Raw genomic sequence first — 83,806 nt, forward strand, 5'->3', positions numbered from 1 at the left:
TTCGATTTTATTTTTAGTGGGCCCATTTGATACAGGTATGGCAAATTACAAAGAAGCCACTGCCTCAATCTCAAAGTTTGATAGCAATATGAGGATACTGACTCGAGAACAAGCGGCAGCATGGAGGAGATAATTAATAAGTACCAATAGGCATATAGTGTAACAACGTATCACTGATCTATAATAGGAAAGCTTCACAGATAAACTCCGAGTCTAAAACACCGTTTTAGATTCTTTTCTTTTTTAGTCAAAATAAAAATGATTTCCTTTTTTTTACTAGACAATCCCCGTTTTCAAAATTACTTTTATGGACAAGATACTATCGAGGAGGGTCTGTATGCTGTTTTACACCTTGATAGTATGTTTTATCACTTCACTTCTTATAACTCCACTAATAAAAAAATTGGCCGTTTCTATAGGGGCAACTGACAAGCCGAACCAGCGCAAGGTTCATCAGTTTACCATGCCAAGGCTCGGAGGCTTGGCCATTTTTATTAGCTTTATTATTGGAATGCTAATTTTGAAACCTTTAAACCCAGCCTTCATCCCGATTATTATAGGCAGTTCCATTATTGTCATTACAGGAATCTGTGATGATTTATTTGAACTATCAGCTAAGTATAAGCTTATAGGTCAATTAGCTGCTGCCTTTATTGTTGTATTTTTAGGTGACCTTCAAGTGCTTTTTATTAATCTCCCCTTCGGAGGACATCTAGAATTTGGGTATTTAAGTATTCCATTTACCATTCTTTGGATTGTTGGTATTACAAATGCGATCAACTTGATTGACGGATTAGATGGGTTAGCAGCAGGGGTATCCTCCATTGCCTTAATAACTATTTCAGGAATGGCACTGATTCAGGGGAACCTGTTTGTTGTTGCAGTAGGAACGATTGTCTTAATGGGAACATTGGGCTTTTTATATTATAACTTCCATCCTGCAAGTATTTTCATGGGTGACACCGGGGCATTATTTTTGGGCTTTGTAATTTCAGTCCTTTCCTTACTCGGATATAAAAACGTAACGTTTATTTCCTTTATCATTCCGGTAATTATCCTCGGAGTTCCAATCTCAGATACTTTTTTTGCTATCATGCGAAGGATTATTAATAAACAACCGTTATCAGCTCCCGATAAATCACATTTGCATCATTGTCTGCTCAGGCTGGGTTACTCTCACAGGCAAACTGTACTCTTGATTTATGCAATGGCATCCTTTTTTGGACTTGTGGCTGTTATTTATTCACAGGCGAGAATCGGTGTTTCTATTTTCTTAATTTGTCTGATTATTTTATTAATGGAATTCATTGCTGAGAAAATTGGTTTGATGGGAAACAACTTTCATCCCTTACTAAAGATTTTGCGCATGTTTGGAATTACTGCCGCAAAAGACCGATCCTAAAAAAGTGACTGACTCAAAATGGCACAAGGTGTGGCATTTGAGTCAGTCACTTTTTGCTAGAGTAAAACTTCCAAGTATGTCGTTTCCCCTTTTTTAAGTCCAGCCTGTCCGTTTGTAAGTTCAGTTAACCATTCGATAAACACACTCACTTGGTTCTCATTTACATATACTTCAACTTCAACAATATCAAGGTAATGAATTTCCTTTATGATATATTCTGACTCCCTGAGCTCTTTTTCAACTTTCCCAAGCCAAGTATAATCAATCTTCACATGTATGGTCTGGACCAGTCTTCTTTCAACAATTCCAGCTGTTTCTATACCTTCTGAAGTCGCCTTCCCGTAGGCGCGAATTAAACCTCCTGCTCCTAACTTAATCCCGCCAAAGTAGCGGGTAATTACGACGACGGTATCTTTAAGTTTCTTTTTTTTCAAAACTTCGAGAATGGGTACTCCTGCAGTCCCGCTGGGTTCTCCGTCATCACTGGCTTTTTGGATATGATCATGTTCACCAATTATATAAGCAGAACAATTATGAGCAGCATCCCAATACTTTTTCTTTAGGTATTGGATAAATTCCTGCGCTTCGAGTTCCGTCTCTGCTCTTTTAATATGGGCAATAAATCTCGACTTTTGGATAATTATCTCATGCTCTCCTACCTCTGGCCTAACCGTAAAATACTGAGACAGCATATATTTTCCCTCCATAGCATTATTCCAATAATATAAAAAAAACATTGGTGTAATATAACTTTAATATACAAGTAAATTTCCCGTGTTATAATAAATAATGGTTAAATGGTGTTAACCCTATTTTCTTAAAATAGTAGTTTTGTTAACAAACATTATACTACTTATGAACTAGAAAGTTGGGAAAATTTTTGTTTAATGCTTAGATATAGTAAAATGTTCCAATACGCGTTAAACTAGTAAAAAGGAATCTCTGGAGGAGAGCATGGCGAAAATTCAGAAGATTAATGTGAAATCAATTGATGAAATTCGAGAAGAGATGATTGAAACCGTCACTAGCAGTAAAAGTGACATCTTTCAGATAAGTGAGCAATGCCGAAAAGACTACGATAATATGACAAGTGAGTTAAGAACCATTAGAGATATGATGGTGAAACTGAATGCAGAAGAAGAGCGCCTTGAAGAACAGGTGCTTAAGGCTAGATTAACACTATCCGAGCTAAGTATGAATTTTAAAGCATATTCCGAAGCTGAGGTTAGAGAAGCATACGAAAAGGCCCATCAATTGCAGATGGACTTGTCCATTAATTGGCAATATAAAAAACAGCTGTTGGATAAACGGGCAGACCTTGAACGCAGGCTGCTGGGGCTGGATGAAACGATTGACCGTGCAGACCAGCTGATTTCACAGATTTCTGTTGTCATGAATTACCTTATGAGTGATTTAAAGCTTATGGGTGAGGAATTACAGAATGCTAAAGCAAAACAGGATTTTGGGCTGAAAATTATTGAGGCCCAAGAGGAAGAAAGAAAAAGGCTTTCTAGAGATATTCATGACGGTCCAGCACAAATGCTTGCCAATGTCATTATGAGATCTGATTTAGTGGATCGTGTCTATCGTGAACAAGGACCTGAAGAGGCTTTCAAAGAAATTGGCAGTTTCAAAAAGATGGTCCGCGCCGCTCTTTATGAGGTTCGAAGAATTATCTATGACCTTCGCCCGATGGCGCTTGATGATTTAGGCCTAGTCCCTACCCTCAGAAAATATTTACAAACAATCGAAGAATATCATAACAAGTCGAGAATTGAGTTAATAAACATTGGTTTAGAACGCAGGCTTCCTGCTAAATATGAAGTGGCACTATTCCGATTGATCCAAGAATCTGTGCAAAATGCGTTGAAGCATGCCGATGCCTGTGAAATAAAAGTTAGGCTCGAAATGACAAAGAATGAGCTAACCGTCTTAATCAAGGATAATGGGTCAGGTTTTGATACGACTCAGAAAAAACCCGAGTCATTCGGGATTATCGGAATGAGGGAACGGGTAGAGCTGTTAGAAGGAAATATTACGTTTGAATCTAAAATTGGAAAAGGAACCGCAGTTTTTATTGTTGTTCCATTACCGGCTTAAACTAAATTAAATGATTTTATTGCGGAGCAGGAGGGGAAATAAATGATGACTAAGATTGCAATTATCGACGACCATCAGCTATTTAGAGAAGGGGTAAAACGAATTCTAGAATTCGAAAAGGCATTTCAAGTGGTTGCTGAAGGAGATGACGGCAGTGACGCTGTAACGATTGTTAATGCCTATAAACCAGATGTAGTGATTATGGATATTAATATGCCTCAGGTGAACGGAATAGAGGCCACACGTGAATTGTCTGAGAAGTTCCCAGATACTAAAATTATTATCTTATCTATTCATGATGATGAAAATTATGTAACGCATGCACTTCAAACAGGTGCAAGAGGTTATTTATTAAAGGAAATGGACGCAGATGCACTTATTGAGGCTGTCCGCGTCGTAGCAGAAGGCGGATGCTACTTGCATCCGAAAGTGACTCATAACCTAGTAAACGAATACCGAAAGCTGACAGCAGGGCGTACAGGCGGAGGTGCCTTCGTTCAAACACTTGAGCTTCGTCGTCCGTTACATCTGTTAACGCGCCGCGAATGTGAAGTTCTGCAAATGCTGGCAGATGGTAAGAGTAACCGCGGTATTGGGGAAGCTTTATTTATCAGTGAAAAAACGGTGAAAAACCATGTAAGTAACATCTTACAAAAAATGAACGTTAACGACCGTACGCAAGCTGTTGTAGTTGCTATTAAAAACGGATGGGTAGAAGTTCGATAAATAATAATGATTAACATGAGGGCACGCTCTAGAAATGGGCGTGCCCTCGTTTTTTGTAAAAAAATGCATTTTGCATGTTTTTCATATAAAATAGAAAAAAACATATATTTAAGGATGGTTCCAATTATGAAAACGGCCGTTGTTACGGATAGTACAGCATACATACCTAAAGAATTACGCGATAAATGGAATATACATATGATCCCTTTAAATGTCATCTTTGGCAGTGAGGCATATCAGGAAGAAGTAGATATTACTGCAGGACAATTTTATCAACAAGTAAAGGAAAAAGAACTGCCCACCACCTCACAGCCTCCAATAGGCCAGTTTGTAGAGTTGTTTGAACAATTTTCTAAAGATTATGAGGCGGTCATTAGTATTCATCTCTCCAGTGGGATAAGCGGGACCTTTGCTGGTGCTGTTACTGCTAGCACCATGGCAGAAAGTATTAAAGTCTACCCTTTTGATTCCGAAATCAGCTGTATGCCTCAAGGATTCTATGCCATTGAAGCTGCGAAAATGGCTCAAGATGGTGTGGAAGCAAGGGAGATCATGTCACGCCTTGAGGAATTGAAAAAAACAGCACGTGCCTATTTTATGGTGGACGACCTGTCACATTTGCAGCGAGGCGGCCGTCTTTCCAGTGCGCAAGCGATTATCGGCAGCCTGCTTCAGGTGAAACCACTTCTTCACTTTGAAAACAAAGTCATTGTCCCATTTGAAAAAATCCGTACAAGAAAAAAAGCAATGAAACGGATTGTCGACCTGTTAGGTGAAGATGCTTCAGGCGGAGCTCCCTATCAGGCTGCTATCATTCATGCTAACCGTGAGGAAGAAGCAGTGGAATGGAAGTCTGAGCTCGAAAGCATGTATCCCAATGTAGAATTCTCAATCAGCTACTTCGGCCCCGTTATCGGCACTCATCTAGGAGAAGGTGCCATGGGACTAGGATGGATGAAAAAATAATGAATGTAGAAGCCAGGCGAACGGTTGCCCTGGCTTTTTGATAATACAATAAACTTCTGCTGCTTTATGAAAATATTATTCGACATTTTGCAGGAATATTGACAGTTCATGTTGAAAACTCTTAGAAAGGAGTGGTATTCAATGACAAAGAATGGAGGCTATTTTTGTGCGTTTCCATGTAAAGGATGATTGTTTATTTCCGGTTCGAGATAAAGAAAAAGAGACAACCATACCAATTTCACAAATTCCAATTATTCCACAACCAACACTCAATCTAAATTTCGTCTTCAACCCAGACCTACAATTACTTCTGACAGGCAAACAGCTCATTCTGGATGATCTCCCTTTTACTCTTGAAGAAATTCAAAAACATTATGAAAATGGTTATGTTACCTACCGAAAAGGAATTGAATATATCAGAGGTCTACCTGTTTGTTCTCGATGTGGGAACAAGGAAGAAAACTGGTTTGCTCAGTTTCCCTGCTCGCGGTGCGGAGAAATCTGCCTTTACTGCCGCAAATGCTTGATGATGGGAAGAATCAGTGCCTGTACTCCTTTAATTGGCTGGAATGGACCCAATCCTGTTCACACATTACCTGAAAGTATCCTTGGATGGAAAGGCAGGTTATCGGATGGGCAGCAAGCAGCTTCCAACGATGTAGTCGAAGCGGTGAATAACAATAAGGAACTGCTTGTTTGGGCAGTGTGTGGTGCAGGGAAAACGGAGGTTCTCTTCGCAGCCATTGAATCGGCACTTGCTTTGAAAAAAAGAGTCTGTATTGCCACGCCGCGAACCGATGTTGTCCTTGAACTTACTCCAAGATTAAAAGCAGCGTTTCCAGGAATTACGGCTGCCTCTTTATATGGCGGCAGTGAGGAGCGCCATCTTTATGCCCCGCTTACAATTGCTACTACCCATCAGCTCCTCCGCTTTTATCATGCCTTCGATACGGTAATTTTGGATGAGGTTGATGCTTTTCCTTATACAGTCGAGGAATCACTTCAATATGCCGCTGTGCAGGCGAGAAGACCTGAATCAGCCATGATTTACCTAACGGCGACTCCGAATGAAAAATGGCAAAGGGAGTGCAGGACAGGAAAAAGGGCTTTTACCACGATCCCGGCCAGATTCCATCGTCATCCGCTTCCGGTACCTCGCTTTACCTGGTGTGGCAACTGGCAAAAGCATTTAAAAAAAGACAAACTCCCTGCTAATGTTCTTCATTGGATTAAAGAGAGAATCCAGAACCATAAGCAAGCATTAGTGTTTTTCCCTCACATTCCCTTAATGGAAAAAGCTCTACCCATCCTGAGGCAATTGTCCCCCGACATTGAGGCTGTTCATGCCGAAGACCCAGACCGTAAGGAAAAAGTCCAAAAAATGAGGAACAAAGAAATTCCCTTATTACTAACCACTACGATTTTAGAACGAGGAGTTACATTTCCCAATATTGATGTTGCTGTTATTGGTGCAGAGGATGATATTTTCACCGATAGTGCCCTTGTCCAAATTTCAGGAAGAGCTGGACGGAGCAAGGATTATCCCGACGGTATTGTGACGTTTTTTCATTATGGAAAGACAGAGGCGATGCTAAAGGCAAGAAAACAAATCACTGTCATGAATCATGAAGGAATCCGAAGGGGGCTTATTGAAACATGAAACTTTTCCCCAACGCACATTGTCTGATTTGCCATGAAATCATTTTGAATCCAATCGGATGGGGCGCTATTTTCTCGGAAGAAAAAGAACAGTTTCTTTGTAAAACCTGTGAGATAAGGTTTGAAAAAATTGAGGGAGAAACCTGCCAAATTTGCGGCCGTATGCTTAGTTATCTTGATGAAAACTTCCGTAAAGGGGAACTATGTAACGACTGTATAAGGTGGGAGGAGGACGACCAATGGAGTGGTTATCTTGAACGTAACCATTCTATATTTATTTACAATGATTTTTTCAAGGAGGTACTGGCAACATATAAATTTCGGGGAGATTATGTTCTTGCAAAAATATTCGCAGATTATTTAAAAGTCTTTTTGAAAAAAATAAAGCCTGATATGATTGTTCCGATTCCATTGAGTGACGAGCGGCTTTATGAGAGGGGATTTAATCAAGCAGAAGCACTGATAATTGAATCAGGTTTTGCACCAACACAGCTTCTGACCAGAGTACACTCGGAAAAACAATCAAAAAAGTCCAGAATGGAGAGAATTCATATTCCACAGGTTTTTCAAGTTAACCCAGTTGAAATAAAAGGAAAGGCCATCCTGCTAATTGATGATATTTATACAACGGGATCCACTCTTAGGCACGCTGCCAAGCTATTAAAGGAATCGGGAGCGGAAAGGATTCAATCCTTAACGCTCGCACGATAACTATGTTAATATTTCATTTTCAAGGCCTTTTGGGCATTTTCGATATCTAACCCCAGCAGTCTGCCTAAATCATAGGAAGGATAAAGCCCATTTTTGTACATATAATTAAATATTCTTTCATGTCCCTTTATGCCAGCATTGATTTGCTTGGTAAGTACAGTTCTTAAAGCTGGTGTTGCGGTTTCGGTAATCGCTACAGCTAAGTTGCGGACTAATGCTTTGGAAAGGCTTAATAGGTCACCAGCATAGAAGCCGACATCTTCACGATAATCTTCGTCTTCCTCTCTATCTTGGTAAACAGGAGCAGATGGATAAAATTTCAGTAACTCAGTGAGGTTATGTTCAAGTTCATGAATACACTTATTGTAGATTTGTTTAAGTTCAGGGTCGGGTACCTTTTTATAGGCCAATTTTACTTTCATCAACCCTACCGATTGAAATGCAACGAGTTCATGAAGTTCTAATGTTTCATGCCATGCAAGTGTTTTTCTTTCCTGATGTTCCATTGGTCAGCCTCCATTCGCTTTTTACCTATGTAGGCTATTCATAAGAGATAAAAGTGGTAATTTGTCCCTGAACATTATAGACTAAAGATGTAAGGACGATTTAAAAGTCAGTAAAGGTCTAGAAAGTGGTTCTCACTATTTCCCCTGTGTTTTTGTCAAAATTTCGACAAAATTTTTGTTCTGATTTAGCAGGAGAATCATAGGGTAAAATAGAAATGTATCTACATAGGAATATAAAGGAGGAGTCCACAAATGAATTATAACGTTCGTGGTGAAAACATTGAGGTAACTCCAGCAATCAGAGATTACGTTGAGAAGAAAATTTCAAAATTGGAACGATATTTCACAGAAGCACCTGAAGCAAAGGTAAATGTGAATTTAAGATTCAATCAAGATAAAACTTCTAAAGTAGAGGTAACCATTCCCCTGCCAAATCTAGTTCTTCGAGCAGAAGAAACCAATGTAGATATGTATGCTGGCATTGACTTGATTTCAGACAAGCTTGAGCGTCAAATCCGCAAGCATAAAACAAAGGTTAATCGTAAATTCCGTGAAAAGGGTGATTTCCCAATTACGTTTGCAACTTCTGAAAATACAGAAGCGGCTGATCAGGATGAGGATGATTTAGAACTTGTCCGCACAAAGCGCTTTGACCTTAAGCCTATGGACAGCGAAGAAGCAATTCTGCAAATGAACCTGTTAGGACACAGCTTCTACGTGTTCAATAACGCTGACACTAACCGCACAAATGTAGTTTACAAGCGTAAAGATGGCCGATACGGCTTAATCGAAACTCACTAATCATACACAAACGCAGTCCTGAGCATTCGGGGCTGCGTTTTTCTGAAAAAAACTTTAAGAGGGTGGTAGTAGATATGACATTTTCAATCGTAGGATTTGATCCCATTGAAAAAGAATGGGGAATTGCCGTTCAGTCTAAATTCTTAGGGGTAGGTGCGGTGGTTCCTTGGGCAAAGGCAGGAGCAGGAGCGGTGGCAACACAATCCTATGCCAATACAGCATACGGTCCAAAAGCATTGGAATTAATGGAACAGGGCAAATCTGCACAGGAAACACTTGAACTGCTGCTAGCGGAAGACCCAGACAGAGAGATGCGCCAAGTAGGGCTGATTGATGCCACAGGAACTCCAGCTACTTTCACAGGCAAAGCGTGCTATGATTGGGCAGGAGGGGTGACAGGCACCCATTTTGCTGCACAGGGTAATATTTTGGTAGACGAGGAAACTGTACAAGCAATGGCACGAATATTTACAGAAAGTGACGGAACTCTCGCTGACAAGCTCCTGGCTGCTTTAGATGCGGGTCAAGAAGCCGGAGGCGATAGCAGGGGGAAGCAGTCGGCAGCGCTATATATCGTGAAAGGAAAAGGTGGTTACGGTGGTTTTAATGACCGCTATATAGATTTAAGAGTTGATGACCATCACGATCCAATAAAAGAATTGATTAGGATTTACCAGCTGCAGCAATTATATTTTGCTCCTTCCAAGCCTGAACGAATCGTTCCGATAGAAGGAGGAGTTAAAAATGATTTAATTCATCAACTAACAAGATTGTCCTATCTTAGCAGCGAGCCACAAAACAATGATGAGATAGTCAAAGCACTAACAGCTTATATTCACACAGAAAATTTTGAAATGAGGGAACAGCGTTCCGGGTTCATTGACCTAGAGGTTCTCGAATTTATGAAAAAATCATAATTATTCTTACTTCCTTCTAATCCCTTAGAAGGATTTTTTTATGTTTTAAATAGTAATATTGACCAGTAATTGAAATATAGTATAGTAGTTCCAAAATTTTTTTCTTAGGGGGAGAAAAAAAGTGGGGAAAGCATATTTAAAAATAGCAACGGTGTATTTCTCTATTGGGGTTTTGGCAGGTCTGACAATGGGAATTATCCATGATTTCCGTTTTACCTCGGTACATGCCCATGTTAACTTGCTCGGCTGGGTCACAATGGCATTGTTTGGAATCATTTATCACTTATATCCAAATGCAGCAAATACAAAACTAGCAAAGACGCAATTTTGGCTGCACAATATTGGTGTGCCAGTAATGTTAGGCGGGATTGCACTTCAAGTATTGGGAGTTTCCGCAGCGCTGCCACCAACCATAATCGGTTCAATAGCGGTCGTACTTGGTGTTATCTTATTTATGGTCAATGTATTTAAACATGTAGGAAAAGCATAGCAGCTTAGTAATCTATAAACTAAAAATACACACATGATTTCTCCTCTGAAATCATGTGTGTATTTTTATTACCAATCATATTCGCCTTCTTTCATTACATCTGTTTTTGAAAAGTAAAGGGACATGTACTGTTTGATGAAGGTCTGTGACACTTCATTCAAAAAGCCTGCCGCATAGGTTGTATCCTGTGTCTGCCATTTTCCGTTTATCTTAATTTCATTCCAGGCATGACCCTCACCAAAAACTACTTTTGCTTCAATTCCAGCGGCACGATGGAGGGCAGCATTCAGTCTTGAGTAACCCATGCACATTGCCAGCTTAGAATTCAGCACCTCAATTGCATCAGGATGTTCCAGATAAAAATTTTTATTACTATAAAATGTCTCAACATCGTAGGTAATATTTTGGGCAACCCAAGTAAAGATTGCCTTCGACTTTTCTAGGTTACTATAAAGACCAGCGGTTAATTCATTTGCTAGTTTTATTATTTGCTGGTCTTCGCTCGGAATAGGCTGACTAGGCAGGAGATATGGGCTGCCTTCAACCATTTCAATCAAGGTATTCGCAAAAGCATTTCGGTAGGGGCTGATATCTGATCTGACTACACTTATTTTAGAGGTAAAGGGTCCAACAAAATTGATGGTAGTAGGCAATACCCCTAATAGAATAACGATTATTATAAGAAGAAATGAAACTTTCTTCAACCCTCTTAACCTCCCAATCCTTAAATAGAATATATACCTAATAGTAATTATAATTTTCTAATAATTCAAATAAAAAACTTTAAAGTGAAATATTTACGTATATTAGTAACTTATTTGTCAAAAATGGTACTATTTAATTGATGATATAAAGATACATAGAGGAAGAGAGGGCGAGTGCTGATGACAGAGAATATAGGTCGGAATGAACCTTGTCCATGTGGGAGTGGAAAAAAGTATAAAAAATGCTGCGGCGCCAAGGAAGCGGTATCGATTACCCATGTAATTGAAAACGAAATCAATGATTTACAGACAAAGCTGCTTCATTTTGCGCTGAATCATTATGAGGATGAAATATTTACTGGTTTTGAAGAATACCAGGATTACTTTGATATTGAAGAGGATGAGCGGGAGTTTTACGAATTTGTTTACACAATATGGTACTCCCTATTTACCAAATTGGATGATGGGAGAACCATTTTAGAACACTTTATTTCTTCAGAGGTTGGGAAAATTAAACGCCCGAAAATGAAACATATCCTTCAATCTTGGGTAGATGCAAGAACGATAGCAGGTGAAATTATTCAAGTTGAGAATAATTCACTCATTGTGGTTGATGGACTTTCAACTGAAAAAATTGAGGCAATCGCACCAAATACACAAAGGTCGTTTGATGTTGGATCATTTTTTATTGGATTCCTTCTTCCATATGGCCAAAAATATGTCTTTTTTCCGGGACCGTTTGATTTGTCGGAACTGCCGCTCACACAGGGTATTGATTACATAAAACAAAAGAGCCTTATCGCCGATATTCAGTCCCCTCAGGAGTTTTTAACTGAGTTTTTTATGGAAGTAATGAAAGATCTCACTACGGTTGGCGGTATGGTTGACATTGATAGCATGGAGTGGGAAAAGCCAATATATAAGGAAGTGGCGGAGCTATTAAAGAGTAACTTGGAGTCACTGGGTGAAATGCCCTCAACGGCAGATATAGGAATTATTCTATGGTATAAGTTTTGTGAAAAAAAACAAAAAAATATTCGAAAGCCAAATCTATATGCAGCTTCTATGCATTATTTACTCTCGTTGTTTACTCATATGGTTTCCCCGCTTACTCAAAAGGAAACGGCTAAATTGTATGGTATATCTACAGGCTCCCTTTCCTCCACATACGCTGAACTGGATGACGAATTAGAGGAGGATATAAAAGCCATTATTGAAATGCATTATGAAGTAGAAAGTGAAAACCAATTAAAGGCGATGCCATATCCTTCCATGCAGGGACCACTGCCGACAGAACAAGCGCTGCAAGAAGTATTGGCGGAGATTCAAAGTGGGGATTTTGGATCTGTTGATGAAATAAATGATTTTTTGAATAAAAAGCTTTTATCCCCAACTCCTAAAATGGAACCGAAAACGAACAAAGGGCGTGCGCAGCAATTGGTATACGATGCGATGAAAGAAACTGGACCCTTTTATCGGAGGAAACTTGCGCACGAAGCACTTTCGGTAGATCCAAATTGTGTAGACGCTTATGTGATTCTAGCAGATGTTGCTAATACTGATGAGGAAGCAATGATGTTTTCCAAAAAAGGTATGGAGATTGGGGAAAAGGAGCTTGGAAAATCCTTTTTTAAAGATAACAAAGGTCATTTCTGGGGCATGCTCGAAACAAGACCATATATGCGTGCAAAAGCAGCCTATGCGGATGCAGTCCATCAATTAGGAAATACCATGGCAGCGATACGTGAATACGAACAGCTTCTGGAATTAAATCCAAATGATAACCAAGGTATTCGGTATGTCTTGTTTGGAGCGTACTTAGAAGAAGGTAAATGGGATGCAGCAGCCCGCTTGTTGAAAAGGTATGAAGAGGAGACAGCAACCGGGCTGTATAACAAGCTGTTACTTGAATTATTTGAAAATGGTTTTACGGCAAATGCAGCGAAGTTATTAAAGGAAGCGAAAAGAGCTAACCCTTATGTCATCCCATACCTTTCAGGTAAAAAGAAGATTCCCATGTACCGGCCAGAAGGGTTTCGAGTGGGAGATGAGAGTGAAGCCATTATCTATGCAGATGACAATTTTCAATTATGGAATAAGATAGAGGGACTGCAGAAATGGTTGAAGAAACAATAGTCGAGAGGGAAGCCTCTCGACTTTTTTTGTGGATGGAGTGACCGAAACCTAATTACCTAAAGCCTTTGGGTAACTGATTGGGTTTGATGACCACTTAGTGAGATTTTCGGCATTAAGGGGAATCAAAGAAATGCTTTGATTACCGCTATGCAGCATTTTTACCTTTGAAGGGAATCAAAAACATGTTTTGGTTACCGCTATCCATCATATACACTCTTGAAGGGAATCAAAGTCATCCTTTGGTTACCGCTGCCCAGTATTTTCGCCTTTTAAGGGAATCAAAGCCCATACTGCCACCCAGTATAGAAGGAGACAAGTATATTCAATTAAACTAATAAAAAAGGACCGGCAATTAGCCGGCCCCCTCTAACTTCTTTTATTTCCCTGCTCCATGGCAGTTCTTGTATTTCTTTCCGCTTCCACAGTAACATGGATCATTGCGGCCGATCTCGATTTGGTTTACTTTTGGTTTTTTCTTAACAGGTTCTCCATCGTCTTTCGGATTAACAGCCTGTCCTTTTGCGACTTCCTGACGCTCAAGATTATTTCTGATCTCAGCCTTCATGATATACATGGACGCTTCTTCTTCAATCGAGAGAACCATCGCTTCAAACATCGCGAATCCTTCATGCTGATATTCACGGAGAGGGTCAATCTGTCCATATGCACGTAAATGAATACCCTGACGAAGCTGATCCATCGCATCAATATGATCAATCCATTTGCTATCAACCGCACGAAGCGTTACTACTTTTTCAAATTCGCGCATTTGCTCTGGAGAAAGGATTTGTTCTTTTTCGCTGTAACGTTCCTTCACCTTTGCAAAAATGGCTTCAGTCATTTCTTCTGGGTCCTTACCGCGTAATTGCTCAACTGTAATGTCGCCTTCATGAAGTAGATTTGCATTTACATAATCGATAATACCCTGTAAGTTCCATTCTTCTTCATCCTCATGCTTATTCGCATGTGCCTCAACATTTCGCTGGATAGTAGAATGAATCATTCTTTCAACGATTTCACGAAGGTTTTCTGATCCTAACACTTCATCACGCTGAGTATAAATAATTTCACGCTGCTGGCGAAGTACATCGTCATATTGTAAGAGCTGCTTACGGGCGTCAAAGTTGTTGCCCTCTACACGTTTTTGTGCAGATTCAACCGCTCTTGAAACCATTTTACTTTGAATTGGCTGCGTATCATCCATACCAAGTCGTTCCATCATCGCTTTCATGTTGTCTGAACCGAATCGGCGCATAAGTTCATCTTCCATAGACAGATAGAACTGAGTTACCCCTGGGTCCCCTTGACGTCCAGAACGCCCGCGCAGCTGATTATCAATCCGTCGGCTTTCGTGACGCTCTGTACCAATAACAGCAAGACCACCTAAGTCAATAACACCTTCACCAAGCTTAATGTCGGTACCACGGCCTGCCATATTCGTCGCAATCGTAACGGATCCCCGATGCCCTGCAGTAGCAATAATTTCTGCTTCACGTTCATGGTTTTTTGCGTTCAAGACATTATGTTTGATTCCCTTTTTCAATAAATATTTAGAGATAAGCTCTGATGTTTCAATCGCGACCGTACCAACAAGTACAGGCTGACCTTTTTGATTACGCTGGGCAATATCCTCGACCACTGCACGGAATTTACCATCCATAGAGGCATAAATTAAATCAGGGCGGTCATCACGGGCAATGGGTCTGTTAGTTGGAATCACGATTACATTCATATTATAAATATTGCGGAATTCCTCTTCTTCCGTTTTCGCGGTACCAGTCATACCAGCAAGCTTTTCGTACATACGGAAGTAGTTTTGGAAGGTAATCGTCGCCATGGTCATGCTTTCATTTTGAACTTCCAAACCTTCTTTAGCTTCAATTGCCTGGTGCAAACCTTCACTATATCGACGGCCCTTCATCAAACGGCCAGTAAACTGGTCAACGATCACGATCTCACCATCTTGAACCACATAATCAACATCTAAGTGCATGCTGACATTTGCCTTTAAGGCTTGGTTGATATGATGGTTTAATGTCACATGCGAAATATCAAACAGATTCTCGATTCCAAAAGCACGTTCTGCTTTACTGATTCCTTCCTCTGTCAGCATAACGCCTTTTGTTTTTTCATCATAGGTGTAGTCTTGATCTCTTGTCAGTGTACCTACGAAAGCATTCGCTTGAATATAAAGAACGGCAGACTTTTGAGCAGAACCTGAGATAATCAACGGTGTACGCGCTTCATCGATTAAAATCGAGTCTACTTCGTCAATAACAGCATAATAGAGTGGACGCTGTACTTTTTGTTCCTTATAAAGGACCATGTTATCACGCAAATAATCAAACCCAAACTCATTGTTTGTACCGTATGTAATATCACATGCATACGCTTCTTGTTTTTCTTCCTTAGACATGCTGTTTAAATTCAGTCCAACACTTAATCCAAGGAATTGGTAAAGTTGTCCCATTTCGTTAGCGTCACGGCTTGCCAAGTATTCGTTTACCGTAATTACGTGTACACCTTTTCCTGAGAGAGCATTCAAATAAACCGGCATGGTAGCGGTTAACGTTTTACCTTCCCCCGTTTTCATTTCAGAAATGTTTCCTTCATGGAGAGAAATACCCCCCATTAACTGAACTTTATATGGATACAAGCCTAGCACACGTCGAGCCCCTTCACGAACAACCGCAAAGGCTTCAACAAGCAAATCATCAAGTGTTTCACCTTTTTGATAGCGAAGCTTAAACTCTTCTGTTTTTTCACGGAGCTGGTCATCGCTTAATTTTTCCGTTTCAGCAGCCAGAGCCTCAATTTGATTTGCCATTTTGTCCAGCCGTTTCAGCTCGCGTTTATTAAGATCGAACACTTTATTTAAAATCCCCATCATATGATGAAACGCTCCTTTATAACTAATTTATCCTACTAAATAAATTCGCTTTAAATTACAGAAATTCCTATCAATAATATTCGATAAATATCCTTTATATCTTACCACTTCCATTTTAGAGTGACAACATTGTTACCGTTTTAGCCATATTTACAAAAAATGAATCCCTGATGACTATTCGTCTAGCAAAATCATCTATTTTGAAATTGTCAAACTTTTGTATACAACTAGTAGTTACGCATTCATGATAGATATGCATATTTACTGTATATTAATATATTTATTTGTATAAAAATTAATTTAAGTGAAGGTTTCTACCGTGCGTATATTGTTAATTAAATGCTTAATTATCAATGTTTTTATGTTGTTATTAGGGAGAAAGTCTCGCAGCTTTACTATGAAAAAATATTCACAAATTGTACATTGGAAAATACTTTTGCAATGTTAGATACTACCATTAGAGAGGTTAACTTAAAAAATATAGAGAGATAAAAATTTTAAATGGGAAGGGTGAGTCATGTGGCTTTTTGGGGGAAGAAAAAGAATAAAGAAATAGATTCCGAAACTAGAGAGAATAAAAAGAAGCCTGGATTATTTCGCAGACTCTGGCAGAAATTGAAAAACATAGACTGGAAGGATCCAGTTACAAGATGGAAAGCCTTATTTGTCGCCCTAATAGGGTCTATTGTCATTTTTGGGGGAGGTTATGGTGTTATCTCCTTCACTAACAATCCGACATTCTGTGCAAGTTGTCATGAGATGGCCCCAGAGGTAACAACCTTTACAGCAAGTGCACACAGTGAAATAACCTGCGTACAGTGCCACATCAAACCGGGTTTTGTCAACATGATGACACATAAAGTGATTTCTTTAAAAGAGGTATACCACCACGTAATGGGTATACCGGAACAAATTGTTCAAACTGAACATGAAGCGGTTTCCGATGAAAACTGTTTACAGTGTCATTCTAAGAACCGTCTTGTAACCGCATCAAAAGACTTAATAGTTAACCACAAAGGACATATCGAAGAAGGAGTTCCATGTATCAGCTGTCACTCTGGGGTAGCGCATGCGAAAATCGCAGCTCGTGGTATCAATACAGAGGAAGTTCGCGGCCATTGGACAGATGATGTTGCACAGCAAATGATGGAACAAAAATATCTAGCACCAAACATGGGTACTTGTATTGACTGTCACGATAAAGTAAATAACGGCGAAAAGCCATGGAAAGACGTAGCTTATCTTGTGCCGCCAAATCCAGAGCATCTGGAAGAAGCAGCGAAAGAAGAAGCAAAGAGTACTACTAGCGAAGTAAAGCATGACGCAACAACTGAAGGAGAGGCTGCAGAGGCAGTTGCAGCACATGATGAAAAAACACAAGCGATTATCTTAGACGCAGTTGGAAAGCAAACAAAAGATGTTAAGCTTTCTATGGCATGTGAAACTTGTCATCAACGAGTGAAAGTTCCAGAAAATCACCGAGTGGAAAACTGGAATGGAAATCACGGCGGTACAGCCCTTCAAGAGCTAGACACATGTGTAGACTGTCACCAAGATTCAAAATGGATAAGAGATATTCCAAAGGAAGACCTAGTGTCCATGCTTAAAATGGCTGAAGTTAAAGAGGAAGATAAAGAACACAAATATACAGCAAATATGACTGTTGTAAGAGAGCAAGCGCGTATTAATAAATTCTGCAGCGCTTGTCATAGTGAACGCCCAGAAAGCCATGCAAAGAGTAACCAATGGTTAGTAGGCCACGCGAATAACGCGTTATCACCAGAAGAAAAAGAAGAATGCTTTGTATGTCACGATCGACAGGAACCAAAAGCTGGTTCGACCGAACTAAAAGCACCGACTGATGTTTATTGTGAATATTGCCATAGAACTGGTTTTAAGGATGATGAGAAAAAATAAAGTCTTGTTGTTTATTAGGAGGGAAAGTGAATGGAAGAAGAACATATAGAACAGACCTCCCCTCCCCGGAAAAGCTATAAATTATTTAAATATTTAACAGTAGCAGTAATGTTTATCGTTGTATTCTTCTCATTGGGCTTAATAGGAGTTGAAACTACCTCTAGTCAGGAGTTCTGCTCCTCCTGCCATGAGATGAAACCACAGTACTATACATTGAAGGCATCGAGTCATAGTGAGGTTGATTGTGTCAGTTGTCATATTGACCCAGGAGCTAAAAATTATGCAAAAGCGCAGGTAAACGGTGTAGTTGAATTGTATAAAAAGCAAACAGACACTTATCTAGCGCCGATCAAAATGCCAACCTTAATACCAGATGAAGCCTGTGAAAGATGTCATAACATGAAGAGCCGTGACGTAACTCCTTCCGGGGATATAATCATCCCGCATGACAAGCATAAGACAGAAGAAATCGAGTGTGTTCAATGTCATAGTGGTACTGCACACGGGGAAATTTCGGACCGAAAGATGACCTACAAGAGTGACTATGGAAAATGGAACCACAAATTAGGTGCCTCAGTCATGAGTGACAGCAAGTACATTCGTCCGCAAATGGACACATGTATGGAATGTCATAAAGCTAGGAAGGTAACAACCGAATGTACAGCATGTCATGAATCTACCATGGTGCCGGATGATCACAAAACTGAGCAATTTAAAGCAGGCGATCACGGGAAAATCAAGCCTTCAGAGCTAGAAACTTGTGAGAAGTGTCATTCTTATATGTCCTCTGAGGAATATGATTTATTCAAACAAGACCCGTCCTATACGAAGTATTTGAATAATGAAGAAACCGATACAACAAACGTAACGGTGAATGCATACGCAAAAACGAATACATTCTGTAAAGAATGTCATGGCGAGCGGCCAAAAAGCCATCAAATAACTTCTTTCATGTCAAAACATGGTGAGTTATCAAAAGACACGAGTAAGTGTTTTACCTGTCATGAGAATCGGATTACCAGTGATGCTCCGGTAACCAAGGTCCAATGTTCTTCCTGTCATACAAGGTCTCACAAAGAAAATTGGAAGAGCAAACACCCAGTAAAACTTGCAGATAATCAAAAGTTTGAAAAAACATGCCTAAAATGCCATGTTGAAACAACATGTACAAAATGTCATAGACCAGATAGTAATGGAAAAGCCAAGAAGTAATTTCCGAGAGGGGATTTAATATGGAAGCAGCAAAAGCACCTCAGGAAGTTGAGGGAAGAACAACCAAAAAGAAACCCAAGACATTTAAAAAGTTAACCAGTTTTCTATTATTATTCTTCACATTAGTCTTTTCAGTAGGCACTGGATATGCTCTCGGTCACTTTTATTTTTGGAATGATGTTGATATGAAAAGAGTGAATGAGCAGCTGACGTATTACAAGGAAGAGGTTAGAAAAGATCCTTCCAATCTACAAAATCGTATTGTACTAGGATACACCTATTTCTTAAAGGGTGATAATGAAAAGGCGATTAAAGAGTTTGATTATGTTTTAGAGCAAGATAAAAACTATTATGATGCTCATTACAACTTAGGTTTAGTATTTTTATCAGAAGAACGCTATAACGAAGCCTTGATTGAATTCGAAAAGACGGTAAACATCGCGCCTAAGGATTATAAGGGCCATGTTCAGATGGGAATCGCCTATCGAGGTTTAGAAGAATATGAAAAGGCGACAAAGGCACTTGAACAAGCAAACAAATTAGCTCCAACCAATTCTGACATTATCTATCAAATTGGAATGGTGGCTGAAGCAAAAGGTGAATATAGTGACGCGATTGCTATTTACAAGGATGCTCTAGCCTATGATCCATTATATCAAGATGCAGTCGATGCACTAGATAGACTAAAAGATAAAGACACAAAGGCTGAAGGTGAATAACAATGAAAAGACGTAATGTATATATCGGAATGGCACTCATTGCTATAGCCACGGCAACTGTCTTCACCTTACTTTTTATGAATAATACAAAAGCAGTTGATACTGGCTTATTAAAGGTTCTTGATCCAAATGGAGCACCGAGCCATAGCCAATCGCTTACTGGGGATTTCAATAAACCAATGGAAAAACCAATGGATGTAGCAGTAAATAATTCTTTTACCTATGTTACCGATACAAATAATAAACGTGTTCTTGCCTACGATTCAGGCGGTAACCTTCTATTTGCGTTTGGGGAGGATGGGACCGGCGATGGACAATTCAAATTCCCATATGGGATTTCGGTTGATGAAAAGGGAAGAGTTTTTGTAGCAGATTTATATAATGGTAAAGTTTCAATTTTTGATGAAAAAGGCAAATTTATTGAATACTTTGCAACTGAAGCCAGCAAGGATGGAAAAATTTCAGCCCCGGCAGCTTTGCGAATTATTGATAAGAAGGTTTATGTAACGGATATTAAAACCAACAAAGCGTATGTCTTTGACATTACTGGGAAGCTGCTTCTAGAAGTTGGTAAGCCAGGAACGAACGATGGTGAATTTAACGCACCAAATGGTATCACTGTTGACGAGGAAGGAAACATTTATGTTGTTGATACCGGTAACCAGCGCGTTCAGATATTTGATAAGCAAGGTAAGTTTGTAAAAATTATTAATGGTTCTGAAAATGGCAAGGGAGAATCTGTTTTTGTTAATCCAAGAGGAATAGGCATCGACAGTACCGGCAAGATGTATGTTGTCAGCAACCTAACTCATATGGTATATGGATTTGATAAAGAAGGCAAAAAAATCTTCCAAATGGGCGGCATGGGTGAGCAGAATGGACAATTCTATCTACCTAATGGATTATTTATCGACAGCAAGGACAATGTTTATATTACTGATACTTTAAACCTCAGGGTACAGGTATTTAATTAATCTAGTCAAAAAAGGTAATCACTTTTATTCCTTACATTTAAGGGGGTGGTTTAGAAAAAGATACTGCTAAAGATGTATTCATAGATTAATTTATTAAAAAAACAGAGAGAAAAAAAGAGAGATTTATTTGGGAGGTTTAAAGAATGAGAAAGTTTAGTTTAAGCTTTTTATTTGCAATAATGCTGTTCGGTATGTTTGCGATAGCAGCATCTGCAGAAGGACCAGATCCAGCTAATAATAATGGGGATCCTGATCACAATGCAGAAATAATTACCACGGATGTTGGCGGCGTGTTGGAGAACGCCAATAATACTGCTGATGGTGTTGACACAAATGATGGTACTGCCAAAGGTAATGTAATTAAAAATTTACAAGGTCATAAGACTCACACTTCTTACCAAAATAACACAAACTCTTGTGCAAGCTGTCACCAAACACATACATCACAAGGTGATCAGTTACTATTTGCTGATAGTGTTTACCAAACATGTACTGCTTGTCATGATGGTACTTTAGGATTTTTAAACGTATTTGCTGATGGTTCAAAAGCTTCAATGGAAGGTGCAGGTACATTTGGTGGTTCTCACGGAGAATCTATGCACATGGCAAACGATACTATTAAAATCTCTGCAGCACCAGGTGGAAATCCAGTTGATACTTCAAAAAATAGAGGAACACAATGGGGTGAAAACTTTAACTGTGCTAGCTGTCACGCTCCACACGGATCTTACTCTGACCGTTTACTTCAATACAATCCAAACGGAATTGGGTCATTGCCAGCTTCTCAAGGTGGTAACCAGTTAGAAAACGTTCCTGTAGTTGATAGTTTAACAGGACAAACTGCGCCTGTATTATTATTACGTACAGAAGCTGCAGTTGCTGATGAAAATGGTCATAAACAAGTAACTGTTGCTCAATATAACAAAGGTACTAATGGATATACAAAGTCTACCGCTCCTTGGTTATATGGTTATGACAACCGTACGAATGGTCTAACTTACTGGTCACGTTTAGTTAAAGCAGATGGTACCATCGCTGCTTATGGTTCAACTGCTGGTGTTTATTTCTCTTACGACCATGCTGAAGCATATTCTACTACTACTGCGGGTGCTGACGCACTAAAAACAGCTGGTAAAGGTTTCATCGCTCGTCCAGTTGTTGTTCAAATGGCTCAAACAGGAGATCATGGTACAACTGTACAAAGCGCTTTCTTCTCAGGTGCTCCTCTTGCTCAATTTGGTGGTAAAACTGAACAAGAAATGAAAGACCTTGGCTATACAGTAGGAACTGACGCAGATAAAACAGTTAAAAACGTTGGGGTCCAAATGTCTAAGTTTTGTGCTGCTTGTCATACTGACTACCTGCAAGCTAACTCTGATGGTGCAAAATCTCACTTCGGTGAAGAAACTACTGCATACCGTCACAGCACAAACAGCGATAGCTACACTTGCGTACGCTGTCACTACAGTCACGGTACTACTGCAGAAATCATGGTTGATTCTTTAGGCCGTACAATTGCCGATTTACAAAACCCTACTATTATGGCTAAAACAAATGAACAAGTTAAAACTCCAAGTGAAGCTCTTACTTACATGACTGATAATAATGCGTCTTCTGCACTTAAGAAGTTTACTAACATGTCTGTATGTTGGGCTTGTCACAACAGCTCACACGCTGAAACAATCAAGAATGCTGAGCGTCGTGCCGATCATCCGATCGGAATGCCAGCTGGCCGATAATAAAAAAAAGCTAACAATTAGCTGCAACTAATTATTAGCTCAAAATTAAATGTTCGGAAAATAGGGTGTTATGCTATTGCATAGCACCTTATTATTTGCAATTATTTTACCAATGATGTCATAAAATTGTCAAATATATTAACTTGCAATCTGTGAAGTTAATTATATATATTCTTACAATCTATATATGAATATTTGTTGAATTATCACCTCATTCTCTAGAAGCTTCCTATTAATAGGAATAAAATATATAGAGAGAGCAACAATTTGCGAAAAGCAAATATAGTAGAAATGAGAGGTGCTAAATGAGGTATAGGGGCCTTCTGCATAAGACCAAATTTCAAGTACTTGTCGTACTTGTTTTATGTATTCAATTAATAGGGCAGCCACAAATATCGCCGTTATTAAGCGTTAAAAGTGAGGAACTAGAACCAACGATAACCATTACTACACCTGAATCTGGCATTTCTTTAAGTGAAGAAGACATCGTCATATCGGGGACAGCTGAGAACTTTCCTCCAGAAGCCCTTATCAATCTTTATATAGATGAAATGGTAATGGAGACACCTATTCAGGTGATAGACAACATGTGGTCGGTGCAACTCTCCTTAACTAAGGGAAGTCACTCCATCTTAGCTAAAACGGAAATAGCAGGAAATCAAATTAGTTCAGAACCTATTGAATTCACGATTGTTCCGGTCCTGCCAAACATGATCATTACAAAACCAATTAGTGGGGAGTATGTAAATGAAAAAGCCTTAGAGGGAAGCACAAAACCTTCGGCTACAGTAAAAATTTGTATGGATTGTACAAAGGATTCTGATGACGTAATCAGTGGGTCTTGGTCATCCGTTCAGGCTGACAGTACAGGGAAATGGGTATACCAAAATCTAGAGTTAGCTGAAGGTAATCATACTGCCTACGCCCAAGCTATTGATGGAAAGGGTTACACATCGGAGGTAGCTAAGGTAACTTTTATAGTAGACTCTTTACGTCCGAATGTATTGCCAGATGTTTTTCCAAAACAGGATATGACGCAAGTCTCATTAAACCCAGTCATTAAGGTGAAAATCTCTGATGCTAACGCTTTAAATGAAGCAGAAATAAAGAACAGCATCAATGTATCTCAAAATGGTGCGAATGTTAAAGGAGCCACCAGCTTTAATAAAGATACAAAAGAGATTACCTTCACCCCCTTAGAAGCATTGACGCCTAGTAAAAAATACAATGTTTTTATTAGTCCCTTGGGGATAATCGACGCTGCTAAAAATAGTGCTTTTCCGAGGTTTTGGTCATTTACTACGGTCGGTATTAAGTCAGATATACACCAAAATCCACATGGCAGTTATACAAATAATGTAGATACATGTGGAAATTGCCATAGTACGCACAATGCACAGAATGCTAATTTGCTAACCCCAAAGACTGAGTCTGAAACAAACCTGGCCGGGGGAGGTTCTAGCCCCGAGGCTGAAACATACCAGTCCAAGGACTTAGCGGCAGATTCATTCTGTATGGCTTGTCATGACGGTACTGTGGTGGCGCCATTGCCTGAAAATAGCAAAGCCAATCATACCCATGATGCAGCTATAAAAATAGACGGCACACCTAGTGGCAGCTCTTGCGGAAGCTGTCATAATCCGCACTTGGATCGTTCAGAAAATAATCCGAACATGGCACAAGATCATATTACCTATACACATCAGCCATCCAGTCCGGTAGATCCAAATAAGCCAACTGAAGAAATAAGCAGCAAAGAACAACTATGTGAGTCATGTCATGAAAACGACAGTGCAGAGAAAATAGCACATGAAGATGTAGAGTACACTGTTTTCAAATATAGTAAATCTAGTACAGCAACTGGTATATATGAAGATTATGAACTCTGTCTTCGTTGTCATAATGAAGAATTCAAGAGTAAATATAACAAATCTGCGGATATCGCCAGTCATTATAACAATTTAACAGAAGAAATAATGAAGCAATATGAAAAAATGAACGGTCCATCATCCTTCGCTAACCGAGAGATTTCAGCAGCGGAGAAGAATTTTTCAGGACACATCATTAAAGCAATGGATGGCAGTCCTCTTGCAGGCCATTTGCCATGTGCAGAGTGTCACGATACCCATGGATCTAACAATCTAAAGCAACTAAAAAATTCGTTTGGACACGAAAATGCACAGTCTTTTACAGCAGGAGATACAGATAGTAAAAACGTAAAAGTAGTAACAGATAACAACAAGGTAGAAGAGTTTAGTATTTTAACTGACTCAAAGGAAAGAGAATTCTGTATGGCCTGTCACAATGGTACAACAGCTATTTATGGGGTAACAGGAGAAAAATATGATATAGAACGGAGTGAACATAAAGCTTATCCAACTGAATCCTGTTCTTATTGCCATGGAAGAGGAGAGTCAGAGGGTGAAAAAGCTTTAAGTGCAGCACATGCTCCCAAAAAAGGGCTAATACCCAGATAAGAAATAATCACTAAAATCAAGAGGATCTGCACCCTCTTGATTTTTTTATTTTAAGATAATAAAACTTAACAGAACTGTTGAAAAGGTTAGGGAAATATACCTATTTATAGTGATACAATGTTCTCTGGATAAGGAATAAAATGGAAATTTGTAATATTAGGATAGTGTTAATGTTCGTTAAATGCTAGCTAAAATTAAGACCATGCTACATGAGCTCACAACTATCTATCTGGTCTTTTTTTATAATATTGCAAAAAAGGGAGGGGGTTGGAAATTCAATATCATTGTTGGTTTTCTGAAATATAGAAGGAGGCATGAAAAATGTCCGTAAAAATGGGGAGTTATAAGTTAAAAGGCAGGCAAATTATTATTTGGATGTTATTTATTATTACAGCATTTTTACTAGGAAACTTTATCGTTTCTGCAAGTGACACTTATTATTCAAATTACACCCCTGCTAAAAATGCTGCGATTACAGTATCGAACACAAAAATATCAGTTTATATTAAAAGTGTTAATGAATTAAATAGTTCAAGTGCCATGCTGAAGCTAAATGGACAGCAAGTCTCAGCAACATTTACTGCCAAAAGCTACACTGGGGGCAAGGAAGGTACAATTAGCTTTAATGCAGCAAACCTTAAAGACGGTGTGAACACTGTCGAGGTCAGTATGAATGATAAAGCAGATCCATCTATTGTTTATAACGATACCTGGAGCTTTAATGTGGCTGAAGCACCAAAGATTACGAACATGAGTCCAGCTAACAATAGTGAACAAGCCAGTCTAAATAAAGTATCTGCTGTTGTTACTGATAATGGTGCAATCAATTGGGATACTGTTCAGTTGAAAATCAATAATATAGTTAAAACTCCGCTAGAGATAAATAAAGATACAGGAACTGTTTCGTTTGCTAACAACTTTTCAACCGGCAGCTATACTGCTTACCTAGAAGCCACAGATAGTGTCGGAAAAAGGTCTACTAAAACATGGAAATTCATAGTCGACTCTACACCACCGGAAATTAGTAGTTTAAATTACTTTAAGGATGGAATGACACTTACTGATGGTCCGTTAAAGTTGAGTATTGGGTTAAAGGATTTAGTAGATATCAAGGATAATGTATCCCTAAAATTAGATGGGGAACCACTCGCAATTGATTTTAAATATCCAGGCGAAATTGATTATTATGGAGATTATGTAATTACTTCTAGAAAGACTGCTACCTTAACTTATGGAGGAATGGTTCCTAACGGCAGCCATACATTAGAGTTATATACAGAAGATATTTTTGGTAATCAATTAACGCGTACTTGGAATTTTACGGCAGCGGTTAAACCTAAAATTTCAGATGTATCTCCATTAAAACACGGTTTAAGTGATTTAAAACCAACGATTTCAGCAGTGGTAACATCGCCTAATGGTATGATAAATGCTGATTCAATTGTTGTAAAAGTAGATAATGAAGCAGTGGATTTTGATTTTGACCAGAGTAAAGGATTGGTAAGCTATAAACCAACAAAGGACTTGAAAAATGAAAGTTATCACACAGTTACGATAACAGTAGCTGACCAATCAGGGATTTCCTTAGATAGAGAATGGAAGTTTTATTCGAATACCTATAAGGAAATGGATGATTCAAGTGCAGAAGCATGTACATCATGTCATGACGATTCTAGCTTTGAAGGTTCAAATGGGGTGTTGGAAGATGTCCATAAAGAAAAACTAAGCTTTAATGGAACGCATTCCAAAAATCGTTGTGAGAACTGTCATAATTATATTACTGTGGAAGCCGGTTGCAGTCAGTGCCATGATGATCCAGAAGGTGAACAATATGCACATGCTCCACACGGTTCTACGCCAACGATCCATTATCAGGCTAAAAACGTTAATCCTAATTTCCCGGTTCGGGTAGTGGAAAACCGCTCCATGAACGATTGTATTATCTGCCACCAGCCAGGTTCTGGTGTAAAAGGATATCAGGGCTATTTAACCATACCAACAAGAACCTTAAACAACCATGATATTCCTGAACTTCACAAAACGGAGGATACATGTACTCAATGTCATGCAAAATCCTTAACGAGCGAACATGCAAGAGAAGATAGAACAGATAAAAATAATGAAGAAATGTCCTGTAAGACCTGTCATGAAAGTACAGATTCTGTAGTGACAAAAGCAATTAGTGATGGGAATACTTCATGTTCATCTTGTCATAAGCAACTTCATAACGGTGTACACAGTGATTGCAAAAAGTGTCATACGAATAGTTATTAATTTACATTATAAATCTAAGGTGATATCAGGCTCTCCATATTAATGGAGGGTTTTTTATAGTTGTTTTGCAAAGGATTCTAAAAGTACATAATGTGGATAAGTAAGCTTCTACCAAAAATCCGTCTTAAAGATTGTAGATAACTCCTGTGGACTTGTAGATATGTGGATTAATTTTTAGACTTTTTAAAAAATTCTGTTGATAATTCCACTTATCCACACGTATCTTTTGAAAATTTATTAATTAACCTGTTGATAAGCAGAGTTATCCACAACGGGTATGACTAATTGAATTCATTTTTGAAATTTCCTCTTCTTTCAGGCTATAATGATAAAGGAACAAACGAACGCCCATGACATATGCTAGAAATAGACCGTAATTTTTATAGAGGTGAAGGAAATGGAATTAGCAGAAATTCGAAATGAACTTGAAAAAACAGCTAAACGTTTAGCGGACTTTAGGGGGTCTCTTTGACCTTGAAAATAAGGAAGCGCGCATAGCTGAGCTTGATGATCAAATGCTTCACCCTGATTTCTGGAATGACCAGCAGGCTGCCCAAACAGTCATTAGTGAAGCAAATGCCCTTAAGGATCAAGTAAATGAGTTTGGTGACTTATTTGAAACATTTGAGAACCTTGAGGTCAGCTATGAGCTTGTGAAAGAAGAAAGTGATGCAGAACTTCAAGCAGAACTTGAGGATGAGTTAGTCAAATTGACCTCAAGATTAAATGATTTTGAACTTCAGCTGCTTTTGAGCGAAGAATACGATAAACACAATGCGATTTTAGAACTGCACCCAGGTGCTGGCGGAACTGAGTCACAGGACTGGGGCTCGATGCTGCTCCGCATGTACACACGCTGGGCAGAGAAAAAAGGATTTAAGGTAGAAACGCTTGATTACCTTCCTGGTGATGAAGCTGGGATAAAAAGTGTAACCCTGGCAATAAGAGGCCATAACGCTTACGGTTATTTAAAGGCTGAAAAGGGTGTCCATCGTTTAGTGAGGATTTCACCGTTCGATGCCTCTGGCCGTCGCCATACATCCTTTGTATCGTGTGAGGTTATGCCTGAGTTTACTGATGAAATTGAAATCGAAATTCGTACCGAGGATCTAAAAATAGATACGTATCGTGCGAGCGGTGCAGGCGGGCAGCACATCAATACCACTGATTCAGCAGTAAGGATTACCCATATGCCAACAGGAGTTGTTGTCACCTGCCAGAATGAGCGGTCACAAATTAAAAACCGTGAAGCAGCAATGAAAATGCTGAAAGCCAAGCTATATCAACGCGAAATTGAACAGCAGGAGAAAGAATTGCTGGAAATTCGCGGTGAACAAAAAGAAATCGGATGGGGAAGTCAAATCCGTTCATACGTCTTCCATCCATATTCAATGGTTAAGGACCACCGGACAAGTGCAGAGAGCGGAAACGTTCAAGGTGTTATGGATGGTGACTTGGATCAATTTATTGATGCATACCTTCGTTCAAGAATATCTTAATAAAAATAATGCCTTTGCCAACTAGCGGCGAAGGCATTATTTTTTGTGAAAAATAATTATTCCTTCATTAAACGCTTATACTAACAAATACTATTTAAAATTTAACCCTTTAATGCTTTATCTCAATGCCATTTACAGCAAATTATTGCCATGCTATACTCACTTCGGTTGATTTAGAAAAGTTATAGCAAAATGGTAATATAGAGGGGAATCAGGCTATGAATAAGAGAAGAAATAACCAGGCGGCGCCTAAATTTGAAAGTGCCTTAGAATACATAAATGTACTTATTGGATCGGCGATTATCGCGCTGGCTTTTAATGTTTTTCTGCTGCCCAATCAAATTGCATCAGGCGGCGTCAGTGGTATTAGTACGATATTATTAAGCGTGTTTGGGTGGGAGCCGGCTTATGTACAATGGGCTTTTAATATTCCATTGTTTATCGCAGGAGTTGTTTTACTAGGAAAGCAATTTGGGGTAAAAACTCTTATTGGTACATTGTTTCTTCCCTTTGTTGTTTTTTTAACAAAGAATATTGACCCATGGACAAATGATGCCTTACTTGGGGCATTGTTCGGCGGAATAGCAGTCGGGCTTGGACTAGGAATTGTATTTAGAGGAAATGGGTCCACAGGCGGAACGGACTTGGCTGCACAAATTATTACAAAGTATACAGGGCTCACACTTGGAACGAGTGTTGTTCTGATTGACGGACTCATCGTCATTTCAGCTGCTCTTGTATTTGATATTGAACGAGGATTATACGCACTGATTGCCTTGTATGTAACAAGTAAAACGATTGATTTAGTTCAGGTTGGATTTGGCAGGTCGAAAACAGCCATGATTATAACGAATAAGCAAGAAGAAGTACGCGCGGGAATATTGAATAAAATTGATCGAGGTGTCACAAAACTTTCAGCATATGGCGGTTTTACGGATGATGAGCGTCCTGTACTTATGTGTGTGGTCGATCAGCGTGAGTTCACAAAATTGAAACAATTGGTTAAAAGCCTTGACCCGACTGCATTTGTCGTTGTTATGGATGCTTCAGAAGTATTGGGAGAAGGTTTCAAAAGGGCATAACATTGGTATACTATTTTCGTATGGTAATTTTTTCATTAAGGGGGAGATAGTATGAAGAAAAAGCTGCTTAAAATGTTACTGGGAACAGCTCTTGTAATGAGTCTTGCTGCATGCGGCGGAGGAGACGACGAGAGCGGCGACACAGCACAAGCAGGGGATGCTGAGAAAATCTACTCACAAAAGTGTTCAAGCTGTCACGGCGGTGACTTAAAGGGTGGAATGGGACCTGACCTGACTGCAGTGGGTGCAAGTAAATCAAAAGATGAGATTGCAGCTATTATTAAGGATGGTACAGATGGCGGAATGCCAGCAGGTCTTATCGAAGGCGATGACCTAGATAAAGTAGCAGATTGGCTTTCAACTAAAAAATAATCATAGTAACGTTCTGTGAGGTTCACAGAACGTTTTTTATTTTTGTGAATCTATGTTATTTTATTAAGATACTGTTAAATTTTGTCGAAAAATATAGGGTATATATAACAATTTATGTAGGTATTGAAAAGAAACTGTAATAATTTTACCGCTTTTTTTACTTGTATTGAGTGTTATAATGAATTTATGCGAAATCCTGCAGTATTTTGTCTAGGATTTTGTTTTTGTGCAAGAAAATAACAGGTTATTGTCGAATAATATTGTTTCGAAACTAACTTATAAAGGTGATCTAAATGATAGAGATGCAGGATGTTTTTAAAAAATACCCAAATGGGGTTACAGCTATAAATGGGATAGATGTGAGGATTAACCAAGGGGAGTTTGTTTACGTGGTTGGTCCAAGTGGTGCGGGAAAATCTACATTCATTAAAATGATGTATCGTGAGGAAGTACCAACCTCAGGCACCATAACGATGAATGGTGTTAACGTAGCAAAAATAAAAAATAAGAAAGTACCTATTTTCAGGCGGAACCTTGGTGTTGTCTTTCAAGACTTTAAACTATTGCCAATGAAAACCGTTTATGAGAATGTAGCCTTTGCGCTTGAAGTTATTGAAGCTCAACCCAAGTTTATTAAAAAACGCGTGATGGAAGTGCTTGATCTTGTTAACCTTAAGCATAAAGCAAGAATGCTTCCAACAGAGTTATCAGGCGGGGAGCAGCAGCGTGTTTCGATTGCTCGTTCAATTGTTAATTCTCCAAAGGTTGTAATAGCGGATGAGCCTACAGGTAACCTGGATCCAGAGACTTCATGGGAAATCATGAATATCTTTGAAGAGATTAATAACAGAGGTACCACGATTGTTATGGCTACTCATAATAGGGAAATTGTTAACACAATTAAACATCGAGTCATTGCCATTGAGGCAGGTAAAATAGCACGTGATGAACAAAGAGGTGATTACGGTTATGAAAATTAGAACTCTTGGACGTCATGCACGTGAAAGCTTTAAGAGTATTTGGAGAAATGGCTGGATGACGTTTGCCTCCGTAAGTGCGGTGACGGTAACGCTCATTTTAGTCGGCGTCTTTTTCGTTATTATGATGAATCTCAATAAAGTGGCACAAACCATTGAAGAGGACGTGCAAATTCGCGTTCACATCGATGTTGCTGCGAATGACGAGGACCAGCAAAAATTAAAAGCTGAGATTGAAAAGTTACCAGAAGTTCAGAGTGTCAAATTTTCATCCAAGGAACAAGAGCTTGAAGAACTAATTAAAAGCATGGGTGAGGATGGACAAGCATTTAAACTTTTTGAACAAGACAATCCGCTTAACGATGTATTTATCGTAAAAACGAAAAATCCGCAGGATACAATGGAAGCAGCCAAGGATATTGGCAAGCTGGAATATGTCACCAAGGCTGTTTACGGTAAGGGAACAGTTGAAAAATTATTTAACTTTATTAAAGCAAGCCGAAATGTGGGAATTGTATTAATCGCAGGTTTATTTTTCACAGCGATCTTCTTAATTTCAAATACTATTAAAATCACAATTATCGCAAGACGCAGAGAAATTAAGATTATGAGGCTGGTAGGAGCAACGAATAACTTTATTAGATGGCCATTCTTCTTAGAGGGATTATGGCTTGGCATACTGGGCTCCATATTGCCGATTATCTTACTAGCGATTGCTTACTATCACGCTTATGATTATCTAGCACCAAAGTTAATGGGGAACTTCATTCAAATTCTTCCATATAATCCTTTTATGTATCAGGTTTCAGGTATCCTTCTTTTAATGGGAGGTTTAATTGGAGTTTGGGGCAGTGTGATGTCAGTTAGGAAGTTCTTAAAGGTTTAATTTTGTCAGGAAGGGCAGGGTATAATGTCCTTCCTGATTTAAATAGTAGATAAATACCGTTGACGCGTACATAAATATACGTGGGAAGGAGACTAGGACTTGAAAAAATCAATCGTAGCTTTAGCTGTGACAGGTACAGTTGTAGTAGGCAGTATTTTTGGGGGAATTGCGGAAGCTGCTTCTATTTCGAGCCTTAAGGATCAGCAAAATCAAATTAAACAGAAAGAATCAGAATTATCTTCTACTATTAATGATGCCGATCAAAAGATTAATAGTTTAAATGAGCAGCAGACAAACGTAAAAGAAGAATTGACTCGTCTAGATCTTTCAATTGACGATACTCATAATAAAATTAGAGAAAAAAATGCGGAGCTAGAGAAGACAAAGGCAGAGATTACTAGACTCCAAGAAGAAATTAAAGTGACAAAAGAGCGGATTGAAAAACGAAACGAGCTCCTCAGAGATCGTGCAAGAAATTATCAAGAAACCGGCGGAATGGTAAGCTATATTGATGTGTTGATGGGTTCAAAAAACTTTAGTGATTTTATCGATCGTGCCAGCGCCGTTGCTACAATCCTGCAAGCAGACCAGGATATTTTAAAGCAACATGAAGCAGATAAAAAGACTCTAGAGGAAGATCAAGCTCAGTTAGAAGTGGAACTAGCAAATGTTCAAACGATGCTGGCTGACCTGGAAGAAATGAACAAAAAATTGAATGCGCAAAGAGCTGAGAAGGATAAGTTATTAGCTTCCTTAGAAGAACAAGAAGAAGAAATCCATGAGCATAAAATGGAACTTCAGGAAGAGGCGCAAATTCTTGCCTCACAATCAGCAGCTATTCAAAAAGCCATTGCACTTGAACAAGATCGTCAAGCAGCTGCGGCTGCCGCGGCAAAAGCAGCCTCTGAGGCAGCAGCAGCAGCTGCTGCTGCAAACAACAATAACTCTGCGGCTGGCGGAGGCGGCGGAGGTGGAAGTACTCCAACTCCACCACCAAGTGTACCTGTATCAAGTGGTGCCTTTACAATGCCTGCGAATGGAACCTTTACATCAGGCTTTGCACCAAGATGGGGCTCCTTCCACTACGGGATAGATATAGCTAATCGGGCTGCAAATGTTCCGGTTATGGCTGCTGCTGATGGTGTGGTAATTAGATCCTACTATTCTGGCAGTTATGGGAATGTTGTTTTTATCGCTCATTCAGTAAATGGACAAAGTTATACAACCGTTTCTGCTCATATGGAAACACGATTCGTAAGCTCCGGGGCAGTTGTGAAAAAAGGCCAGCAAATTGGAATTATGGGTAATACAGGTGATTCTACTGGCAAACATTTGCACTTTGAGCTTCATAGAGGGCAATGGAACGGAAGTAAGAGTAATGCAATCAATCCAGTTGGTATTGTACCAATGCCATAAGAGGGAACAGGGAGAAGCTAAGCTTCTTCCTTTTTTTATGGAGAAAAAGAGGTCATTATACTTTTCTGGCATAACTCGTCCATGCGTTACATATTAGTTAATTAACGGGCAGGGAAGAGTCTTAAATCGTAGTAATAAATAGGACAGTTAATTGATGCTGCACATGAGGGGGAACAGGATGAAAAATAAATGGATTGCCCTGATGATGGCGGGTTCGCTTCTTACTGGAGCGGGGGGCACATATGTGGGAATGCAATGGTTTGGACAAACAGAGGGGAATTCAGCCCTTGAACAAGCGTTAATGGAAAAGGATATAGTTGTTACAACTCAAAGTGATACAGCACAGCTTGAAAAGGTTAATCAGGCATATGAATTAATCCTGAGCCGGTATGTTGAACAGGTAGATAATGACATGTTAGTAGAGGGAGCTATTCAAGGAATGCTCAGCGCCTTAGATGATCCTTACTCAGTTTATATGAATAAGGAAACTGCGCAACAATTTAGTCAGGCACTAGAATCCTCTTTTGAAGGAATCGGCGCAGAAGTGGGAATGGTGGATGGGAAAATCGTGATCATTTCACCATTTAAAAATTCTCCTGCTGAAAAGGCTGGAATAAAGCCCAATGATGAAATATTAAAAGTAGGTGGACAAAGTGTTGAGGGGCTGGATTTAAATAAAGCAACCTTAAAAATACGTGGTAAAAAAGGTACAAAGGTGAAATTGGAAATCGCAAGAAAAGGACTGAAGGAACCACTCACAATTAGTGTTACGCGAGATGAAATTCCACTTGAGACTATTCACGCTTCAATGAAAAAAATAGATGGAAAAGAAGTAGGGTATATTGAAATTACCTCTTTCTCGCAGGAAACCGCTGCTGATTTTAAAGAAGAGCTAAGAGAGTTAGAGAAGAAAGATATTGAAGGCTTAATTATAGATGTACGTGGTAATCCAGGCGGGCTGCTAGTAAGTGTTGAGGATATTCTGAAGGAGTTTGTAACAAAAGAGAAACCTTTTATTCAAATTGAGAGCAGAAGCGGGGAAAAAGAAAGACACTTTTCTAATCTAGCAGAGAAAAAGGAATACCCGGTTGCTGTGTTAATAAATAAAGGCAGTGCCTCAGCATCAGAAATTCTAGCAGGTGCATTAAAAGAAGCTGCAGGTTATCAGTTGGTTGGGGAGACGACTTTTGGAAAAGGAACGGTACAGCAGGCAGTTCCGATGGGGGATGGCAGTAATATTAAGTTAACATTATTTAAATGGCTGACACCGGATGGAAATTGGATTCACAAAAAAGGGATCAAACCTGATGTAGAGATCAAACAGCCTGCCATTTTTGATACACATCCTCTTCAAGTTGAAGAGCCTCTGAAAGAGGATATGAACAATGAGCAGGTTAAGAATGCACAAGAAATATTGGCCGGATTAGGCTTTGCACCTGGCCGGACAGACGGTTATTTCAGTGCAGAAACAACAACAGCTGTTAAAGCTTTTCAACAGAACAACAAACTGCAGCCAACTGGAAAAATTGATGCAAAAACAGCTGCGAAGCTTGAAGAAGAGGCAGTAAAAGAAATGAAAATAGAGAAAAATGATATCCAGCTTCAAACAGCTTTAAGACTAATTGCAAAGTAAAAGGTAAACAGAGGCAGCTGCCTCTGTTTTTTATGTGCGACAAATCAGGATAAGTAATATTATTCAGAGACAGGATTTCCGCGGAAATAATTGTTGAAGGATAATGAAATATCACGAATTTAGCAGAAGGGTGTATATGAAAACTTGATAATTACATATAAATTCGACATTTTTTTGTTTTTTCAAGAATCTAGTAATAGGTTTTATCCCTCCATTTTGGTAAAATAATCTGTAGAGCTAGAATAGTAGAATTTATGATAGAGGCAGGTGGCAGGAATTGGTGCAATTATGGCTTTTTGAGCTGTTGAAAGGGACAGGGAAACTTTTTCTACATCCGGTTTTTTACTATCTCATTTTCCTTTCGGGAATGCTGGGAGTATCAAGGGTTAAACGTGAACGGAAAAATTTCCATACAAGGACATTTGATGCCTATTTTGAACTACGGCAGTTGTTTCCTATAGGATTACTACTGGGTCTAGTACTTACCTTTGTCACAATCATTGCTGGGTTAACTCTTCCATTTGCAGCCATCCTTCTAATTGCTGTCTTTACACTTTTATGGAGTTTAACAACCAATATTAGGTTTATGTCGCCAGTTTACACGGTAGGGGCAGCTTTTTTCGCGATTACCTTAATAGCTGAGTATGAATGGACCATACCACTTTTTAATGATACGTTTCAGTCTTTAGAAGACAAGGTCTATCCAGCCATGGTCATTCTGTTGGGACTCTTATTAATCTCTGAAGGAATTCTTATTAGTAAAAATGCAATCAAAGGTACCTCTCCAAAGCTGGTAAAAAGTAAGCGAGGACAGCTTGTTGGTGCACATGAGGTAAAAAGATTCTGGATCGTTCCTATATTTTTACTTATTCCTGGTGAGGCTCTGACTCTCCCATTTGAGTGGTGGCCAGTCTTCACCATAGGAGCAGAATCCTATTCACTTATCCTAGTTCCGTTTGCAATTGGATTAAACCAGCAAATTCAAGGAATGCTGCCAAGGCAATCCATCCAGTTACAGGGCCGCCGGGTTACAACACTCGGTGTAATGATATTGATCTTGGCTGTTATTGGATATTGGTTTCCGTTACTGTCTATAGTAGTAGCAGCATTGGCGATAATCGGCCGTGAATTAATCTTCTTAATGCAGCGATTGAAGGATGATAATCTACCGTTTTTTTTCTCGAAGAAAAACAATGGCTTAATGATTATTGGAATTATACCCCAATCACCTGCTGATAAAATGGGACTGCAAGTTGGAGAGTTAATCTCAAAAATCAATGGTGTTACGATAAAGGATGAACAGGTCTTTTATGAAGCACTGCAGAAGAATCGAGCCCATTGTAAGCTTGAGGTTCTGGACATAAATGGCGAGGTTCGATTTGTTCAACGTGCATTGTATGAAGGCGACCATTATGAGCTGGGAATACTTTTCGTACACAATCAGAAAAAATTTATGAATGAATCCGTGGAAGAACAAGTCAAAGGGTAATACTCCTTTGGCTTTTTTGTTTTTAATAAGGCTATGTTAAAACTGAATGTTGTTTCCACTGTGTTTTGAAAAATAAGCGGAGAATTTCCGTTTAACTTGGGAAATACCCATATTTCCTTATATATAGGCGGAGTTTTTCCGCTTATTGTATCCAAACCCTTGGAATTTGTCTTTTTCATAGCAGTTAACCGGAATATCTCCGCTTATAGCTGCTTCATAAGGTTCCTCTATAAACAATAGCCGGAGATTCTCCGCCTAAGAACTCTCACCCTTACACGAAAATCAACAATGAATAATAACAGAGCTTTAATAAAGGAATTTCTCGGTATATTTGGAAGCAGGTGTGCTAAACCTAAAATGGGAATTTTAAAATCAAGAAAGGTGGTTTGGCCATATGCTTAGTTTTTTAGATTTCAACACACCCATGAATATGAGTTTTGAAGGTGTTTCTGCTGTTGTTTTTTATTTTACTATTTATGCTTTGATTGGCTGGCTTTTAGAAAATACCTATAGTTACTTTACAAGACGAAAGTTTTTTAAACCGAATTTTTTTCATGGACCCTTTAAGCCTATGTATGGCTTTGCCCCTGTACTTTTGGTTTATTTAATTGGTCCGGAAACAAATTGGGGAGTAATCTTATTATTATGTTTTTTCATCCCTACCTTTATCGAGTATATAAGCGGTGCATTACTTCAGAAGTTTTTTCAACGTCAATGGTGGGATTACTCTGATATGCCCTTGCAGATACATGGCCATATTTGTCTGCCATTTTCGCTCTGCTGGATCCTCCTTTCATTTGCCTGCTTAAAATGGGTTCATCCTGCCATTGTTTCGGTGTATAGTGCTGCGGAGTTTTTATGGTTATGGATTTGGCCGGCGGTTATCTTATATTTTATTGCGGAGCTTGCCTTATCGATTAGAAGACATTCCTATCAATTGAATGAAGCAAACTCACCAGATCCTATTCAATAACAAAGAAAAACTCCTTCTTAAAAAACTCCTTCTTAAAAAACGAAGGAGTTTTTTGCTATTCGAATAGCTTTTCTTTAAGTGTATCTAGAAATCTTTGCGGTTCATCTGGACTTAAGTGAGCAAATAAGACCTTTTGCTTTAATCCATACAACTTCTTAACTTCCTGAGGTGAATGAAACTGTATTTCAATCGCAGGTTTTTCTTTCACAAAATCAGCAAGGACAGCGTCTAAAAGTTGTTTTGTAATCTCTTTCGATATTTTTTCTGGTCCTTGATAATAGTGTATACTTTTAATTTCCTCAAAAGGAACGGTCAGTCTTTTAAACATTCCAACCTGCAGATATAAATATCGATCGGTAATGATGAAAGGTACTAAACGAATAGCTTGAATCTCTGCTAAAAAGAACAACAGCGAATAACCATTAAGAATTAGTGCAATGATGGCGAGGGCAGGGCTATAGTTGTGCAGTAAAAAGTGAAAACCAACAGATTCCAAAACTAATGCGTGAATCAACATGATATATAAAGCTACTGCACTCGTTTTTTTATGAAAGGTAAAAACCTGTCCATCGATAACTGGTTTTTTCCTCCATGAAAAAAGGCTGTAATAAAACATGGTGATTTCAGAGGAAACAATCTCTATAAAACGATTCTGTTTCACATAATGTGTCAAAGCTTGTTCCATTCGATATGGAAAGGCGGGAATATCACTTTCCTTGGTTTTATAGTACCTGAGAATAGCTGGCAGTTTTGTAACTAATTTAAACACAATATAAAGTTCTAAAAGGAAAAAGGCACCCTCACCAGCAATTAGAATGTATTTAACAAAGGAATAAGAACCAAGATATCCATTAGGTACAATCAGCCAAGCAGCACCATAGCCGGCAAGCCCGACAAGTCCAAGATATTTTAAAGAGCAGCGTTTCCTGATGATGAAGAAGTATGTAAGAAGCGGAATGATAATTATAAAATCAAACAATGTTCCAAGAGCAACTCCATTTGGAAGAGGCTTCATCATCTCCAAGCGATAGAGAAGGACATTTGAACCTATTATTACAGTAAGCAGACTAATAAACCAAATCCTGTTCCTATTTCGTACAAAAGACATCGCGTATTCCTCCTTTATGAAGGGTATATTTCCATGTTTGTTACTGTATCAATCTAGTAATATTGTATCATAAATTACAAATATTTCCCAAACTGAAACCTTCAATATTTATCTTTTTAAAAGGCTGTGTTATAAAACTAAGTTGATTTGTGCGGAAGGCGCGAGACTCCTGCAGGAGGACGGGACAGGGGAGACCCCGCAGGTGCTTTAGCATCGAGGAGGCTTCCCGAACCGCCTGCGGAAAGCGAAGCGCCTGGAGCACAAATCAACAGCCTAATTTAACATAGCCTTTTTAAAAAAAATAAATAAGATTAACATTCAAATTTCCGTTTGAATATCATATAATCAAATAAAGATTTGAATGTATGAGGTGATGGAATGAAGGAACGTGATATTTGCGAAGTTACATGTGTTGACAGTCATACAACCAGCAGGCTTCAGCCACTAGTTGAAAATAGAAATATCTCTGATGTTACAAAGCTATTTAAAGCATTATCAGATGAAACGCGAATGAAAATTGCTTATGCCCTCACACTCGAAGAAGAGCTATGCGTTTGTGATGTAGCAAATATTGTTGGTGCAACAACAGCAACAGCCTCTCATCATTTACGACATTTAAAAAGTCTAGGGCTTGCAAAATATCGTAAGGATGGAAAGCTAGTCTATTATTCTCTCGATGACGATCATGTAAAACAACTCATTCATATCGCCTTTGAGCACCAGGAAGAAGTTGCCGAACGAAAGTAGACGGTTTAAAGTGGTATTGCCAAAAACAGAATAGAAAAAACTAAGAGCCAACTCTTGTTGGGGGAGGAATAGGAATGGGACATCATCATCACCATGGACACTCACATGGTCACTCGCACGGCCATGGACACGGTCATTCACATACTAGTAATAAAAAAGCACTATTGAGCTCTTTTATATTAATTGCCGCTTTTATGGTGGTTGAGGTAATTGGTGGAGTTTTGACAAACAGCTTAGCGCTATTGTCTGATGCAGGACATATGCTTAGTGATGCGGCTGCGCTTGGACTAAGTTACTTCGCAATCAAGCTAGGGGAAAAGCAAGTTTCACAGGAAAAGACGTATGGGTACAAACGGTTTGAAATTATTGCTGCAGCCCTGAATGGGATCACATTAATCCTCATTTCTCTATATATCTTTTATGAAGCGTTTCAGCGTTTCTTCGCACCCCCTGAGGTTCAAAGTACCGGGATGCTAATGATTTCTGTAACTGGTTTAGTGGTTAATATTATCGCAGCATGGATTTTAATGAGTGGCGATAAAGACGATAACCTTAACGTCCGAAGTGCATTTTTACATGTGTTAGGTGATATGCTTGGATCTGTCGGTGCAATCGTAGCAGCACTGTTGATTATGTTCTTCGGCTGGACTATTGCGGATCCAATTGCCAGTGTTATTGTCGCTGTGTTAATTATTATTAGTGGTTATCGAGTCACTAAAGATTCCTTTCATATCCTAATGGAGGGTGCGCCAACGCAAATTGACATCCAGCAAGTTAAAGCAGCACTTAGTAAAATTCCTTTGGTGAAGGAAGTCCATGATTTACACATTTGGACAATTACTTCTGGATATCCTGTTTTGAGCTGTCATATTACGATTTTAGAGGAAGCTGTCCATGATGAGATTCTAGCTCACTCGCAAAAAATTCTACATGATGAATTTCATATTGAACATAGTACGATACAAGTCGAAAAGGCGGAGATTGGCTGTCCCAGTCCGCATGGAACCTGTAACTAACTAAAAAGTAAAGATATTTTTGTTGCAATTTTGTGAATTAATTTCTAATATATAAACAGAAATGAATGAATGAGGTGGACCCATTTTGGAGATGGTTATTAGATATTTGTCTGCGCTTATTTTGCCAGGATTGCTCGTACTGCTATTTACCCGGGTCACATATAATCGTCTAATCGGTCTTGCATTGACCGTAGGACTCATCGCTGCCTCTGCTTTTAAAGGGTATACAAACACTTTACCGCTCATCGTGGTCGATGCTTTTTCGCTCACAGCCGGCTTTTGGCTGGCAGCAAAAATGAAGCAAAGAGTATTCAAAAAAACGTAATCGTCTACCGTATATGAAAGTCTGTCTACTAAATGGCAGGCTTTTTTGCTTTTCACAAGTTGAAATTGGGAGGGCATATTGAAATTCTATAAGAAAAACGAATGTTCGTTCGCATATTAGTGGTTTGTTTTTGAGGAATTGTGTTAGAATGATACTATTAGAAATTCAGGTAACCATTTTCTAGCACCATCCCGGCCACTTGCACGTTTCTTGCTAGAAGGTGACTATATATATATCGGGAGGGAAGTTTGTGAAGGATCAATTTGAATTAGTTTCGAAATATTCACCGCAGGGCGATCAGCCGGAAGCAATCCGACAGTTAGTTCAGGGGATTAATGAGAACAAGCGCTATCAGACGCTGCTAGGTGCTACGGGGACAGGTAAGACATTTACAGTTTCCAATGTAATCAAAGAAGTAAATAAACCAACCCTCGTCATCGCTCACAATAAAACCTTAGCAGGGCAGCTCTACAGTGAGTTTAAGGAGTTTTTTCCAAACAATGCTGTTGAGTATTTTGTTAGTTACTATGATTATTTTCAGCCTGAAGCCTATGTTCCTTCGACAGATACATTTATAGAAAAAGATTCTAGCGTCAACGATGAGATTGATAAGCTCCGCCACTCAGCGACATCGGCATTATTTGAACGCAAAGATGTCATTGTCATTGCCAGTGTTTCGTGTATTTATGGTCTCGGTTCGCCGGAGGAATACCGAAACATGGTGCTTTCCCTTAGAAAAGAGATGGAAATTGAGCGTAATCAGTTGCTGCATCGGTTAGTTGACATTCAATACGAACGAAACGATATTGATTTTAAGCGTGGTACTTTCCGTGTCCGCGGTGATGTTGTTGAGATATTCCCGGTGTCCCGTGATGAACATTGCATCCGGGTGGAGCTTTTTGGTGATGAAATTGACCGAATCCGTGAAGTAGATGCCTTAACGGGTGAAATTCTTGGAGAGCGGGATCATGTTGCCATTTTCCCTGCATCTCACTTTGTTACCGGTGAAGAAAAGCTTAATAAAGCTATCGAAAATATCGAAAAAGAACTTGAAGAACGTCTTGCAGAACTGCGGGAAGATAATAAATTATTAGAAGCACAACGACTTGAGCAGAGAACACGTTATGATCTTGAGATGATGCGGGAGATGGGCTTTTGTTCTGGCATTGAAAACTACTCTAGACACTTAACGCTAAGACCTGCTGGTTCAACACCCTATACGCTGATTGATTACTTTCCAGAAGATTTTTTAATGGTTATCGATGAGTCGCATGTTACCCTGCCGCAGGTACGAGGAATGTTCAATGGTGATCGAGCGCGGAAGCAAGTGCTTGTTGACCACGGTTTCCGTCTGCCGTCAGCGCTTGATAACCGCCCCTTGACATTTGATGAATTTGAAAAGCATATTCACAATGCTGTCTTTGTTTCAGCGACGCCTGGTCCATATGAGTTAGAGCATACGCCAGAAATGGTTCAACAAATTATTCGTCCGACGGGATTACTTGATCCAACGATAGAAGTGCGTCCGATTGAGGGGCAAATTGACGATATTATTGGTGAAATACAGGAGCGGATTAAGAAGAATGAACGGGTGCTTATAACGACATTGACAAAGAAAATGTCTGAGGATTTAACAGACTATCTAAAAGAAATAGGTATTAAAGTCCAATATTTGCATTCAGAAGTGAAGACGCTGGAACGAATTGAAATTATTCGCGAGCTGCGGCTTGGCAAGTATGACGTGCTTGTCGGAATTAACCTACTCAGGGAAGGGCTGGATATTCCAGAGGTTTCACTGATTACGATTCTCGACGCCGATAAAGAAGGCTTCCTTCGTTCCGAACGTTCCTTAATCCAAACCATCGGCCGTGCAGCCCGAAATGCAAATGGCCATGTTATTCTATATGCAGACAAAATAACCAATTCAATGGAAATTGCGATCAATGTAACGAGAGAGCGGCGCAAAGTCCAAGAAGAATATAATAAAAAGCATGGTGTTACACCAATGACGATTCAAAAAGGAATTCGTGAGTCGATTCGTGCCACCCATGCTGCAGAAGAACAAGAAGACTACAAACCATCAGCCTCTTTCGGTAAGATGTCGAAGAAGGAAAGAGATAAGCTGATTGCCACGATGGAAAAAGAAATGAAGGCAGAAGCAAAAGCGCTTAATTTTGAACGTGCTGCTGAGCTTCGTGATTTATTATTAGAGTTAAAAGCGGAAGGATGACGAAACCATGGCGATGGATAAATTGGTTGTAAAAGGCGCCAGAGCCCATAATTTAAAAAATATAGATGTCACCATTCCGAGAGATAAGCTTGTTGTGATAACGGGACTTTCTGGTTCAGGAAAGTCCTCCCTTGCGTTCGATACGATTTATGCAGAAGGCCAGCGCCGCTACGTGGAGTCACTTTCAGCCTACGCACGACAATTCTTAGGGCAGATGGATAAGCCCGATGTTGATTCCATTGAAGGGTTATCTCCTGCGATTTCTATTGATCAAAAAACAACAAGCCGCAACCCCCGTTCAACGGTAGGAACGGTGACAGAGATTTATGATTATTTGCGTTTACTTTTTGCACGTGTTGGCAGACCTACCTGTCCCATTCACAATATAGAGATTACTTCGCAAACAATTGAGCAAATGGTAGACCGTATCATGGAATATCCAGAGCGTACAAAAATGCAAATTCTTGCTCCGATCATTTCTGGACGAAAAGGAATGCATGTAAAAGTGCTCGAGGATATAAAGAAACAAGGGTTTGTTCGTATCCGTGTCAACGGTGAAATGCTTGATCTGGGTGAAGAAATTGTTCTAGATAAGAACAAAAAACATTCCATTGAGGTCGTTATCGACCGGATTGTTGTAAAGGAAGGGGTTTCAGCGAGAATTGCAGATTCTCTTGAAACGGCCTTACGTCTTGGTGAAGGAAAGGTAATCGTGGATGTAATCGGAGAAGAGGAACTTCTTTTCAGTGAAAACCATGCCTGTCCACATTGCGGGTTTTCAATTGGAGAATTAGAACCGCGAATGTTTTCATTCAATAGCCCTTTTGGTGCATGTCCTGAGTGTGATGGACTTGGTTCAAAACTCGAAGTTGATGTTGATCTTGTGATTCCGAATAAGGAATTATCATTAAAACAGCATGCCATTGCTCCTTGGGAGCCTACTAGTTCGCAATATTACCCGCAGCTGCTTGAAGCGGTCTGCAACCATTATGGGATAGATATGGACATGCCCTATAAGGACATTCCCCCCCATCTAATTGAAAAGGTTCTTTATGGATCCAAAGGGGACAAAATATATTTTCGTTATGAAAATGATTTTGGACAAATCCGTGAAGGGCATATTGAGTTCGAAGGTGTCATTCGTAACGTCGAACGCCGGTATAAAGAGACTAGCTCTGATTGGATTCGAGAGCAAATGGAGAAATATATGGGCGAGCAGCCCTGCCAGGTCTGTAAAGGTCATCGCTTAAAGAAAGAAACATTAGCAGTACTTATTTCAGGACGCCATATCTCTCACCTAACAGAGTTATCGATTGAAGAATCCTACCAATTCTTCAACGAATTACACTTAACGGAAAAAGAAATGCAAATCGGAAAATTAATTTTCCAAGAAATCCGAGAGCGGCTTGGATTTTTAATGAATGTTGGACTTGACTACTTAAGCTTAGGAAGAGCTGCAGGCACCCTTTCTGGAGGAGAAGCACAACGGATTCGGCTGGCAACCCAAATTGGCTCTAAGTTAACAGGAGTTCTCTACATCTTAGATGAACCATCAATTGGACTGCATCAACGTGATAACGATCGATTAATAGGAACGCTTCAAAACATGCGTGATATCGGAAACACGTTGATTGTAGTAGAGCATGATGAGGATACGATGATAGCAGCAGATTATCTAATCGATATTGGACCGGGTGCAGGAATTCATGGCGGACAAGTCATATCTGCAGGAACACCTGCACAAGTAATGGCTGATCCTGATTCTTTGACAGGCCAGTATTTATCAGGTAAAAGGTTTATACCACTGCCTTTAGAACGCCGTAAGCCAGATGGAAGGTATATCGAAATTAAAGGTGCTGCCGAGAACAATTTGCGAAATGTAAATGTGAAAATTCCACTTGGGATGTTTATCGCTGTGACAGGTGTATCTGGATCTGGTAAAAGTACATTAATCAATGAAATCCTCCTTAAGACACTTTCCCAGAAGCTTAATCGCGCTAAAACCAAACCTGGTGAACATAAGGATATCATGGGGATTGAGAATTTAGATAAGGTAATCGATATCGATCAATCTCCAATTGGCAGAACACCACGTTCTAACCCGGCAACTTATACGGGAGTATTTGATGATATCCGTGATTTGTTTTCGACAACGAATGAAGCGAAGGTCCGCGGCTATAAAAAAGGACGTTTTAGCTTCAATGTCAAAGGCGGACGCTGTGAAGCCTGCCGCGGTGATGGAATTATCAAGATTGAAATGCATTTCCTTCCTGACGTCTATGTTCCATGTGAAGTATGTCATGGAAAACGTTATAACCGTGAAACACTTGAAGTTAAATACAAGGGAAAGAGCATATCTGAAATTCTTGATATGACAGTGGAGACAGCGGTACAGTTTTTTGAAAATGTACCTAAAATCAGCCGTAAGCTGCAAACAATTTTTGATGTAGGTTTAGGGTATATTACACTTGGCCAGCCGGCAACGACCCTTTCCGGAGGAGAAGCACAGCGTGTCAAACTTGCCTCTGAGCTTCATAAACGTTCAAACGGTAAATCCTTCTATATTTTAGATGAACCGACAACTGGTCTTCATGTTGACGATATATCAAGATTATTAGTCGTTCTTCAAAGACTCGTTGAAAATGGGGACACAGTTCTAGTAATTGAGCATAATTTAGATGTCATTAAAGCAACTGATTACATTATTGACCTCGGTCCTGAGGGCGGAGACAAGGGCGGTACGATTGTGGCCACCGGAACACCCGAGAAGGTAGCTGAAGTGCCCGGATCTTATACAGGTAAATACCTAAAGCCTATTCTTGAGCGCGACCGGTTACGTATGAAAGAACAGATCCACGAAAAAGAATCCCTTGCAAAAAGCTAAAACCTTGCGTTTTAGCTTTTTTTATAGATAAGTTGAAACTTTCAATTTCCCCATACGTAAATATTCAGTAAGGGGAGTGATGACTAATGGAAACTCGAAAGGTTCTTTCAGGATTATGTTACTTTAGTATTTTCTTTGCAGGAATTCTTTTTCCACTTGTTGTGATGTTTGCCTCTGGAGATGATGTAACGAAAAGTCATGCAAAAAAAGCATTCTTATCGCATTTAATCCCGCTTATACCTGTACCGTTTTTAATTTTTGCGATATTTAATGATATGAACAATGAAGCGATTCCTGTTTTTACACTTGTTACAGCGGGTATTATAGTCTTAGTTGGTCTAATAGTCACAATCTGGAATGTGATTAAAGGCGTAAAAGCCTTAATGATGGAATAGGATTTAATGAATACTTTTATTGGAGTGGATAATGATGAAGGAAGAACGTAAAAGAATTCTCAAAATGGTCGAAGAAGGAAAACTTAACGTTGAAGAAGCTTTAACCTTGCTTGAGGAACTTGAAAAGGCAGGGCAAACGATGGAGCAAAAGCAGGAACAAATTGCTCAAGAGATTTCAACAGCTTTTAAGTTTGAAGAAGCCAAAAAGGAAGATTCAGCACATAATAAAGTACATTCCACAAAGGATAAACTTTTTGACTTTGTTGATACCGCTTTGAAAAAAGTAAAGAACCTAGACTTTGATTTGAATTTCGGTCAATCCGTGGAAATCTCGCACATCTTTCACCAGGGCGATGTTTATTTACGTGACATGGATATTGATCTTGCTAACGGTTCGCTTAAGCTTGTTCCATGGGACCAAAATGATGTGCGAATTGAGTGTCAGGCAAAGGTATACCGTGTAGAAAATGCAGACCAAGCCCGGGAAAACTTTTTGAAGGATGTCTTGTTTGCGATTGAAGGTCAAAAGTTACGATTCATGACTCAGCAAAAATGGATGAAAGTTGATGCGGTGATTTATGTCCCTCAGGCTGAATACGAACGTGTCAGGGTAAGATTGTTCAATGGTCCGATATCGAGTGAAGAGTTAACGATAAGCGACCTGCGGATGAAAACAGCCAATGGCAAAATAGAACTTAACCGTTTAAATGGGAAAAAGGCGGAAGTCGAAACAGCAAATGGACATATTACTTTACAAACCAGCATCATAGATGAACTTGAAGTAGAGACCATTAACGGTGCAATTAAACTAGATGGGGACTTTAGAAAAGTTGAAACACAAACGTTAAATGGAAATACAACCTACAACCTTACTGGTAATCGCTGTGAATTAATAGCGGCTAAAGCTACTACAGGCGGGGTTGATTTGTTTATTCCTGATGGAGTGGCTGCGAGCGGTGAGTTAAAGACAAATCTTGGCGGTTTTAATATTAAGCTCGATGGCATTCAGGTTCTTGAAGAAAAAAGTGAAATGATTCAAAAAATGCTCCGTTTTCAATCAGTCAATCATCCTGACCGGATGTTGAAAATCTTTGTCGATACGAAAACGGGCTCAATAACACTTCATAAATCGGATGAGGTTAGCAATTAATAGGAGATAGGATAAATGAAATGGTTGATTGGAATTTTAATAAATGCTGTCTTATTTATGGCAATAGCGGGCTATTTTTCAGAGAGCTTCGTGCTGGAGGGCTTTACAGCTGCACTAGGAGCTAGCTTTTTATTATCGATCATAAATATCATCGTACGACCGATTTTAGTCATATTAACCTTACCTGTTACCATCTTAACATTAGGTTTTTTCTTATTTGTAATAAATGCGATGACACTCGAAATTACAGATTATTTGATGGGTGATGCTTTCGAAATTTCAGGATTTGGAATGGCATTACTTGCTTCAGTTATCATGTCGGTAGTCACGCTGGTCCTGGATAAAACAATACTTAAATCCTCCAAGGAAAAATAAAGAAGCAATTGGCTAACTGCCAATTGCTTCTTTATCGTTTCATCGTATGAACAAAGCGATATCGATCTGCTCTAAAGGTAGATTTTACTAATTCAAAAGGTATTCCATCTTGTAAATAAGAAATACGTTGAATCAAGAGGATAGGATCCCCAATATTGATTTCCAATGTTTCAGCGTCATCACTATCAGCAATAGAAGCTTCGATTTCTTGGGTTGCTTCACTGATTGAAAGAGAAAGATGTTGCTCAATGTATTGGTAGAGAGAAAGATTACTGTTTTCCTCAGTTAATCCTGGGACAATTTCCACTGGAATATAAGCTGTTTCTAGTGCCATGGGGGCACCATCCGCCAAACGTATCCGTTTGATTTTATAAACAGAGTCATTATCTTCTATTTTAAGGTCAAGGGCAGTATTTTTGTCAGCAGGAATAATTTGAAAGGATAAAAGGGTACTGCTTGGGTTCATTCCCCTGGAAAGCATGTCCTCCGTAAAACTTGTCATCCCTTGAAGTTCTTGTTCAACTTTTTTCTTACTAACAAAAGTGCCCTTGCCTTTTTGTCTTGTTAAATAGCCTTCTAATACTAAATTATTGATAGCCTGTCTAACGGTCATCCGGCTTATCTGGAATACCTCGGCAAATTCCCGTTCCGAGGGGATGACCGCTTCTTCTCTTAAGATCCCAGTCTCTATTTGCTGCTTAATGTACTCTTCAAGTTGATGATAGATAGGAACCGGTGAGTTTTTATTAATCATCTGTGACACTCCTCATGAAAAGTACTAAATATATTTTAGCGCGTCTCTATCAGCAATAACCGTGACGTTCGAATGGTACTTTAATGCGGAGGCGGGAAATTCCTCGCTAATTTCTCCATTTACAAATTTATAAAGTGCTTCTGCTTTTCTTTCTCCCGATACCAGAAGGAGAATCTCTTTGCTCTTAAGTATGGAGGCAATCCCCATCGTGATGGCATGTGTAGGAACTTCTTCTAGAGAATTAAAAAAACGCGAATTTGCTTCTCTAGTATTTTGGGCAAGAGTCACAATATGTGTCGTGCTTGTAAAGGGAGTTCCTGGTTCGTTAAAGCCAATATGCCCATTTTGTCCGATTCCGAGCAGCTGAAGGTCAATCCCACCAAGCTCTTTTATTAGTTGTTCATAACGAAGGCACTCTTGCTCTAAATCGCTGGCAGCTCCATTCGGGATATGAGTTTGATTATCGTTGATATCTAAATGTTTAAATAAAGTTTGGTTCATAAAATAATGATAGCTGTTAGGATCCTCAGTGGAAAGCCCGATATATTCATCTAAATTAACGGATTTCACCTGTTTATAGGTGGTTTCATTCTCTTCATGATCTTGGATTAAATAATCATAAACACCCTTTGGGCTGCTCCCTGTTGCCAAACCCAGTGTAAGGCTTGGATTAGTGCGAATTTTATCTACGATGATTTTCCCGGCTTCTAAGCTCATCTCCGTATAATTTTCTGTACGAATTAGTTTCATGTCTTTACCCCTTTTTGTATGCTATTTCTCCACGGCAGAATGTCATTTCAACTTTATATTCATTAGATAATATGGTTATATCAGCGTCTTTTCCTACGGAAATACTCCCTTTACGATCGTATACATTTAGCTGTTTGGCAGGATTCACACTTGCCATTTGAACAGCGTCAGACAAAGAAATATCTGCAGCTTCTAGAATGTTTTTTACCGAATCATTCATTTTTAAGATACTGCCAGCCAATGTTCCATCTGCGAGCAGTGCTTTTCCATCGGCAACGGATACATCTTGTCCACCTAGATCATAGACCCCGTTTTTAAGGCATTTTGCCCTCATTGAGTCTGTTATCATGAGCATGCCCTCTGGCCCTTTCGCATTGATAACTAACTTCATTACCTCAGGTCGAACATGAATCCCGTCAGCAATCAGTTCCACCATCAATTCTTTAAAAAGAAGGGCCGAACCAGCGACGCCAGCTTCACGGTGGTGAATGCCTCTCATACCATTAAACAAATGTGTCACTTGTTTAGCACCAGCCTGTACAGCTTTTTTCATTTCTTCATATATGGCATCAGAGTGTCCAACAGAGGCAATGACATTATTTTCATTTAAATAGGAAACAAAGTTTAGCCCATTTTCTAGCTCAGGGGCTACGGTCACCAATTTAATACTTCCTTCAGCAAGTTCCTGCCACTGTTTAAAGAGCTCAATATCAGGATTAATAATATATTCCATCGGCTGTGCACCGGCACGTTTTGCATTGATAAAAGGTCCCTCTAAATGAACTCCTAGAATATCTGCTTTACCAGACTCATTGTGGCCCTTAAGATAGTGTGCTGCATTTTTTAAGGCATTTTCAATATTTTCATGTTTTTGGGTAATGGTTGTGGCTAAAAAGCTTGTAGTTCCTTCGGCTGGCAGTGCCTTAGCCATGGTTTCTAACGCTTCAATACTCGCATCCATGGTGTCTGCTCCTGCCGCTCCATGTATATGGACATCAATAAATCCAGGGACGACATTTTGCCCTTCAGGTATCTCTATTTGTTGAACATCTTTTAAATGAGAAGGAAGTGTCTGGATTGGCCCCATTTCTTTAATTTTTTCATTTTCAATTAGAATATAGATGGATTCTGCCACTTCATTTTCTAGGACAGCCTTGCCATGAACCATTAAAAGTAGGCTCAAAATCTTCATCTCCATTTCAAAAATTTTACCTTGATGAATGTATTATAATCTCAAGTGGAATAGTTGTCTATACCAGTTATATATCTATTCTTAATTATTTTCCCGAAAAGTAAAGATTGTATGAAATAATGATTAAACTTTTATTTGGTTATGAAAAAAAATTAAATAGTGCTAAAATAAGAAGAAATTGAATGAATTTAAACTATGTTAACTGTCTTGCTGCAGTGCATGGGCGCTGTAGCTTTCAGATAAGGAGGAAGCCATTTGCCAAAGGTACGCACAAAGGATATTTTAGAAAGATTCCATTTAGAATTAGTTAGTGGTGAAGAAGGAATCAATCGTCCGATTACAACGAGTGATATTTCTAGACCGGGAATTGAATTAGCTGGGTATTTTGAATATTATCCTGCTGAGCGAATCCAGCTGCTAGGAAAAACAGAGCTGTCCTTTTTTGAAGAATTAACCAAAAGTGAACGGATTTCTAGAATGGAGCGTTTATGCACAGATATTACACCTGCAATCATTGTGACTAGAGATTTAGAGGTCCCAGTAGAACTTGTTGAAGCCTCTGAACGAGAATCCGTTCCGGTGTTAAAAGCAAACATGAAAACAACTCGTTTCTCAAGCAGGCTTACAAACTTTTTAGAGAGTAAACTTGCACCAACAACTGCTGTACATGGAGTTTTAGTCGATATTTACGGGATAGGTGTGTTAATTACCGGAAAAAGCGGTGTTGGTAAAAGTGAAACAGCTTTAGAGCTTGTTAAACGCGGGCACAGACTAGTGGCAGATGATTGTGTAGAGATTCGCCAAGAGGATCAAGACACCCTTGTTGGAGCTTCGCCAGATTTAATCGAGCATTTATTGGAAATACGCGGACTTGGTATTATTAATGTCATGACTCTTTTTGGCGCAGGAGCTGTTCGCAGTAATAAACGGATTACCCTGGTTATTAACTTGGAAATATGGGATGCAAAAAAGCAATATGACCGTCTTGGTTTAGATGATGAAAAGATGAAAATCATTGATACAGAGATAACAAAAATTACCGTCCCGGTGCGTCCTGGCCGAAACTTGGCTGTTATCATTGAAGTGGCAGCGATGAATTATCGTCTAAAGAGAATGGGTGTAAATGCCGCACAGCAATTTACGGAGCGCTTATCAGATGTTATTGAGGATGGAGACCACGAGGATTAATTAAAAAGGAGAAATGGTATGAATTCAACTATACAGCCGCTTGACCCGATTGCTTTTTCCTTAGGGCCAATTTCTGTGCATTGGTATGGTCTTATAATTGGTTCTGGATTAGCTTTGGCCCTTTTTCTTGCGATTAGAGAGGGAGATAAAAGGGGGCTTCCAAAGGATACCTTTGCAGATTTAATGCTTTGGGCAATCCCAATTGCAATCCTTTCCGCACGATTATATTATGTTATCTTTGAATGGGGCTATTATTCGCAGCACCCAGGACAGATTATCCAGATTTGGAATGGCGGAATTGCTATCCATGGAGCGCTAATAGGTTCTGTGCTGACAACCTATATTTTTGCAAAAAAACGCGGGATATCTTTCTGGAAAATAGCCGATATTGCTGCACCAAGTATTATTTTAGGCCAAGCCATCGGACGTTGGGGAAACTTTATGAATCAGGAAGCCCACGGAGGGGAAGTCACAAGGACTTTTCTAGAGAACCTTCAGCTGCCTGAGTTTATTATTAATCAAATGTATATTAATGGTGCCTATTATCATCCGACCTTCCTATATGAATCTGTTTGGAATATCGTTGGATTTATTCTATTAATTCTCCTTCGACGTGTGAACCTTCGCCGCGGGGAACTATTCCTTTCTTATGTTATTTGGTATTCGATTGGTCGTTTCTTCATCGAGGGCTTACGAACAGATAGCTTAATGCTGGGCGGACTAAGGATGGCACAATCCATCTCAATCGCTTTAATTATCGGTGCTATATTAATTCTCGTCTACCGTCGAAAGAAGAATCTAGCGAAAGACAGATACTTAGACAAAAACAATCAAGCATTAACGCACTAAAGAAGGAGAAATCGGAGAAATGATGAACTCGATTAAAAAGGGACTTCAGGTGGGAATCAAAACAACATGGACCTTAGGGAAAATTATTTTTCCAGTAACCCTTATTGTAGCATTGCTTCAGTATACGCCTATCCTTCCATGGGTAATTAAATTAATAGCCCCTATGATGAATCTGTTTGGATTGTCAGGAGATGCTGCAATACCATTGGTTTTAGGGAATTTCCTAAACCTATATGCCTCCATTGGTGCAATATTAACACTCGATTTAACTGTGAAGGAAGTTTTTATATTAGCTGTTATGCTTTCATTTTCTCATAATTTAATTGTTGAATCAGGCGTTGCTCTTAAGGTTGGTATTAAGCTTTGGCTTGTATTGGTTACGCGGCTGGGACTTGCATTTGCCTCCGCAATCGTGATTAACCTTGTTTGGCAGGGAGGCAGCGAAACGGCCAAATATGGAATGATTCAAGCGCATAGTGATGAACCAATCTCAGGAATTGGTTCCATTTTACTCGCAGCAATTGAAAAAGCGGGACTAGGAATCCTGCAGTTAGCGATGATTGTCATACCGTTAATGATCGTTATTCAGATTTTAAAAGACTTGCAATGGCTTAAGAAGTTTTCTAATGGTATGTCACCCATCACTAAGAGTCTAGGGATGCATGAAAATACTTCTACCACAATGGCAGCGGGATTGTTATTTGGGCTTGCCTATGGTGCAGGGGTTGTGATTCAGGCTGTGGAGGAAGATGGCGTGAGTAAAAAGGATTTAACGCTCGCTTTTATCTTTCTAATGGCATGCCACGCAGTTGTGGAAGATACACTTATCTTTATCCCGCTGGGAATCCCAGTCTGGCCGCTCTTCTTAATTCGGCTTGGAGTAGCTGTCACCTTAACCTTGGTTGTCGGGTTCTTTTGGAAAAAGTCAGGCATCATAAGCTTAAAAGGGAGAAGAACAACTTATGAAAAATAATATTAACACGCTTTTATTTGATTTAGATGGAACATTAATCGATACAAATGAACTTATTATTTCTACTTATTTACACACATTAGAAAAATACTATCCAGGCAAATATACACGAGAAGACGTCCTGCCATTTTTAGGCCCAACCCTTCATGAAGTTTTTGGGAAAATGGATCCTGACCGTGTGGAGGAAATGGTGTTAGAATACCGCACCTACAATCTAGCAAATCACGATGCACTGGTGAAAGAATTTGTTGGAGTTATGGAAACCATTGAGACATTAAAGAAAAAAGGTTATAAGCTTGCCATTGTCACGACGAAACGTGAGGATGTTGCTTTTAAAGGACTTCGCTTAATGAAACTTGATTCGTATTTTGATGTCATGATTGCTTACGATCATGTGAAAAAAGTAAAGCCTGACCCGGAACCGATATTTTTAGCGCTTGAAAAGTTAGGTTCAAAGCCGGAGGAAGCATTAATGGTCGGAGATAATTTTCATGATGTGCTTGCCGGCAAAAACGCTGGTACGAAAACGGCGGGTGTCGCTTGGTCCATAAAAGGCAGAGAGTATCTGGCAAAGTATGAACCAGATTTTATGTTAGAGAACATGACGGATTTATTAACTATTCTTGGAGAGGAATAACAATGAGGAAGACCACCCGCTACCCTGTTGAAGGGGCAAATTCCTTGTGGCATGTCTATAAAACTGTTCCATTCTGGAAAGTTGTGAAAAACTTCATTGTAATCCAGCTTGCCCGTTACACCCCAATCCTAGGGATGAAAAATTGGCTTTACACCACGTTTTTAGGAATGAAGGTCGGCGAGCAGACTTCCTTTGCTTTAATGGTCATGCTCGATGTGATGTTTCCTGAGAAAATAAGCGTTGGACGCAACACGGTGATTGGATATAATACAACCATCCTTGCCCATGAATATTTGATAAAGGAGTACCGCCTTGGATCTGTTGAAATTGGCAGTGAAGTGATGATTGGTGCGAATTCAACCATCCTGCCAGGGGTAACGATTGGTGACGGAGCCATTGTTTCGGCAGGAACACTCGTTCATAAAGATGTCCCAGCTGGTGCATTCGTTGGTGGAAACCCGATGCAGGTCATTTATTCAAAAGAAGAAATGGATAATAGGTGGGCAGATGATCCGATTTATGGAAAAAATAAATAATAGCATAACAGAGGCTGGGTTGATTAACCTGGCTTTTTTTTACATAATACTAGTTTTGTGTGTGGATTCATATTTTTCGGTTGACGAAATTTTCCCAAAAAGGTAAACTTTAATTTATTAGCATATTAGCGAACTAAAGGATTCTGAAAATAAAGGATGATTTGGATGAGCCGTTTATTTATGTTTGAAAAGCCTTTAGGCATGAGAGATACACTTCCGGAGCTATATGAAAAAAAGCACCGAGTCCGTTCCCTAATGGACGAGACAATCAAACAGTGGGGATATCAATTTATTGACACACCTACTTTAGAATACTATGAAACCGTGGGAACAGCTTCTGCGATACTTGACGCAGAGCTATTCAAATTACTCGATAAAGATGGGCATACCCTTGTGCTTCGACCGGATATGACGGCGCCTATTGCACGAGTGGCAGCAGCGCGTCTGTTAGAAAATGATCTTCCGCTTCGTTTGGCTTACGCTGGAAATGTGTATCGTGCACAGCAGCGCGAAGGCGGCAGACCGGCAGAGTTTGAGCAAATTGGTGTGGAGTATATTAATGATGATACCGTTTCAAGTGATGGCGAGGTCATCGCTTTGCTAGTTTCTTCTTTAAAAAAGGCAGGATTGAATCAATTTCAAGTATCCGTAGGACATATAGGATTTGCACAGGAATTATTCAAGCAAATTTTAGGAACAAACGGACGTGCCAATGCACTTAGACGCTTTTTATATGAAAAGAATTTTGTTGGTTATCGTGAGCAAGTAAACTCCTATTCTCTATCCTCCATTGATAAACAGAGACTGCTGCAGCTGCTAGAACTCAGAGGCGGAGACGAGGTAATTGGAAAAGCGCTAGATATTGTTGAGGATGGCTATGGAAAAGAGTCCCTCATCCAGCTGAAGGAATTGTGGGAAGTGATTACAGACTATGGTCTAAAAGACTATGTGAAATTTGATTTTACCATTGTCAGCCATATGAGCTACTACTCAGGAATTTTATTTGAGGCCTATGCAGGAAATGTCGGTTTCCCAATTGGAAATGGCGGAAGGTACGGCCTAATTGAGAAATTTGGAAAAAAAGCGAGTGCAACAGGTTTTGCAGTTAGACTCGATAAACTCCTCGAGGCTATGGGATCGCAAGAAGTTAGTAATACAGTGGAATGTATTTTTTTCAGTCAGGAAAGACGAAAAGAGGCCTTTCAATTGGCTGAAACCATGAAGGCAGAAGGAAAAAAAGCCGTTCTGCAGGACATTAATGGTGTGAAAAATCTTGATGCTTTCACAAAGAAGTTTGCCAATACCACCTTTTTAATAGGGGGAGCTTAATATGAATGGAAATTTAACGATTGCGATGCCAAAAGGGAGGATTTTTGAAGAAGCCTTAGAATTGCTCCGTAAAGCAGGTTATACACTGCCGCCAGAGTTTGATGATTCCAGGAAATTAATTCTTGATGTCGAAGCCGAAAACATGCGCTTTATCCTCGCAAAACCAATGGATGTGGCAACATATGTTGAGCACGGCGTTGCGGATGTCGGGATCGCAGGGAAGGATGTATTACTTGAAGAAGAACGTGATGTATACGAACTTCTTGATTTACAAATCAGCGCATGCTATCTGGCTGTTGCCGGTCTGCCGGGAACAGAAATGAATGATGTTGCTCCTAAAGTTGCAACAAAATACCCGAATGTTGCCGCGGCCTATTTTCGCGAACAAGGTGAACAGGTGGAAATTATCAAATTAAATGGTTCAATTGAGCTTGCCCCTTTAATAGGATTAGCAGATCGAATTGTTGATATCGTTTCAACAGGCAGAACCCTTGTTGAAAATGGACTCGTGGAATTTGAAAGAATTAAAGATGTCACATCAAGGCTGATCGTTAACCCTGTAAGTTACCGGATTAAAGACGAAGTGATTAACGAATTAGTTACTAGGTTAAGCGGTGTTGTCTCCTTGGAGGTAAAATAAAATGAAAATCGTTAAAGTGAATGATCTTGTTTCTATCAAACGTTCCATTGAATCTGGAACAACTGAGCAGTTAGCTGTGGTGAAAAAAATCATTTCGGATATTCGGTCTAATGGTGACGAGGCATTACGAGCATATACAGAAAAATTTGACTCAGTAGTGTTAGATTCCTTTTTGGTTACCGAAGATGAAATAAATGCAGCTTATTCACAGGTAGACGCTGAATTTATTTCCATTGTGCGAGAGGCTGCTGAAAATATCAGAATTTTCCACGAAAAACAATTACGTCCATCGTGGATGACAACAGAAGAAAATGGCAGTATGCTGGGACAAAAAATCACTCCGCTCGACTCAGTGGGTGTTTATGTCCCAGGTGGAACAGCGGCTTATCCCTCTTCAGTACTTATGAATGTTATCCCTGCAAAAGTAGCAGGCGTGAAACGAATTGTAATGGTTTCACCACCTAACAGCGCAGGAAAACTTCCAGCGGCAGTACTTGTAGCAGCGAAGGAAGCAGGCGTGGAAGAAATCTATAAAGTCGGCGGAGCACAGGCAATTGGTGCATTGGCATATGGAACAGAGTCGATTGAACCCGTTGATAAAATTACAGGACCGGGCAATATATTTGTAGCATTAGCAAAGAGGGAAGTTTTCGGTGATGTCGATATTGATATGATTGCGGGACCAAGTGAAATCGCAATTATTGCAGATGATACTGCACATGCCGATGAGGTGGCTGCAGATTTGTTATCTCAAGCTGAGCACGACCCGCGAGCATGCAGTGTCCTCGTTACTCCTTCTATGAGATTAGCGGAAGAGGTGGCGATTGAAGTAGAAAAACAACTGGCATTATTACCGCGTAAAGACATTGCTGCGAAGTCTATTGCTGATTTTGGTGTAATTTATGTAACTTCATCTATAGATGAAGCGGTTGAAACGGTTAATCAGTTAGCTCCTGAACATCTTGAAATTTTAACTGAAAATGGTATCGAACTGCTGGGGAAAATTCGTCATGCAGGTGCTGTTTTTATTGGCCGCTACAGTTCTGAGCCGGTGGGTGACTATTTTGCCGGACCTAATCATGTACTGCCAACCAATGGGACTGCACGATTCTCTAGTCCGCTTAATGTTGATGATTTTCAAAAGAAATCAAGTGTAATCATATATAGTGAAAAGGCTTTGAAGGACAATGGTGAAAAAATCGCAAAATTTGCCCGCATGGAAGGTCTTGAAGCACATGCGCGTGCAGTAGAGTTAAGGCTTAAAAATAAATAATTAGTTTCGAGGGGGCCCTTCCATGGAAAGATACGCAAGCATAGAAAGAAAAACAAATGAAACCCAAATTAGCTTATCATTAAACGTTGATGGTGAAGGAAAATCAGAACTTGAGACAGGGGTTCCTTTCCTAAGTCATATGCTCGATTTATTCACGAAACACGGACAATTTAATCTTTCTGTTGACGCAAAAGGTGATATAGAGGTAGACGATCATCATACAACAGAGGATATTGGGATATGTATTGGACAGGCATTGCGTGAAGCTCTAGGCGATAAAAGAGGAATTAAGCGCTATGGAAATGCTTTTGTACCGATGGATGAAGCATTAGCGCAGGTAGTTGTCGACCTTAGTAATCGTCCGCACCTTGAAATGAGGGCAGAGTTCCCAAGCGCTAAGGTAGGGACTTTTGATACTGAGCTCGTTCATGAATTTTTATGGAAGCTTGCACTTGAAGCTCGCATGAATCTTCATGTAATCGTTCATTACGGACAAAATACACATCACATGATTGAAGCTGTTTTCAAAGCGCTTGGCCGGGCTCTTGACGAAGCAACAACGATTGATCCTCGCATCAAAGGAGTTCCGTCAACGAAAGGGATGTTATAAATGATAGGAATTGTTGATTATGGAATGGGTAATCTCTTTAGTGTCAGTAAGGCACTTGAACGGTTAAATGCGGACTATTTTATATCAGGAGACAGAGAAGAGCTCTTAAGTGCTGATGCCTTATTGCTTCCTGGTGTTGGGTCATTTCGAGATGCAATGGAAGTGCTGCAGGCAGATACGATTAAGGAGTTTGCTGCCACTGGGAAACCTTTACTTGGAATATGCCTAGGCATGCAGCTATTGTTTGAGGATAGTGATGAGAACGGCTTGACAAAGGGGCTTGGGTTATTGCCAGGCAAAGTTCGACGCTTTCCTGGAACAAATGCTGCTGGTGAAACCTATAAGGTTCCGCATATGGGCTGGAATAAACTTGAATTTGTAAATTCATCTCCATTGCTAAAAGGCTTAGAAGAAGATTATGTTTATTTCGTTCACTCTTATTATGTAAGTGCAGAAAATTCTGAGGTGCTGCTGGCAAAGGCTGATTACCATGAAGAAGTGTCTGCAGTGGTTGGTAAGGATAACATATTTGGTATGCAATTTCATCCTGAAAAAAGCAGTAAGCTAGGGATGTCATTACTGAAAAACTTTTTGAATTTAGTTGAGGAAAGGAAGGCGGTACGATGACACTCACAATTTATCCAGCGATTGATATGCGCGGCGGCAATTGCGTACGCCTTCTTCAGGGTGATTACGATAAAGAAACGATTTATGGTGATTCCCCTTTTGATATGGCTCGCCGTTTTGCAGCAGATGGCGCAGAATGGATACATATGGTTGATCTTGATGGTGCAAAGGATGGAAAGCGGGTTAATGATCGCTTTGTAATCGAAGCAGCTAAAGAGTTAAAGGTAAAAGTCCAAATTGGCGGCGGGATTCGATCTGAAGAAGATATCCTTCATTATTTGGAAAATGGTGTTACTCGCGTAATTATTGGAAGTATTGCTGTTTCTAATCCACAGTTTGCGATAGAGATGATCCAGAAATATGGAGAGCAGATTGTTGTGGGGATTGATGCGAAAAATGGCTTCGTGGCTACCCATGGCTGGCTGACTACTTCAGAAGTTAAGGCAGTAGAACTGAGCAAACGCTTTGCGGACGCTGGTGCCGCGAACTTTATTTTTACTGATATTGCTACGGACGGTACTTTGTCAGGACCTAATATTGCGGCAGTTTGTGAAATGGCACGGGCGACAGGAAAAAATGTTATTGCCTCAGGCGGAGTGAGCAGTTTAGCTGATTTAAGTGCTCTAAACGCAGAAGGGGTTCGGGGAGCAATTGTAGGAAAAGCTCTGTATGAGAACCGCTTTACATTGAAGGAAGCACTGAATGAGGTGAAAAAATGACACTTACGAAACGAATCATCCCCTGTCTTGATGTAAAAGAGGGAAGAGTGGTTAAAGGGATTCAGTTTGTTCAGCTTCGAGATGCAGGGGACCCTGTAGAACTTGCAAGGTTTTATGATGAACAAGGAGCAGATGAGCTTGTCTTCCTCGATATCTCAGCATCGGTTGAAGGAAGAAAAACGATGGTCGAGGTGGTAAAGGCTGTTGCTTCAGAACTCGCTATTCCATTTACAGTAGGAGGCGGGATTAATTCCTTAGAGGATATGAAACGAATCTTGCGTGCGGGTGCTGATAAGGTGTCATTAAATACCGCGGCTGTAGTGAATCCTGCGCTAATTTCTGTGGGTGCAGGTTACTTTGGAACACAATGCATTGTCGTTGCTATAGATGCGAAGTATGATGAAGAGATGGGAACCTGGCGTGTTTATACTCATGGAGGCCGGACACCAACTGAGCGGAAAGTAATTGAATGGGCAAAAGAAGCAGCCCAGCTTGGAGCAGGTGAAATCTTGCTGACAAGTATGGATAGTGATGGAGAGAAAAATGGATTTGATCTTCAGTTGACAAAGGCGGTAAGTGAGGCTGTGACCATTCCAGTGATTGCTTCCGGAGGTGCTGGAAACGCTAGTCATTTTGAAGAGGCATTTGTAGATGGCAAAGCAGATGCAGCTCTTGCTGCTTCCATCTTTCATTATAAAGAGACGTCAGTTCACGAAGTGAAAAGCTATTTGCTAGAGAAGGGAGTGAGTGTCCGATGAATATTCGATTTGATGAAAAAGGTCTTGTACCTGCAATCGTTCAGGATGCTGATACGAAGGAAGTATTAACGTTAGCGTTTATGAATCAGGAATCACTGACAAAAACATTAGAAACAGGAGAAACATGGTTTTACAGCCGTTCGCGTCAGGAGTTATGGAATAAAGGAGCTACAAGCGGGAATACTCAATCGGTCGTAAGTGTGAAATATGACTGTGATCAAGACGCTGTCCTTGTGCTAGTGCAACCAAAAGGGCCGGCATGTCATACAGGAGCTGTTAGCTGCTTCTCAGAGGGTGTAGTGACGGAGAGAGAAACCATTAATCTGGCAGATTATCAAATTCTCCAGTCATTAGAGCAGTTAATTATCGAACGTGAAAAAGAACGTCCAGAAGGGGCGTATACCACTTACCTATTCGAAAAAGGCGTAGATAAAATCTTGAAAAAAGTCGGAGAAGAAGCATCCGAAGTCATCATCGCCGCCAAAAACCGCGACACAGAAGAACTAAAATGGGAAGCCGCAGACCTCCTCTACCACCTGCAAGTATTACTAGTCGAGCAGGGACTGCCATTTAAAGAAGTATTGAAAACATTAGAAGAACGACATAAACGATGATACTGTAACGGTGCCTGTCACCAAATATACAAAAACACGCTGTTATGCAGCGTGTTTTTGTATATTTGGATATTCTTCCAATATGCGCCAAACTATTGAATCCCTTCTCGTTCATGGTGAGGGTGTGGTATACTACATAAGTTAGTTTATTGTATAGATGTAAAGATGGAGGTCTCCATGATTAAAGACTCGAAAGCAAGAATTCAAAAGGGAAAGATTCTTTCATTTGTTCCTAATGGGGAATATTATTTCACGAAGGGTATTAAAGCATACCATCGCCGTGATTATAAGAAAGCAAAAAAATATCTTCAACGTGCGATGCAGCTGGAGCCGGGTGAACCTATGATAACCTGTCAGCTTGCTATAGTTTCAGCTGAACTTAGTGAGTTCGAGAACTCTAATCGACTTCTGCATTTAATCCTTGAAGATCTTGATGAAGAAATGGCTGAATGTCATTATTTTTTAGCAAATAATTATGCCCATATGGGGTTTTTTAAAGATGCATATCATCATGCTAATTTGTATTTGGAATTGGATCCAAATGGTGATTTTAGTGAAGATACTGAAGACCTTCTAGAGCTTCTTTCGTTAGAAACCGATGGCTTGGAGGATGAAATATACGAACAGGATGACTTAATCATTAAGCAGGAACAGGCTCGTGATTTATTAGAGTCAGGCTATTTTCCTAAAGCGATTGAATTGCTAAAGGATGTTGTAGAAGCATACCCAGAATATTGGTCTGCCTATAACAATTTAGCACTTGCCTATTTTTACTTAGGTAAAGCCCAAAAAGCAGAATCGATTCTTGATGATGTATTAGAAAGAAATCCAGGGAATCTACATGCATTGTGTAATCGCCTAGTCTTTGCTTATTACCAAGGTAAAACGAAAGCGGTAGGACGCTTACTGGATTCTCTAAAGAAAATTCAGCCGATGCTCATTGATCATCAATTTAAATTAGGGGCAACCTTTGCATTAATAGGTGAATACGAATCTGCCTATTTTTGGCTGAAAAAGCTTTATAAAAACGGTTTTGAAGGTGATGGTCCTTTCTATTATTGGCTTTCCTACTCTGCCTATTATACAAACCACGAAAACTTCGCACGCAGTATTTGGAAAATAGCTCTTGAACGTAACCCGGATAAAGAAGGATTTGAGCCTTGGAATGTTGAAAAACCCGTTGCAAATGGCTTTGAGGATCACTCTGGTTCTATTTTTCAAAAATTAGATAGTGATTACATCGAAGAACGTTTATTTGCGATATTCTTGGCCTCTGTATCAGATAAAACAGAAGAAATCTTCTCGTCTAAACGTTTTTGTCAAAATGAGAAGCTTACATCGCTGGAAAAAAACTATGTTTCTGTTGTGAAGTCAGGAACTCCTTCACCAATTAAAGATGCACAGGACATTGCACAGCTTCTTTATGAAAAACATCAGCCAATTGGGACGGTCGAATCAGGATTATATTTAATGTGGTTTTCGGTTTTTGTTGAAATGTACCAGTCGCAGATTAATCTTACTAATAAACGTGCTTGGGCTGGAGCGATGGAATATGTCTGGTATAAGTCGGGCAATGAAAAGGTATCACAGCATGAAATTGCCAAACGCTACGATATCTCACCAGCAACCATTGGGAAATATGTAAAGTTAGTGACCAAACACCTGAATTAAGCAGATAAATGGACTTCGGAACGATTGTTTAATACGATTAAGTAGGGAATACTATACTTAATCGTATTTTTTTATATATTTATATCTAGCTGCAGCGCCTAGGGGCTCGGGTCATAAGCCAATCCGTCAAGAAGGTTAAAGAGCAACCTTCATGCCGGCTCGTCTTATGCCTGTCGCCCCTGAGCAAGGCGCTTCCGCTTTTAAATAAGGAGTGAAACATTCATGTCTGAGGAAAAAATTTATGATGTGATTATTGCTGGTGCTGGTCCTGCTGGAATGACAGCTGCTGTTTATACATCTCGTGCTAATCTTTCTACACTTATGATTGAACGTGGTATGCCTGGGGGGCAAATGGCCAATACAGAAGACGTTGAAAACTATCCGGGCTTTGAAAGTATCCTGGGTCCAGATTTATCAACGAAAATGTTTGAGCATGCGAAAAAGTTTGGTGCAGAATATGCTTATGGTGATATTAAAGAAATTATCGACAATGGTGACACCAAAACAGTTGTTGCTGGTTCAAAGCAATATAAGGCTTATTCAGTCATTATCTCGGCTGGTGCTGAATATAAAAAGGTTGGGGTACCTGGCGAGAAAGAACTTAGCGGACGTGGAGTTTCTTATTGCGCGGTTTGTGATGGTGCGTTTTTCAAAGGCAAAGAGTTATATGTTATTGGCGGTGGAGATTCCGCGGTTGAAGAAGGAGTTTACTTAACACGTTTTGCTTCTAAAGTAACGATTGTCCATCGTCGTGATGAACTTCGTGCTCAAAAGATTCTTCAAGATCGTGCATTCGCCAATGAAAAAGTTGATTTCATCTGGAATCATACCATTAAGTCGATCAATGATAAGGAAGGAAAAGTAGGCAGTGTAACGCTTGTTTCAACTCAAAATGGTGAGGAACAAGAGCTTCCTGCAGATGGTGTCTTTATTTATATCGGAATGATCCCGCTCTCTAAACCTTTTTCTAACCTTGGCATCACGAATGAAAATGGTTATATCGAAACGAATGAACGAATGGAAACCAAAGTACCGGGGATTTTTGCGGCTGGAGATATTCGCGAGAAAACCTTAAGACAAATTGTTACCGCAACTGGTGACGGCAGTATTGCTGCACAAACGGCACAGCACTATGTTGAAGAACTTAAAGAAGAATTAAAAATTAAACAGTAATTTACAGATTCTTCATATTCGTAATCCTGTTTTAATTCTGTTGTAACAATGGTGAAATATTAATAAGGTACAATGTAATTAAGAATTGACCCCCTTTAAAATATTCACTTGGTGCACAGGCTTTTCAAGCCTGTGCTATTTTTTTACATATTTTTAACATAATTAAGAAATCTGATTTCATTGTGACCGCTTACCAAAAGGAGTATAATAAGAGGAATAAATATATGCTATTTTGCAAAATTACTTAGCTTGATATATAGAGAAGGTGTTTGTTGTGCAGCGAGTCACCAATTGTGTATTAATAAGAGATAATCAAGTATTGATGTTGAAAAAACCGCGCCGCGGCTGGTGGGTTGCACCAGGAGGTAAAATGGAGCCGGGTGAATCTGTAAGAGACTCCTGCATCCGTGAATACCGGGAAGAAACAGGAATATACTTAAAAAACCCACAATTGAAGGGTATTTTTACGTTTATTATGAAAGAAAATGATCAAGTGTTATCCGAATGGATGATGTTTACCTTTGTTGCAAATGATTCAGATGGAATGAGTTTTGATGAGTCAGATGAAGGTAAGCTTGAATGGCAGCAGCTAGATCAACTAAAAAATCTGCCAATGGCGGCAGGTGATTATCATATAATCGATTACATGGTTCATGGAAATGGGATTATTTACGGTACTTTTACTTATACCAGAGATTTTCAACTTATCAGTTATCGATTAGATCCAAGTTAACTTTAGGGGGAATAGAAAATGAGTACCGGAACAACAAATGAAACTCAAATGGTCATCATTACGGGAATGTCAGGAGCCGGAAAAACGGTTGCTATCCAAAGTTTAGAGGACTTAGGTTTTTTCTGCGTGGACAATCTGCCTCCGACACTGCTTCCAAAATTCCTTGAACTAATGAAGGAATCTGGGAATAAAATGAATAAAGTAGCATTGGTGATGGATCTAAGAGGAAGAGAGTTCTTTGATCATTTATTTAAAGCACTAGATGAACTAGCAGAAACCTCATGGGTGAGTCCGCAAATCTTATTCTTAGATGCTGATGACTCTACTTTAGTTAGAAGATATAAGGAAACAAGAAGATTTCATCCACTGGCTCAATCTGGTTTGCCATTAGAGGGAATTAAATTAGAGAGAGAGCTTCTAGATGAATTGAAGGGTAGAGCCCAGCTTATCTATAACACTTCACAAATGAAACCCCGTGAATTACGTGAGAAGATTATTACGGAATTTACTACGAATAATCAATCAATTTTTACCGTCAATGTCATGTCTTTTGGATTTAAGCATGGAATTCCAATTGACGCCGATCTTGTATTTGATGTACGTTTCCTGCCAAATCCTCATTATATTGATCACATGAGACCTAAGACAGGACTCGATGAAGAGGTTTCCAGCTACGTGTTAAAATGGAATGAAACGCATAAATTCATTGAGAAGGTAACCGATTTACTAAGCTTTATGCTTCCTCATTATAAGCGGGAAGGAAAAGCGCAGCTTGTGATTGCTATAGGCTGTACCGGCGGGCAGCATCGCTCCGTTACACTGGCAGAATATCTAGCTAAATATTTTGGAAATGACTATAAGACACTAGTTTCACATCGTGACATTGAGAGGAGAAAGGATCAGACGACATGAGCGAGTTAGGACAGCCAAGAATCGTCATCATTGGCGGCGGAACAGGATTGCCGGTTTTACTGCGAGGATTAAAACAATATCCAGTGGATATTACTGCCATTGTGACGGTTGCGGATGATGGCGGCAGTTCAGGAAGAATACGAGATGACCTGCAAATTCCGCCGCCAGGAGATATCCGAAATGTGTTAGCTGCTTTATCGGATGTTGAACCATTGGTTGAAGAAATGTTTCAGCATCGATTTAAAACCTCAAATGAATTATCGGGTCATTCACTTGGTAATTTAATTTTGGCTGCAATGACATCCATTACCGGGAACTTTGTCCACGCTATTCAAGAAATGAGTAAAGTATTAAATGTCCGTGGAAAGGTATTGCCTGCAGCCAACCAGAGCGTTGTTCTTCATGCAGAAATGGAGGACGGATCCATTGTTTCAGGTGAATCAAAAATTCCCTATTCCGGTAAAAGAATTAAAAGAGTATTTTTAACACCAAAGTTTATCCGCCCTCTGCCGGAAACTTTACAAGCTATTAGACAAGCGGATCTAATTATTATTGGACCAGGCAGTTTATATACGAGTATCTTGCCTAATTTACTTGTACCAAGATTAGGCGAAGAAGTTTGCAAGGCTCATGCTAAAAAGGTGTATATTTGTAATTTGATGACACAAGCAGGTGAAACACATGGATTCACAGCCAGTGATCATGTCAAAGCCATATATGATCATATGGCCTGCGCTTTCATGGATACCATTTTAGTTAACGACAAAGAAATTCCAGAAGATATCCAACTCCGTTATAATGAGGAGCTTGCAGATCCTGTCAATTATGATTTGGATCGAATTTTTGAGCTTGGATTAGAAGTCGTTCATGCAGACATTGCGGTCCAGGAAAATGGTGCATTAAGACATGATCCAAAAAAGGTTGCTAAAATACTATATAATTTACTCGTAGATGAAACCAAAAAGAGATATCAAGCGTAATAATAATACCCGGCTTAAAAAACCAGGTAAAAGGGGGTGAAGGGATGTCTTTCGCTTCGGAAACGAAAAAAGAATTAACGAATTTGGAAATAAAGCCATGCTGTGTTCGTGCTGAACTCTCGGCTCTCATACGAATGAATGGTTCTATGTCTTTTTCTAATCGGAAGTTGATAGTAGATATTCAAACTGAAAATGCAGCGATTGCAAGAAGAATTTATACTCTAATTAAAAAGAGCTATGATGTACCGGTTGAACTGCTTGTTCGAAAGAAAATGAGATTAAAAAAGAACAATGTTTACATCGTCCGTTTGTCACAACGGGCAAAAGAAATACTCGAGGATATGAAAATCCTTGGTGAAGGATTTACCTTCATCCATGATATAGCCAGTGATCTTATTAAAAAGAAATGTTGTAAACGTTCTTATTTACGGGGTGCTTTTCTTGCGGGAGGTTCTGTAAATAATCCGGAAACATCATCATATCATTTGGAAATTGCTTCGCTATATAAGGAACATAACGATTCCTTATGCGAGTTAATGAATAAATTTGGTCTCAATAGCAAAACGCTTGAGCGAAAAAAAGGCTATATTACTTACTTAAAGGAAGCAGAGAAGATTACCGAGTATTTAAATATCGTTGGTGCAGTAAATGCCCTTCTTCGATTTGAAGATGTGCGGATTGTACGGGATATGCGAAATTCGGTTAATCGACTGGTTAATTGTGAAACAGCTAACTTAAATAAGACCATTGGAGCTTCTATTCGTCAGGTTGAAAATATACGCTATATAAACGATACAGTTGGGCTGCATATACTACCTGAAAAACTAAGGGAAATTGCTGAACTCCGTCTCCATTACACGGATGTGACCCTGAAGGAATTAGGAGAGATGGTTGCTGGAGGGACGATTAGTAAATCGGGAATTAATCATCGTTTAAGAAAGATAGATGAAATCGCCGAAAAGTTACGTATAGGTGAAGCAGTTCCAAGAAAATAGAGGAAAAACATGAGGAGGAAATTATTATGGTAGAAAAACAAGTTGAAGTAAAGTTGAAAACGGGTTTACAGGCAAGACCTGCAGCATTATTTGTCCAGGAAGCAAATAGATTTTCATCCGATATTTTTTTAGAGAAAGATGGTAAAAAGGTAAATGCAAAAAGTATTATGGGTCTTATGAGCCTAGCGGTTGGTTCTGGGGTGGCTGTTAATATTATTGCTGAAGGTGATGACGAAGAAAGTGCAGTAGTAGCTTTGTCTAATTTTGTTCAAAATGAACAATAAAAAGAAAAAGAGTTTAGCCGAAAAATTGGCCAAACTCTTTTTTTCGTAGGCTTTCAAAAGTAAATATTTACTCTTAACACAGCTTTTTTTATAAAAAAACAGCCGAAATGAAATCGGCTGCTCTACTTATTATTTATCTTTCTTTTCTTCTGCAAGGCTTCTTGTGATGATGTGGTCGACTAGGCCGTATTCTTTTGCTCTTTCAGCTGTCATGAAGTTATCACGGTCTGTGTCCTTTTGGATTACTTCTAGTGGCTGGCCAGTACGCTCTGCTAGGATTCCATTCAATTTCTCACGAAGGAATAGAATACGCTTAGCTGCGATTTCAATTTCAGTTGCCTGCCCTTGTGCACCGCCTAATGGCTGATGAATCATTACTTCAGCATTTGGTAATGCATAACGCTTTCCTTTTGTACCAGCTGCAAGTAAGAAAGCTCCCATAGATGCAGCCATACCAATACAAATGGTTTGAACGTCTGGCTTAATGAACTGCATAGTATCATAGATAGCCATACCAGCTGTAATACTGCCGCCTGGGCTGTTGATATAAATAGATATATCCTTTTCAGGGTTTTCTGCTTCAAGGAATAGTAATTGTGCAACAATACTATTAGCAACATGATCATCAATACCACTGCCAAGCATAATAATCCGGTCTTTTAATAAACGAGAGTAGATGTCATATGCTCTCTCACCACGGTTTGTTTGTTCAATAACTGTAGGAATCAAATTCATTTTTCTTCCTCCTTTTAAGTATGAAAGTATTAATATGTATAGTTAATGATACACTGATGGTCAATTAAGGTCAAACAATTCGCCTTTATATTTGTTCGACAACTTTCCCTATCTAAGCATAACCATTGTGCGTTTTTTTAAACCTAACACACTTGCAAAGTTTTGCAAATTGGCATATAATATGTAAGTCGTCAATTTAGCGCTCGTGGTGCAACGGATAGCACGTAAGATTCCGGTTCTTAAAATGGGGGTTCGATTCCCTCCGAGCGCGTCATTCAAACCTCCTTTTACAAATGTAAAGGGAGGTTTTTATTATCTAGATGATAATTTCCATTCACGAAAGCCCTTTCATCATGTAAAATAGAGCAAGGGGGGATCAGTAATGGACTTAAAAGCAGGTTTATGGCAGCAGCAAACATTGAAATTGGCGATGACGCAGGAGTTGACTCAGGCAATTGCGCTTCTACAATATTCGGCACAAGAGCTTACTGCCTTCTTAGAAAATAAGGCACTCGAAAATCCCCTGCTTCAGGTTGAGAATCATACGATCCAGCCAATTAACCCATTAATAGACCGAAATCGGCGAAAACATACTAAGAATACAGAAAATGATTGGATTGAACAAATAGCAGCGAAGTCATCTTCTATTGAGGACCAATTGATCAGCCAACTTAATATCCATAAATACTCTAGTAAACAATTAAGGGTAATCAAATACTTAATTGAAAACCTTGATGTAAATGGATACTTAACATCGGAACCGAGAGATATCTCAGAGCAGCTCAGTGTTCCAATCGAACTGGTAGAGGAAAGTATTATCATTATCCAAACTTTGGAGCCAGCAGGAATTGGAGCCCGCAATCTTCAAGAGTGTTTAATCATTCAGGTTGAAAGGGAAAACCTAGAGGATGATTTGGCGTTAACTATCCTCACACATTATTTCGTTCCCTTTGCTGAAAAGAAATGGAAGCAAATTGCGAAAGAACTTGAAGTGCCATTACAAAAGATTCAAGAGGTATTTGATAACATACAACAACTAAATCCCCGCCCTGGTGCACTTTTAGAACTGGGAAATGCTTCTTATATTATTCCTGATGCTATTGTTGAACGAGTTGGGGATCAGTTTTTAGTACGATTGTGTGACGACATCATTCCTAAAATTAGCTTTAATGACAACTATTATCAAAAGCTTAACAGAACCCAAGATTCTCAAGTAGGACGTTTCTTGCAGGAAAAGGTACAGGATTATCAATGGATCATGAAAAGCATTGAACAGAGGAAGGAAACGTTAACAAGGGTAGTGAGTAAAATTGTGGAAAAGCAGCCTCTTTTTTTTCAAAAGGGGAAGGAATACCTAGTTCCAATGACGATGAAGGATATCGCAAGTGAGCTTGAGATTCATGAATCAACCGTTAGCAGGGCTGTAAAGGAAAAATATGTGCAAACGCCCATTGGAACGTTCTCCTTAAAATCCTTCTTTACTAGCACCATCCAAACGGTATCAGATGAAAACACTTCATCGAGCCAAGTGAAAAATGCGATTGCAGCCATAATCGAATCAGAAAACAAACAACGCCCGTTTTCAGATCAGGAAATTGTGGATAAACTAAAAACAAGCCAAGGAATTGTGGTTTCGAGAAGAACAATAGCAAAATACCGAGACCAGCTGGGAATTCCCTCCTCGTCAAAAAGAAAAAGATTTGATTGAAAGGAATAGAAAATGCCGCAAACAGTGATTACCTTTTACACTAGAAAACGCTGTCCACTTTGTGAGAAAGCAAAAGAACTAATTCTTGAATTAAAAGAAGAATGGAACTTCTCTTTTGAAGAAATTGATATTGATGAAAGTGATGAATTAACCGAGCAATACGGAATTATGATTCCAGTGGTTCATATCAATGGGGAAGAAGTGGCTTTCGGAATAATTAACAAAATGGACATACGTAACCGTTTACAAGAAAAAACGTAAAACTTTTAAGTTGAAATAGGTTTTCACTCCTGTTAGAATGTAAATTGTTAGCAGGGGTGATTTTTTTTCGATGAAGTGGGACATAATTTGTCTACGGTGGACATTTTATGACCAGTTACATATAATAAAGGAGCAGGACGTTATGCAATCACTCATCGATATTCAAAAAAGATTATTACCTGATCTCCTTCAAGTACTACATAAACGATATTCTATCCTTAGACATATCGGTTTTATGCAGCCTGTGGGAAGAAGGAGTCTTGCTTCCAACCTTGGGTACACGGAAAGAGTTCTTCGCAGTGAGGTTGACTTTCTAAAGGAACAAAATCTTGTCTCTATTAACAATGTGGGCATGAGTTTGACGTTAGAAGGAAAAAATTTACTGGAAGACTTAGAAGAAATGATTCGCGAATTGATTGGTATTGATGTAATGGAGCTTGAATTGAAACATCGTCTCAAAATCCGCAAGGTAGTGATTGTACCTGGTAACAGTGATGAATCATCAATGGTGAAAGATGACCTAGGGAAGGCTAGTGCATTTTGCATGAAAAAGTACCTAACCGGGAAAAATATTATTGCTGTGACTGGCGGTTCAACTATGGCGGCTGTCGCAAATGTACTTACACCAGAGCTTGGAAAAAAGGAACTTCTTTTTGTTCCCGCTCGCGGTGGAATTGGCGAAGATGTTCATAACCAGGCAAATACCATCAGCTCAATTATGTCAAAGAATACAGGTTCTAAGCATCGTGTCTTTTATGTACCTGATCAGGTAAGTAATGAAATTTATCAGTCCCTTATAAAAGAACCAGAAATTCATGAAGTATTAAATCTCATTAAATCTGCTAGCATGGTTCTTCATGGAATTGGGGATGCTATCACAATGGCTGAACGGCGGAAGTCGAAACCCGAGGTTATGCAAAAGCTAGAGAATCAGGCAGCGGTTGGGGAAGCTTTCGGCTACTATTTTAATGAAAATGGTGAGATTGTCCATAAGGTCTTGACGATTGGGCTTCAGCTAGAAGATCTCATGCAGATTCCAAATGTGATTGCTGTAGCTGGTGGAGCTTCTAAGGCAAAAGCAATTAAAGCTTATATGAAAAGTGCACCTGCCTCGACGATATTAATCACGGATGAGGGTGCAGCGAGAAAGTTATTAAAAGGTTAAACCCTTTTTAAAATAAAAAACCTTTTTTCAAAACAAGGAGGAAATAACAATGACAGTAAAAGTTGGTATTAATGGATTTGGTCGTATCGGCCGTAACGTTTTTCGTGCGGCATTAAATAATTCAGAAATGGAAATCGTAGCAATCAATGATTTAACTGATGCAAATATGCTTGCGCATCTTTTAAAGTATGATACAGTCCATGGAACTCTTCAACAAGATGTAACAGTTGACGGTTCTTACCTAGTAGTCGGCAACCAAAAGGTAAAAGTACTTGCTGAACGTGATCCAGCTCAATTAGGCTGGGGCGATCTTGGTGTTGAAGTTGTTGTTGAATCAACAGGACGTTTCACAAAGCGTGAAGATGCTGCGAAACACCTTGAAGCAGGTGCAAAGAAGGTTATCATTTCTGCTCCAGCTTCTAACGAAGATATTACAATTGTTATGGGTGTTAACGAAGATAAGTACGATGCGGCTAACCACCACGTATTATCAAATGCATCTTGTACAACTAACTGTCTAGCTCCTTTTGCTAAGGTTTTAAATGATCAATTCGGAATCAAGCGTGGAATGATGACTACTATCCACTCTTATACAAATGACCAGCAAATCCTTGATTTACCACACAAGGACTACCGTCGTGCGCGTGCTGCTGCAGAAAACATGATTCCAACTTCTACAGGCGCAGCGAAAGCAGTTTCTTTAGTTCTTCCAGAACTTAAAGGTAAATTAAATGGTATGGCAGTACGTGTACCAACTCCAAACGTTTCAATCGTTGACTTAGTTGCTGAATTAGAGAAAAATGTAACAGCTGAAGAAGTAAATGCAGCATTAAAAGCAGCTGCTGAAGGTCCATTAAAAGGAATTCTTCACTATAGCGAACTTCCATTAGTATCTACTGACTATAATGGCAGCCCAGCTTCTTCTTCAATCGATTCATTATCAACTATGGTTCTAGAAGACAATATGGTTAAAGTATTATCTTGGTATGACAATGAAGTGGGTTACTCAAGCCGTGTTGTTGACCTTATTGGATATATCGCTCAAAAAGGTCTATAATCTAAACTGGCACAAATTGGATATATATCCAACGAAAAGCTATAATGATTAAGGGTATTTCAAAGGGGAGCGGGGAACATTCCCCCCTCCTTTTTTCATGTAAAATAAAGACTTTGTATCTAGCTTTTTATCAATAGGAGGCTTCGCATGAATAAGAAAACATTAAAAGATGTTGATGTAAAAGGAAAACGCGTATTTTGCCGTGTAGATTTTAACGTTCCAATGCAAGATGGGAAGATCACGGACGAAACAAGAATCCGTGCTGCACTGCCTACCATTCAATACCTTATCGATCAGGGTGCAAAAGTAATCTTGGCGAGCCATTTTGGACGTCCAAAGGGTAAAGTGGTAGAAGAAATGCGCTTAACTCCAGTTGGTGTAAGACTTTCTGATCTTCTTGGCAAAAATGTGCAAAAAGCGGATGAAGCTTATGGTGATTCTGTTAAAGCTTTAGTAGAAGGTATGAATGAAGGCGATGTTCTTCTTCTTGAAAATGTTCGTTTTTACCCTGGTGAAGAAAAGAATGATTCTGAACTAGCGAAATCCTTTGCAGAACTTGCGGATGTTTATGTGAATGACGCATTTGGTGCGGCACACAGGGCTCATGCTTCTACTGAAGGTATTGCTCATCATCTTCCTGCTGTAGCTGGTCTTTTAATGGAAAAAGAACTTGATGTGCTAGGAAAGGCTTTATCCAATCCTGAACGTCCGTTTACTGCGATTATCGGCGGCGCAAAGGTAAAAGACAAGATTGGAGTTATTGAAAACCTATTAGAAAAGGTTGATAACTTAATTATTGGCGGCGGACTTGCCTATACCTTTGTGAAAGGTCAAGGTCATGAAATCGGTAAATCTCTACTTGAGGCAGATAAAGTAGATCTTGCAAATTCTTTTATCGAGAAGGCGAAAGAAAAAGGTGTTAATTTCTATATGCCAGTGGACGTCATTGTTGCTGATGATTTCTCAGCAGATGCGAATTCGAAAGCAGTAGCGATTAATGAGATTCCTGCAGATTGGGAAGCACTTGATATTGGTCCAAAAACAGCTGAAATCTATCGCGAAGTTATCCAAAAGTCTAAATTAGTAATCTGGAACGGACCAATGGGTGTATTTGAAATTGATAAATTTGCTGGCGGTACGAAGGCAGTGGCTGAAGCACTTGCAGGATCAGAAGGTACATATTCAGTAATTGGCGGCGGAGACTCAGCAGCGGCAGTAGAAAAGTTCAATTTAGCAGAGAAAATGAGCCATATTTCAACAGGCGGCGGCGCTTCATTGGAATTTATGGAAGGCAAAGAACTTCCAGGCGTTGTAGCTTTAAACGATAAATAATTTTAACTTGTAGTAAGGAAGGATGTGCCGGCATGCGTAAACCGATTATTGCAGGTAACTGGAAAATGAATAAAACACTGGCAGAGGCAAAAAGCTTTACTGAGGAAGTAAAAGGACTAGTTCCTGATTCCGGGAAAATTGATTCTGTCATTTGTGCACCAGCTTTATTTTTACAAAATCTTGTAGAAATTAGTGATGGCAGCGATGTCAAAATTGGGGCACAAAACATGCATTTTGAAGAGAGCGGAGCTTTTACGGGAGAAATCAGTCCGAAACCTCTTGCAGAGATTGGCGTTCAGTATGTGATTATTGGCCATTCCGAGCGCAGAGAAATGTTCAATGAAACAGATGAATCTGTAAACTTAAAGACTCATGCAGCCTTTAAATATAACTTATCACCAATCGTATGCTGTGGAGAAACACTTGAACAGCGTGAAAATGGTCAAACAAATGATTTAGTGGGCAGCCAGGTACAAAAAGCACTTGCAGGTTTAACAGCAGAGCAAGTGAAACAAACGGTTATTGCTTACGAACCTATTTGGGCAATTGGTACTGGAAAGTCTTCTACTTCACAGGATGCAAATGATGTCTGCGCACATATTCGTCAAGTTATTGCTCAAGAGTTCAGTGAAGATGTTGCCAATGCGGTAAGAATTCAATACGGCGGCAGTGTGAAACCTGAGAACATTAAAGAATACATGGCTCAGCCTGATATCGATGGTGCGCTTGTAGGTGGAGCAAGCCTTGAAGCTCGCTCATTCTTGCAGCTATTGGAGGCAGGAAGCTATGAGTAAGTCTCCCGTTGCCCTCATCATTCTAGATGGATTTGGATGCAGGGATGAACAAAAAGGGAATGCTGTCTATCATGCAAAGAAGCCAAACTTTGACCGCTATTGGGATTCATACCCGCACTCTCATTTAACGGCATCTGGTGAGGCTGTCGGCCTTCCAGAGGGACAAATGGGTAACTCAGAGGTTGGGCATTTGAATATCGGTGCCGGCCGGATTGTATACCAAAGTTTAACACGAGTAAATATCGCTATCCGTGAAGGTGAATTTGTCAAAAATGAAACCATTTGCAGTGCGATGGATCATGTGAAGAAAAATGGAACCAATCTGCATCTGTTCGGTTTGTTATCAGACGGCGGTGTGCACAGCCATATTAACCATATGTTTGCACTCTTAAAAATGGCGAAAGAGGAAGGCGTAGAGAATGTTTACATTCATGGCTTCCTTGACGGCCGTGATGTTGGTCAAAAAACAGCTGCAACATATATTCAGCAGACTTTGGATAAAATTAATGAGTATGGCGTTGGTGAGTTTGCTACGATTTCCGGACGTTACTATTCAATGGATCGTGACAAGCGCTGGGAGCGTGTTGAGAAGTCTTATTGCTCAATGGTTTATGGTGATGGACCTGCCTATACCAATCCTTTAGATGTGGTAGAGGATTCCTATCAACATGGAATTTTTGATGAATTCGTCATTCCTTCTGTTATAACAAGGGAAGATGGCCAGCCAGTTGCGACGATTCAAGACAATGATGCTGTCATTTTCTATAATTTCCGTCCTGATCGTGCGATTCAAATTTCGAACGTTTTTACAAACGAGGATTTCCGAGGCTTTGATCGCGGTGAAAAACATCCGAAAGATTTATTCTTTGTGTGTTTAACTCATTTCAGTGAGTCGGTAAATGGATACGTTGCGTTTAAGCCTTCTAACTTGGATAACACGTTAGGTGAAGTATTATCGCAAAATGGATTGAAGCAGCTGCGAATTGCCGAAACCGAAAAATATCCTCATGTTACCTTCTTCATGAGCGGCGGCCGTGAGGACAAGTTTCCTGGAGAGGAACGGATTTTGATTAACTCTCCAAAGGTTGCGACCTATGACCTTCAGCCTGAAATGAGTGCTTATGAAGTGACAGATGCATTATTGAAGGAAATACAGGATGATAATTTTGACGCAATCCTCTTAAATTTTGCTAACCCAGATATGGTTGGACATTCAGGAATGCTCGAACCAACGGTTAAAGCAATTGAAACTGTTGATGAATGCTTAGGTAAAATCGTTGATTTAATCCTTGAAAAAGGTGGAACTGCGATCATTACAGCTGACCATGGGAATGCCGATGAAGTTATCACACCCGAAGGCAATCCAATGACTGCTCATACTACAAATCCAGTTCCTGTTATCGTTACGAAGAAGGATGTAGAACTGCGAGAAGGAGGCATCCTAGGAGATTTAGCTCCGACGATGTTAAAGCTTCTTGGTGTTGCTCAACCTAAGGAAATGACTGGAAAATCGTTAATAAAATAATTTTTTATATTAAAGGAGAGAAATTAAATGCCATTTATTGCAGATGTATATGCTCGTGAGGTTTTAGATTCCCGCGGTAACCCAACAGTTGAAGTTGAAGTTTTTACAGAATCAGGTGCTTTTGGCCGTGCTTTAGTTCCAAGTGGTGCTTCTACTGGTGAATATGAAGCAGTAGAACTTCGTGATGGAGATAAAGGACGTTACCTTGGTAAAGGTGTATTAAAGGCTGTAGATAACGTTAATGAAATTATTGCTCCACATCTTGTTGGAGAAGAGTTCAGCGTATTAGACCAAGTTTCTGTTGACCAAGCTTTAATCGAGCTTGATGGAACTGAAAACAAAGGTAAATTAGGTGCGAACGCAATCCTTGGTGTTTCTATGGCTGTTGCCCATGCTGCTGCTAACTACTTAGACATTCCTTTATATCAATACCTTGGAGGATTCAACTCTAAGCAGCTTCCAGTTCCAATGATGAACATCGTAAACGGCGGAGAGCATGCTGATAACAACGTTGATATTCAAGAATTCATGGTTATGCCTGTAGGTGCTCCAAACTTCCGTGAAGCACTTCGTATGGGTGCAGAAATTTTCCACAGCTTAAAATCAGTTCTTAAAGAAAAAGGCCTTAACACAGCTGTTGGAGATGAAGGTGGATTTGCTCCAAACCTAGGATCTAACGAAGAAGCACTTCAAACGATTGTTCAAGCTATCGAAAAAGCTGGCTACAAGCCAGGTGAAGAAGTATTCTTAGCAATGGATGCAGCGTCTTCTGAGTTCTACAATAAAGAAGATGGAAAATACCACCTTAAAGGTGAAGGCGTCGTTAAGACTTCTGCAGAAATGGTTGATTGGTACGAGGATATGGCTACTAAATATCCAATCCTCTCTATTGAAGACGGTTTAGATGAAAACGACTGGGAAGGACACAAGCTGCTGACTGAACGCCTTGGTAAAAAAGTTCAATTAGTTGGGGATGACCTATTCGTTACAAATACTAAGAAGCTTTCTGAAGGTATTGAAAAAGGAATTGGTAACTCAATCCTAATCAAAGTGAACCAAATTGGTACATTGACTGAAACATTTGATGCAATTGAAATGGCGAAGCGTGCTGGTTACACAGCTGTTATCTCCCACCGTTCTGGTGAAACAGAAGATAACACAATCGCTGACATCGCGGTTGCAACTAATGCAGGTCAAATCAAAACAGGTGCTCCTTCACGTACTGACCGTGTTGCGAAATACAACCAATTGCTTCGCATTGAAGACCAATTAGGTGAAACAGCACAATACAATGGCTTAAAATCTTTCTATAACCTAAAAAAATAATCAACTAGGCTTAAGGCACTCATTGACGAATGAGTGCCTTTTGTGTCAGAGCTTATCGACCAAAATGGAGGTTGAAAATGGTAAAAGTGGTCACAAGAAGAGCCCTTGTGACCAAAAACTCTGGACGGGATGGTAAAAGTGGTCACAAGAAGGACCCATGTGACCAAAACTCAGGCTCGAAATGGTAAAAGTGGTCACCAGAAGAGCCCTTGTGACCAAAATTCAGATTCGAAATGGTAAAAGTGGTCACTAGAAGTACCCATGTGACCAAAACTCAGGCTCGAAATGGTAAGAGTGGTCACAAGAAAGACCTTATCCATCTTAGGTAACTCACAAAAGCTAGTATTGTTAAAAGCTCAATAATATGGTAAATTAAAAATACTGTGAAATGTACGAACTACAGGAGGTGGCTTACATGCATGCATTGGTTGTTACATTATTAGTAATCGTAAGTATTGGACTTATTCTAGTTGTTTTATTGCAATCAGGTAAAAGTGCTGGATTATCCGGCGCCATTTCAGGCGGTGCTGAAACATTATTTGGTAAGCAAAAGGCACGAGGACTTGATTTAATTCTACATCGTATTACCATCGTTTTAGCAGTTCTTTTCATTATCCTAGCAGTATTGGTTGCATACTTCGAAGTTTAATAATGAATACTCAAAAACCTGGCGGAATGCCGGGTTTTTTTAATTGCAGAAAAAACGGAGGCTTATTTCTGGAATGTTACCCATTACTTTGCTTAAACTAAGATAATGGATTTTATAGAATTGAAGGAGATTTAACTATGAAAATTGCTGTACCAAAGCCCTTTACCTTTAAAGGAGGAAAGCGGGCGGTTCTTTTGCTGCACGGCTTCACAGGCAATTCAGCAGATGTCCGGATGCTGGGACGCTTTTTAGAAAAAAAGGGATATACCTGTCATGCACCACATTACAAGGGCCATGGTGTACCGCCTGAGGAGCTTGTACACACCGGTCCTGAAGATTGGTGGCAGGATGTGATGAATGGCTATAATTTTTTAAAAAATCAGGGGTATGAGGAAATTGCAGTCGGCGGACTTTCACTTGGCGGCGTATTTTCTTTAAAATTGGGTTACACTGTACCTATAAAAGGTATATTTCCTATGTGTGCACCTATGTATATAAAAAGTGAAGAAGTGATGTATCAGGGAATTCTTGAGTATGCCCGAGAATATAAGGTACGTGAAGGGAAAAACGAGGAGCAGGTCGAATTGGAAATGAAAGAGTTCGCGAAAACGCCGATGAAAACCTTAAAAGCTCTGCAAGAACTAATCTCGGATGTCCGAAATAATGTGGACATGATTTATGCCCCTACCTTTGTTGTTCAAGGTCGTCATGACAAAATGATAAATACCGAAAGTGCAAACATTATTTACAATGAAGTAGAGTCTGTCAAAAAAGAAATAAAGTGGTACGAGGAATCTGGACATGTTATTACGCTGGATAAAGAACGTGATCAGCTTCATGAAGATATTTACGCCTTTTTAGAAAAATTAGATTGGAAAAATTAATCCTTTGAGGAGGGATTTTATTGGAAGATAATATTCAACTGCATGTTGATAAGCTATTACAATATATGAAGGACGAGGCATACAAACCTTTAACCGTTCAAGAGTTGGAAGAGGCATTTGGTATATCCGATTCGAGCGATTTTAAAGAATTTGTTAAAGCACTCGTCCAAATGGAAGAAAAAGGACTAGTCGTCCGCACACGCAGCAATCGCTACGGCCTGCCGCAAAAAATGAATTTAATTCGCGGAAAATTAACAGGTCATGCGAAAGGATTTGCTTTTGTGATTCCTGATGAGCCGGGGATGGATGATATTTTTATTCCACCTAATGAAACGAATACCGCTATGCACGGAGATACCGTACTGGCACGTATTTCTTCGGAAAGCTCAGGTCAACGTCGAGAAGGCAGCGTTATTCGCATTCTAGAACGTGGAGTACAGCAGATTGTCGGTACTTATGTTGAAAGCAAGAGTTTTGGTTTTGTTATCCCTGATGATAAAAAATTTGCCAGCGATGTGTTTATTCCGAAAGCAGCGTCTAAAGGAGCAGTTGAAGGCCATAAAGTGGTCGTAAAGCTAACAACCTATCCAGAAGGCAGGAAAAGTGCTGAAGGCGAAGTTATAAAGGTACTAGGACATAAAAATGACCCTGGTGTAGATATTTTGTCTGTCATCCACAAACATGGTCTTCCGATGTCTTTTCCGGATGAAGTTTTAAAGCAGGCAAATGAGACACCAGATACGATTGATGAGAGTGAATTAGCGAACCGCCGCGATTTACGCAATGAAACGATTGTTACGATAGACGGTGCAGACGCGAAAGACCTTGATGATGCTGTTACCGTAACAAAGCTTGAAAATGGCAACTATAAGCTTGGCGTACATATTGCTGATGTAAGTTACTATGTCAAAGAAGGAACGCCAATCGATCTGGAGGCTGAAGAGAGAGCAACAAGTGTTTATTTAGTGGACAGGGTTATTCCAATGATTCCACACCGCTTATCAAATGGAATTTGTTCATTGAATCCACGAGTAGACCGGCTGGTATTATCCTGCGATATGGAAATTAATTCGGAAGGTCAAGTGGTGAATCATGAGATTTTCCAAAGTGTCATCAAGACCACTGAGAGAATGACCTATTTTGATGTAAATAAGATTTTAGTTGATAAAGATGAGGAAACACGTTCTCGATATGAATCACTTGTTCCGATGTTTGAACAAATGGAGGAACTTGCCCAAATCCTGCGCGAGAAAAGAATGAAGCGTGGTGCGATTGATTTCGATTTCAAAGAGTCAAAGGTCTTGGTTGATGAAGATAGTAAACCAACAGATGTTGTTCTCCGTGAACGTTCGGTAGCGGAAAAATTAATTGAAGAATTTATGCTTGCTGCGAATGAAACCGTTGCAGAGCATTTTCACTGGATGGAAGTACCGTTTATTTACCGGATTCACGAAGATCCAAAGGAAGATAAGCTAAGAAGATTTTTTGAGTTTATCACCAACTTTGGCTACATCGTAAAAGGTACTGCGAATGATGTTCATCCAAGGGCCCTTCAAGAAATTATTGAGGAAGTTCAAGGAAAGCCGGAAGAGATGGTTATTTCGACCGTTATGCTTCGTTCTATGCAGCAGGCGAAATACGATCCTGAAAGTCTTGGACACTTTGGATTATCAACAGAGTTTTATACGCATTTTACCTCTCCAATTCGACGCTATCCTGATACCATCGTTCATCGCTTGATCCGAACATACCTAGTTGAAGGTAAGCTTGATGAAACGACAAGGGAAAAATGGAATGCCAGACTACCTGAAATTGCGCAGCATTCTTCCAAAATGGAGCGCCGGGCAGTGGATGCTGAGCGTGAGACGGATGAACTTAAGAAAGCTGAATATATGGAAGATAAGATTGGTGAAGAGTACGACGGAATCATAAGCTCAGTCACGAATTTTGGGATGTTCGTCGAGCTTCCAAATACGATAGAAGGTCTCGTACATGTCAGTTACCTGACCGATGATTACTATCGTTTTGATGAACGTCATTTTGCAATGATAGGCGAGCGGACAGGCAATGTATTCCGAATTGGTGATGAAATTACCGTTAGAGTAGTGAAGGTCAATAAAGATGAGCGTTCCATTGACTTTGAAGTAGTTGGAATGAAAGGGACTCGCCGTGAACGCTCTGAGAATACAAGAGTATTTAAAACCGGCAGTGATACGAAAAAGCCGCGCCGCAATAAAACAGAAGGCCGTGGCGGTCAAAAGACCGAGGCTCGTGGAGCAGGATCAGGCCAAGGATCTGGAACCCGAAAGAAAAAGAAGTTTTACGATAACGTACCTAAAAACAAAAGTACCAAACGTAAAAATAAGAAAAGATAATAGGTAGTATGTTTGCAGCCTTTATAGTGCCCTGAACCTTCTAATGAAATGGTTTGGGGAACTATAGAGGCTTCATAGTGCCCGAAATATAGAGTGAAGCGATAAATGGTCACTCATGATAGGCATGAGTGACCGTACCCTAGAGGAAATCGTGACAGTGGTCACTCATGATAGTGATGAGAGCCCGAAACCTAGTGGGAATTGTGAAAGTGGTCACTCATGACAGCGATGAGAGCCCGAAACCTAGTGGGAATTGTGAAAGTGGTCACTCATGACAGCGATGAGTGACCAAAATCTAGATGGAACCGTTAAAGGAGGCTCTCATCACTGTCATGACTCCTCGTTATACGAGAGAAAATTAGATTTACACTCACTATGAATGTTTAATCAGAAATGAATAGTGGTATTAACCATATATGGCTCTCTTTCAATTGTTATGAATTGAGTTTTCTGCTAAAATTAATCCATAATGAGGTGAGAGACATGCCAAAAGGTGTAGGGAAAGTGGTTGCGCAAAATAAAAAGGCATACCATGATTACTATATTGAAGAGACGTACGAGGCTGGAATCGTTCTGCAAGGAACAGAAATCAAGTCCATTCGTGCAGGAAAAGTGAACCTAAAGGATTCCTATGCAAGAATTCAAAATGGAGAAATGCATTTATTAAACATGCATGTAAGCCCCTATGAACAAGGGAACCGCTTTAATCATGATCCATTAAGGCAGAGAAAGCTTTTGCTCCATAAGCGTGAAATTAATAAGCTTTTTGGAGAAACGAGAGAAGCTGGTTATGCGCTAATTCCTTTAAAAATCTATTTGAAAAATGGATTTGCTAAGGTATTATTAGGTTTAGCAAAAGGTAAGAAGAATTATGATAAACGTGAAGTATTGAAGCAAAAAGAAGCGAAGCGTGATATCGAGCGTGCCTTCCGAGAGCGTCAAAAAATGTAATTACAAAAACTTACAATTGAAAAAGACGCTCAGTGTGTTATAATAAGTTTGTCGCTGAGATACGCGACAGAAACTTTTGCTCAAACTATTGTTGAGCATCCTGACGCTTGCTTAAATCTTTAACTAGATTTTGAGCACATTTTATATGGGGGCGCTAAGGATTCGACAGGGGTAGTTCGAGCTTAGGTTGCGAGTCGAGGGGATCGGCCTCGTTAAAACGTCAACGCCTATAACTGGCAAAACTAACAACAACCTAGCTTTCGCAGCTTAATAACTGCTTAGCTGTTCGCCCCTCCATCGCCTATGTGGTAGGGTAGCGGACTCACTCTTAGTAGGCTACGCCGGAGTCCACCGTCTGAGGACGAAGGAAGAGAACAACCAGACTAGCTGACCGGCCGCCTGTCGGCAGGCAAAAGGATCAGCGAAGCGCCAATATGTCGACTACACTCGTAGAAGCTTAAGTGCCGTTATCTTTGGACGCGGGTTCGATTAGTAACTTAGTCGCCTTATGTGGTAACACATAAGTGAAAATTCGGCTTTATCGGTGAAACCTACGTCGCTTATAGCGATAAGGCAATGCCGAGCGGTATGTGGAGTAATCCAACAGCCGTGTATCGACTTATAGGCTGCCATAATAAACATGGTAGTACTAGGATGCGAAATCCTTACCTTTAGGTAAAAAATTATATTTCGCATAAGACGCCGAAGGACCTGTGTTTCTTACAGGTTCAAGATATAGTCAGTGCCATGACGAAAGCATGGAAACGCACGTCCCGCCGTCTCCACCATACATAAGGTGGATAACAAGATCAGTAGAGATACTGGTCTTTTTTTATTTTTAGGCTCTGTTATTATTCAATGTTGATTTTCGTGTAGGATTGAGAATTCATAGGCGGAGAATTTCCGGCTATTGTTTATAGAGGAACCTTGAGAGCAGATATAAGTTATCATGAACGAAACTAGCTCCTTA

At 39.7% G+C, this 83,806-nt stretch carries 76 protein-coding genes, 1 tRNA gene and 1 other RNA gene (1 of these 78 only partly in view); 69 read left to right on the forward strand and 9 right to left on the reverse strand.

Annotated features, from left to right (window positions below; genetic code table 11):
* Both H0184_RS10700 and H0184_RS10705 read left to right on the forward strand, forming a co-directional pair.
* Positions 1-133 carry the 3' end of an N-acetylmuramoyl-L-alanine amidase gene (locus H0184_RS10700; RefSeq protein ID WP_221824262.1) on the forward strand. Its footprint begins 698 nt before the window's first position, so only the last 133 of its 831 coding nucleotides appear in the window; the start codon falls outside the window, past its left edge; it ends in the stop codon at positions 131-133.
* Positions 134-337: 204 nt separating this feature from the next.
* The gene (locus tag H0184_RS10705) at positions 338-1,402 is read left to right on the forward strand and encodes a glycosyltransferase family 4 protein (protein ID WP_221824264.1); all 1,065 of its coding nucleotides are present in this window, start codon (positions 338-340) and stop codon (positions 1,400-1,402) included.
* 56 nt (positions 1,403-1,458) lie between these two features.
* Here the strand turns inward: H0184_RS10705 and H0184_RS10710 are convergent, their stop codons facing one another.
* On the reverse strand, positions 1,459-2,094 hold the full coding sequence (locus H0184_RS10710; protein WP_221824267.1) for a YigZ family protein: 636 nt from the start codon (positions 2,092-2,094) through the stop codon (positions 1,459-1,461).
* A gap of 262 nt (positions 2,095-2,356) precedes the next feature.
* On the opposite strand from H0184_RS10710, the gene H0184_RS10715 reads away from it, so the two are divergent.
* The 5 genes from H0184_RS10715 to H0184_RS10735 all read left to right on the forward strand — a co-directional run bounded on the left by H0184_RS10715 (position 2,357) and on the right by H0184_RS10735 (position 7,564).
* Complete coding sequence (locus tag H0184_RS10715) at positions 2,357-3,502, forward strand: sensor histidine kinase (RefSeq protein ID WP_221824269.1); 1,146 nt, start codon at positions 2,357-2,359, stop codon at positions 3,500-3,502.
* Positions 3,503-3,544: 42 nt separating this feature from the next.
* Entirely contained in the window at positions 3,545-4,228 is a 684-nt protein-coding gene (locus H0184_RS10720; protein WP_463674758.1) for a response regulator, read from the forward strand.
* A 126-nt stretch (positions 4,229-4,354) separates the two neighbouring features.
* Positions 4,355-5,194, forward strand: coding sequence for a DegV family protein (locus H0184_RS10725; RefSeq protein WP_221824271.1), 840 nt, complete (start codon positions 4,355-4,357; stop codon positions 5,192-5,194).
* A 166-nt stretch (positions 5,195-5,360) separates the two neighbouring features.
* Complete coding sequence (locus tag H0184_RS10730; protein ID WP_313771749.1) at positions 5,361-6,854, forward strand: ATP-dependent helicase ComFA; 1,494 nt, start codon at positions 5,361-5,363, stop codon at positions 6,852-6,854.
* Positions 6,851-7,564 (forward strand): ComF family protein, encoded by a 714-nt coding sequence (locus tag H0184_RS10735; RefSeq protein WP_221824275.1) that lies wholly within the window; start codon positions 6,851-6,853, stop codon positions 7,562-7,564. Before H0184_RS10730 ends, H0184_RS10735 begins: the two co-directional genes overlap by 4 nt.
* Before the next feature lie 5 nt (positions 7,565-7,569).
* Here the strand turns inward: H0184_RS10735 and H0184_RS10740 are convergent, their stop codons facing one another.
* Positions 7,570-8,070: a spore coat protein gene (locus H0184_RS10740; protein WP_221824277.1), complete on the reverse strand. Its 501-nt coding sequence runs from the start codon at positions 8,068-8,070 to the stop codon at positions 7,570-7,572.
* Between the two features lie 252 nt (positions 8,071-8,322).
* Here H0184_RS10740 and hpf point away from each other — a divergent pair, with 252 nt between their 5' ends.
* From hpf to H0184_RS10755, 3 genes are all read left to right on the forward strand, one after another.
* Positions 8,323-8,871, forward strand: coding sequence for a ribosome hibernation-promoting factor, HPF/YfiA family (gene hpf / locus H0184_RS10745; protein ID WP_221824279.1), 549 nt, complete (start codon positions 8,323-8,325; stop codon positions 8,869-8,871).
* Between the two features lie 74 nt (positions 8,872-8,945).
* Positions 8,946-9,788 carry a DUF1028 domain-containing protein gene (locus H0184_RS10750; protein WP_221824281.1) on the forward strand — a complete coding sequence of 281 codons (843 nt, stop codon included), beginning with the start codon at positions 8,946-8,948 and terminating at the stop codon, positions 9,786-9,788.
* Positions 9,789-9,909: 121 nt separating this feature from the next.
* Positions 9,910-10,278: a cbb3-type cytochrome c oxidase subunit I gene (locus H0184_RS10755; RefSeq protein ID WP_221824283.1), complete on the forward strand. Its 369-nt coding sequence runs from the start codon at positions 9,910-9,912 to the stop codon at positions 10,276-10,278.
* 68 nt (positions 10,279-10,346) lie between these two features.
* Here H0184_RS10755 and H0184_RS10760 read toward each other — a convergent pair whose 3' ends face one another.
* On the reverse strand, positions 10,347-10,982 hold the full coding sequence (locus H0184_RS10760; RefSeq protein WP_221824284.1) for a transglutaminase domain-containing protein: 636 nt from the start codon (positions 10,980-10,982) through the stop codon (positions 10,347-10,349).
* A gap of 180 nt (positions 10,983-11,162) precedes the next feature.
* On the opposite strand from H0184_RS10760, the gene H0184_RS10765 reads away from it, so the two are divergent.
* Positions 11,163-13,118, forward strand: coding sequence for an SEC-C metal-binding domain-containing protein (locus H0184_RS10765; RefSeq protein ID WP_221824286.1), 1,956 nt, complete (start codon positions 11,163-11,165; stop codon positions 13,116-13,118).
* A gap of 376 nt (positions 13,119-13,494) precedes the next feature.
* On the opposite strand, the gene secA is transcribed toward H0184_RS10765, so the two are convergent.
* Complete coding sequence (gene secA, locus H0184_RS10770; protein ID WP_221824288.1) at positions 13,495-16,008, reverse strand: preprotein translocase subunit SecA; 2,514 nt, start codon at positions 16,006-16,008, stop codon at positions 13,495-13,497.
* Positions 16,009-16,527: 519 nt separating this feature from the next.
* Between secA and H0184_RS10775 the strand changes: the two genes are divergently transcribed.
* The 16 genes from H0184_RS10775 to H0184_RS10850 all read left to right on the forward strand — a co-directional run bounded on the left by H0184_RS10775 (position 16,528) and on the right by H0184_RS10850 (position 37,647).
* On the forward strand, positions 16,528-17,925 hold the full coding sequence (locus tag H0184_RS10775) for a NapC/NirT family cytochrome c (protein ID WP_221824290.1): 1,398 nt from the start codon (positions 16,528-16,530) through the stop codon (positions 17,923-17,925).
* Between the two features lie 30 nt (positions 17,926-17,955).
* Positions 17,956-19,137 carry a cytochrome c3 family protein gene (locus tag H0184_RS10780; protein WP_221824292.1) on the forward strand — a complete coding sequence of 394 codons (1,182 nt, stop codon included), beginning with the start codon at positions 17,956-17,958 and terminating at the stop codon, positions 19,135-19,137.
* Between the two features lie 20 nt (positions 19,138-19,157).
* Entirely contained in the window at positions 19,158-19,856 is a 699-nt protein-coding gene (locus H0184_RS10785; protein WP_221824294.1) for a tetratricopeptide repeat protein, read from the forward strand.
* A 2-nt stretch (positions 19,857-19,858) separates the two neighbouring features.
* On the forward strand, positions 19,859-20,830 hold the full coding sequence (locus H0184_RS10790) for a 6-bladed beta-propeller (RefSeq protein ID WP_221824296.1): 972 nt from the start codon (positions 19,859-19,861) through the stop codon (positions 20,828-20,830).
* Positions 20,831-20,973: 143 nt separating this feature from the next.
* Entirely contained in the window at positions 20,974-22,569 is a 1,596-nt protein-coding gene (locus tag H0184_RS10795) for a cytochrome c3 family protein (protein WP_221824297.1), read from the forward strand.
* 305 nt (positions 22,570-22,874) lie between these two features.
* A complete protein-coding gene (locus H0184_RS10800) occupies positions 22,875-25,046 on the forward strand; it encodes an Ig-like domain-containing protein (RefSeq protein WP_221824300.1) in 2,172 nt (723 codons plus the stop codon).
* Between the two features lie 321 nt (positions 25,047-25,367).
* Positions 25,368-27,320, forward strand: a complete 1,953-nt coding sequence (locus H0184_RS10805) for a hypothetical protein (protein WP_221824302.1) — start codon at positions 25,368-25,370, stop codon at positions 27,318-27,320.
* Between the two features lie 397 nt (positions 27,321-27,717).
* A protein-coding gene (gene prfB / locus H0184_RS10810; RefSeq protein ID WP_221824304.1) for a peptide chain release factor 2 occupies positions 27,718-28,819 on the forward strand; the annotation gives its coding sequence in 2 pieces (ribosomal slippage) (positions 27,718-27,789 and positions 27,791-28,819; 1,101 coding nt in all).
* 218 nt (positions 28,820-29,037) lie between these two features.
* The gene (locus H0184_RS10815) at positions 29,038-29,901 is read left to right on the forward strand and encodes a YitT family protein (RefSeq protein ID WP_221824306.1); all 864 of its coding nucleotides are present in this window, start codon (positions 29,038-29,040) and stop codon (positions 29,899-29,901) included.
* A gap of 51 nt (positions 29,902-29,952) precedes the next feature.
* Positions 29,953-30,273: a cytochrome c551 gene (gene cccB / locus H0184_RS10820; protein ID WP_221824308.1), complete on the forward strand. Its 321-nt coding sequence runs from the start codon at positions 29,953-29,955 to the stop codon at positions 30,271-30,273.
* 293 nt (positions 30,274-30,566) lie between these two features.
* Complete coding sequence (gene ftsE, locus H0184_RS10825) at positions 30,567-31,253, forward strand: cell division ATP-binding protein FtsE (RefSeq protein ID WP_221824310.1); 687 nt, start codon at positions 30,567-30,569, stop codon at positions 31,251-31,253.
* Positions 31,243-32,136: a permease-like cell division protein FtsX gene (gene ftsX, locus H0184_RS10830; RefSeq protein ID WP_221824312.1), complete on the forward strand. Its 894-nt coding sequence runs from the start codon at positions 31,243-31,245 to the stop codon at positions 32,134-32,136. The genes ftsE and ftsX overlap by 11 nt, the downstream gene beginning before the upstream one ends.
* A 99-nt stretch (positions 32,137-32,235) precedes the next feature.
* A complete protein-coding gene (locus tag H0184_RS10835; protein WP_221824315.1) occupies positions 32,236-33,552 on the forward strand; it encodes a murein hydrolase activator EnvC family protein in 1,317 nt (438 codons plus the stop codon).
* 178 nt (positions 33,553-33,730) lie between these two features.
* Positions 33,731-35,185 carry a S41 family peptidase gene (locus H0184_RS10840; protein WP_221824316.1) on the forward strand — a complete coding sequence of 485 codons (1,455 nt, stop codon included), beginning with the start codon at positions 33,731-33,733 and terminating at the stop codon, positions 35,183-35,185.
* A 277-nt stretch (positions 35,186-35,462) separates the two neighbouring features.
* Positions 35,463-36,674, forward strand: coding sequence for a PDZ domain-containing protein (locus H0184_RS10845; RefSeq protein WP_221824318.1), 1,212 nt, complete (start codon positions 35,463-35,465; stop codon positions 36,672-36,674).
* A 394-nt stretch (positions 36,675-37,068) separates the two neighbouring features.
* Entirely contained in the window at positions 37,069-37,647 is a 579-nt protein-coding gene (locus tag H0184_RS10850; RefSeq protein WP_221824320.1) for a putative ABC transporter permease, read from the forward strand.
* A gap of 55 nt (positions 37,648-37,702) precedes the next feature.
* On the opposite strand, the gene H0184_RS10855 is transcribed toward H0184_RS10850, so the two are convergent.
* Complete coding sequence (locus tag H0184_RS10855) at positions 37,703-38,755, reverse strand: hypothetical protein (RefSeq protein WP_221824322.1); 1,053 nt, start codon at positions 38,753-38,755, stop codon at positions 37,703-37,705.
* A 378-nt stretch (positions 38,756-39,133) separates the two neighbouring features.
* Between H0184_RS10855 and H0184_RS10860 the strand changes: the two genes are divergently transcribed.
* The 8 genes from H0184_RS10860 to H0184_RS10895 all read left to right on the forward strand — a co-directional run bounded on the left by H0184_RS10860 (position 39,134) and on the right by H0184_RS10895 (position 47,877).
* Positions 39,134-39,502, forward strand: a complete 369-nt coding sequence (locus H0184_RS10860) for an ArsR/SmtB family transcription factor (RefSeq protein WP_221824324.1) — start codon at positions 39,134-39,136, stop codon at positions 39,500-39,502.
* Positions 39,503-39,576: 74 nt separating this feature from the next.
* Positions 39,577-40,518 carry a cation diffusion facilitator family transporter gene (locus H0184_RS10865; RefSeq protein WP_221824326.1) on the forward strand — a complete coding sequence of 314 codons (942 nt, stop codon included), beginning with the start codon at positions 39,577-39,579 and terminating at the stop codon, positions 40,516-40,518.
* 91 nt (positions 40,519-40,609) lie between these two features.
* A complete protein-coding gene (locus tag H0184_RS10870) occupies positions 40,610-40,843 on the forward strand; it encodes a DUF2198 family protein (RefSeq protein ID WP_221824439.1) in 234 nt (77 codons plus the stop codon).
* 250 nt (positions 40,844-41,093) lie between these two features.
* Positions 41,094-43,073 carry an excinuclease ABC subunit UvrB gene (gene uvrB, locus H0184_RS10875; RefSeq protein ID WP_221824329.1) on the forward strand — a complete coding sequence of 660 codons (1,980 nt, stop codon included), beginning with the start codon at positions 41,094-41,096 and terminating at the stop codon, positions 43,071-43,073.
* A gap of 7 nt (positions 43,074-43,080) precedes the next feature.
* Positions 43,081-45,957 carry an excinuclease ABC subunit UvrA gene (gene uvrA / locus H0184_RS10880; RefSeq protein ID WP_221824331.1) on the forward strand — a complete coding sequence of 959 codons (2,877 nt, stop codon included), beginning with the start codon at positions 43,081-43,083 and terminating at the stop codon, positions 45,955-45,957.
* A gap of 86 nt (positions 45,958-46,043) precedes the next feature.
* Positions 46,044-46,352: a DUF4870 domain-containing protein gene (locus tag H0184_RS10885; RefSeq protein WP_221824333.1), complete on the forward strand. Its 309-nt coding sequence runs from the start codon at positions 46,044-46,046 to the stop codon at positions 46,350-46,352.
* Between the two features lie 34 nt (positions 46,353-46,386).
* Positions 46,387-47,502, forward strand: coding sequence for a DUF4097 family beta strand repeat-containing protein (locus H0184_RS10890; protein WP_221824441.1), 1,116 nt, complete (start codon positions 46,387-46,389; stop codon positions 47,500-47,502).
* A 15-nt stretch (positions 47,503-47,517) separates the two neighbouring features.
* The gene (locus H0184_RS10895) at positions 47,518-47,877 is read left to right on the forward strand and encodes a phage holin family protein (protein ID WP_221824335.1); all 360 of its coding nucleotides are present in this window, start codon (positions 47,518-47,520) and stop codon (positions 47,875-47,877) included.
* Between the two features lie 31 nt (positions 47,878-47,908).
* Here H0184_RS10895 and H0184_RS10900 read toward each other — a convergent pair whose 3' ends face one another.
* The 3 genes from H0184_RS10900 to nagA are packed head-to-tail and all read right to left on the reverse strand — an operon-like array spanning position 47,909 to position 50,573.
* Positions 47,909-48,631: a GntR family transcriptional regulator gene (locus H0184_RS10900; protein WP_221824337.1), complete on the reverse strand. Its 723-nt coding sequence runs from the start codon at positions 48,629-48,631 to the stop codon at positions 47,909-47,911.
* Positions 48,632-48,655: 24 nt separating this feature from the next.
* Complete coding sequence (gene nagB / locus H0184_RS10905) at positions 48,656-49,381, reverse strand: glucosamine-6-phosphate deaminase (RefSeq protein ID WP_221824339.1); 726 nt, start codon at positions 49,379-49,381, stop codon at positions 48,656-48,658.
* Between the two features lie 4 nt (positions 49,382-49,385).
* Positions 49,386-50,573, reverse strand: coding sequence for an N-acetylglucosamine-6-phosphate deacetylase (gene nagA / locus H0184_RS10910; protein ID WP_260631539.1), 1,188 nt, complete (start codon positions 50,571-50,573; stop codon positions 49,386-49,388).
* Positions 50,574-50,828: 255 nt separating this feature from the next.
* On the opposite strand from nagA, the gene hprK reads away from it, so the two are divergent.
* The 20 genes from hprK (at position 50,829) to H0184_RS11010 (ending at position 68,074) form a co-directional block, all read left to right on the forward strand.
* Complete coding sequence (gene hprK, locus H0184_RS10915) at positions 50,829-51,761, forward strand: HPr(Ser) kinase/phosphatase (protein WP_221824354.1); 933 nt, start codon at positions 50,829-50,831, stop codon at positions 51,759-51,761.
* Between the two features lie 18 nt (positions 51,762-51,779).
* Positions 51,780-52,610: a prolipoprotein diacylglyceryl transferase gene (gene lgt / locus H0184_RS10920; RefSeq protein WP_221824356.1), complete on the forward strand. Its 831-nt coding sequence runs from the start codon at positions 51,780-51,782 to the stop codon at positions 52,608-52,610.
* Positions 52,611-52,629: 19 nt separating this feature from the next.
* Entirely contained in the window at positions 52,630-53,583 is a 954-nt protein-coding gene (locus H0184_RS10925) for a nucleoside recognition domain-containing protein (protein WP_221824358.1), read from the forward strand.
* Positions 53,573-54,220 (forward strand): pyrophosphatase PpaX, encoded by a 648-nt coding sequence (gene ppaX / locus H0184_RS10930; protein ID WP_221824360.1) that lies wholly within the window; start codon positions 53,573-53,575, stop codon positions 54,218-54,220. The genes H0184_RS10925 and ppaX overlap by 11 nt, the downstream gene beginning before the upstream one ends.
* A gap of 2 nt (positions 54,221-54,222) precedes the next feature.
* Positions 54,223-54,756 carry an acyltransferase gene (locus tag H0184_RS10935; protein ID WP_221824362.1) on the forward strand — a complete coding sequence of 178 codons (534 nt, stop codon included), beginning with the start codon at positions 54,223-54,225 and terminating at the stop codon, positions 54,754-54,756.
* Positions 54,757-54,921: 165 nt separating this feature from the next.
* Positions 54,922-56,085 (forward strand): ATP phosphoribosyltransferase regulatory subunit, encoded by a 1,164-nt coding sequence (locus tag H0184_RS10940; protein ID WP_221824364.1) that lies wholly within the window; start codon positions 54,922-54,924, stop codon positions 56,083-56,085.
* A gap of 1 nt (position 56,086) precedes the next feature.
* Complete coding sequence (hisG, locus tag H0184_RS10945; RefSeq protein ID WP_221824365.1) at positions 56,087-56,725, forward strand: ATP phosphoribosyltransferase; 639 nt, start codon at positions 56,087-56,089, stop codon at positions 56,723-56,725.
* Between the two features lies 1 nt (position 56,726).
* Positions 56,727-57,998: a histidinol dehydrogenase gene (gene hisD / locus H0184_RS10950; RefSeq protein ID WP_221824367.1), complete on the forward strand. Its 1,272-nt coding sequence runs from the start codon at positions 56,727-56,729 to the stop codon at positions 57,996-57,998.
* A 22-nt stretch (positions 57,999-58,020) separates the two neighbouring features.
* Entirely contained in the window at positions 58,021-58,608 is a 588-nt protein-coding gene (hisB, locus tag H0184_RS10955; protein WP_221824369.1) for an imidazoleglycerol-phosphate dehydratase HisB, read from the forward strand.
* Positions 58,609-59,235, forward strand: coding sequence for an imidazole glycerol phosphate synthase subunit HisH (gene hisH, locus H0184_RS10960; protein WP_221824371.1), 627 nt, complete (start codon positions 58,609-58,611; stop codon positions 59,233-59,235).
* Positions 59,232-59,954, forward strand: coding sequence for a 1-(5-phosphoribosyl)-5-[(5-phosphoribosylamino)methylideneamino]imidazole-4-carboxamide isomerase (hisA, locus tag H0184_RS10965; RefSeq protein ID WP_221824373.1), 723 nt, complete (start codon positions 59,232-59,234; stop codon positions 59,952-59,954). The genes hisH and hisA overlap by 4 nt, the downstream gene beginning before the upstream one ends.
* A complete protein-coding gene (gene hisF, locus H0184_RS10970; protein ID WP_221824375.1) occupies positions 59,951-60,712 on the forward strand; it encodes an imidazole glycerol phosphate synthase subunit HisF in 762 nt (253 codons plus the stop codon). Before hisA ends, hisF begins: the two co-directional genes overlap by 4 nt.
* Positions 60,709-61,326 (forward strand): bifunctional phosphoribosyl-AMP cyclohydrolase/phosphoribosyl-ATP diphosphatase HisIE, encoded by a 618-nt coding sequence (gene hisIE / locus H0184_RS10975; protein WP_221824377.1) that lies wholly within the window; start codon positions 60,709-60,711, stop codon positions 61,324-61,326. The genes hisF and hisIE overlap by 4 nt, the downstream gene beginning before the upstream one ends.
* Positions 61,327-61,503: 177 nt before the next feature.
* Positions 61,504-62,997 (forward strand): tetratricopeptide repeat protein, encoded by a 1,494-nt coding sequence (locus tag H0184_RS10980; RefSeq protein WP_221824378.1) that lies wholly within the window; start codon positions 61,504-61,506, stop codon positions 62,995-62,997.
* A 222-nt stretch (positions 62,998-63,219) separates the two neighbouring features.
* Positions 63,220-64,170 (forward strand): thioredoxin-disulfide reductase, encoded by a 951-nt coding sequence (gene trxB, locus H0184_RS10985; protein ID WP_221824380.1) that lies wholly within the window; start codon positions 63,220-63,222, stop codon positions 64,168-64,170.
* Positions 64,171-64,444: 274 nt separating this feature from the next.
* Positions 64,445-64,903, forward strand: a complete 459-nt coding sequence (locus tag H0184_RS10990; protein WP_221824382.1) for an NUDIX hydrolase — start codon at positions 64,445-64,447, stop codon at positions 64,901-64,903.
* 18 nt (positions 64,904-64,921) lie between these two features.
* Positions 64,922-65,815 carry an RNase adapter RapZ gene (gene rapZ / locus H0184_RS10995; RefSeq protein WP_221824385.1) on the forward strand — a complete coding sequence of 298 codons (894 nt, stop codon included), beginning with the start codon at positions 64,922-64,924 and terminating at the stop codon, positions 65,813-65,815.
* Positions 65,812-66,795, forward strand: coding sequence for a gluconeogenesis factor YvcK family protein (locus H0184_RS11000; RefSeq protein WP_221824387.1), 984 nt, complete (start codon positions 65,812-65,814; stop codon positions 66,793-66,795). The genes rapZ and H0184_RS11000 overlap by 4 nt, the downstream gene beginning before the upstream one ends.
* Positions 66,796-66,839: 44 nt before the next feature.
* Complete coding sequence (whiA, locus tag H0184_RS11005) at positions 66,840-67,790, forward strand: DNA-binding protein WhiA (protein ID WP_221824389.1); 951 nt, start codon at positions 66,840-66,842, stop codon at positions 67,788-67,790.
* Positions 67,791-67,816: 26 nt separating this feature from the next.
* Complete coding sequence (locus H0184_RS11010; RefSeq protein ID WP_221824390.1) at positions 67,817-68,074, forward strand: HPr family phosphocarrier protein; 258 nt, start codon at positions 67,817-67,819, stop codon at positions 68,072-68,074.
* Between the two features lie 129 nt (positions 68,075-68,203).
* Here the strand turns inward: H0184_RS11010 and clpP are convergent, their stop codons facing one another.
* Positions 68,204-68,809: an ATP-dependent Clp endopeptidase proteolytic subunit ClpP gene (gene clpP / locus H0184_RS11015; protein WP_221824392.1), complete on the reverse strand. Its 606-nt coding sequence runs from the start codon at positions 68,807-68,809 to the stop codon at positions 68,204-68,206.
* Between the two features lie 199 nt (positions 68,810-69,008).
* Between clpP and H0184_RS11020 the strand changes: the two genes are divergently transcribed.
* The 14 genes from H0184_RS11020 to ssrA all read left to right on the forward strand — a co-directional run bounded on the left by H0184_RS11020 (position 69,009) and on the right by ssrA (position 83,328).
* Positions 69,009-69,080: transfer RNA gene (locus H0184_RS11020), tRNA-Arg, on the forward strand.
* A gap of 111 nt (positions 69,081-69,191) precedes the next feature.
* Complete coding sequence (rpoN, locus tag H0184_RS11025; RefSeq protein WP_221824395.1) at positions 69,192-70,517, forward strand: RNA polymerase factor sigma-54; 1,326 nt, start codon at positions 69,192-69,194, stop codon at positions 70,515-70,517.
* A gap of 12 nt (positions 70,518-70,529) precedes the next feature.
* Positions 70,530-70,778: a glutaredoxin family protein gene (locus H0184_RS11030; RefSeq protein WP_221824397.1), complete on the forward strand. Its 249-nt coding sequence runs from the start codon at positions 70,530-70,532 to the stop codon at positions 70,776-70,778.
* A 142-nt stretch (positions 70,779-70,920) separates the two neighbouring features.
* The gene (locus tag H0184_RS11035; RefSeq protein WP_221824398.1) at positions 70,921-71,943 is read left to right on the forward strand and encodes a sugar-binding transcriptional regulator; all 1,023 of its coding nucleotides are present in this window, start codon (positions 70,921-70,923) and stop codon (positions 71,941-71,943) included.
* A 49-nt stretch (positions 71,944-71,992) separates the two neighbouring features.
* Entirely contained in the window at positions 71,993-73,000 is a 1,008-nt protein-coding gene (gene gap / locus H0184_RS11040; RefSeq protein WP_221824400.1) for a type I glyceraldehyde-3-phosphate dehydrogenase, read from the forward strand.
* Between the two features lie 147 nt (positions 73,001-73,147).
* Positions 73,148-74,332: a phosphoglycerate kinase gene (locus tag H0184_RS11045; RefSeq protein WP_221824402.1), complete on the forward strand. Its 1,185-nt coding sequence runs from the start codon at positions 73,148-73,150 to the stop codon at positions 74,330-74,332.
* A gap of 32 nt (positions 74,333-74,364) precedes the next feature.
* Entirely contained in the window at positions 74,365-75,126 is a 762-nt protein-coding gene (gene tpiA / locus H0184_RS11050) for a triose-phosphate isomerase (RefSeq protein WP_221824404.1), read from the forward strand.
* Positions 75,119-76,651, forward strand: coding sequence for a 2,3-bisphosphoglycerate-independent phosphoglycerate mutase (gpmI, locus tag H0184_RS11055; protein WP_221824406.1), 1,533 nt, complete (start codon positions 75,119-75,121; stop codon positions 76,649-76,651). Before tpiA ends, gpmI begins: the two co-directional genes overlap by 8 nt.
* A gap of 27 nt (positions 76,652-76,678) precedes the next feature.
* On the forward strand, positions 76,679-77,977 hold the full coding sequence (gene eno, locus H0184_RS11060) for a phosphopyruvate hydratase (RefSeq protein ID WP_221824408.1): 1,299 nt from the start codon (positions 76,679-76,681) through the stop codon (positions 77,975-77,977).
* Positions 77,978-78,392: 415 nt separating this feature from the next.
* Complete coding sequence (gene secG / locus H0184_RS11065; protein ID WP_095246682.1) at positions 78,393-78,626, forward strand: preprotein translocase subunit SecG; 234 nt, start codon at positions 78,393-78,395, stop codon at positions 78,624-78,626.
* 137 nt (positions 78,627-78,763) lie between these two features.
* Complete coding sequence (locus tag H0184_RS11070) at positions 78,764-79,510, forward strand: alpha/beta hydrolase (RefSeq protein WP_221824410.1); 747 nt, start codon at positions 78,764-78,766, stop codon at positions 79,508-79,510.
* Positions 79,511-79,530: 20 nt separating this feature from the next.
* Positions 79,531-81,885, forward strand: a complete 2,355-nt coding sequence (gene rnr, locus H0184_RS11075; protein ID WP_221824412.1) for a ribonuclease R — start codon at positions 79,531-79,533, stop codon at positions 81,883-81,885.
* A 483-nt stretch (positions 81,886-82,368) separates the two neighbouring features.
* Positions 82,369-82,836 (forward strand): SsrA-binding protein SmpB, encoded by a 468-nt coding sequence (gene smpB / locus H0184_RS11080; protein WP_221824414.1) that lies wholly within the window; start codon positions 82,369-82,371, stop codon positions 82,834-82,836.
* A 155-nt stretch (positions 82,837-82,991) separates the two neighbouring features.
* Positions 82,992-83,328, forward strand: a transfer-messenger RNA (tmRNA) gene (gene ssrA / locus H0184_RS11085).
* Positions 83,329-83,806: the final 478 nt, after the last annotated feature.

The organism is Neobacillus niacini, assembly GCF_019749295.1.
Lineage (GTDB): Bacteria > Bacillota > Bacilli > Bacillales > Cytobacillaceae > Neobacillus > Neobacillus niacini_D.

Excerpts from the sequence above, each read along its gene's own strand:
- H0184_RS10705 (WP_221824264.1), top strand. The coding sequence starts at position 338 with ATGCTGTTTTACACCTTGATAGTATGTTTTATCACTTCACTTCTTATA.
- H0184_RS10710 (WP_221824267.1), bottom strand. The coding sequence starts at position 2,094 with ATGCTGTCTCAGTATTTTACGGTTAGGCCAGAGGTAGGAGAGCATGAG.
- H0184_RS10715 (WP_221824269.1), top strand. The coding sequence starts at position 2,357 with ATGGCGAAAATTCAGAAGATTAATGTGAAATCAATTGATGAAATTCGA.
- H0184_RS10720 (WP_463674758.1), top strand. The coding sequence starts at position 3,545 with ATGATGACTAAGATTGCAATTATCGACGACCATCAGCTATTTAGAGAA.
- H0184_RS10725 (WP_221824271.1), top strand. The coding sequence starts at position 4,355 with ATGAAAACGGCCGTTGTTACGGATAGTACAGCATACATACCTAAAGAA.
- H0184_RS10735 (WP_221824275.1), top strand. The coding sequence starts at position 6,851 with ATGAAACTTTTCCCCAACGCACATTGTCTGATTTGCCATGAAATCATT.
- H0184_RS10740 (WP_221824277.1), bottom strand. The coding sequence starts at position 8,070 with ATGGAACATCAGGAAAGAAAAACACTTGCATGGCATGAAACATTAGAA.
- hpf (WP_221824279.1), top strand. The coding sequence starts at position 8,323 with ATGAATTATAACGTTCGTGGTGAAAACATTGAGGTAACTCCAGCAATC.
- H0184_RS10750 (WP_221824281.1), top strand. The coding sequence starts at position 8,946 with ATGACATTTTCAATCGTAGGATTTGATCCCATTGAAAAAGAATGGGGA.
- H0184_RS10765 (WP_221824286.1), top strand. The coding sequence starts at position 11,163 with ATGACAGAGAATATAGGTCGGAATGAACCTTGTCCATGTGGGAGTGGA.
- secA (WP_221824288.1), bottom strand. The coding sequence starts at position 16,008 with ATGATGGGGATTTTAAATAAAGTGTTCGATCTTAATAAACGCGAGCTG.
- H0184_RS10780 (WP_221824292.1), top strand. The coding sequence starts at position 17,956 with ATGGAAGAAGAACATATAGAACAGACCTCCCCTCCCCGGAAAAGCTAT.
- H0184_RS10785 (WP_221824294.1), top strand. The coding sequence starts at position 19,158 with ATGGAAGCAGCAAAAGCACCTCAGGAAGTTGAGGGAAGAACAACCAAA.
- H0184_RS10790 (WP_221824296.1), top strand. The coding sequence starts at position 19,859 with ATGAAAAGACGTAATGTATATATCGGAATGGCACTCATTGCTATAGCC.
- H0184_RS10795 (WP_221824297.1), top strand. The coding sequence starts at position 20,974 with ATGAGAAAGTTTAGTTTAAGCTTTTTATTTGCAATAATGCTGTTCGGT.
- H0184_RS10800 (WP_221824300.1), top strand. The coding sequence starts at position 22,875 with ATGAGGTATAGGGGCCTTCTGCATAAGACCAAATTTCAAGTACTTGTC.
- H0184_RS10805 (WP_221824302.1), top strand. The coding sequence starts at position 25,368 with ATGTCCGTAAAAATGGGGAGTTATAAGTTAAAAGGCAGGCAAATTATT.
- H0184_RS10815 (WP_221824306.1), top strand. The coding sequence starts at position 29,038 with ATGAATAAGAGAAGAAATAACCAGGCGGCGCCTAAATTTGAAAGTGCC.
- cccB (WP_221824308.1), top strand. The coding sequence starts at position 29,953 with ATGAAGAAAAAGCTGCTTAAAATGTTACTGGGAACAGCTCTTGTAATG.
- ftsE (WP_221824310.1), top strand. The coding sequence starts at position 30,567 with ATGATAGAGATGCAGGATGTTTTTAAAAAATACCCAAATGGGGTTACA.
- ftsX (WP_221824312.1), top strand. The coding sequence starts at position 31,243 with ATGAAAATTAGAACTCTTGGACGTCATGCACGTGAAAGCTTTAAGAGT.
- H0184_RS10840 (WP_221824316.1), top strand. The coding sequence starts at position 33,731 with ATGAAAAATAAATGGATTGCCCTGATGATGGCGGGTTCGCTTCTTACT.
- H0184_RS10850 (WP_221824320.1), top strand. The coding sequence starts at position 37,069 with ATGCTTAGTTTTTTAGATTTCAACACACCCATGAATATGAGTTTTGAA.
- H0184_RS10855 (WP_221824322.1), bottom strand. The coding sequence starts at position 38,755 with ATGTCTTTTGTACGAAATAGGAACAGGATTTGGTTTATTAGTCTGCTT.
- H0184_RS10860 (WP_221824324.1), top strand. The coding sequence starts at position 39,134 with ATGAAGGAACGTGATATTTGCGAAGTTACATGTGTTGACAGTCATACA.
- H0184_RS10865 (WP_221824326.1), top strand. The coding sequence starts at position 39,577 with ATGGGACATCATCATCACCATGGACACTCACATGGTCACTCGCACGGC.
- H0184_RS10870 (WP_221824439.1), top strand. The coding sequence starts at position 40,610 with ATGGTTATTAGATATTTGTCTGCGCTTATTTTGCCAGGATTGCTCGTA.
- uvrA (WP_221824331.1), top strand. The coding sequence starts at position 43,081 with ATGGCGATGGATAAATTGGTTGTAAAAGGCGCCAGAGCCCATAATTTA.
- H0184_RS10885 (WP_221824333.1), top strand. The coding sequence starts at position 46,044 with ATGGAAACTCGAAAGGTTCTTTCAGGATTATGTTACTTTAGTATTTTC.
- H0184_RS10890 (WP_221824441.1), top strand. The coding sequence starts at position 46,387 with ATGAAGGAAGAACGTAAAAGAATTCTCAAAATGGTCGAAGAAGGAAAA.
- H0184_RS10895 (WP_221824335.1), top strand. The coding sequence starts at position 47,518 with ATGAAATGGTTGATTGGAATTTTAATAAATGCTGTCTTATTTATGGCA.
- H0184_RS10900 (WP_221824337.1), bottom strand. The coding sequence starts at position 48,631 with ATGATTAATAAAAACTCACCGGTTCCTATCTATCATCAACTTGAAGAG.
- nagB (WP_221824339.1), bottom strand. The coding sequence starts at position 49,381 with ATGAAACTAATTCGTACAGAAAATTATACGGAGATGAGCTTAGAAGCC.
- nagA (WP_260631539.1), bottom strand. The coding sequence starts at position 50,573 with ATGAAGATTTTGAGCCTACTTTTAATGGTTCATGGCAAGGCTGTCCTA.
- lgt (WP_221824356.1), top strand. The coding sequence starts at position 51,780 with ATGAATTCAACTATACAGCCGCTTGACCCGATTGCTTTTTCCTTAGGG.
- H0184_RS10925 (WP_221824358.1), top strand. The coding sequence starts at position 52,630 with ATGATGAACTCGATTAAAAAGGGACTTCAGGTGGGAATCAAAACAACA.
- ppaX (WP_221824360.1), top strand. The coding sequence starts at position 53,573 with ATGAAAAATAATATTAACACGCTTTTATTTGATTTAGATGGAACATTA.
- H0184_RS10935 (WP_221824362.1), top strand. The coding sequence starts at position 54,223 with ATGAGGAAGACCACCCGCTACCCTGTTGAAGGGGCAAATTCCTTGTGG.
- H0184_RS10940 (WP_221824364.1), top strand. The coding sequence starts at position 54,922 with ATGAGCCGTTTATTTATGTTTGAAAAGCCTTTAGGCATGAGAGATACA.
- hisG (WP_221824365.1), top strand. The coding sequence starts at position 56,087 with ATGAATGGAAATTTAACGATTGCGATGCCAAAAGGGAGGATTTTTGAA.
- hisD (WP_221824367.1), top strand. The coding sequence starts at position 56,727 with ATGAAAATCGTTAAAGTGAATGATCTTGTTTCTATCAAACGTTCCATT.
- hisB (WP_221824369.1), top strand. The coding sequence starts at position 58,021 with ATGGAAAGATACGCAAGCATAGAAAGAAAAACAAATGAAACCCAAATT.
- hisH (WP_221824371.1), top strand. The coding sequence starts at position 58,609 with ATGATAGGAATTGTTGATTATGGAATGGGTAATCTCTTTAGTGTCAGT.
- hisA (WP_221824373.1), top strand. The coding sequence starts at position 59,232 with ATGACACTCACAATTTATCCAGCGATTGATATGCGCGGCGGCAATTGC.
- hisF (WP_221824375.1), top strand. The coding sequence starts at position 59,951 with ATGACACTTACGAAACGAATCATCCCCTGTCTTGATGTAAAAGAGGGA.
- hisIE (WP_221824377.1), top strand. The coding sequence starts at position 60,709 with ATGAATATTCGATTTGATGAAAAAGGTCTTGTACCTGCAATCGTTCAG.
- H0184_RS10980 (WP_221824378.1), top strand. The coding sequence starts at position 61,504 with ATGATTAAAGACTCGAAAGCAAGAATTCAAAAGGGAAAGATTCTTTCA.
- trxB (WP_221824380.1), top strand. The coding sequence starts at position 63,220 with ATGTCTGAGGAAAAAATTTATGATGTGATTATTGCTGGTGCTGGTCCT.
- rapZ (WP_221824385.1), top strand. The coding sequence starts at position 64,922 with ATGAGTACCGGAACAACAAATGAAACTCAAATGGTCATCATTACGGGA.
- H0184_RS11000 (WP_221824387.1), top strand. The coding sequence starts at position 65,812 with ATGAGCGAGTTAGGACAGCCAAGAATCGTCATCATTGGCGGCGGAACA.
- whiA (WP_221824389.1), top strand. The coding sequence starts at position 66,840 with ATGTCTTTCGCTTCGGAAACGAAAAAAGAATTAACGAATTTGGAAATA.
- H0184_RS11010 (WP_221824390.1), top strand. The coding sequence starts at position 67,817 with ATGGTAGAAAAACAAGTTGAAGTAAAGTTGAAAACGGGTTTACAGGCA.
- clpP (WP_221824392.1), bottom strand. The coding sequence starts at position 68,809 with ATGAATTTGATTCCTACAGTTATTGAACAAACAAACCGTGGTGAGAGA.
- rpoN (WP_221824395.1), top strand. The coding sequence starts at position 69,192 with ATGGACTTAAAAGCAGGTTTATGGCAGCAGCAAACATTGAAATTGGCG.
- H0184_RS11030 (WP_221824397.1), top strand. The coding sequence starts at position 70,530 with ATGCCGCAAACAGTGATTACCTTTTACACTAGAAAACGCTGTCCACTT.
- H0184_RS11035 (WP_221824398.1), top strand. The coding sequence starts at position 70,921 with ATGCAATCACTCATCGATATTCAAAAAAGATTATTACCTGATCTCCTT.
- gap (WP_221824400.1), top strand. The coding sequence starts at position 71,993 with ATGACAGTAAAAGTTGGTATTAATGGATTTGGTCGTATCGGCCGTAAC.
- H0184_RS11045 (WP_221824402.1), top strand. The coding sequence starts at position 73,148 with ATGAATAAGAAAACATTAAAAGATGTTGATGTAAAAGGAAAACGCGTA.
- tpiA (WP_221824404.1), top strand. The coding sequence starts at position 74,365 with ATGCGTAAACCGATTATTGCAGGTAACTGGAAAATGAATAAAACACTG.
- gpmI (WP_221824406.1), top strand. The coding sequence starts at position 75,119 with ATGAGTAAGTCTCCCGTTGCCCTCATCATTCTAGATGGATTTGGATGC.
- eno (WP_221824408.1), top strand. The coding sequence starts at position 76,679 with ATGCCATTTATTGCAGATGTATATGCTCGTGAGGTTTTAGATTCCCGC.
- secG (WP_095246682.1), top strand. The coding sequence starts at position 78,393 with ATGCATGCATTGGTTGTTACATTATTAGTAATCGTAAGTATTGGACTT.
- H0184_RS11070 (WP_221824410.1), top strand. The coding sequence starts at position 78,764 with ATGAAAATTGCTGTACCAAAGCCCTTTACCTTTAAAGGAGGAAAGCGG.
- smpB (WP_221824414.1), top strand. The coding sequence starts at position 82,369 with ATGCCAAAAGGTGTAGGGAAAGTGGTTGCGCAAAATAAAAAGGCATAC.